Source organism: Halorubrum hochsteinianum (assembly GCF_023702125.1).
Classification (GTDB): Archaea; Halobacteriota; Halobacteria; order Halobacteriales; family Haloferacaceae; genus Halorubrum; species Halorubrum hochsteinianum.
Map to the genome: position 1 here is coordinate 1,609,873 of NZ_CP098415.1, position 109,243 is coordinate 1,719,115.

General features: G+C 70.0%; 115 protein-coding genes, 1 tRNA gene and 1 pseudogene (2 of these 117 running past the window's edge). 62 read left to right on the plus strand and 55 right to left on the minus strand.

Translation table 11 applies throughout. The features are described 5' to 3' along the window. Nucleotides 1-361 carry the 3' portion of a methionine synthase gene (locus NAF06_RS08035; RefSeq protein ID WP_008584548.1) on the plus strand. 713 nt of this gene lie to the left of the window's left edge, so only the last 361 of its 1,074 coding nucleotides appear in the window; the start codon falls outside the window, past its left edge; it ends in the stop codon at nt 359-361. A 44-nt stretch (nt 362-405) separates the two neighbouring features. Next, the gene (locus tag NAF06_RS08040; protein ID WP_008584546.1) at nt 406-1,155 is read left to right on the plus strand and encodes a sugar phosphate isomerase/epimerase family protein; all 750 of its coding nucleotides are present in this window, start codon (nt 406-408) and stop codon (nt 1,153-1,155) included. A 9-nt stretch (nt 1,156-1,164) separates the two neighbouring features. On the opposite strand, the gene NAF06_RS08045 is transcribed toward NAF06_RS08040, so the two are convergent. From NAF06_RS08045 to NAF06_RS08055, 3 genes are all read right to left on the minus strand, one after another. Then, complete coding sequence (locus NAF06_RS08045) at nt 1,165-2,025, minus strand: DUF7547 family protein (RefSeq protein ID WP_008584544.1); 861 nt, start codon at nt 2,023-2,025, stop codon at nt 1,165-1,167. 78 nt (nt 2,026-2,103) lie between these two features. After that, the gene (locus NAF06_RS08050) at nt 2,104-3,363 is read right to left on the minus strand and encodes a GNAT family N-acetyltransferase (RefSeq protein ID WP_008584542.1); all 1,260 of its coding nucleotides are present in this window, start codon (nt 3,361-3,363) and stop codon (nt 2,104-2,106) included. 105 nt (nt 3,364-3,468) lie between these two features. Further along, nucleotides 3,469-4,569 carry an NADH:flavin oxidoreductase/NADH oxidase gene (locus NAF06_RS08055; protein ID WP_008584539.1) on the minus strand — a complete coding sequence of 367 codons (1,101 nt, stop codon included), beginning with the start codon at nt 4,567-4,569 and terminating at the stop codon, nt 3,469-3,471. Between the two features lie 113 nt (nt 4,570-4,682). Between NAF06_RS08055 and NAF06_RS08060 the strand changes: the two genes are divergently transcribed. Beyond that, on the plus strand, nt 4,683-4,844 hold the full coding sequence (locus tag NAF06_RS08060) for a DUF7331 family protein (RefSeq protein ID WP_008584537.1): 162 nt from the start codon (nt 4,683-4,685) through the stop codon (nt 4,842-4,844). 109 nt (nt 4,845-4,953) lie between these two features. On the opposite strand, the gene NAF06_RS08065 is transcribed toward NAF06_RS08060, so the two are convergent. The 5 genes from NAF06_RS08065 to tbsP all read right to left on the minus strand — a co-directional run bounded on the left by NAF06_RS08065 (nt 4,954) and on the right by tbsP (nt 10,332). Then, nucleotides 4,954-5,550: a response regulator gene (locus NAF06_RS08065; RefSeq protein ID WP_008584535.1), complete on the minus strand. Its 597-nt coding sequence runs from the start codon at nt 5,548-5,550 to the stop codon at nt 4,954-4,956. A gap of 251 nt (nt 5,551-5,801) precedes the next feature. Continuing rightward, nucleotides 5,802-7,079, minus strand: coding sequence for an aminotransferase class V-fold PLP-dependent enzyme (locus tag NAF06_RS08070; RefSeq protein WP_008584533.1), 1,278 nt, complete (start codon nt 7,077-7,079; stop codon nt 5,802-5,804). A 113-nt stretch (nt 7,080-7,192) separates the two neighbouring features. Beyond that, complete coding sequence (locus tag NAF06_RS08075) at nt 7,193-7,525, minus strand: cupin domain-containing protein (RefSeq protein ID WP_008584531.1); 333 nt, start codon at nt 7,523-7,525, stop codon at nt 7,193-7,195. Nucleotides 7,526-7,601: 76 nt separating this feature from the next. Further along, nucleotides 7,602-9,293, minus strand: coding sequence for a YcaO-like family protein (locus NAF06_RS08080; RefSeq protein ID WP_008584529.1), 1,692 nt, complete (start codon nt 9,291-9,293; stop codon nt 7,602-7,604). A 217-nt stretch (nt 9,294-9,510) separates the two neighbouring features. After that, on the minus strand, nt 9,511-10,332 hold the full coding sequence (gene tbsP / locus NAF06_RS08085; RefSeq protein ID WP_251106142.1) for a transcriptional regulator TbsP: 822 nt from the start codon (nt 10,330-10,332) through the stop codon (nt 9,511-9,513). Between the two features lie 312 nt (nt 10,333-10,644). On the opposite strand from tbsP, the gene glyA reads away from it, so the two are divergent. The 6 genes from glyA to NAF06_RS08115 all read left to right on the plus strand — a co-directional run bounded on the left by glyA (nt 10,645) and on the right by NAF06_RS08115 (nt 16,338). Continuing rightward, on the plus strand, nt 10,645-11,892 hold the full coding sequence (gene glyA, locus NAF06_RS08090) for a serine hydroxymethyltransferase (RefSeq protein ID WP_008584525.1): 1,248 nt from the start codon (nt 10,645-10,647) through the stop codon (nt 11,890-11,892). Between the two features lie 100 nt (nt 11,893-11,992). Next, nucleotides 11,993-12,403, plus strand: a complete 411-nt coding sequence (locus tag NAF06_RS08095) for a DUF3054 domain-containing protein (RefSeq protein ID WP_008584523.1) — start codon at nt 11,993-11,995, stop codon at nt 12,401-12,403. A gap of 233 nt (nt 12,404-12,636) precedes the next feature. Beyond that, complete coding sequence (locus NAF06_RS08100) at nt 12,637-12,882, plus strand: DUF8015 family protein (protein ID WP_008584521.1); 246 nt, start codon at nt 12,637-12,639, stop codon at nt 12,880-12,882. Between the two features lie 58 nt (nt 12,883-12,940). Then, nucleotides 12,941-13,942 (plus strand): ornithine cyclodeaminase family protein, encoded by a 1,002-nt coding sequence (locus NAF06_RS08105; RefSeq protein ID WP_008584519.1) that lies wholly within the window; start codon nt 12,941-12,943, stop codon nt 13,940-13,942. Nucleotides 13,943-14,006: 64 nt separating this feature from the next. Continuing rightward, nucleotides 14,007-14,534, plus strand: a complete 528-nt coding sequence (locus NAF06_RS08110) for a metallophosphoesterase (protein ID WP_008584517.1) — start codon at nt 14,007-14,009, stop codon at nt 14,532-14,534. An 82-nt stretch (nt 14,535-14,616) separates the two neighbouring features. After that, nucleotides 14,617-16,338, plus strand: a complete 1,722-nt coding sequence (locus NAF06_RS08115; RefSeq protein WP_008584515.1) for an aldehyde ferredoxin oxidoreductase family protein — start codon at nt 14,617-14,619, stop codon at nt 16,336-16,338. A gap of 75 nt (nt 16,339-16,413) precedes the next feature. On the opposite strand, the gene NAF06_RS08120 is transcribed toward NAF06_RS08115, so the two are convergent. After that, nucleotides 16,414-18,003, minus strand: a complete 1,590-nt coding sequence (locus NAF06_RS08120; RefSeq protein WP_008584513.1) for a sensor histidine kinase — start codon at nt 18,001-18,003, stop codon at nt 16,414-16,416. Nucleotides 18,004-18,005: 2 nt separating this feature from the next. Next, nucleotides 18,006-18,713 (minus strand): DUF5806 family protein, encoded by a 708-nt coding sequence (locus NAF06_RS08125; RefSeq protein WP_008584511.1) that lies wholly within the window; start codon nt 18,711-18,713, stop codon nt 18,006-18,008. A gap of 90 nt (nt 18,714-18,803) precedes the next feature. Between NAF06_RS08125 and NAF06_RS08130 the strand changes: the two genes are divergently transcribed. The 4 genes from NAF06_RS08130 to NAF06_RS08145 all read left to right on the plus strand — a co-directional run bounded on the left by NAF06_RS08130 (nt 18,804) and on the right by NAF06_RS08145 (nt 21,465). Continuing rightward, complete coding sequence (locus NAF06_RS08130; protein WP_006630366.1) at nt 18,804-19,172, plus strand: universal stress protein; 369 nt, start codon at nt 18,804-18,806, stop codon at nt 19,170-19,172. Next, a complete protein-coding gene (locus NAF06_RS08135; protein ID WP_251106143.1) occupies nt 19,169-19,762 on the plus strand; it encodes a GNAT family N-acetyltransferase in 594 nt (197 codons plus the stop codon). The genes NAF06_RS08130 and NAF06_RS08135 overlap by 4 nt, the downstream gene beginning before the upstream one ends. Nucleotides 19,763-19,812: 50 nt before the next feature. Then, nucleotides 19,813-20,436, plus strand: coding sequence for an adenylate kinase (locus tag NAF06_RS08140; protein ID WP_008584505.1), 624 nt, complete (start codon nt 19,813-19,815; stop codon nt 20,434-20,436). Nucleotides 20,437-20,559: 123 nt separating this feature from the next. Next, a complete protein-coding gene (locus tag NAF06_RS08145) occupies nt 20,560-21,465 on the plus strand; it encodes a DUF106 domain-containing protein (RefSeq protein ID WP_008584503.1) in 906 nt (301 codons plus the stop codon). 58 nt (nt 21,466-21,523) lie between these two features. Here NAF06_RS08145 and NAF06_RS08150 read toward each other — a convergent pair whose 3' ends face one another. From NAF06_RS08150 to NAF06_RS08165, 4 genes are all read right to left on the minus strand, one after another. Continuing rightward, nucleotides 21,524-22,585 (minus strand): carbohydrate kinase family protein, encoded by a 1,062-nt coding sequence (locus tag NAF06_RS08150; RefSeq protein ID WP_008584501.1) that lies wholly within the window; start codon nt 22,583-22,585, stop codon nt 21,524-21,526. A gap of 4 nt (nt 22,586-22,589) precedes the next feature. Next, nucleotides 22,590-23,849: a DHH family phosphoesterase gene (locus NAF06_RS08155; RefSeq protein ID WP_008584498.1), complete on the minus strand. Its 1,260-nt coding sequence runs from the start codon at nt 23,847-23,849 to the stop codon at nt 22,590-22,592. 117 nt (nt 23,850-23,966) lie between these two features. Then, on the minus strand, nt 23,967-24,431 hold the full coding sequence (locus tag NAF06_RS08160; RefSeq protein ID WP_008584496.1) for a universal stress protein: 465 nt from the start codon (nt 24,429-24,431) through the stop codon (nt 23,967-23,969). A 467-nt stretch (nt 24,432-24,898) separates the two neighbouring features. Next, nucleotides 24,899-26,530: a heme-binding protein gene (locus NAF06_RS08165; RefSeq protein WP_251106144.1), complete on the minus strand. Its 1,632-nt coding sequence runs from the start codon at nt 26,528-26,530 to the stop codon at nt 24,899-24,901. Between the two features lie 544 nt (nt 26,531-27,074). Between NAF06_RS08165 and NAF06_RS08170 the strand changes: the two genes are divergently transcribed. Beyond that, a complete protein-coding gene (locus tag NAF06_RS08170; RefSeq protein WP_049908808.1) occupies nt 27,075-27,665 on the plus strand; it encodes a PadR family transcriptional regulator in 591 nt (196 codons plus the stop codon). A gap of 41 nt (nt 27,666-27,706) precedes the next feature. On the opposite strand, the gene NAF06_RS08175 is transcribed toward NAF06_RS08170, so the two are convergent. Continuing rightward, complete coding sequence (locus tag NAF06_RS08175; protein ID WP_008584480.1) at nt 27,707-28,510, minus strand: SDR family NAD(P)-dependent oxidoreductase; 804 nt, start codon at nt 28,508-28,510, stop codon at nt 27,707-27,709. Nucleotides 28,511-28,669: 159 nt separating this feature from the next. Here NAF06_RS08175 and NAF06_RS08180 point away from each other — a divergent pair, with 159 nt between their 5' ends. The 4 genes from NAF06_RS08180 to NAF06_RS08195 all read left to right on the plus strand — a co-directional run bounded on the left by NAF06_RS08180 (nt 28,670) and on the right by NAF06_RS08195 (nt 31,734). Continuing rightward, nucleotides 28,670-28,891: a DUF8149 family protein gene (locus NAF06_RS08180; RefSeq protein ID WP_008584477.1), complete on the plus strand. Its 222-nt coding sequence runs from the start codon at nt 28,670-28,672 to the stop codon at nt 28,889-28,891. Between the two features lie 211 nt (nt 28,892-29,102). Beyond that, on the plus strand, nt 29,103-30,131 hold the full coding sequence (locus NAF06_RS08185; protein ID WP_008584475.1) for an ABC transporter substrate-binding protein: 1,029 nt from the start codon (nt 29,103-29,105) through the stop codon (nt 30,129-30,131). Beyond that, nucleotides 30,131-30,931: an ABC transporter permease gene (locus NAF06_RS08190; RefSeq protein ID WP_008584474.1), complete on the plus strand. Its 801-nt coding sequence runs from the start codon at nt 30,131-30,133 to the stop codon at nt 30,929-30,931. Before NAF06_RS08185 ends, NAF06_RS08190 begins: the two co-directional genes overlap by 1 nt. Then, the gene (locus NAF06_RS08195) at nt 30,928-31,734 is read left to right on the plus strand and encodes an ABC transporter ATP-binding protein (RefSeq protein ID WP_049908807.1); all 807 of its coding nucleotides are present in this window, start codon (nt 30,928-30,930) and stop codon (nt 31,732-31,734) included. Before NAF06_RS08190 ends, NAF06_RS08195 begins: the two co-directional genes overlap by 4 nt. A gap of 9 nt (nt 31,735-31,743) precedes the next feature. Here NAF06_RS08195 and NAF06_RS08200 read toward each other — a convergent pair whose 3' ends face one another. Beyond that, entirely contained in the window at nt 31,744-31,908 is a 165-nt protein-coding gene (locus NAF06_RS08200) for a hypothetical protein (protein WP_008584469.1), read from the minus strand. A gap of 91 nt (nt 31,909-31,999) precedes the next feature. Then, nucleotides 32,000-32,224, minus strand: coding sequence for a hypothetical protein (locus NAF06_RS08205; RefSeq protein WP_008584467.1), 225 nt, complete (start codon nt 32,222-32,224; stop codon nt 32,000-32,002). A 160-nt stretch (nt 32,225-32,384) separates the two neighbouring features. Here NAF06_RS08205 and NAF06_RS08210 point away from each other — a divergent pair, with 160 nt between their 5' ends. Together NAF06_RS08210 and NAF06_RS08215 are read left to right on the plus strand one after the other, a co-directional pair. Beyond that, a complete protein-coding gene (locus NAF06_RS08210) occupies nt 32,385-33,539 on the plus strand; it encodes a BMP family lipoprotein (protein WP_008584465.1) in 1,155 nt (384 codons plus the stop codon). After that, a complete protein-coding gene (locus NAF06_RS08215) occupies nt 33,536-35,944 on the plus strand; it encodes a methyl-accepting chemotaxis protein (RefSeq protein ID WP_008584463.1) in 2,409 nt (802 codons plus the stop codon). The genes NAF06_RS08210 and NAF06_RS08215 overlap by 4 nt, the downstream gene beginning before the upstream one ends. Here the strand turns inward: NAF06_RS08215 and deoC are convergent. Next, on the minus strand, nt 35,941-36,588 hold the full coding sequence (deoC, locus tag NAF06_RS08220) for a deoxyribose-phosphate aldolase (protein ID WP_008584461.1): 648 nt from the start codon (nt 36,586-36,588) through the stop codon (nt 35,941-35,943). The genes NAF06_RS08215 and deoC overlap by 4 nt on opposite strands. Before the next feature lie 92 nt (nt 36,589-36,680). On the opposite strand from deoC, the gene NAF06_RS08225 reads away from it, so the two are divergent. Next, nucleotides 36,681-37,319 (plus strand): IS6 family transposase, encoded by a 639-nt coding sequence (locus NAF06_RS08225; protein WP_008586413.1) that lies wholly within the window; start codon nt 36,681-36,683, stop codon nt 37,317-37,319. A 65-nt stretch (nt 37,320-37,384) separates the two neighbouring features. On the opposite strand, the gene NAF06_RS08230 is transcribed toward NAF06_RS08225, so the two are convergent. Next, nucleotides 37,385-37,597, minus strand: a complete 213-nt coding sequence (locus NAF06_RS08230) for a hypothetical protein (RefSeq protein ID WP_006630386.1) — start codon at nt 37,595-37,597, stop codon at nt 37,385-37,387. 189 nt (nt 37,598-37,786) lie between these two features. Here NAF06_RS08230 and NAF06_RS08235 point away from each other — a divergent pair, with 189 nt between their 5' ends. After that, the gene (locus NAF06_RS08235) at nt 37,787-39,127 is read left to right on the plus strand and encodes an aminotransferase class III-fold pyridoxal phosphate-dependent enzyme (RefSeq protein ID WP_008584451.1); all 1,341 of its coding nucleotides are present in this window, start codon (nt 37,787-37,789) and stop codon (nt 39,125-39,127) included. Between the two features lie 46 nt (nt 39,128-39,173). Here the strand turns inward: NAF06_RS08235 and NAF06_RS08240 are convergent, their stop codons facing one another. After that, the gene (locus NAF06_RS08240) at nt 39,174-39,827 is read right to left on the minus strand and encodes a non-canonical purine NTP pyrophosphatase (protein ID WP_008584450.1); all 654 of its coding nucleotides are present in this window, start codon (nt 39,825-39,827) and stop codon (nt 39,174-39,176) included. 100 nt (nt 39,828-39,927) lie between these two features. On the opposite strand from NAF06_RS08240, the gene NAF06_RS08245 reads away from it, so the two are divergent. Next, entirely contained in the window at nt 39,928-40,344 is a 417-nt protein-coding gene (locus tag NAF06_RS08245) for an SHOCT domain-containing protein (RefSeq protein ID WP_008584449.1), read from the plus strand. A 15-nt stretch (nt 40,345-40,359) separates the two neighbouring features. On the opposite strand, the gene NAF06_RS08250 is transcribed toward NAF06_RS08245, so the two are convergent. Then, the gene (locus NAF06_RS08250) at nt 40,360-41,373 is read right to left on the minus strand and encodes a zinc-dependent metalloprotease (protein ID WP_008584447.1); all 1,014 of its coding nucleotides are present in this window, start codon (nt 41,371-41,373) and stop codon (nt 40,360-40,362) included. Nucleotides 41,374-41,483: 110 nt separating this feature from the next. Here NAF06_RS08250 and NAF06_RS08255 point away from each other — a divergent pair, with 110 nt between their 5' ends. The 5 genes from NAF06_RS08255 to NAF06_RS08275 all read left to right on the plus strand — a co-directional run bounded on the left by NAF06_RS08255 (nt 41,484) and on the right by NAF06_RS08275 (nt 45,622). Beyond that, nucleotides 41,484-42,560: a M20/M25/M40 family metallo-hydrolase gene (locus NAF06_RS08255; protein ID WP_008584445.1), complete on the plus strand. Its 1,077-nt coding sequence runs from the start codon at nt 41,484-41,486 to the stop codon at nt 42,558-42,560. Nucleotides 42,561-42,667: 107 nt separating this feature from the next. Then, a tRNA-Glu gene (locus tag NAF06_RS08260) sits at nt 42,668-42,742 on the plus strand. A gap of 39 nt (nt 42,743-42,781) precedes the next feature. After that, nucleotides 42,782-43,009 carry a hypothetical protein gene (locus NAF06_RS08265; RefSeq protein WP_008584444.1) on the plus strand — a complete coding sequence of 76 codons (228 nt, stop codon included), beginning with the start codon at nt 42,782-42,784 and terminating at the stop codon, nt 43,007-43,009. Between the two features lie 92 nt (nt 43,010-43,101). Then, nucleotides 43,102-45,015, plus strand: coding sequence for a helicase C-terminal domain-containing protein (locus tag NAF06_RS08270; RefSeq protein ID WP_008584443.1), 1,914 nt, complete (start codon nt 43,102-43,104; stop codon nt 45,013-45,015). 415 nt (nt 45,016-45,430) lie between these two features. Beyond that, nucleotides 45,431-45,622, plus strand: a complete 192-nt coding sequence (locus NAF06_RS08275) for a DUF7317 family protein (RefSeq protein WP_008584442.1) — start codon at nt 45,431-45,433, stop codon at nt 45,620-45,622. A gap of 61 nt (nt 45,623-45,683) precedes the next feature. Here the strand turns inward: NAF06_RS08275 and NAF06_RS08280 are convergent, their stop codons facing one another. Beyond that, on the minus strand, nt 45,684-46,832 hold the full coding sequence (locus NAF06_RS08280; RefSeq protein WP_008584440.1) for a 60S ribosomal export protein NMD3: 1,149 nt from the start codon (nt 46,830-46,832) through the stop codon (nt 45,684-45,686). Nucleotides 46,833-46,973: 141 nt separating this feature from the next. Here NAF06_RS08280 and NAF06_RS08285 point away from each other — a divergent pair, with 141 nt between their 5' ends. From NAF06_RS08285 to NAF06_RS08310, 6 genes are all read left to right on the plus strand, one after another. Further along, complete coding sequence (locus NAF06_RS08285; RefSeq protein WP_008584436.1) at nt 46,974-47,327, plus strand: DNA-binding protein; 354 nt, start codon at nt 46,974-46,976, stop codon at nt 47,325-47,327. Next, nucleotides 47,328-47,921, plus strand: a complete 594-nt coding sequence (locus tag NAF06_RS08290; protein ID WP_008584434.1) for a DUF7411 family protein — start codon at nt 47,328-47,330, stop codon at nt 47,919-47,921. Nucleotides 47,922-48,101: 180 nt separating this feature from the next. Beyond that, complete coding sequence (locus NAF06_RS08295; RefSeq protein ID WP_008584432.1) at nt 48,102-49,361, plus strand: ABC transporter substrate-binding protein; 1,260 nt, start codon at nt 48,102-48,104, stop codon at nt 49,359-49,361. Continuing rightward, nucleotides 49,358-51,727, plus strand: a complete 2,370-nt coding sequence (locus tag NAF06_RS08300; RefSeq protein ID WP_008584430.1) for a methyl-accepting chemotaxis protein — start codon at nt 49,358-49,360, stop codon at nt 51,725-51,727. Before NAF06_RS08295 ends, NAF06_RS08300 begins: the two co-directional genes overlap by 4 nt. Nucleotides 51,728-52,189: 462 nt before the next feature. Further along, nucleotides 52,190-53,512: a histidine--tRNA ligase gene (gene hisS / locus NAF06_RS08305; RefSeq protein WP_008584426.1), complete on the plus strand. Its 1,323-nt coding sequence runs from the start codon at nt 52,190-52,192 to the stop codon at nt 53,510-53,512. Nucleotides 53,513-53,585: 73 nt separating this feature from the next. Beyond that, a complete protein-coding gene (locus NAF06_RS08310; protein ID WP_008584424.1) occupies nt 53,586-54,662 on the plus strand; it encodes a CNNM domain-containing protein in 1,077 nt (358 codons plus the stop codon). Between the two features lie 308 nt (nt 54,663-54,970). On the opposite strand, the gene NAF06_RS08315 is transcribed toward NAF06_RS08310, so the two are convergent. The 6 genes from NAF06_RS08315 to NAF06_RS08340 all read right to left on the minus strand — a co-directional run bounded on the left by NAF06_RS08315 (nt 54,971) and on the right by NAF06_RS08340 (nt 59,436). Beyond that, the gene (locus NAF06_RS08315) at nt 54,971-55,378 is read right to left on the minus strand and encodes a hypothetical protein (protein WP_049908806.1); all 408 of its coding nucleotides are present in this window, start codon (nt 55,376-55,378) and stop codon (nt 54,971-54,973) included. Nucleotides 55,379-55,787: 409 nt separating this feature from the next. Beyond that, entirely contained in the window at nt 55,788-56,201 is a 414-nt protein-coding gene (locus NAF06_RS08320; RefSeq protein WP_008584418.1) for a DoxX family protein, read from the minus strand. A gap of 73 nt (nt 56,202-56,274) precedes the next feature. Then, a complete protein-coding gene (locus NAF06_RS08325) occupies nt 56,275-57,090 on the minus strand; it encodes an Nmad3 family putative nucleotide modification protein (protein ID WP_008584415.1) in 816 nt (271 codons plus the stop codon). 16 nt (nt 57,091-57,106) lie between these two features. Beyond that, complete coding sequence (locus tag NAF06_RS08330; protein ID WP_049908805.1) at nt 57,107-57,700, minus strand: DJ-1/PfpI family protein; 594 nt, start codon at nt 57,698-57,700, stop codon at nt 57,107-57,109. 525 nt (nt 57,701-58,225) lie between these two features. Next, the gene (locus NAF06_RS08335; protein ID WP_008584411.1) at nt 58,226-59,161 is read right to left on the minus strand and encodes an acyltransferase; all 936 of its coding nucleotides are present in this window, start codon (nt 59,159-59,161) and stop codon (nt 58,226-58,228) included. A 53-nt stretch (nt 59,162-59,214) separates the two neighbouring features. Then, the gene (locus NAF06_RS08340; RefSeq protein ID WP_008584409.1) at nt 59,215-59,436 is read right to left on the minus strand and encodes a hypothetical protein; all 222 of its coding nucleotides are present in this window, start codon (nt 59,434-59,436) and stop codon (nt 59,215-59,217) included. A 136-nt stretch (nt 59,437-59,572) separates the two neighbouring features. Between NAF06_RS08340 and NAF06_RS08345 the strand changes: the two genes are divergently transcribed. The 4 genes from NAF06_RS08345 (at nt 59,573) to NAF06_RS08360 (ending at nt 62,705) form a co-directional block, all read left to right on the plus strand. After that, entirely contained in the window at nt 59,573-60,646 is a 1,074-nt protein-coding gene (locus NAF06_RS08345) for an aldo/keto reductase (protein ID WP_008584407.1), read from the plus strand. 373 nt (nt 60,647-61,019) lie between these two features. After that, nucleotides 61,020-61,760: a helix-turn-helix domain-containing protein gene (locus tag NAF06_RS08350; RefSeq protein ID WP_008584405.1), complete on the plus strand. Its 741-nt coding sequence runs from the start codon at nt 61,020-61,022 to the stop codon at nt 61,758-61,760. A 61-nt stretch (nt 61,761-61,821) separates the two neighbouring features. Next, on the plus strand, nt 61,822-62,457 hold the full coding sequence (locus NAF06_RS08355; protein WP_251106145.1) for an IS6 family transposase: 636 nt from the start codon (nt 61,822-61,824) through the stop codon (nt 62,455-62,457). A gap of 56 nt (nt 62,458-62,513) precedes the next feature. Next, a complete protein-coding gene (locus tag NAF06_RS08360) occupies nt 62,514-62,705 on the plus strand; it encodes a hypothetical protein (RefSeq protein ID WP_008584395.1) in 192 nt (63 codons plus the stop codon). 186 nt (nt 62,706-62,891) lie between these two features. Here the strand turns inward: NAF06_RS08360 and NAF06_RS08365 are convergent, their stop codons facing one another. The 3 genes from NAF06_RS08365 to NAF06_RS08375 all read right to left on the minus strand — a co-directional run bounded on the left by NAF06_RS08365 (nt 62,892) and on the right by NAF06_RS08375 (nt 65,461). Next, nucleotides 62,892-64,277: a M28 family peptidase gene (locus tag NAF06_RS08365; protein WP_008584393.1), complete on the minus strand. Its 1,386-nt coding sequence runs from the start codon at nt 64,275-64,277 to the stop codon at nt 62,892-62,894. Between the two features lie 57 nt (nt 64,278-64,334). After that, nucleotides 64,335-65,042 (minus strand): DUF2270 domain-containing protein, encoded by a 708-nt coding sequence (locus tag NAF06_RS08370; RefSeq protein ID WP_008584391.1) that lies wholly within the window; start codon nt 65,040-65,042, stop codon nt 64,335-64,337. Nucleotides 65,043-65,125: 83 nt separating this feature from the next. Next, nucleotides 65,126-65,461: a DUF7113 family protein gene (locus NAF06_RS08375; RefSeq protein WP_008584389.1), complete on the minus strand. Its 336-nt coding sequence runs from the start codon at nt 65,459-65,461 to the stop codon at nt 65,126-65,128. Nucleotides 65,462-65,604: 143 nt separating this feature from the next. Here NAF06_RS08375 and NAF06_RS08380 point away from each other — a divergent pair, with 143 nt between their 5' ends. Then, on the plus strand, nt 65,605-67,515 hold the full coding sequence (locus tag NAF06_RS08380; protein ID WP_008584388.1) for an ATP-binding protein: 1,911 nt from the start codon (nt 65,605-65,607) through the stop codon (nt 67,513-67,515). 74 nt (nt 67,516-67,589) lie between these two features. Here NAF06_RS08380 and NAF06_RS08385 read toward each other — a convergent pair whose 3' ends face one another. After that, nucleotides 67,590-68,000 carry an RDD family protein gene (locus tag NAF06_RS08385; protein ID WP_049908804.1) on the minus strand — a complete coding sequence of 137 codons (411 nt, stop codon included), beginning with the start codon at nt 67,998-68,000 and terminating at the stop codon, nt 67,590-67,592. A gap of 140 nt (nt 68,001-68,140) precedes the next feature. Here NAF06_RS08385 and NAF06_RS08390 point away from each other — a divergent pair, with 140 nt between their 5' ends. Then, nucleotides 68,141-68,593 (plus strand): universal stress protein, encoded by a 453-nt coding sequence (locus NAF06_RS08390; RefSeq protein WP_008584383.1) that lies wholly within the window; start codon nt 68,141-68,143, stop codon nt 68,591-68,593. Nucleotides 68,594-68,624: 31 nt separating this feature from the next. On the opposite strand, the gene NAF06_RS08395 is transcribed toward NAF06_RS08390, so the two are convergent. Continuing rightward, nucleotides 68,625-68,912, minus strand: a complete 288-nt coding sequence (locus tag NAF06_RS08395) for a DUF8072 family protein (RefSeq protein WP_008584381.1) — start codon at nt 68,910-68,912, stop codon at nt 68,625-68,627. Nucleotides 68,913-69,018: 106 nt separating this feature from the next. On the opposite strand from NAF06_RS08395, the gene NAF06_RS08400 reads away from it, so the two are divergent. Beyond that, nucleotides 69,019-69,738 (plus strand): DUF4013 domain-containing protein, encoded by a 720-nt coding sequence (locus NAF06_RS08400; RefSeq protein ID WP_008584379.1) that lies wholly within the window; start codon nt 69,019-69,021, stop codon nt 69,736-69,738. A gap of 51 nt (nt 69,739-69,789) precedes the next feature. Here the strand turns inward: NAF06_RS08400 and NAF06_RS08405 are convergent, their stop codons facing one another. The 4 genes and pseudogenes from NAF06_RS08405 to NAF06_RS08420 all read right to left on the minus strand — a co-directional run bounded on the left by NAF06_RS08405 (nt 69,790) and on the right by NAF06_RS08420 (nt 73,341). Further along, nucleotides 69,790-70,266 carry a 50S ribosomal protein L11 gene (locus tag NAF06_RS08405; RefSeq protein ID WP_008584377.1) on the minus strand — a complete coding sequence of 159 codons (477 nt, stop codon included), beginning with the start codon at nt 70,264-70,266 and terminating at the stop codon, nt 69,790-69,792. Between the two features lie 543 nt (nt 70,267-70,809). Next, nucleotides 70,810-72,187 (minus strand): annotated as a pseudogene (locus NAF06_RS08410) (MFS transporter). Beyond that, nucleotides 72,184-72,942: a TetR/AcrR family transcriptional regulator gene (locus NAF06_RS08415; protein WP_008584372.1), complete on the minus strand. Its 759-nt coding sequence runs from the start codon at nt 72,940-72,942 to the stop codon at nt 72,184-72,186. Before NAF06_RS08415 ends, NAF06_RS08410 begins: the two are co-directional and overlap by 4 nt. Nucleotides 72,943-73,146: 204 nt before the next feature. After that, entirely contained in the window at nt 73,147-73,341 is a 195-nt protein-coding gene (locus tag NAF06_RS08420) for a cold-shock protein (RefSeq protein WP_008584370.1), read from the minus strand. Between the two features lie 174 nt (nt 73,342-73,515). Here NAF06_RS08420 and sdhC point away from each other — a divergent pair, with 174 nt between their 5' ends. Genes sdhC through NAF06_RS08435 form a run of 3 tightly spaced genes read left to right on the plus strand, consistent with a single transcriptional unit; the run spans nt 73,516 to nt 75,215 of the window. Continuing rightward, on the plus strand, nt 73,516-73,941 hold the full coding sequence (gene sdhC / locus NAF06_RS08425; RefSeq protein WP_008584368.1) for a succinate dehydrogenase, cytochrome b556 subunit: 426 nt from the start codon (nt 73,516-73,518) through the stop codon (nt 73,939-73,941). A 1-nt stretch (nt 73,942) separates the two neighbouring features. Further along, nucleotides 73,943-74,314 (plus strand): succinate dehydrogenase hydrophobic membrane anchor subunit, encoded by a 372-nt coding sequence (locus tag NAF06_RS08430; RefSeq protein ID WP_008584366.1) that lies wholly within the window; start codon nt 73,943-73,945, stop codon nt 74,312-74,314. A gap of 7 nt (nt 74,315-74,321) precedes the next feature. Beyond that, the gene (locus NAF06_RS08435) at nt 74,322-75,215 is read left to right on the plus strand and encodes a succinate dehydrogenase/fumarate reductase iron-sulfur subunit (protein WP_008584365.1); all 894 of its coding nucleotides are present in this window, start codon (nt 74,322-74,324) and stop codon (nt 75,213-75,215) included. 431 nt (nt 75,216-75,646) lie between these two features. On the opposite strand, the gene NAF06_RS08440 is transcribed toward NAF06_RS08435, so the two are convergent. Next, nucleotides 75,647-76,009, minus strand: coding sequence for a hypothetical protein (locus NAF06_RS08440; RefSeq protein ID WP_008584363.1), 363 nt, complete (start codon nt 76,007-76,009; stop codon nt 75,647-75,649). A 145-nt stretch (nt 76,010-76,154) separates the two neighbouring features. Here NAF06_RS08440 and NAF06_RS08445 point away from each other — a divergent pair, with 145 nt between their 5' ends. Beyond that, the gene (locus tag NAF06_RS08445; RefSeq protein WP_251106146.1) at nt 76,155-76,985 is read left to right on the plus strand and encodes an IS5 family transposase; all 831 of its coding nucleotides are present in this window, start codon (nt 76,155-76,157) and stop codon (nt 76,983-76,985) included. A 592-nt stretch (nt 76,986-77,577) separates the two neighbouring features. Here NAF06_RS08445 and NAF06_RS08450 read toward each other — a convergent pair. Next, nucleotides 77,578-77,907: a hypothetical protein gene (locus NAF06_RS08450; RefSeq protein ID WP_008584349.1), complete on the minus strand. Its 330-nt coding sequence runs from the start codon at nt 77,905-77,907 to the stop codon at nt 77,578-77,580. 655 nt (nt 77,908-78,562) lie between these two features. After that, on the minus strand, nt 78,563-79,861 hold the full coding sequence (locus NAF06_RS08455; protein ID WP_080507154.1) for a site-specific integrase: 1,299 nt from the start codon (nt 79,859-79,861) through the stop codon (nt 78,563-78,565). A 122-nt stretch (nt 79,862-79,983) separates the two neighbouring features. On the opposite strand from NAF06_RS08455, the gene NAF06_RS08460 reads away from it, so the two are divergent. From NAF06_RS08460 to NAF06_RS08470, 3 genes are all read left to right on the plus strand, one after another. Then, on the plus strand, nt 79,984-81,813 hold the full coding sequence (locus NAF06_RS08460) for an FAD-binding protein (protein ID WP_008584347.1): 1,830 nt from the start codon (nt 79,984-79,986) through the stop codon (nt 81,811-81,813). Between the two features lie 257 nt (nt 81,814-82,070). After that, nucleotides 82,071-82,298 carry a helix-turn-helix domain-containing protein gene (locus NAF06_RS08465; protein ID WP_008584345.1) on the plus strand — a complete coding sequence of 76 codons (228 nt, stop codon included), beginning with the start codon at nt 82,071-82,073 and terminating at the stop codon, nt 82,296-82,298. 89 nt (nt 82,299-82,387) lie between these two features. Beyond that, entirely contained in the window at nt 82,388-83,023 is a 636-nt protein-coding gene (locus NAF06_RS08470; RefSeq protein WP_008584342.1) for a uracil-DNA glycosylase, read from the plus strand. Between the two features lie 36 nt (nt 83,024-83,059). Here the strand turns inward: NAF06_RS08470 and NAF06_RS08475 are convergent, their stop codons facing one another. Beyond that, nucleotides 83,060-84,241: an NAD-binding protein gene (locus NAF06_RS08475; RefSeq protein ID WP_008584340.1), complete on the minus strand. Its 1,182-nt coding sequence runs from the start codon at nt 84,239-84,241 to the stop codon at nt 83,060-83,062. A gap of 152 nt (nt 84,242-84,393) precedes the next feature. Between NAF06_RS08475 and NAF06_RS08480 the strand changes: the two genes are divergently transcribed. The 6 genes from NAF06_RS08480 (at nt 84,394) to NAF06_RS08505 (ending at nt 89,007) form a co-directional block, all read left to right on the plus strand. After that, entirely contained in the window at nt 84,394-85,662 is a 1,269-nt protein-coding gene (locus NAF06_RS08480; RefSeq protein ID WP_008584338.1) for a potassium channel family protein, read from the plus strand. A gap of 86 nt (nt 85,663-85,748) precedes the next feature. Then, nucleotides 85,749-87,029 (plus strand): DUF8167 domain-containing protein, encoded by a 1,281-nt coding sequence (locus tag NAF06_RS08485; protein WP_049908803.1) that lies wholly within the window; start codon nt 85,749-85,751, stop codon nt 87,027-87,029. A 22-nt stretch (nt 87,030-87,051) separates the two neighbouring features. Further along, nucleotides 87,052-87,336 (plus strand): ubiquitin-like small modifier protein 1, encoded by a 285-nt coding sequence (locus NAF06_RS08490; RefSeq protein ID WP_008584334.1) that lies wholly within the window; start codon nt 87,052-87,054, stop codon nt 87,334-87,336. A gap of 39 nt (nt 87,337-87,375) precedes the next feature. Further along, a complete protein-coding gene (locus NAF06_RS08495) occupies nt 87,376-88,527 on the plus strand; it encodes a deoxyhypusine synthase (RefSeq protein ID WP_008584332.1) in 1,152 nt (383 codons plus the stop codon). 68 nt (nt 88,528-88,595) lie between these two features. Next, nucleotides 88,596-88,796: a hypothetical protein gene (locus NAF06_RS08500; protein WP_008584328.1), complete on the plus strand. Its 201-nt coding sequence runs from the start codon at nt 88,596-88,598 to the stop codon at nt 88,794-88,796. Nucleotides 88,797-88,800: 4 nt separating this feature from the next. Next, complete coding sequence (locus NAF06_RS08505) at nt 88,801-89,007, plus strand: DUF8015 family protein (protein ID WP_008584326.1); 207 nt, start codon at nt 88,801-88,803, stop codon at nt 89,005-89,007. A 24-nt stretch (nt 89,008-89,031) separates the two neighbouring features. On the opposite strand, the gene NAF06_RS08510 is transcribed toward NAF06_RS08505, so the two are convergent. From NAF06_RS08510 to NAF06_RS08535, 6 genes are all read right to left on the minus strand, one after another. Continuing rightward, the gene (locus tag NAF06_RS08510; protein ID WP_008584324.1) at nt 89,032-90,066 is read right to left on the minus strand and encodes an LLM class flavin-dependent oxidoreductase; all 1,035 of its coding nucleotides are present in this window, start codon (nt 90,064-90,066) and stop codon (nt 89,032-89,034) included. Between the two features lie 362 nt (nt 90,067-90,428). Further along, nucleotides 90,429-90,605, minus strand: a complete 177-nt coding sequence (locus tag NAF06_RS08515; protein WP_006112801.1) for a 50S ribosomal protein L37e — start codon at nt 90,603-90,605, stop codon at nt 90,429-90,431. Continuing rightward, a complete protein-coding gene (locus NAF06_RS08520) occupies nt 90,602-90,844 on the minus strand; it encodes an LSM domain-containing protein (protein ID WP_251106147.1) in 243 nt (80 codons plus the stop codon). The genes NAF06_RS08515 and NAF06_RS08520 overlap by 4 nt, the downstream gene beginning before the upstream one ends. Nucleotides 90,845-90,921: 77 nt before the next feature. Further along, entirely contained in the window at nt 90,922-92,214 is a 1,293-nt protein-coding gene (locus NAF06_RS08525; RefSeq protein ID WP_251106148.1) for a hypothetical protein, read from the minus strand. After that, nucleotides 92,211-92,867 carry a hypothetical protein gene (locus NAF06_RS08530; RefSeq protein WP_251106149.1) on the minus strand — a complete coding sequence of 219 codons (657 nt, stop codon included), beginning with the start codon at nt 92,865-92,867 and terminating at the stop codon, nt 92,211-92,213. Before NAF06_RS08530 ends, NAF06_RS08525 begins: the two co-directional genes overlap by 4 nt. A gap of 51 nt (nt 92,868-92,918) precedes the next feature. Further along, on the minus strand, nt 92,919-93,494 hold the full coding sequence (locus NAF06_RS08535) for a small multi-drug export protein (RefSeq protein ID WP_251106150.1): 576 nt from the start codon (nt 93,492-93,494) through the stop codon (nt 92,919-92,921). A gap of 335 nt (nt 93,495-93,829) precedes the next feature. On the opposite strand from NAF06_RS08535, the gene NAF06_RS08540 reads away from it, so the two are divergent. From NAF06_RS08540 to NAF06_RS08550, 3 genes are all read left to right on the plus strand, one after another. Beyond that, on the plus strand, nt 93,830-95,182 hold the full coding sequence (locus NAF06_RS08540; RefSeq protein WP_008584310.1) for a ribonuclease J: 1,353 nt from the start codon (nt 93,830-93,832) through the stop codon (nt 95,180-95,182). Further along, entirely contained in the window at nt 95,179-96,225 is a 1,047-nt protein-coding gene (gene idsA3, locus NAF06_RS08545; RefSeq protein WP_008584308.1) for a geranylfarnesyl diphosphate synthase, read from the plus strand. The genes NAF06_RS08540 and idsA3 overlap by 4 nt, the downstream gene beginning before the upstream one ends. A 78-nt stretch (nt 96,226-96,303) precedes the next feature. Beyond that, nucleotides 96,304-97,218: a DMT family transporter gene (locus NAF06_RS08550; RefSeq protein WP_008584306.1), complete on the plus strand. Its 915-nt coding sequence runs from the start codon at nt 96,304-96,306 to the stop codon at nt 97,216-97,218. Between the two features lie 56 nt (nt 97,219-97,274). Here NAF06_RS08550 and NAF06_RS08555 read toward each other — a convergent pair whose 3' ends face one another. From NAF06_RS08555 to NAF06_RS08570, 4 genes are all read right to left on the minus strand, one after another. Further along, nucleotides 97,275-98,351, minus strand: a complete 1,077-nt coding sequence (locus tag NAF06_RS08555) for a hypothetical protein (RefSeq protein ID WP_008584304.1) — start codon at nt 98,349-98,351, stop codon at nt 97,275-97,277. Further along, on the minus strand, nt 98,348-99,529 hold the full coding sequence (locus NAF06_RS08560; protein ID WP_049908802.1) for a S49 family peptidase: 1,182 nt from the start codon (nt 99,527-99,529) through the stop codon (nt 98,348-98,350). The genes NAF06_RS08555 and NAF06_RS08560 overlap by 4 nt, the downstream gene beginning before the upstream one ends. Before the next feature lie 157 nt (nt 99,530-99,686). Then, a complete protein-coding gene (locus NAF06_RS08565; RefSeq protein WP_049908796.1) occupies nt 99,687-100,826 on the minus strand; it encodes a hypothetical protein in 1,140 nt (379 codons plus the stop codon). A gap of 135 nt (nt 100,827-100,961) precedes the next feature. Further along, nucleotides 100,962-101,429 carry a peroxiredoxin gene (locus NAF06_RS08570; protein WP_008584299.1) on the minus strand — a complete coding sequence of 156 codons (468 nt, stop codon included), beginning with the start codon at nt 101,427-101,429 and terminating at the stop codon, nt 100,962-100,964. 74 nt (nt 101,430-101,503) lie between these two features. Between NAF06_RS08570 and NAF06_RS08575 the strand changes: the two genes are divergently transcribed. Further along, entirely contained in the window at nt 101,504-103,555 is a 2,052-nt protein-coding gene (locus tag NAF06_RS08575; RefSeq protein WP_008584298.1) for a histidine kinase N-terminal 7TM domain-containing protein, read from the plus strand. A 60-nt stretch (nt 103,556-103,615) separates the two neighbouring features. Here NAF06_RS08575 and NAF06_RS08580 read toward each other — a convergent pair whose 3' ends face one another. Beyond that, complete coding sequence (locus tag NAF06_RS08580; protein ID WP_008584296.1) at nt 103,616-103,939, minus strand: CGCGG family putative rSAM-modified RiPP protein; 324 nt, start codon at nt 103,937-103,939, stop codon at nt 103,616-103,618. Between the two features lie 125 nt (nt 103,940-104,064). Here NAF06_RS08580 and NAF06_RS08585 point away from each other — a divergent pair, with 125 nt between their 5' ends. The 3 genes from NAF06_RS08585 to NAF06_RS08595 all read left to right on the plus strand — a co-directional run bounded on the left by NAF06_RS08585 (nt 104,065) and on the right by NAF06_RS08595 (nt 105,864). Continuing rightward, entirely contained in the window at nt 104,065-104,301 is a 237-nt protein-coding gene (locus NAF06_RS08585; RefSeq protein ID WP_008584295.1) for a DUF2249 domain-containing protein, read from the plus strand. A 103-nt stretch (nt 104,302-104,404) separates the two neighbouring features. Next, entirely contained in the window at nt 104,405-105,313 is a 909-nt protein-coding gene (gene map, locus NAF06_RS08590) for a type II methionyl aminopeptidase (RefSeq protein ID WP_008584293.1), read from the plus strand. After that, nucleotides 105,313-105,864, plus strand: coding sequence for an HIT family protein (locus NAF06_RS08595; RefSeq protein WP_008584291.1), 552 nt, complete (start codon nt 105,313-105,315; stop codon nt 105,862-105,864). The genes map and NAF06_RS08595 overlap by 1 nt, the downstream gene beginning before the upstream one ends. Nucleotides 105,865-106,216: 352 nt before the next feature. Here NAF06_RS08595 and NAF06_RS08600 read toward each other — a convergent pair whose 3' ends face one another. From NAF06_RS08600 to NAF06_RS08610, 3 genes are read right to left on the minus strand one after another with little or no spacing between them, the layout of a single operon-like run. Further along, nucleotides 106,217-106,966 (minus strand): ABC transporter ATP-binding protein, encoded by a 750-nt coding sequence (locus NAF06_RS08600; protein WP_008584289.1) that lies wholly within the window; start codon nt 106,964-106,966, stop codon nt 106,217-106,219. Continuing rightward, on the minus strand, nt 106,966-107,688 hold the full coding sequence (locus NAF06_RS08605; RefSeq protein ID WP_008584287.1) for an ABC transporter permease: 723 nt from the start codon (nt 107,686-107,688) through the stop codon (nt 106,966-106,968). The genes NAF06_RS08600 and NAF06_RS08605 overlap by 1 nt, the downstream gene beginning before the upstream one ends. Continuing rightward, a complete protein-coding gene (locus NAF06_RS08610; RefSeq protein WP_049908793.1) occupies nt 107,685-108,608 on the minus strand; it encodes an ABC transporter substrate-binding protein in 924 nt (307 codons plus the stop codon). Before NAF06_RS08610 ends, NAF06_RS08605 begins: the two co-directional genes overlap by 4 nt. A gap of 111 nt (nt 108,609-108,719) precedes the next feature. Between NAF06_RS08610 and NAF06_RS08615 the strand changes: the two genes are divergently transcribed. Next, nucleotides 108,720-109,243: the 5' portion of a TOBE domain-containing protein gene (locus tag NAF06_RS08615; protein ID WP_008584282.1), read on the plus strand. Its footprint extends 361 nt past the window's final position; the window shows 524 of its 885 coding nt (coding positions 1-524); the start codon lies at nt 108,720-108,722; the stop codon falls past the right edge of the window.

Consider the following 109,243-nt stretch of genomic DNA (forward strand, 5'->3'; position numbering starts at 1 on the left):
GGTGTACCCCGAGATCAACGACTACCCGATCGACGAGTTCGACATCGAGCTCTCGAACGGCGACTACGAGCAGATCCCCGTCCTCGAGGAGCCCGAACTCGAACCGGACCTCGCGCTCGGCGTCGTCGACGCTCACACCGCCGAGGTGGAGTCCGTCGAGGAGATCAAACGGAACATCCGGCAGGGCCTCCGCGTCGTGCCGCCGGAGAAGCTCACCATCTCGCCCGACTGCGGGCTGAAGCTCCTCCCGCGCGACATCGCGTACGGCAAGACCGAGAACATGGTGACCGCGGTCCGCGAGATCGAAGCCGAGATCGACGCCGGCGAGATCGACCTCGACGACCCGCTCGCCGACGACTGAATCGGCGTCCCTATTTATAAGACCGAGCCGGACGCAATGCCTCCATGGAGATCGGTCTCACCGTCGGCGACGACTTCGACCGCCTCGCGGCGTCGCCCGTGCGGTTCGACTTCTACGAACTCGGGATCGGCGAGCCGACGCTCGTGCCCGGCGAGATCGACCCCGACCGGCTCGATCGCGCGCTCGACGGCCGCGACCTGTGCGTCCACCTCCCGTACGGCCAGCGGCTGGCGACGTACGTCCCCGAGGTGAACGACGCCATCGTCGACTACCAGCGCCGGCTCTTGGACGCGGCCGGCGACCTCGGCGCGGAGAAGGCCGTCCTCCACGCCACCTCCGCCGACCGCGACGACGTCGAGTTCCGCGAGGTCGCCGCCGAGCAGCTCCGCCGCGTCGCCGACGCCGGCCGCGAGGCGGGCGTCGAGGTCGTCGTCGAGAACGTCGGCCACCAGCACGCGGGGCTCCAGCTCTCCGTCCTCGGCGAGATCGCCCGTGAGACGGACACCGCGATCTGTTTCGACGTGGGGCACGCGTACATGGAGGGCGGCAATAAGGCGATAAAGCGATTTCTCCGGAGCCACGGCGACCGGATCTCGCACCTCCACTGCCACGACGTGCGCCGCCGCGGCGACACGCACCTCCCGGTGGGGGCCGGCGAGGTCGACTACGGCCTCGTCGCGTCCGAACTCACGGGGTTCGACGGAACGGTCGCGCTGGAGGTGTTCACCGACGACGAGGCGCTGCTCCTCGACTCGGCCGAGCGCGTCGCGGACCGCCTCGGCGCGTCCTTTTGAGACCGGGGCTCAGTTCGCCGGCTCGTCGGGGCTCTCGTCGCCTGCGTCGCCCGAGGGGTCCGCCTCGTCGCCCGTGTTCGCGTCGTCCGCCGCCGAATCGTCGTCAGTTCCTGCGTCCTCGTCCACCGCCGCGTCGTCGGTCGCGGCCGCCGCCCGGGTTTCGTCCATCTGTCGCTTGATCGACTCCAACTCGGACTCCACGTCGACCTCCGGAGCGTCGGAGTCGGTCGCAGTCTCCGAATCGGAAGGTTCTCCGTCGTCTCCCTCGCCGGGCTCGGTCACGTCGATCCGGACCGGACTCTCGTCGTCGTCGGCCCGTCGGTCCGTCTCGTTCCCCTCTCCGTCGTCTCGCCCCCGGTTCCGGTCGCGGTCGCGTCCGGCTCGTCGGTCTCGCGCCGCGTCGGCCTCCCGGCGTCCCTCGTCGATCCGCGCCTCGATCTCCGCGGTGAGGTCGCGGGCGTCGGCGATGATCGAGCGCGAGGCGGCCTCTTCGGGGAGGTCGGCCTCCGAGAGCGCGGTCCGAAGCTCCGAGAGGGACCGCGAGAGGCCGGCACTCGCGCCGTCGCGCACGTCCGCGAGGCGGTCGCTCGCCTCTCCCGCGCCCTCGGCGACGCTCCGACCGGGGTCGGCGAGCCGGAGGGTGCCCTGAAGCAGTTCGAGCGACTTGATCGTCGTCTCCAACAGCGCGATGAGCGTCGGGATGGTGTACTGCTCGGTGAACCGGACCAGCTCCGAGAGGCGGGGCGGCCGTGGGGGGCCCCGGCGGTCGCGCTCGGTCTCCCGGAGGTCGGCCCGGAGCTCGCCCAGCACGTCCTCCAGCTCGTCGAGCCGCTCCTCGAGGTCGTCGTCGCGCGGGTCGCGGGAACTCATGTCGTCCGCTACGGCCCGCGCGGATAAAAAGCCCGGCAGCGCCCCGCGCCCGGTCGGAACCGGGGCCGCGGACCACCCTCAGAACCCCTCTCGCAGAAACGTCCGCCGCGGCGGACAGAGGGCGGCGAGGTCGTCCGCGAGCGCCGGCCCGCGTTCGCCCCCATCGTCGCCGCGGACGTGGAACTCGGCGTGCGCCCGGAGGTCGTCCACGCCGCGGTAGCCGGCGTACAGCTGGGAGAGCGCGCCGACCCCGGCGGTCACGTCGGGGTCTCCGGCCGAGTCGGCGTCGACCCGTTCGGCGTCGACCGCGCCGCCCGCGACGGTCACGCGGATCGGTCGGTCGTGCCAGTCGACGAGGGGGTCGTCGACCGCGAGCGTGAACGCGGTCTCCAGGTCGGGGTCGGGCGAGAGCCCCTCCAGCGCCGCGGGGGCGTCGACGAGCCGGAACATGGGCCCGGTCCGGACCTCCTCGGTGACCGCGCGCGGATCGGCGACGCGGTCGAGGACGCTCACGTCAACCGGGAGCCGGAGCCGCACGCGCTCGACCTGCGAGTCGTGGTCGCGGCAGAACCGGAACACGAGGTCCCACGCCGCCGGGTCGGCGACGACGGCGTCGGAGACGACCATCGCCCGCCCGTCGCCGTCGTCGCGCTCCTCGAACGTGTACGACAGGAGCGCGCGGAGCCTTCCGTCGCGCTCGAAGCCGTAGACGAACGGATCGGTCTTCCACCCGCGCAGGGTCCGCTCGCGCCACCACGCCTCGGTCCGCGCCATCGTGAAGTCGCGACGGTCGGCGGTCGCGGCGAGGAGGTCGGCGGCCGCGTCGTAGTCGTCGGCGTCGAGCCGGCGGAACTCGCCAGCCTCGTCGTCGTCGTCTCCGGCGTCGCTCCCGTCGGCCGCGAACGACAGCTGTTCGGGCGGGGCTTTCACCCACCGGTACCGGCTCACGGTCCGCCAGCCGTACCGCCGGTAGAAGGCGTACTCGAAGGGCCACAGCACGGAGAAGTCGACGCCGTCGTCGCGGTACTCGGTCAGCGACTCGCGGAGGAGGCGCTCGATGTGTCCCCGTCGCCGGTGTTCGGGCGGGGAGGCGACCGCGGAGAGGCCGGCCGCGTCGCGGTCGCGGCCCCGGATCCGGAGGGAGAAGTCGTGGTGCCCGCACACCGCCACCGGGTCCTCCCCGTCGAAGAGCCCGCGGTACGCCGCGAGGTGTTCGCGGTCGTCGTCGTCGGCCTCGGGATCGTACGGTCCCTCCTCGGGCGAGAACGCGTACCGCATGAACGCGCGGAACTCGTCGTCGCGCTCCCCGGGGAAGGGGCGGTAGTCGAGGTCGTCCATACGCCGTCGCCGCCCGGAACGCCGATAAGTCTTCCCGGTGCCTGCGTGTGGTTCTCTACCGTTCGTTCTCCCCGCTTCCGCCGGGGACGGGAGGACGGCGCGGACTCAGTCGAACCGCCCGCGGCGGTACTGGACCGGCCAGTCGGTCTCCTCGCCGAGTTCGTGGGCGGCCTCCAGCGGCCAGTACGGGTGCCGGAGCATCTCGCGACCGAGCGCGACGAGGTCGGCCCGCCCGTTCCTGACCAGCGCGTCGGCGTGGGTCGGCTCCGTGATCCCGCCGACGGCGGCGACGGGAACGTCGGTCCCCTCGCGGATCGCCTCCGCGTAGGGGACCTGATACCCCGGTCCCGCGCTGGGGATCTGCTGGTCGGGGTGGATCCCGCCGCCGGAGACATCGATCAGGTCGGCCCCGGCCTCGGCGAGGAGGGGGGCCAGCCGGACCGAGTCGTCCACGTCCCACGAGTCGCGGTCGGGGAGCCAGTCCGTCGCGGAGATGCGGACGAAGACGGGCTTCCCGTCGGGCCAGACCTCGCGGACGGCCGCGACGACCTCGCGCAGGAGCCGGGTGCGGTCCTCGAAGCTCCCGCCGTACTCGTCGTCCCGGTCGTTGGTGACCGGCGAGAGGAACTGGTGGAGCAGGTAGCCGTGGGCCGCGTGGACCTCCGCCACCTCGAAGCCGACCTCCAGCGCGCGTTCCGCGGCGGCGGCGAACGACTCGATCACTCCGTCGATCCCCGCGGCGTCCAGCCGGCGGGTGTCGGTCAGGCCGTCCGCGTCGACGCTCGGGTGCGGGTACGGCTCGTCGGTCGCGGAGACGGTCTCCCACCCGTCCGGCTCGTCGGCGGGGATGGGGTCGCTCCCCTCCGCCGGCGGGCGGTGCGAGGCCTTCCGCCCGGCGTGGGCCAGCTGGATCCCCGGGGTCGCGCCCTGCGACCGCACGAACTCGACGATCGGTTCGATCGCCTCGGCGTGCTCGTCGGACCAGATCCCGAGGCAGTCCGGCGTGATCCGTCCCTCGGGCGCGACCGCCGTCGCCTCGGTCATCACGACCCCGGCACCGCCGGCGGCCCGGGAGCCGAGGTGAACCCGGTGCCAGTCGTTCGCCAGTCCGTCGTCGGCGGAGTACTGGCACATCGGCGACAGCATGACGCGGTTCCGGAACTCCGTGTCGCGCAGCGTGAGCGGCGTGAACAGGGTGTCGGTCACGGGCGGGCGAACGACCGCCGGGAGGTAAGTCCCTCCGATTCCCCGCCCGGATCGCCGCGGCCGGTTTAGGCCGACCGAAATCTATATGCCCGCCCCACTCTGACCGGGTAGTAATGACAACGGGAGACCGGATCGAGCGGGACGTCGAGTCGGCGGCCGACCAACGGCCGACGGTCGCCGCGACCCGCTGTTCGCAAGAGCGGACCGTCTTCACCGAACAGGGCAACACCGACGCGTGGATCGCGACCGATCTCACGGTCGAACTGGAACGGTAGCGTTCTCCTCCGTCGAACCGCCCCGCTAACTCGCTGAGTCTCTCCGCCGACTACGCCGACTCCGCCGGGCCGCGGCCGCTCCGCGTCCGCCGCTCGGCGGCGTCGCTCCTCACTCCTCGGAGCGCAGCGTCGCTTCCGGCGACCCGTCTGTCTGCGGCGTCGACGCGACCTCCGCGCGTCCCTCTCTCGGCCGCGCGTCTCCTCCCTGCTCCCCCTCGCGGTCGCGGCGGTCCTCGACGAGCGCGCGGATCCGGTCGAGGATCGCGTCGTACCGACCTCGGTCGGAGCCCTTCTCGAAGTACGCGTCCGCGCCGGCACCGAACGCCGCCGCCTCCTCCTCCTCGCTCGGGCACGTGGTGTAGAACACGACCGGAAGCCCGGGGTCCGCCTCGCGCAGCCGTTCGGCGAGTTCCACCCCGGACCCGTCCGTGAGGCGCTGTTCCGTCACGACGCAGTCGACCGCGACCCGCTCGCCGTCGACCCTGACGCCCGCCTCGACGGCGTCGAGCGCGTCCGCGGCGCTGTCCACGGAACGGATCCGGACGCGGTCGGTGAGACGCCGCGCGAACGCCTCCAGCAGCTCCGTGGAGCGGGCGTTCGGCTCGACGTGGAGGACGGTGATCGGCTCTCGGTCGGCGGGCGATTCGGATCGGTCGGCGGCTGCGTTCGAGTCCGCGGGCGCGTCGGACGGTGAGTGGTCGGTCATGTGTTGTGGTGGCGGGCGACGACTCTGCGAGAAGCGACTTACTACGAAAGTTGTGATATTTCGTCATGTCCTGTTCAGGCCGTCACGGGTATAACCATTGCGCGATCACCGTTGTCACGGCTCTCAGAGCCGATTATTCGGTGATACAACGAGAAAATCGCCGGACGCCGGGCGGTCGGTAGCGGAAATTCGATCCGGTAACTCGGTCGCGGGAGATCGCTCGCCGGCGGGCCGGGCTCGGTCGTTGCCGTCTACGCGAACAGGTCGCGGGCCTCGCGGACCGCGTCGACGAGCGCGTCGACCTCCTCGACGGTGTTGTAGAAGTAGAAGGAGGCGCGCGCCGAGGCGGCGACGCCCATCTCGTCGTGGAGCGGCTGCGTACAGTGGTCGCCGGCGCGGATCGCGACGCCGTAGTCGTTGAGGATGCTGGAGAGGTCGTGGGCGTGGACGCCGTCGACGTTGAACGCGACGAGCCCGCCGCGGTCGTCGCCCGGCGGCCCGTAGATCTCGACCCCGCCGAGCGCTTCCAGCTCGTCGTAGGCGTACTCGGCCAGCAGGTCCTCGTGGGCCTCGACCCGGTCCATCCCGACCTTTTCGAGGTACTCGATCGCGGCCGCGAGACCGATCCCCTGCGCGATGGAGGGCGTCCCGGCCTCGAACTTCCACGGGAGGTCCTCCCACGTGGAGTCCTCGAAGGAGACGCGCCGGATCATGTCGCCGCCGTAGAGGTACGGCTGCATCTCGTCTAGGATCTCCTCGCGGCCGTACAGCGCGCCGATCCCGGTCGGGCCGCACATCTTGTGGCCGGAGAACGCGAGGAAGTCGACGCCGAGCTCCTCGACGTCGACCGGACGGGTGGGGACCGACTGCGCGGCGTCGGCGAAGATCAGCGAGTCGTGGTCGTGCGCCAGGTCGGCCAGCTCGCCGATCGGGTTCACGGTCCCGAGCGTGTTCGAGACGTGGACGACCGACACCATCTCGGTGTCGTCGTCGATCAGTTCGGCGGCGTCGTCCATGTCGAGCCGCCCCTCGTCGGTCACATCGATGAAGCGCACGTCCGCGCCGGTCCGCTTGCCGATCTGCTGCCAGGTGACGAGCGAGGCGTGGTGTTCCATCTCGGAGAGGACGACGTTGTCGCCCGGCCCGAGCTCTTCGAGCCCCCACGCGTAGGCAACGAGGTTCATCGCCTCCGTCGTGTTCTTCGTGAAGACGATCTCCTCGCGGCCCGCGGCACCGACGAAGTCGGCGACCGCGTCGTGGGCCTCCTCGTAGGCCACGGAGGCCTCCTGGCTCAACTGGTGGATCCCGCGGTGGACGTTCGCGTTGTAGCTCCGGTAGTAGTCGGAGATGGCGTCGACCACCGGGTCGGGCGTGTGCGAGGTCGCCGCGTTGTCGAGGTAGACGAGGGGCGTGTCGTCGCCCTCGCCCTCGCCCGCGGTCTCCGGGTCCCCGCCGACCTTCCGGTCGAGTATCGGGAAGTCGGCGCGGAGCGCCTCCACGTCGAACGGGTACTGTCCTTGAACTCCCATTACCATATGTAGGGCCCCGAGCACTAACACACCTTCGGTCCGGTACGTCTTGCGGGTACCGCGGACGCCCGGAGCCGCCGGTCTCGCGGCGGCTCGCCCTCCGGACCGCGCCGCTACTCCTGCCAGTCCGGGTTCGCCCGCGGCGGCGAGAAGATGTCGTAGCCGACGACCGGTTCGTCGCCGCGGTTCTCGGCGGCGTGGGGCTCGCCGCCGGGGATCACGTACGTGTCGCCCGCCTCGACGACGCGCTCCTCGCCGCCGACCACGAACGTGATCGCCCCCTCGGTTATCGCCCCGATCTGCTCGTGCGGGTGGTCGTGTTCGGGCACTGTCGCGCCCGGGTCGATCTCGAACCGCTGGATGCTCGTCTCCTCCCCGACGGCCCCCTGCGTGAGGAACACGCCGTCGACCGCCTCGACCGCCTCCGCGTCCGGTACGACGTCCATACGCTCCCCGGCGACCCGGAGCCACCTAAATCCGGGGGAGCGGGCGACCGATGCCGCGGTCGTCGTCCCGGCCGACTCAGGGGAACGGGTGGTACTCCCGGTCGAGCGCCGGCTCGAACCCCATCGACCGCGGTACCTCGCGGGCGCGCTCGCCGAAGAACGGCTTGCCGGTGAACAGCGGCTGCGCGCCCGGGACCAGCACCCGGACGGCCTCGAACCCGAGCGTCGCGAGGTCGCGCGTGGTCACCCGCGCGACGTACGGGTCGAGGCCGACGCGCTCGACGCGGTCGACGACGGCCGCCAGCTCCTCGGTCCCCGACAGGTCCGGCTCCCCGACCTCCGCGGCCGAGACGGTCGCGTCCGGGTCGAAGAACGCGGCCGTCTCCGCCGGCCGGTCGGCGTGATGGCCGATCGCCGCGCCCTGCTCGTCGGCCGCCTCGCGCCCCATCGAGCGCAGTTCGGTCCAGTTCTGGAGCGCCTCGGCGAGCGCGCTCCGCGCCGCCGCAGCCGGGTCGAGGTCGGCCCCCGACCCCGCGGCGAACCGCGGCCAGTCGCCGTCGCGCTCGACCTCGACCGCGACCACCGGCACGTCCACGTCGGTCGTGACGAGCAGCGGCGTCACCGACAGCGACTCCGCGCGCGCCCGCTTCTCCAGCTCGGCGAAGTCCGGGTCGTCGACGTCGAGCCCGAGCGGATCGGTCGCGGAGTACCAGCTGATCATCGTCGCGTCGCGCTCGACCGCCTCGTACAGTCCCGAGAGCGCGGCGTCCGGACCGGAGCTACCCAGTCCGAGCCCGGTCGTGATCGGCGGTCGATACCGACGCTCCGGCGGCGGGAAGTGAACGAACTCCGCCGGGAGGCTCGCCGGCTCGCCGGTCCCGAGGCGCTCGCCGCGCACCCACGGGAGCCGGTCGTCGCGGTCGTACGCTTCGGCCCCCTCCGGACGGACGAAGACGTCGGGGGTGACGGGAGTCGGGACGTTCGCGGCCGGCGCGCGCGTGAACGACGCCTCGCGGTAGACCCCGGCCGCGTACCGCTCTAACCCCTCGCCGAGCGCCTTCATGAACGCGGCGTCCCAGTCGGCCGCCGCGCCGCCGCCGAAGTCGGCCGCGTCGCCGTCCGAGAAGGGCGTCGTGTCCGCGACCCGCGCGACGTAGTACGGCACGGGGAACGACTCCTGCTCGCCGACCTCGCTCAGGGGGCCGATCCGGGCGTCGACGGCGCGCTCCGCGCGGTCGATCGTTCCGTCGAGGTCCCGCTCGGCGTGGTCCCGCGGGAGCGCGTCGCCGGGCTCGACGCCGCAGCTACAGCCCGGAACGGGCAGGAGCGTCCGCTCGCCGCCGGGCACCTCGACGACGGTGTCCGCCACCGGGTCGCCGGCGAGCAGGCGGATCGCCCGTCGCCCCGCCACCGCTCCGGCGTAGCGCACGGCGGAGCGGCGGCCCGTCGGCGCGTCGGCCGGGTCGGGCCGGCCGCTCTCGACCCGGGCGCGCAGGCAGTCGTAGCAGGCGTCGTCGAAGGCGGTCACCGCGGCGTCGAGGTCGGCGAGCGGGACGCCGCCCAGCCCGCCCACCTCGACGGCGATCCACCGGTCGAGCTGTTCGTTCGCGGCCGCGAACGCCGCCGACCCGGCGGTGTCGACGACGACCGCCATGTCGAACCCGTCGAGCAGCTCCGGCTCGACGGGCATCGCGTTCACGTCGACGTCCCCGAGGGCGGCGCTCGCGGCCTCGACCGCGGGCCCGTCACCGACGAGTCCGATGTCCATACCCGGTCGACGCGAGGAGCCGAAAAAAAGCCGCGGGTCCGCGGCACGTCCGCGGCGCGCCCGTGGCACGTCTATGGCGCGCCCGTGGTACGTCTGCGGCCGCGCCGCGGGGATTCGGTGCGGAACCGAGAGGAGGAGGAGTCAGGCGGCGAGGAGGCGGTCAGGCGGCGAGGAGGCGGTCAGGCGGCGGGGAGGCGGTCGGTCGACGACGGAGCGGTCAGGCCGGCGTCGCGGCCATCATCTCGGCGGCCTCGGCGGCCAGTTCCGCGGCGGCGACGCCCTGGAGGCGCTCGTCGCCGAGTTTCAGGCGGAGCCGCGGGCGGCCGACGTCGATCGGGACCTTCTCGGTGTCGATGATCCCGAGGTCTTCGAGCCGGGTCTTCGTCCGGGAGAACGTCGCCTTCGAGGCGATGCCGACGTCCTCGCCCCACTTCGAGATGTCGTAGAGGAGCACGTCGTTCTTCGCCGCGACGAGCAGCGAGACGGTCACCTCGTCGAGGTCGACGGCCGCGTCGCCCTCGGTCGCGTCGAGCACGGCGTCGAAGTCGGCGCGGGCCTCCGCGCCGATCTCGGACTCCAGCGTCTCGCGGACCCGGCTGATCGCCGGGGTGCGGAGCGTGTACGCCGCCGCGTCGTCGAACGCGCTCCGGTGGGTCTCGTACACCTCGTCGACGAACTCGCCGTCGTCGGTCGAGAGCGCGGCGACGCCCTCCCCGACGGTGACGAGCGCGACGACGCGGGACGGGGAGACGAACAGCGCGTTGTCGACCTCGCCGTCGAGCACCCGGAGGTCGAGGGCCCCGTCGGCGACGAGGTCCGCGGCCCGGGACGCGACGACGAAGTCGTCGAACACGTCCTTGAGCGTCCGCTCGTCCGCGAGCATCGACAGCGTCGGGAGGTCGTCCCGCCCGACGGCGGTCTCGACCAGCGATTCGATCGTCTCCGCCGACGGGTCCACGACGAGCAGTTCGTCGTCGTCCCCGGCGAAGGCCGCTTCGAGCGCCGCCTCGACGTCGGACTCCAGTAAATTCGACACCATCTATCTCTCCGTATAAAAGCCGGTTGCGTATTTAATATTAACGGGATTTGAAGGGCGAACAACCGCCGTAGAGGGCCTGAAACGGCCGAAAAGTGGAAATTACGGTCGGCGGAAAGAGCGGCGGACAGCGCCGGGGACGGACCGCGACGCGCCGGTGAACGCGACACCGTGTCCGGAGGCGCGACGAGACCGCATCCGGAGCCGGGGCGGGACCGTGTCCGGGGGTGCGACGAGACCGCGTCCGCGGGCGTGACCGGACCAATTACCGACGGCGACGGAAGGATTAATGCGCGGTCGCACCGGGGTTCTCACATGGACCACGAGCACGTCCGGGAGGTCGACCCGGCGGTCGCAGACGCGCTGGCGGGCGAGCGCGACAGACAGGAGCAGACGCTCGCGATGATCGCGAGCGAGAACCACGTGAGCGAGGCGGTGCTGGAGGCGCAGGGGAGCGTTCTCACCAACAAGTACGCCGAGGGGTATCCGGGGTCGCGCTACTACGCCGGCTGCGAGTACGCCGACGAGGTCGAGGAGCTGGCCGTCGAACGAGCGAAGGAGCTGTGGGGCGCGGACCACGTCAACGTCCAGCCGCACTCCGGCACGCAGGCGAATCAGGCCGTGTACTACTCCGTCCTCGAACCGGGCGACAAGATCCTCTCGCTGGAGCTGAACCACGGCGGCCACCTCTCGCACGGCCACCCCGCGAACTTCACGGGACAGCTGTACGAGGTCGAGCAGTACGAGGTGGACACCGAGACCGGCTACATCGACTACGAGGGGCTCCGCGAGGCCGCCGAGGAGTTCGAGCCGGACATCGTCGTCTCGGGCTACTCCGCGTACCCGCGCACGGTCGAGTGGGAGCGCATCCAGGCCGCGGCCGACGCGGTCGACGCCTACCACCTCGCGGACATCGCCCACATCACCGGGCTCGTCGCCGCCGGCGTCCACCCCTCGCCGGTGGGCGTCGCGGACTTCGTCACCGGCTCGACCCACAAGACGATCCGCGCCGGCCGCGGCGGAATCGTGATGTGCGACGAGGAGTTCGCGGACGACATTGACTCGGCCGTCTTCCCCGGCGGACAGGGCGGCCCGCTGATGCACAACGTCGCCGGCAAGGCGGTCGGCTTCAAGGAGGCCCTCCAGCCCGAGTTCGAGGAGTACGCGCGGCAGGTCGTCGACAACGCCGAGGTGCTCGCCGAGACGCTTCAGGGACACGGCCTCTCTCTGGTCTCCGGCGGGACCGACAACCACCTCGTGCTGGCCGACCTGCGCGACTCGCACCCGGACCTCTCGGGCGGCGAGGCGGAGGACGCGCTCGCGGCAGCGAACATTGTCCTCAACGGGAACACGGTGCCCGGCGAGACGCGGTCGCCGTTCGACCCCTCCGGGATCCGCGCCGGCACCGCCGGGCTCACCACGCGCGGGTTCGACGAGGACGCCATCGAGGAGGTCGGTGACCTGATCTACCGCGTCGTCGACGACGTCGACAGCGAGGACGTCATCTACGAGGTCGGCGAGCGCGTCGTCGAGCTCTGCGAGGCGCACCCGCTGTACGAGTGAGCGCGACCGCGCTCTGCCGTCGCCGCCCGTGACCGACGCCCGCCCCGTCCCGCGACGACGAATCCGTGCGTAAAAGTGGGGGCGGGTCCCACGGGTCGGTATGGACGCTCCGCCGTTTCTCGCCGCTCGCCTCGACCGCGACGCCGCGCCGCTGGTCGTCGGCGACCTGATCGCGTTGATGCTCCTGTTGACCGTCGGAACGCTCAACCACTCCTCGGTCGAGTTCCTGACCGCGAACCCGCTGTACCTCCCGGGCGTGTTCGCTCCCTTCCTGATCGCGTGGGTCGTCATCGCGCCGCTCGTCGGCGCGTACTCGGCGGGCGCGGCCGAGACCGCGAAGTCCTCGGTCCCGCTCGCGATCCGGTCGTGGATCCCCGCAGCGGTCGTCGGGCTCGCCCTCCGCGCGTTCGTCTTCCGCGGCGGTGCCGAACTCGCCTTCGCCGCGGTGATGCTCGTGGTGGGCTCGCTCGGGCTCGGCGGCTGGCGCGCGCTCTACTTCCGACTCCGATAGCGGATCCGGCTTCGGTCCAGACAGCGGATCCGACTTCGGTGGCGGCCTTCGGCCCACACCGCTCCGCTTCCGCGGCCGTCCCCGGCCGCCTTCCCATTCCTTTCCCGTCACGACTCCCGCGGTGCGCTCGCGTCGGCCCATAAGTTATGAGTTACATTAGTGTGCCCATGGACGAACACCTTTGGAACCACAAAAAATTTAATACGGAATTTCCATTAGTATTCAACGGTAGCATGACTGGATACTACGACTACGTCCTCGGACTCATTCCGGCAGCGTTGATCGGCGTGACCGCGGTCCTCACCCTGGTCGGGCTGTCGCCGACGTCGGCGATGTCCGCGGGCGCGGCGGCGGCCGCCGCCGTGATGGCCCACGCGCTGTTCGTCAGGGCCCCAGTCACCGGCGACGGCTCCGCGGTCGCGGAGGCGTCGCGCCCCGGCCGGGGGGACACCGGTCGCGGCGGGGGGTCGTCCGCCTGACGCTCGACCGATCGCCGGCTCCTGTACCGTTTAGTTCCCGCGCCCCGACGGGTCGGGTGTGACCGACGCCCTGTTCCTCTCGAGCGCCGAGGTCGACGACCTCGCGGAGCCGGCCGACTACGTCGCCGCCGTGCGCGACGCCTACCGACAGGTCGGCGAGGGAGCGCCCGCGGAGCCGCGAACGAAGCTGCTCAACCGCGACCCGCCGGGGATGTTCACGACCTACGCCGCCGTCCTCCCGGAGACGGGCGCGATGGGCGGCTACGCCTACTCCGCCGGCTTCGGCGCGGAGGACGCGTGGTTCATGACGCCGCTTTTCGACGCCGACTCCGGCGAGCCGCTCGCGCTGCTCGACGGCGCGTCGATGAACCCGTTCAAGACCGGGGCGGCGGGCGCGGTCGCGGTCGACGCGCTCGCCCACGACGACGCGACCGAACTCGCCGTGGTCGGCAGCGGCGCGCAGGCCCGCGGGCAGGTCGCGGCGACCGCGACCGTCCGCGAGTTCGAGGCGGTCCGCGTCTTCTCGCCGACCCCGGAGAGCCGCGAGTCGTTCGCCGCCGACTTCGACGCCCGCCTCGACGCCGACGTGTCGGCGGTCGCGAGCGCGGCCGACGCCCTTGACGGCGCGGACGTGGTCATCACCGCGACGACCGCGAGCGACCCCGTGATCGCCGACGCCGACGTGGAGCCGGGGACGCACGTCACGGCGATGGGCCAGTACGACCCGGCGAAGAACGAACTCCCGCCCGAACTCGTCGCGCGGGCGACATACGTCCCGGACCTCCGAGCGCGCGCGACGCAGGACGCTGGCTCGTACCTCGCCGCGGTCGAGGCCGGACTCGTCGACGCGGAGGCGGGCATCGCGGCCGACCTCGGCGAGGTCGTCGCGGGCGGGCATCCCGGTCGAACGAGCGACGAGGAGGTGACCGTCTTCGACTCCGGCGGCACCGGCGTCGAGACGGTCGCGGCCGCGCACATGCTCTACGAGCGCGCGAGCGAGGCGGGTCGGGGCCAGACCATCGACTTCGCGCCCGCGAGCGAGGCGCTGACCGGCGAGTGACGCGAGGTCCTCCGCGGCGGGGAGCGGCCGGAGGTTCAAGTGCGCCGCCCGCCTCTCCGTCGACATGCTCGTCGGCATCGTCTCCGACACCCACGACGACCTGAACGCGGTCGAGGCGGCCGTCTCGCTGTTCGAGCGCGAGGGCGTCGACGCGGTCGTCCACTGCGGCGACTTCGTCGCGCCGTTCTCCGTGACGCCGTTCGACGCCGACTTCGCCTTCCACGCGGTCCGCGGGAACAACGACGGCGAGTGGGCGGTCGAGTCGACGGTTGGCTCGTTCGGCACCTACCACGGCGAGGCCGCCCGCCTCTCGTTCGGCGGGGCGGGCGAAGCGGACGGCATCGATGTCGCGGTCACGCACGGGACGAGCGACGTCGTGGTGGACGCGCTCGTCGACTGCGGCGACTACGACTACGTGTTCCACGGCCACACCCACGCGCACGGCGTCGAGGCGCGCGGCGGGACCGTCCGCGTGAACCCCGGCGGACTCCCGATTCCGGTCGAGGGCGCGGACAACGCCTTCCGGGTTGCGACGCTCGACACCGCCGGGTCGGGCGTCGACGCGGTGACGCATCACGTGTTGGACGGCTGACGGGGCCGCAATCGACGGACGCGGGCCGCTGCCCGGCTCGTCGACCCCGAGTTTTATCGCCGTTCGCGCGCTCCGTGCTCTCATGAGACACGCACAGGGACCGCTCCTCACGGTCGACCTGACGGAGCGGACCGCGACGACGACGCCGATCGACGACCGGCTCGACTCGTTCGTCGGCGGCCGCGGGCTCAACACCTCGCTCGCGTACGACCGGATTTCGTCGGACGCCGACCCGCTCGGCCCGGAGAACCGCGTCTACTTCTCGACCGGTCCGATGCAGTACTCGACCACCTCCTACACCGGGCGGATGGCCGCCACGAGCGTCTCGCCGCTCACGGACGGCCTGCTGTCGTCGAACGCGGGCGGGTTCCTCTCGCGGAACGTCACCGGCGCGGGGTACGCCGCGGTCGAACTCGCCGGCGCGAGCGACGACCTCCTCGCGGTCCACGTCCGCGAGATCGGGCCGGACGGCGAACCGGACGTGCGGTTCGAGGAGGTCTCGGACTTAGAACAGTCGGAGGTGTCGGCGGTCTCCGACCGCTTCGCGGAGACGCACGACCTGGAGCCGCAACACGTCGCCTGTATCGGCCCGGCGGGCGAGAACGGCGTCCGGTTCGCGTCGGTGATGACCTCCGACACGCGGGCGTTCGGGCGCGGGGGGCTGGGGGCCGTCCTCGGGTCGAAGGGCGTGAAGGCGCTCACCTTCGACGGCGAGGCCGACGCCGACCTCGACCTCGACTGGCCGGACGACGCGGGCGAGATCCACCGCGAGGCCGCCACCTCGGACTCGATCATGAAACGACAGGGGACGACGAGCGTGACGGAGCTGGCGAACGAGGTCGACGCGCTTCCGTCGTACTACTTCGCCGAGACCTCCTTCGAGGGCGTCGAGGGCATCTCCGGCGACCGCGTCGAGGAGAAGAAGTACAAGAAGGGGACCTGCTCCAGCTGCGCGTTCGCCTGTAAGCTCCCGACCCGCGACGAGGAGACGGGCGTCGAGACGGAGGGGCCGGAGTTCGAGACGGTGATGGCGTTCGGCTCGAACGCCGGGGTCGACGACGTGGTCGACGTGATGCGCGCGAACGAGCTGTGCGACGAGCTCGGGATGGACACCATCTCCTGTGGCGACGTGGTCTCGATGTTCCTAGAGAGCGAAGACGAGTTCGGCAACGCGGGGCTCGTCCGCTCGCTCGTCGAGCAGATCGCCTACCGGGAGGGGGTCGGCGACAAGCTGGCGGAGGGCGTCCACCGCGCCCACGAGGAGTTCGGTGCCGACGACTGGACCGTGAAGGGGATGGAGTTCTCCGGCCACGACGGCCGCGCGCTCAACGGGCAGGGGCTGGCGTTCGCGACCGCGAACCGCGGCGCGGACCACATGTACGGGGAGTTCTACCCCTACGAGTACCCGCTCGTCGACCCCGACGACGCCTTCGACCCGACCGGGCTCGACGGGAAGCCGCCGAAGCTCGTCGAGAAGGAGAACCGCAACGCGGTCCTCGACTCGGCGGTCGTCTGTAAGTTCTCGCGGGGCACCGTCACCGACGACCACCTCGCGGCGCTGCTCGACGCCGACTACGACGACCTCCAGTCGCTCGGCGCTCGCGTCGTGGCGCTGGAGCGCGCGTTCAACAACGCCCGCGGCTTCGACCGCGAGGACGACACCCTCCCGTACGCCGACGCGATCGAGGGCTTCGACGCGGCGCTCTCGGAGTACTACGCGATCCGCGGCTGGAACGACGACGGCACCGTCCCGGGCGACGCCGCCGGTCTCGGCGCGGAGCGTCGACCGGCCGGCGACGACTGACGCCCGACTCGCCGGTGACGACCGGTCGCCGCGGCTCAGGGAACCGGTCGCCGTGGCTCGGGTCCGTTCGGCCCCCTACTCCCCGCTCGCGTCGCCCGACTCGACGCCGACGCCCCGGAACTCGAACCGCGCCCCGCCGCTCTCGCTCTCCGCGATACCGACCGTCCAGCCGTGGGCCTCGGCGACCTCGGCGACGATGCTCAGCCCGAACCCGGTGCCGTCGGGCTCGGTCGTGACCCCCGGCTCGAACACCTCCTCGCGCCGATCCGGGTCGATTCCGGGGCCGTCGTCTTCGACGTAGAACCCCTCGCCGTCGTCGAGCGGGCCGACCGCGACGGCGACGTCGTCGCGGCCGTGGACGACGGCATCGTCGGGCTCCGCCCGACTGCCCGTGGAACCGTGTTCCACGCTGTTCGCGAACAGGTTTTCGAGGGCCTGCCGCAGCCGGCTCCGGTCGGCCATGACGCGGACGTCGCCCCGGACGACGAGCGACGCCGACGCGGTGTCGACGCCGTCCCAGCACACCTCGGCCAGTTCCGAGAGCGAGACGGCCTCGGTGTCGTCGATCTCGGTCCCCTGTCGGGCGAGCGCCAGCATGTCCTCGACGAGCTCCTGCATCCGGTCGAGCGACCGGCCGATCACGTCCAGTTCGCTCACGTCCTCCTGCTCGGATTCGAGTCGCTCGCGGAGCAGGTCGAGGTTCCCGGCGGCGACGTTGAGCGGGTTGCGGAGGTCGTGGGAAACGAGGCTCGCGAACTCCTCCAGCCGGTCGCGCTCGCGGGCGATCTCCGCCTCCCGTCTCCGGAGCTGTCGCTCGCGCTCGATCCGGACGAACACCATCGTCACCGTCGCGGCCCACAGCCGGGCGACCGCGAGGTCGGCCTCGTCGAACGCCTCCGGCTCGGTCGATCCGACGTCGATCACCCCGTACCGCCCGAGCGGCAGCACGAGTTCGCTCCGGATCGGCGAGTCCGGGTTGTACTGGTCCGGGTCCGCCCGCGTGTCAGAGACGTACTCCGGTCGCCCGGACTCGAACACCGCCCACGAGATGCTCCGTTCCCCGGCGGAGTACGTCGGATGTTTGCCGACGATCTCGTCGGCCTTCGTCGTCCACGAGACGGGTTCGAGCAGCTCCCGCTCCCCGTCGTACAGCCAGATCGCCGCGATCGGGTGGCCGAGGACCTCCTCGACGTACTCGACCGCCGCCTCCGCGGCCACCTCCCTGTCGGTGGTCTTCAACAGGTCCTGCGTCGCCTCGTGGAGGGCTTCCAGCGTCTGCGTCCGCCGGTGGAGGTCGGACCCCGCCGTGCGCTCGTCGCCGTCGTCGACGACCGTGACGAGCAGGTGCGTCTCGCCGTCCCGCTCGAACGGCGCGAACCCGAGCGTCACGGGCAGCGCGCTGCCGTCCGCCCGGCGGACACAGAGGTCGAGGCCGACCGACACCGACCGGTGCTCGGGGTCGGCGACGTACCGGCCGAGCTCGTCGCCCGCGTCACCCTCGTCGGGGTCGAAGAAGAGTTCTCCGACGGCCATCCCGACCAGGTCGTCTCTCGCGTGCCCGAACGCGGACTCCACGCGGGCGTTCCCGCCGCGGACGACGCCGTCGCCGTCGACGGTCACGACCGGGTCGGGGAGCGCGTCGAACGCCGCCGAGAACTCGTCCATCCTCACTCCCCTGTCGGCTCGTGGACGTGGCCGCACTCGGGGCAGCGCACCTCCTCGCCGCGGAGGTCCGCCGAGGAGGCGCGCACGTCGCGCATCACCTCGCTAATCCTATCTTCGGCCTCCAGTTCGTCGGCGACCGCGAGGTCGACCCCCTCGACCTCGAGGAGGAACTTCGCCACCTCCGTCACCTCGTACATCATCTCGTCTAAGTCCTCCGCGGTGAAGAAGCCGGACATCGCGCCGTAGAGGAACGTCGCCCCCGCCTTCGTCACCTTCTCCTCGAAGGAGTAGCGCGCCTGGTTGACCGCCTGCGGCGTGTACGTGTCGGTCATGAACGGGACGAGTTCGGGGAGGTTCTCGCCGATCTTCGTCATCTCGACGCCGGTCTCCGTCCGGAAGTCGGCGCAGAGCCGCGCGATCGCCCACTCGCGGGCCGTGATGTACGTCCGGTCGCGCAGGAACTCGTTGACGCGCTCGTAGCGCGCCCCGTCCATCTTCTTGAAGCGCTCGTACTTGCGGACGTCGCGCGGGACGTCGCCGTCGGTGTCGTCCGATTTACCGCCGGTAGCGCCCGAACCATCGCCGGGGGCGTCCGCTTCGCCGTCGCTCTCCCCACCGGCCGGTTCGCCGGTCTCGGAGGGGGACCGGTCGGCGGCCGGATCGCCGGTCTCGTCGGCCGAGTCGGCGGCCGGACCGGTGTCGTCGCTCATATCGTTGAAACCCCGCGGCCGGGCAAAAGCCTTGTCGGTGGTCGGCCCCGCGGAGATCCACTTTTGTACCGTCGCGTGGAGGGGAACCACATGAAGGTGCTCTGCGGGATCGGCGGCAGCGACGACTCGTTCCGCGCGCTCGACCGGACGGTGGAGCGCGCGGCGGTCGCGAACGACGACCTGACGATCGCCGTGGTCGACAACGAGGACTCCGAGACCTCGCCCGACGAGGTCGCGGACCGTGCCACCGCGGCCGTCGACGAGGCGGGGATCGACGCCGAGGTGCGACGCGTGGAGGGGGACCCGGGGAGTCGGCTGGTCGAGATCGCCGAGACCGAGGGGTTCGAGGAGATCGTCCTCGGCGGCGGCCACACGAGTCCGATGGGGAAGATCACCATCGGGTCGATCGCGGAGTTCGTCCTGTTGAACGCCAAGACCTCGGTCACGCTGGTCAGATGAGCGACCGAGGGTACCCGGACGCGGTGGCCGACGAGTTCCCGCCGCCGCCGACGACGTTCACCGACCGCGAGGACCGGGAGATCGAGATCCGGCCGTACGGAGGGGACGACGAGGCCCGCGAGGCGCTCGTGGAGATGTACGACAGCTTCGACCCGGCGGACCGCGCGCAGGGGATCCCGCCGGGCGGCGAGGAGCGCATCCGCGAGTGGCTGGAGGCGATCCTCCCCGGCGACTGCTACAACGTGATCGCCTGGTGCGGCGACGAGGCGGCCGGCCACGCGACGCTCGTCCCCGACGGCGACGCCTACAAACTGGCGATCTTCGTCCACCAGACGTACCAGCGCGCCGGGATCGGCACGCATCTCATCCGCGGACTGCTCGGCCACGGGCAGGCGAACGGCGTCGAGAAGGTGTGGCTCACCGTCGAGCGGTGGAACCGCGCGGCCGTCTCCCTGTACAAGAAGATCGGCTTCGAGACCTCCGACGCCGAGAGCTTCGAACTGGAGATGGGGCTGCGGCTGTGCCCGGATCCCGACGAGGAGACCGACGGATCGGGCGAGGAGGTCGACGGACCGGACGGCGACGAGTAGGGTTGGCCGGAATCTTCAAGCCTTTAGGGGCGGCGCGCGACCGCTCCGGTATGAGTCATCGAATTCTGCTCCTCGGGGCACCCGGTGCCGGAAAGGGGACACAGAGCGCGAAGCTGGCCGACGAGTACGGCGTCGAACACGTCACGACCGGCGACGCGCTCCGCGCGAACAAGGAGATGGAGACGGAGTACGGCACGCCGAAGTCGTTCATGGACGCGGGCGAGCTCGTCCCCGACCCGGTCGTCAACGAGATCGTCGAGGCCGCGCTCGACGACGCCGACGGGTTCGTCCTCGACGGCTACCCGCGCAACCTCGATCAGGCGGAGTACCTCTCCTCGATTACGGACCTCGACGCCGTGATCCTCCTCGACGTCGACGAGGAGGTACTCGTCGACCGGCTCACCGGTCGGCGGGTGTGTGACGACTGCGGCGCGAACTTCCACGTCGACTTCCAGCCGCCCGAGGAGCCGGGCGTCTGCGACGAGTGCGGCGGCGAACTGATCCAGCGCGACGACGACACCGAGGAGACCGCCCGCGAGCGCCTCGAGGTGTTCTACGAGAACACCGAACCCGTCATCGAACACTTCCGCGACGAGGGCGTCCTCGTCGAGGTCGACGGCGAGGCGACGCCGGACGAGGTCTTCGACCGTATCGCCGACATCGTCGAGAGCTAACTTCCGCGTCGTCGACGACCGGTCCCCCCGCCGTCGTCGACGACCCGTCTCCGGGGTCGTCGACCGCGGATCCGGGCCGCGATCCTACAAGGTTCTTAACCGTCGACCGCCAACCGGCCGCTAATGAGCAAAGTCGAACGGCGGGTCCGCTCGCTCGTCCGCGAGGACGGCGAGATGCGGGACGCCATCGAAGTGGTCCTCGACAACGCCAGCGGCGGCGAAGTCCGATGGGTCGACGTCCGCGACGAGATATCCAGCGGGCAGTGGGGCCGACTCATCGAGAAGGAGATCCTGGTCGACGGCGAGGAGGGGTTCGCGCTGGCCGACCGCGACGAGATCGCGGCCGGTCTGGAGGACGACGACTCGGGCGGAAGCGACGTGGAGACCCCCGAAACGACCAGTTGGTCGAAGTGGGACAAGCTGGCGGGGCTGGCGACGGTCGGCGCGTTCGTCGGCTACGCGGTCGGGCCCGTCCGGAACGCGATCGCGGGCGGGATCGACGTCGTCCTCGGGCCGCTCCTGAACGTCGTCCCGTTCTACGTGGTGATCATGGTGATCGCGCTCGGGACGGGGCTGTACTCGACGCTGCTTCGCGCTGGGCTCATGGACATGGAGAAGATGAGCATGTACCAAGAGCGGATGAAGGACATCCAAGAGCGCCGGAAGGCCGCCGAGGAGCGCGACGACGACGAGGCGCTCGACGAGATTCAGGAGGAGCAGATGGAGGCGATGGGCGACCAGCTCGGCATGTTCAAAGAGCAGTTCCGCCCGATGGTGTGGATCATGTTCCTCACCATCCCCGCGTTCCTCTGGATGTTCTGGGTGATCGGCTACCGCGGGTCCGACGCCGCGTACCCGGCCGTCGCCGCCCAAGAGCTCGTCGTCCCGCTGGCCGGCACCGTCACGTGGGACACCGGGATCGTCGGCCCGATCCAGATGTGGATCCTCTGGTACTTCCTCTGCTCGATGGCGTTCACGCAGCTGGTCCAGAAGAGCCTCAACATCGAGATGTCGCCGTCGGGTTCGTAGGCGACGCGGTCCGTTCCGCGTTTTCGCTCCGTTCGCCGCTTCCCGGCTTCTGCCTTCCTCACTCTCGCTCTGCGAGGAACGACTCGACCGCCTCCCGCGACGGGATCGACCCCATGCTGCCGACCGACCCGACCGACAGCGCCGCGGTCGCGTTGCCGTACGCGAGCGCGGCGCGGAGTGCGCTTCCGTCACGGTCGCCATCGCCGGACTCGTCCACCCGAGCGCCCGCGATCCGCGAGAGGAACCCGGCGGTGAACGCGTCGCCCGCCCCGGTCGCGTCGACCGCCTCGACCGCGAAGCCGTCGTGCCGGGCCGTCGCGGGGCCCCACGGGGCCGCCGCCGAACCCACCGCGACCGCGCCCTCGTCGCCCTGCGTGACGACCGCGGTGTGCGCGCCGGCGTCGAGGAGGTCTCGGGCCAGTTCGGTCCCCTCCTTCGTCGACAGCCCGGCGGCCGCGACGTCCTCGTCGCTACACAGCGCCACGTCGCTCGCGGCCACCGCCTCGCGGACCGCGGTCGACACCGCCGCCGCGTCGCCGTCGGGCACGAGATCTGCCCGGTAGTTCACGTCGAACGAGACCGGGCAGCCTGCCTCGGTCGCCGCCGAGAGCAGTTCTCGCGTCGCCGCCCGCCCGCTCGGGTGGGTCAGGGCCGCGCCGCCGAGGTGGACCCACGGCGGCGCGTCCGCTCCCCCCGGCGACGCCTCTCCCAGCGACCTCCCCTCCGGCGACGCCTCTCCGTCGGGGGTTGCCAGCGCCTCCGTCGGGACCGAGTCGGGGCCGAACCCGAACGTCACGTCGCGGGAGCCGTAGAAGCCGAACCGGGGCCCGCGGGCGTCGGGCGGCGACACCACCGCGAGCGTCGTCTTCCCCTCGACGCGCTCGACGTGGGTCTCCGGGATCCCCTCGTCGGCGAGCGTCTCGGCGAGGAACGCGCCGAACGAGTCGTCGCCGAGGCGCGTCCAGAACGCGGGCGGGGAGCCGAGCCGCGCCAGCCCGACCGCGACGTTGGCGGGCGCGCCGCCGGGCCGGTGCGCGTAGCCGTCGACCTCGCGCAGCGTCGCTCCCGGTCCGGGCACGAAGTCGACGAGCGTCTCGCCGGCCACGAAGAACTCCGCCATCAGCCTACTCGGCCGTCTCGCCGTCGGCGTCGCTCCCATCGGCCGCGACCGCCTCGGCGACCGCCTCGAACGCGGCGAGGATGACGCGCTTACACGCCTGCCCCTCGGTGCTCCAGTGGTGGGCGTAATCGAGCATGTCGTCGTATATGTCTGGCTTACAGCCCGCGGCCTGCGGGTGGCCGCCGCCGTTCACCCGGCCGGCGACCTCGTGGGCGTGCCGGAAGCCGTCGGAACCGCGGATCGACGCGGAGCCGGCGGGCTTGACGATCACGGCGGCGTCCGCGCCCGCCTCGCGGAGCCGCTCCGCGACCTCGTTCTGCGAGCAGCGCCCGTAGGTGACCGCGACGCGCCAGTCGCCGACCTCGTGGGTGACCGCGCGGTCGACCGCCAGATCGATTCTGGCTTCCTTCTCGACGCGGCGCTCCTCGACGAACGACCGGACCGTGTCGGGGAGGTCGACGCCGTACGCGCCGATCACGGCCGCGTACTCCTCCGCGCCCGCCCAGTAGGAGTAGTCGGCGAGGTCCTCCGAGCGCGGGTCCTCCTTGATCCAGAGGTCGTGGTCGCGGGTGACCGCGGCGAGTTCCGCCCAGCGGTCGTCGAACTCGCGGTCGAGCGAGCGGAGCGTCACGTCGGCGGTGCACTCCTCGTCCGACTCGCCGACGACGAGGTCGACGCCCGCCTCGCGGACCGCGGCGGCGGTGTCGTCGTCCCACTGGTGGTGGTCGAACCAGCGGATCGCGGCGGTCGACTCCGCGAGCGCCTCCAGCGGCTCCGCGATCCACTCGTAGTCGTCGGGACAGAGGTCACAGACGTACAGATCGATGTCGTCGTCCGCGTACGCCTCGACGCGTTCGAGCGCCGTGTCGATCGAGTACGGGCCCGCGGCGAGCAGCCCGACCGGCGACTCGGCGTGGGCGTCGGCGGTGGGGTCGTCGGCGTCGTCCGCGTCGGCGGCGTCTCCCTCGTCGCCGTCCGCCGCCTCGTCCGGTTCCTCGTCGTCCTCCAGCCGCGCCGCGATGGCGTCCTCGAAGGGCTCGACGTCGAGCGCGGCGTCGTACGCCTCGCGGATCATCGCCGCGCAGGCGAGGCCGTCGGCGTCGCCGTCGGCGATCACGATCGCTTCGCTGCCTTCGATCGTTTCCCTCGCTCGTCGCTCCGCGCGCTCGTCGTCCAGCGAGTCGGGGTAGAAGAAGCCCTTCCCCGGCAGCTTCGTGTACCGCGATCGGGGGGCGTCCCCCGTCTCGATGAGGTCGTCGTCCATACCGGCGAGGCGGGCGGCAGCCGGAAAACTCCGCCGCTCTCGCGCCGGGTCGGCGGTCGCGGGACCCGGACGTCGCCCGCGCGAGCCGCCGACTACGTGGGCGTCGCTCGCTGCCCCTCAGATCGTCGTGCGCCGCGGGTCCTCCTCGGTGAGCTGTCGCACGGTCAACACCGGGATCGGGCAGGTGCGGACGACGCGCTCGGCGACGGAGCCGATGAGGAAGCGGTTCTCGCCGTGTCGCCCGCGCGTCCCCATCGCCACGAGGTCGGCGTCGACGTCGCGGGCGTACGCGTCGATCTCCGAGGCGGGCCGCCCCTCGCGCACCTCGATCGTCACGTCGAGGTCGTCGTCGCGGTCGTGCGCCGCGTCCTCGACGCGGTCGAGCGCGCCGCGCCCCTGATCGTCTAAGGCGTCGCGGAGGTCGTCGCGGACCGTGTCCGGCGACGACTCCACCTCGCCGGCGTCGACGACGTACACCGCGTGGACCTCGGCGTCGAACCGCGCCGCGACGTCGACCGCGACCGAGACGGCCCGCCCGACGCTGTCGGAGCCGTCGGTCGCGACCACGATGGTGTCGAACATGGACAGTCGTTGACCGGTGGAGTAGGTAAAACCCGGCGGTCGGCCGGACTCGGGGGCGAGGCACTCGGGCACGGACAGTCGGTGATTCGAGGACCGGAGGCAGGCGGTGGCGCGTGCCGACGAGCGCCCGGAGGGCGTGAGTCGCACGCGCGAGGGACGCCGCGAGCGAAGCGAGCGGCGAGGTTGGGGAGGCGTGAGGCTGCGGCGCTGTTGCGGGGCGGGACTCGAAGGGGCAGTCGGGAGGCGAGCGCAGGGGACGTAAGCACCGCAACGAGGGAGCGGTAGCGACTGAGTGAGGAGCGTGGTTCGAGAGAGCAAAGCTCTCTCGTCATCCCGAAAGTCTCCGATTTTCGGGCGACAGCGAGCGTGCGCCCGCCTCCCGGCTGGGGCTTCGGCGGTCTCAACCATCGAGTTCGCCGTCTCGTAGCGAGGGCTTCGGTGCTCGAAACGTATGAGTCCGAACCGCCTCAGGCGAGGAAGACGTGCCGCGGCCGGTCGGCGAGCACGTCGCGGCCCCACTGGACGGTCTCGGAGAACTCGTCGGAGCGGAAGAACGCCATCGCGTCCTCCTTCGCGTTCCACTGGCTGGCGATGAACATGTCGTTCTCGTCTTCGACGTTCACCATCAGGTCGGTCTCGACGTGGCCGTCCATCTCGCCGAGCAGCTCGCCAACGTCGTCGAAGGTGTCGACGAACTCCGTCTGGTAGTCGGGCTTGACGGTGTAGAACATCCCCATCGTGCCGAAGCCGGACTCCTCGCCGGCGCGCGCGACGATGTCCGGGAGTTCGGAGAGGAAGCCGCCCGCGGTCTCCGCGGCCGACGCCGTGTCCCAGATGGAGACGACGGCGGCGCGGTCGGTGTGTCGCCCCTCGTACACCGCGGTCTTGACGTGGGTGCCGTAGTGATCGAAGTTGCCGCGCAGCCCCTCGACCTCGTCAAACAGCTCGTCCACGTCGGCCTCGCTGTAGAGGACGGTGGCGTACACGTCCTCGCCGTGGGGCTTGCCGGCGTAGATGTCGAGGTCGGCGAGCTCGCCGCGGATGTCACCGTCGTCGTCGTCGCCCTCGCCGCCGTGGGCGTCCCCGCCGCGACCGCCGCCCTCGCCGTGGGGGTGGTCGCCATCGCCGCCGGCCTCCTCGTCGCCGTGCGGGTGGTCGCCGTGGGCGGGCCCGCCGCCCGCGCCCGAGTGATTGTGTCCCTCGCCGCGGCCGTGTCCGTCGTCGGCGTGGCCGCCGCCCTCGCTCCCGTGGCCGTGCGCGCCGTCGCGGCCCCCTTCGCCGCGGGGGTGGCCGGCGCTGTCCGCCTCGGGGACGCGCCCGGTCGGGACCGTCTCGCCCGCGAGGAACGCGTCGAGGTCGCTCGGCGGGAAGCGGCGGCCGACGTAGAAGTCGCCGAACTCGCCGTACCGCGAGGAGGCGGGGTCGAACCGCATCTCGTAGACGATGTCCTTGATGTCGGTGGGGTCGGCCCCGAACAGCGTGACGCCCCACTCGTGGTCGTCGAAACCGACGGAGGAGGCGATCACCTGCTTGATCTTCCCCGCGTACTCCTTGCCGACCTCGCCGTGGCCGGCCATCAGGTCGGCGCGCTCCTCGAAGTCGAGGTCGTACCAGTTGTGCTCCTCGCCGCGGCGCTTGCTCATCGGGTAGAAGCTGACGTACTCGTCGTCCGGGATCTCGGGCTTCAGCTTCCCCTCGATGTACCGGCGCAGCCCCTCGTCGACGGCGTCCGCGCCCTCCTCGAAGTAGTCGTCGGAGACGTACCCGGACACCTCGGTGACGGAGACGTAGGAGGTCTCGCGCTCGGTGAACTTCGCGAGCGCGGTGTCCTCGAAGCGGCGCTCGATGGCGGACAGATCGTCGAGGGAGGGGCGGAAGTGTAAGAAGAGGAGGTCCGCCTTGTGGCCCAGCACGGAGAACAGCGCCGACTCGCCGTCGTCCGCGTCGGCGATCCGTTCGCGGTGTTTCAGGAAGGACGCCCCCTCCTCTATCGCCCGCCGTCGCTCGGACTCCGGCGCGTCGCGCCAGGCGTCCCAGTCGATCGACCGGAAGTCGTGTAGCGAGAACCACCCTTCGGCGGTCTGTGGAGCCTCGACCATACGCGGGCTTGGGTCCCCGCGACTTAGGGGCTTGCGGGTCGTCCCGAGACGACGTAATCAAACAGACAGTCTCCGCTTGTGTCTGAGACGAAAACGCATCTAGTGGTTTCGAAACCACCGTCGATCGCCTGTACGTGCGTCGTTTCGCTTCGGGTACTCTCGTGGTCAAGACCGCCGAAGCCCCAGCCGTGAGGCGGGCGCACGCTCGCTGCGCTCCTCGCTCAGTCGCTGCCGCTCCTTCGCTGCGGTGCTTACATCGCCTCCGCCCGCCTCACGCCTGCCCCTTCGAGTCCCGCCCCGCAACCGCACCGCACCTCACGCCTCCCCAGCCTCGTCGGCGGTCCTCCGCTTCGCTTCGGACCGCCGACTCCCTCGCGCGTGCGACTCACGCCCTCCGGGCGTTCGTCGGCACGCGCCACCGCATGTGGCTGTCCAGTTGCGCTTCGGGGCCGCCGAACCCCCCGAACCGCCCGGCCCGTCGCGGCTCGCGTCCGTTGTCGCCGTGACCGAAACCCTTTCACTGCGACCCCGAAAGGTGGAGACGATGCGGAAAAGCGGTCCTCCGAAAGGCCTGATCTCGTACCTCGTGTTGGAGCTGCTCGACGAGCGCCCCCGGTACGGCTACGAGCTGCTCGGCGAGATCACGGAGATAAGCGGCGGCCACTGGGAGCCCTCCTACGGCTCCGTCTACCCCATCCTCTACAAGTTCGAGGAGGAGGGCGTCGCGGAGCGCGTCGAGCGCGCCGACGAGCCGGACCGCAAGTACTTCGCGCTCACCGACGCGGGCCGCGAGGAACTGGCCGAGAAGCGCGCCGCGATCGGCGGCGAGGCGAGGGACTTCGGCGACGTCGTCCTCGGGTTTTACCACCTGTACGCCGCGCTCGCCACCGACGACCGCTTCGAGGTCGACGACGCCGACGCCGAGCGGAAGTATTCCGAGCGGTACAGCGCGTGGGTCGTCGAACAGATGATCCGCCACCACGAGCGCGACTTCGGCGAGTTCGAGCGGATCGACGCCTCGCCCGAGGAGTTCCACGCCGAGCCCGACGCGGACGCCGCCGCCGAGGCCGACCCGTCCGAAACCGGGACCGCGGACGACGCCGACGAGGCCTCGTCCGGCGCGGCCGACGACTGAGGCGGCAGAGCGAGCGCGGCATTCCGGTGAGACGCGGCGATTTACCGATGGAGCAGCCGCCACAGGACTCCGCCGGGGAGCCCGGCGCGCACGAGCCGGTCGTACAGCCGGTCGGGGAGCACGCGGGCGAGCCGCGGCAGCCACCGCGCCCGGCGGCTCACCCGGTAGCGGGTCCGCGGTCGGTCCGCCGTCGTCGCGGTCACCACGCGCTCGACGACCGTTTCGAGGTCGGTGGCGGCCGGCGAGTACCCCTCGAACGCGCGGTAGGCGTCGGCGTAGGGGCCGTCCGAATCGGCAGCCGCGGCCGCCGCGGCCGCCCGCTCGTTGAACCCGGTCGGGACCGGCCCCGGCTCGATCAGCGTCACGTCGACCCCGCGGTGGCCGACTTCCCTGCGGAGCGCGTCGACGTAGCCGTCGAGTCCGGCCTTCGCGGCGCTGTACGCGCCGTGATACGGCAACGCGACCGACCCGACCATCGAGCCGACGACCACGACCCGCCCGCCGCGCTCGCGCAGCGCCGGGAGCGCGGCGGAGACGGTCGCGTGGACCGCGGTCAGGTTCGTGTCCAACTGCCGCCGGAAAGCCTCGACGGAGGTGTCTTCGACCGCCGCGATCTCGTAGCCGCCGACGCAGGAGACGACCGCGTCGAGCGGCCGGTCGGCGAGCAGCTCTCGGACGGCGGCCTCGTCGCGGAGGTCGATCGCGGCGGTCTCGACCGCGTCGGGCAGGTCTGCCAGCCCGTCCGCGTCGCGGTCGACTCCGAGAACGTCGTGCCCGGCGGCCGCGAGCGAGCGCGCGACCCCGCCGCCGATCCCGCCCGCCGCCCCCGTCACGAGCACGTCCATGGCCGGCGATTCGCGACGGGGTCAGTAGACGGTGGCGGTTCGCGGCGTCCCGGCGAGGCGGACCGGAACCCGCGCGCCGGAGCGGCACCTGTCCGACCGCCCCCGAACTTCGGGCCGACGCCCGAAGGCATATATCCGCCACGGGCGATCGTCCGGACAATGTCCACCGACGAGCCGTCCGTCCCGATCGTGTGCGACGAGTGCGAGACGGAGACCCGCGTCCCCCTCGACGACCTCGCGGACGCGCTCGACAAACACAACGCCCAGAAACACGACGGCGACGCCGTCGCGGAGGTCGACCCGGCGATCAAAGACCGCCTCGCCGACCTCGTCGCCGAGGATCTGGGCCTGTTCGACGAGGAGGCGACCGAGGAGCCGTGAGCGGGTCTCGCCGACCCCGGACCCACGCTTCGGCCCGCACGGGCCGGCAGCAATACTCGCCGTAGTCGGTGACGTCTCTCACAGCGGAATATTTAGGAAAATAGGGCTTTGAGCGGTTCTAATGTCAATATAGTCGATCGGCGGTGTCATCGAAATCCGCTTCAGTTGCTGGTGACGCGAGGGTGTTGCCCGCGGCCCCGCTTTCAGGTATATGTACCAGTTAACGCGGACAGCGTCGCGACGGTCCTTCCTCGCGGCCGCGGGCGGAACTGCGACGGTCGGCCTCGCCGGCTGCGTCGGCGGCGGCAACGGCGGCGGACTCGACGAGCTGACGGTCGCGCACATGCCGATCTATCCCGACCTCCAGTGGTACGTGATGGAGGGCGAGGGCTACTTCTCCGAGATCGACGCCGAGATCACGGGACAGGAGTTCGGCAACGGTCCCGCGATCGTTCAGGCGCTCGGCGGCGGCGACATCGACGTCGCGATGTTCGGGATCGTCCCCGCCATGATCGCGATCGACCGCGGCGTCCCCGCGCGGGTGACCGCCGCGAACATCCGGGAGCCGATGGGGATCATGGCCGAGGAGTCGTTCCACGAGACGTTCGAGTCGCAGGGGGCCGACGCGTTCGCGGCGTGGGAGGCGGAGACCGGCGAGCCGTTCACCTTCGGCACGTTCCCGCAGGGGAGCGTCCCGGACGTGCTGCTCCGCTACTGGCTCCGGGACGTCGGCGTCGACCCGGCCGCGAACGAGAGCGTCGAGATCATCGAGATCAACGGCGCGAGCGCGGTGTGGCAGGCGATCGCCAACGACGAGATCGACGGCACCTCGATCATGGAACCGGTGCCGACCATCGCGCAGGCGGAGGGCTCGTCCGTGACGATGCTCCGGACCGCCGCCGAGGTCCTCCCCGGCCAGCCCGCCGCGGTCACCCTGATGAGCGACGCGGTGCGGGACTCGCCGCTCGCGGCGCAGTTCCTCGAACAGCACGTCCGCGCGACCGAGTTCATCGACGCGAACCCGGACGCGACCGCCGAACACGTCAACGAGGGGATCGGGATGCCGGTCGACCGCGCGCGGAAGGCGCTCGACTCGCCGCTGTCGAACTTCATCACTGACCCCAACGAGATCACGGACGCGACGCAGGTGTTTTCGGAGTTCGCGGCCGGGAACGACCAGATCGACGAGCAGCTGTCGACCGATCAGATCTTCGATCTGGAGGCGTACGACTCGCTCTGATGGCGACCGAAACCGGATCGGAACTGGGCGGCGACGCGGCCGTCGCGGTCGGGCTCGGCGACCCCCGCCGGCTCCTCCGCGGCGCGCTCGGCGTCGCGGGGTTCCTCGTCGTCTGGTACGTCGTCTCGCTCGGCTCGCCCGCGTACGTGGTTCCCTCGCCGGTCGCGGTCACCGAGGCGTTCGCGAGCGAACTGGCGTCGGGAGACATGACCGCGGCGCTCTTCCAGAGCGTCAGTCACTGGATCCCCGGCACCGTCGTCGGGACCGCGTTCGGCGTCGGCGCGGGCGTGGCGCTCGGGTGGAGCCGGCTGCTCGACGACCTCACCGCGCCGCTCGTCCGGACGCTGCGACCCGTGCCGCCGCTCGCGCTGATCGGCTTCGCGATCGCGTGGTTCGGCATCAACGACTGGGGCGCGGCCTTCATCATCGCGGTGGGGGCGTTCTGGATCAACTTCTACGCGGCGTACGGCGCGGTCGAGGGCGTCTCCGAGGACCTCCTCGACGTGGGGCGGACGCTCGGCGTCCGGGGCGACCTCGACGCGGTCCGGTCGATCGTGCTGCCGGCGTCGACGCCGGGGATCATGACCGGGATCCGGACCGGACTGGGGCGGTGTTGGATGCTCGTCGTCGCCTCGGAGATCTTCGGCGTTCCCGGGGTCGGCCGCGAGATCATCCGCGCCAGCAACAACCTGCGCGTCGACCAGGCGATCGCGTACATCCTCGTGTTGAGCCTGATGTACCTCCTCGTCGACGTGGCGTTCCGCGCGGTCGAACGGAGGGTGTTGGTGTGGCGCGCATGAACGGGAACGGCGCGGACGACGGGGAAGCCGGATCCCTCCCGCCCGCGGCCGCGAGCGTCGCGCTCGACGGGGTCGGCAAGACGTACCCCGCCGACGGCGACGGCGACCCGGTGCGCGCGCTCGACGACGTGTCGTTCTCGGTCGCGGACGGCGAGTTCGTCTGCCTCGTCGGCCCGTCGGGCTGCGGGAAGACGACGCTGTTCCGGATCGTGGCCGGGCTGACCGAGGCGACGGGCGGCCGGGTCCTCCTCGACGGGACCGAGGTCACGGGCCCGACGACGGACATGGGCGTGGTGTTCCAGGAGTACCACCTGTTCCCGTGGCTGACGGTCGCCGAGAACGTCGGGTTCGGACTGGAACGGAGCGACCGCTCGCCCGACGAGCGCGAGCGGCGGGTCGGCGAGATGCTCGACCTCGTCGGCCTGACGGAGTTCCGGAACGCCTACCCGAAGTCGCTGTCGGGCGGGATGAAACAGCGCGTCGCCATCGCCCGGGCGCTCGCCGTCGACCCGGACCTCCTGCTGATGGACGAGCCGTTCGGCGCGGTGGACGCCCAGACCCGAGAGATGCTCCAGCGGGAGCTGCTCGACGTGTGGGCGTCGACGGGGAAGACCGTCCTCTTCGTCACGCACGACGTGGCGGAGGCGGTGACGCTCGCGGACCGGATCGTCGTGATGGCCGCCGACCCGGGCCGCGTCCGCGAGGTCGTCGACGTCGACGTCGGGCGGCCGCGAGAGCGCGGCGACGCAGCCTTCGCCGAGTACGTCGGCCGCGTACGGGAACTGATCGGTGCCGGTCCGTAGCCGACCCGGCTACTCCTCGCTCTCCTCGACGCTCGCCGACAGCTCGTCGACGTGCGTCCGCAGCGTCGCCAGCGTCGCGTCCGCGTCGGCGTACCCCTCGTCGTAGTCGTCGAGCGCGGACGCCGCTCGGTCGAGGAACCGTTCCACCGCCGGGTCGGTCGGCTCGTCGGTCATGCCCGTCCCTCCGCCCGCGAGCGGTTTATGTCTCCCGCCGGGAGCTCTCGGACGGCGCGCTCGGCCCGCGGACCGCGCGTTCAGCGCCCCGTCAGCGCCGCCGCAGGGCGTACGTCGTGTAGCCGACGGCGACGACGAGCGCGGCCGAGAGAAGGGTGCCGAGGACGGCGGGCGAGGCGGTGACGTAGTCCCCGAACGGGTCGGTCAGCGCGAACACGGCGACGACGAGCGCGACGGAGATGGCGATCCCGACCGCGCCGAACGCCTTGAACGCCGCGTCGAGGTCGAAGCGTGCCGATCCCGGTTGGTGGCTCATATCTCTCTATACGCGCTTCGAACATAAACCCGTCCGGCAGGATTCTCACTCTCGGGGAACGCCGACCAGTCCGCGATAGAGCGTAGCTACTGTCGCTTTTCTATCGCTGTTGATAATTTACGCCGAGGTGTTTTAGGTCCATCTTGCCGATTCTCACGGGATGAAAAACGTGCGAACTGCCACGCTCTCTCGGCGGCGGCTCACCGTCGGCCTCGGCGGCGCGGTCGCAGGCGCGCTGTCCGGGTGTCTCGGGGACGGGACCGACGGGACGGCGTCGATGGAGTCCGGCGACGACGACTCGACGGACGGGGGAACCGACGCGATCCGAAACGCGGGCGACGCGAGCGCCACGGTCGGGATGATCTACGCCCTCGGCGGACTCGACGACCGGTCGTTCAACGACGCCGCGAACCGGGGGATCCAGCGCGCTCGCCTCGATCACGACGTGGCCTTCGCGAACGAGGAACCGGGCTCGCTCCCTGAGTTCGAGACGACGCAGGCCGACCTGTCGGCGTCGGACGACCCCGACTACGACTTGGTCTGTTGTATCGGCTTCCTTCAGGCGGACGCGCTCTCGACGGTCGCGGGCGAGTACCCCGACCAGCGGTACGCCATCGTCGACTCGGTCGTCGACCGCGACAACGTGGCGAGCTACGTGTTCCGCGAACACGAGGGGTCGTTCCAGGCCGGGCACCTCGCCGGGCTGGTGACGAGCCGCGACCTCTCCGTCGGCGCGGGGTCGACCCGCCCCGACGAGCGGACCGTCGGCTACGTCGGCGGCGTCGAGTCGGACCTCGTGCGCAAGTTCGAGGCCGGCTACCGCGCCGGCGTCGACCACGCGGCCGCCGACGTGTCGGTCCGCTCCACCTACCTCGGCGACTTCGACGACCCCGAGGGCGGGTACGACGCCGCCGCGGAGATGTACGAGGCGGGGGCCGACGTGGTGTACCACGCGGCCGGCGGCAGCGGGCTCGGCGTATTCCAGGCCGCACAGGAGTACGGGCGGTACGCGATCGGCGTCGACTCCGACCAGTCGCGGAGCAACCCGCGGTACGCGGACGTGATCCTCGGGTCGATGGTGAAGCGGGTCGGCACCGCGGTGTACGACGCCGCCGAGCGGACGATCGACGACGACCTCCAGACCGGGTCGACGAGGGCGCTCGGCCTCGCCGAGGACGGCGTCGCGCTCGTGTACGGCACGTCGCTCGGTCCGGCGATCCCGGACGAGGTCCGCGCGGCGATCGCCGAGTCCGGCGAGCGGATCGCCGACGGCGACCTGTCGGTCCCCTCGGACCCGGAGGCGGTGGGCCAATGAGCGACGGGATCGTCGAGCGGGTGGCGCGCGCGGCGGGGCGGGTCATGCCCGACGCGGTCCGTCGCCGGTACGCCGCCAAGTTCGCGCTGGCGTTCCTCGTCGTCGCGGCGGTCGTCGTCGCCGGCGGCGCGTTCACCTACCTCCAGACCGAGCAGACCGTCGAGTCGGACGCGACGACGCAGCTCGCCGAGACCGGCGGGCTTCAGGCCGACGCGATCGGCTCGTGGACCGAGCGGATGAGCACCGAAACGCGGTCGATGTCGGCGGCCGACGCCCTGCGGTCCGACCGGCGCGCGCCGGCGTACATCCTGTTGAAAGACGAGCTGCTCTCCGAGGACATCGTCAGTATCCACGTCGTCGACTCGGGGGAGGACCGGGTCGTCGCCAGCACGGAGCAACCGCTCGAAGGCCGCGCGCCGAGCGACCTCGACGCGCCGTGGAGCGACGCCGACGTGCCGGAGGGGGTCGGCGACGACGACCGCGTCTGGCGGTCGGACCGCTCGTACCGGTCGCCCGTGCTCAACGACCGCCCGGTGATGGCGTTCGCCAGCTCCGTGCCCCGGTCCGACGGGCGATACCTCGTCGTGGTGACCCGGATCCAGCCGCAGCTCGAACGGATCCAGAACACCGACACCGGCGAGGAGACGATGATCCTCAACGCGGCCGGCCAGACCGTCCTCGACATCGACGGCACGGTCGACGAGGACCGCCACGCCGACGGCATCGAGACGGTCCGGGACGGGAACGCCACGACCGCGACGCGGATCGGCGACGGGCAGGTCCACGCGTACGCGTCGGTCCCCGAGACGGACTGGGTCGCCGTCACGAGCGTCGACCAGTCGACGGCCTTCGCCGTCCGGGACGACGTGGGGAACTCGGTGCTGCTCCTCATCCTCCTCACGCTCGCGTCGCTCGGGGTCGTCGGCGTCGTGTTAGGCAGCCGGACCGTCGTCCCCCTCGCGCGGCTGCGCGACCGCGCCGAGCGGATCGAGTCGGGACAGCTGGACGTGGACCTCTCGACTTCTCGGATCGACGAGATCGGTCGCCTGTTCACGAGCTTCGGCGAGATGCGCGACTCGCTCCGCGAGCGGATCGGCGAGGCGGAGACCGCGGCCGACGAGGCCGAAGCGGCCCGCGAGGAGGCGGAGGCCGTCACCCGCGACATGGAGGCCCGCGCGGCCGACTACAGCGAGGTGATGGGCGCGGTCGCCGACGGCGACCTCACCCGGCGGATGGACCCCGACGCCGACCGCGACGCGATGCGGGAGATCGCCGAGGAGTTCAACGACATGGTGGCGCAGCTGGAGCGGACCACCGCCCGGGTCGCCGACTTCGCCGGCGAGGTCGACGACGCGAGCGCGGACCTCGCGGCCGGCGCGGACGAGGTCGAGACCGCCAGCGGGACCGTCAGCGAGCAGATCCAGGAGATCGCGGACGGCGCGGTCAGACAGGACGAACAGCTCGACGCGGTGGGCGACGAGATGAGCGACCTCTCCGCGAGCATCGAGGAGGTCGCGTCGTCGGCCGCGTCGGTCGCGGAGACCGCGGAGGCCGCCTCCGAGCGCGGGGCGACCGGCCGCGAGGCGGCCGCCGAGGCGCTCGACGAGATGGACGCGATAGAGGAGCGCTCCGCGGCCGCGGTCGAGCAGATGGAGTCGCTCGACGAGCGGATGGACGAGATCGACGAGGTCGTCGACTTCATCACGGACGTCGCCGAGCAGACAAACATCCTCGCGCTGAACGCCTCGATCGAGGCCGCCCGCGCGGGCGAGGCGGGCGAGGGCTTCGCGGTCGTCGCCGACGAGGTCAAGGACCTCGCGGAGGAGACGCAGGATGCCGCCGCCGAGATCGAGTCGCAGATCGAGACCGTCCGCGAGGAGGCGGACGAGACCGTCGACGACATCCGCGAGGCGAACGCGCGGATCGACGAGGGGTCGGACACCGTCAGGGAGGCCTCCTCGTCGCTCGAAGCCGTCGTCGACGCGGTCGAGGAGACGAACCACGGCGTCCAGGAGATCAGCGAGGCCGCGGAGGACCAGGCGCGGTCGACGCAGCGCGCTGTCGAGGGCGTCGAGGACGTCGCCGAGGTGAGCGGCGAGGTCGCGGCCGGGTCCGAGCAGGTGTCCGCGGCCGCCGAGGAGCAGACGGCGACCGTGACCACCATCGCGGAGAACGCCGACCGGCTCCGCGCTCAGGCCGAGGCGCTCTCGGAGTCGGTCTCGGCCTTCGAGGTCGACGTCGACCCCGACGAGATCGACGACGGGGCGGACGGGGCGACCGCCGAATCCGGCAGCGACTCGACGCCCGGTGACGGTCTCGCGGCCGACGGCGACGGGAGAGAACGGCCGTCGGACGGGGCGGACCGGGACTCGGACGAGTCGGCTGGACCGTCGGCCGGGAGCTAATCCGCGCTCTCGGGGAACCCCTCGACGATCTCGACGCCGGAGGAGGCCCCGATCCGCACCGCGCCCGCGTCGAGCATGTCCGCCGCTTCCTCGTAGGACCCGACGCCGCCGGAGGCCTTCACCGGGAGGTACTCGCTCATCAGCTCCACGTCCGGGACCGTCGCGCCGCCGTCGGCGAAGCCGGTCGCGGTCTTCACCATGGCGGCGTCGGCGGCGACGGCGGCCTCGCAGGCGCGGCGCTTCTCGCCGTCGTCGAGGAGCGCGGTCTCGATTATCACCTTCACGGGGACCGGGACGGCCGCGACCACGTCGGACAGCTCGTCGGCGACCGCGCCGTCGTCGCCCGCCTTCAGCCGGCCGACGTTGATCACGACGTCGACCTCGTCGGCCCCGTCCTCCCACGCCGCGACCGCCTCGTCGCGCTTGACTTCCGGGGCGTGCTGCCCGTGCGGGAACCCGACCACGGTGGCGAGCGTGTCGGGCGCGCCCTCGTACTCGGCCGCCTCGGCGACGTAGCAGGGCGGGATACAGGCGTTCATCCCGTGTTCGGCGGCCTCGTCGAGGACCGTCCGCACGTCGGCCCACGTCGTCTCCGGACCGAGCACGGTGTGGTCGATGCTGGCGGCGAACTCCTCGCGGTTCATGTCTCTCCCGTGGCGACGGAACTTAAAAGTCGTACGGGGTCGGCACGGCGGTGTTAAGTTAAGAACGAGGCGGCCGGTGTTTCGAATGCTCTATGTCCGAATCCAACCGCCTCGACGGCTGTACAGGATGGATCGACTTGGAGTTTGTGGAGCGTGAGCGGACACCCCACGAGATCATTGAAACCGGTATTCGACTCCATCTTGCCGGACTATCACTCTCGAATACCAAACAGTATCTTGAAAGGTTGGGTGTCGAGCGGAGTCGAACAGCAATTCACAACTGGATTCAAAAGGCCGACCTACAGCCAGTTGACGGTGCGAGCCCGAATCGCGTTGCGGTTGATGAGACTGCGATTCAGATCGATTCGGACAGATACTGGCTGTATGCTGCTGTAGATCCTCGCACAAACGAATTCCTCCATGTTGACGTATTTCCCGTCCAAAGCAAACAATTCACGCTGGTATTTCTCCGCGATCTTAGAGAGAAACACCACGTTGAGGATGCGCTATTTCTCGTTGATGCTGGCGGACACCTCACAGCAGCACTCTCACGAACCTCACTTCGATTTCAAATCACTCGTCATGGAAATCGGAATGCCATCGAACGTGTCTTTCGAGAAGTAAAACGACGGACCTCTTCGTTTTCAAATACGTTTAGAAATGCGGAGCCGACGGCAGCAGAATCGTGGCTCCGAGCCTTCGCCGTCTGCTGGAACCGATGCTTAAGTTAACACGACCGGTCGGCACGGCGTCGGCGCGGCGTCCGATCCGCGTCAGTCGCGGTGTCCGATCGGTGTCAATCGCGGAACACGACCGTGTGGCCGTTCTCGCGGAGCGCCTCGACGAGGTCGTCGTCCGGCTCTATCCGGAACTCGTGGAAGGAGTTGCTCGGGCTGTCCGCCGAGTACAGCTCCGAGTCGATGTTCTCGGGGATCTCGTTTTGGTGGGTGTCCTCCTGAACGACGACCGGCTGGCTGCGGGCGCGGTCGGAACCGTTGTCTTCGGTCATCTGGATACCGCTCCTCGTACCCGTTCGATCAATTGTGTTCCGATCCGAATCTTCGGTGTCCCGAGCGATCCGGGCGGGCGGACCTCTCGGACCGCATTCCAACGCCGAACCCCCGGGTTCGGGTTGGAGAAATCTCCAACCGTTTCGCGATCGCCCCGGACTTATTTTATCCGCGTGCCAGTCGGACCCATGGACCGCGACACCGCCACGCCCGTCGTCGACGACCTCCCGGGCGAGCGCGCCCGGGAGTGGGTCGAGTACCACCACGAGTCGGCCGCGCCGAGCACCTACGTCTACGAGTTCGTCTGGGACCGCACCGCCCCCGCCGAGGGGCCGTTCTGCACCGACGTGGACGGCAACGTCCTCATGGACTTCACCAGCCACGTCGCCGCCGCGCCGCTCGGCTACAACAACCCGCTCATCATGGACCGGCTGGCGGAGTTCGACCTCGTGGACCCGCTGAAGATCGCGGGACAGGACTTCTACGCCGCGGGCGGTCCGACGCCCGACGACGGGCTCCCCGGCTCCTCGGGGCTCATGGACCGGCTGACGGACGTCACCGACCACTACGACATGGACACCGCCTTCCTCTCGAACTCGGGCGCGGAGGCGGTCGAGAACGCGATCAAGATCGCCTACGACGCCTCCGACGGCGCGAAGTACGCGATCACCTTCGACGGGGCGTTCCACGGCCGGACGCTCGGCGCGCTCTCCCTCAACCGCTCGAAGTCCGTGTACCGCCGCGACTTCCCGGAGCTGAGCGGCGTGATGGAGATGCCCTACTGCGACGACCGCACCTGTTCGCCCGAGACCTGCTCGTGCGGCTTCTTCGCGGACGGCGTCTCGCGGCTGCGCCGGAAACTCGACCCGAAGCGGGGGAACGTCCACCCGGACGACGTGGCCTACCTGATCATGGAACCGATCCAGGGGGAGGGCGGCTACCGGTTCCCCTCGGACGCGTTCACCGACGAGATCGCGGCGATCACCGAGGAACACGACATCACGCTGATCGCCGACGAGATCCAGTCCGGCGTCGGCCGCACCGGAGAGATGTGGGGGTCCGACCACTACGCCTACGAGCCGGACGTGATCACGAGCGCGAAGGGGCTCCGCGTGGGCGCGACCGTCTCCCGCTCCGACGTGTTCCCCGAGGAGACCGGCCGCCTCTCCTCGACGTGGGGGGCCGGCGACCTGATCGCCTCGGCGCAGGGGGCGATCACGCTCGACGCCATCGAGGAGGCCGACCTCATGGACAACGCCGTGACGCGCGGCCGGCAGTTCACCGAGACGATGCGCGACGCCGACCTCGACCCGGTCGACGACGTGCGCGGGAAGGGGCTGCTGTGCGCCGTCGAGTTCGACACGAAGGAGCGCCGCGACGCCGTCGTGAAGAACGCCTTCGGGCGCGGGCTCCTGACGCTCGCGTGCGGCCACAACGTCCTGCGGATCCTCCCGCCGCTCGACGTCACCGAACGCGAGATCGACCTCGGTGCCGACCTGCTGACTGACGCGATCGCCGAGGCGGCCTGAGGCGTCGACCGCGGCTCGGGACCGCCGGCGAGACCGGGACCGCGACTCAGCGGTCCGCGTACCACTCCGCGAACTTCTCTAACGCCCGCCCGCGGTGTGACACCGCGTTCTTCCGGTCGGTGTCCATCTCCGCGAACGTCTCGCCGTCGTGTTCGAAGATCGGGTCGTAGCCGAACCCGCCGTCGCCCCGCGGCGCGACGATCCGGCCCGGGACGTACCCCTCGAACAGCTTCACGGGGAGGGGGTCGTCCCGGTCGCCGTCGAAGTCGTCGTCAGCACTCTCGCCCGCTCCGGGGCCCGCCGCGGCGGCCGCGTCGCGGTCGCCCCGGTCGACGGGATCGGGGCTCGCGGCGAACCCCTCGCCGTCGCAGTAGCCGAGGACGCACCGGAAGGCGGCGCGGCGGTCGTCGAGGTCGGCGGCGATCTCGTGGACGCGCTCGACCCCGAGGGTGTCCTCGACGTACGAGGAGTACGGGCCGGGGAAGCCGTCGAGCCCCTCGACGAACAGCCCCGCGTCGTCGACGAGGACCGGCGCGTCGGCGTGGCGGTACGCCTCGCGCGCCCCCCGCGCCGCGATCGGACCGAGTTCGTCGGCCTGAACCTCCGTGTAGTCGAAGTCGAGCCGCTCCACCGAGCCGTCCGGGAGGTACCGCTCCGCCTCGCGCACCTTCCCCGGGTTCGTCGTCACGTACCTGAGCACGGATCGGCGTGGGCGCGCCCGCGAGGAATAGGCGTCGGTCGCGGGCGGCGGAGGGGCCGCCGGCAGTACGTTTTTGTCAACGTAATTGGATCGTCCGACCATGGCCCTCCCCACGTTCGGAAAGACGCGACTCACCGCCCTCGTCGGGATACTCTCGTTCGGACTCACGTCGCTCTTCGCCGTCCTGCTGCCGGCGCTACTGGAACCGCTGATCCCTGCCACGTTCATCCTCGGGTTCTTCGTGGTGATCCCGCTGATCTGGGTCCTCGGCGAGGACTTCCCGCTGGTCGCGTCCGGGTCCACCGATGCGCCCGAGTCGACGACCGCGGAGCGCCCGATCGCGGAACTGCGCGAGCGGTACGCGGCGGGCGAGATCGACGAGGCCGAGTTCGAGCGGAAACTCGACCGGCTGCTGGCGACGGAGGACCTCGACGAGCGGTTCGATCGCGTCGAGTCCGACGGATCGGCGTCCCGAGGATCCGGCGCGGGCCGCGAACGCGACCTCGAACTCGAATGAACCGGACCTCGGAGTTCAGGGGTCGACGCGAACGATCCACGCCTCGGGATCGTCGATCTCGGCCGCGGTCGGGAGGTTCTCGGCGCGCTCCCAGACCGCCCCGGCGGCCTCGATGCCGCGCTCGTCGGCGACGTGCCGGAAGAAGGCGGCCCCGCGCTCGTACTGCCGCCGTTTGAGCCCCAGCCCGAGGAGGCGTTGCGCCAGTTGCCGCACCGGGCCGCCCCCGCCGCGGCGGTCGTCGAGCTTCCGCCGGAGGTCCGCGTACTCGCCGTCGAACGCGCGGTCCATCAGCACCTCGGCGTACCCCTCCACGGCGGTCATCGCGGTCTGAAGCTCCGCGAACGCGTCGGGGTCGAGGCCGCGGCCGGTCATCCCCTCGACCCCGCGCTCGACGCGCGACTCGAGGTACTCCGGGAGCCACGGTGCCGCGCCGAACTCGGCGGCGTGGGTCACCTCGTGGAACGCGATCCAGCGGCGGAACCGCGGGTACTCCACGTCGAGCGCGGCCGCGACCGCGACGATGTTCGGGTGGACGAAGTAGAGCCCGTGGTCGGCGTCCGGCTCGTCCGCCAGCAGGAGGGGGTCGTACTGGCCGAGGACGTTCCGCGAGAGGAATCCCAACGCGAACGCCATCGACCCGGTGTTGGCGATCCGCGAGATGTCCCGCGCGAACGCCGGTCCGCGAGCCTCGGGCGTCGCGTCGAACGTCCTGTCCGGTCCGTCCGCGGCCGCCGCGGCCGCCTCGATCGGATCCATCACGCGCCGGAACGTGCCGACGCTCGCGTCGATCCAGTGGTGGCGGTTCTGGACCTCGACGGTGTCGGGCACGTCGAAGTCGATCCCCGCGACCGCCGAGAGCCGCGAGCGGGCGTCGCGCACGTCTCCCGCGTACCCCGCTCGCTCGGCGTCGTCGAGCGCGATCGACCCGGGGTCGGTGGCGCTCTTCGCGGCCGACGCGGCCCGGTCCCAGTCCACGACGCCCGGTCCCTCGGCCTCGGCGACGGCCCGGACGCTTCGGAGGATGTCCATGGCGATCGGACGGGCGGCCGCCTCAAAGCGCTTGTGTCGGCCGGCCCTTTCGGGGGAGACGTCGGATCCGGATCCGACGTTTTCTTGCCGGACGCCACACAGCCGCACACATGGACGACACGCGCCGAGCGTTCCTCGACGACCTCCTCGCGACGCCGAGCCCCTCGGGATTCGAAACCGCCGCGCAGCGCGTCTGGACCGACTACGTCCGCGCGTTCGCGGACCGCGTGGAGACCGACGCGTACGGCAACGCCGTCGCGGTCCACGAGGGGGACCCCGGCGCGCCGACGGTCGCGGTCACCGGCCACGCCGACGAGATCGGGTTCATCGTCCGCGACGTGCTCGACGAGGGGTTCCTCCGCATCGCCCGCATCGGCGGTGCCGACCGCACCGTCTCGAAGGGCCAACACGTCACGGTTCACGCCGAGGAGCCGGTCCAGGGCGTCATCGGCCAGACCGCGATCCACCTGCGCGACGGCGGCGACGACGAGTACGAGGACGTCGCCGGTCAGTTCGTCGACATCGGTGCCGAGGACGCCGACGAGGCGCGCGAACACGTCGAGGTCGGCGACCCCGTGACGTTCTCGACGGGGGTCCGCGACCTCGTCGGCGACCGGATCGCCGCTCGCGGGGTCGACAACCGGGCCGGCGCGTGGGCGGCCGCGGAGGGCCTCCGACGCGCCGCCGAGGACGGCGTCGACGCCACCGTCTACGCGGTCTCGACCGTTCAGGAGGAGGTCGGCCTCCAGGGCGCGCGGATGGTCGGCGTCGACCTCGACGACGTCGACGCGTTCGTCGCGGTCGACGTCACGCACGCCACCGACAACCCGGACGTCGACCGCGAGCGGCGCGGCCCGGTCGAACTCGGGGCCGGTCCGGTGATCGGTCGGGGCAGCGCGAACCACCCGGTCCTCGTCGACCTCGCCCGTGACGCGGCCGAGGCCGCCGGCGTGGAGGTCCAGCTACAGGCGGCCGGCACCCGGACCGGCACCGACGCGGACGCGTTCTACACGACGCGGGGCGGGACGCCGGCGCTCAACGTCTCGATCCCGAACCGCTACATGCACACGCCGGTCGAGGTGATCGATACCGGTGATCTCGACGCGGTCGCCGACCTCCTCGCCGCGATCGGGTCGGCCGCGGGCGACGCCCACTCGACGCCGAACCCGTTCGCGGTCGACGTCTGACGGCCCCGCTGCCGGTCGGTTCGCCACGACAAACCGGGGCACGGCGGCGTCGAAACGGAACTGTTTTACTATCGTCTTTCCTACCGTAGATTGCGACGAACGGACGTGCTCTGGTGGTGTAGTCCGGCCAATCATATCACCCTCTCACGGTGATGACCTGGGTTCGAATCCCAGCCGGAGCACTTTCTCGAACGACGCGCACCGAACTTCCGTAGCGTCGCGTGCCTCGACCGCGTCGGGGTGGTCGCTCCGGTTCGGTCGTCCGCGACGAGTCAGTCGTCCCCGACGGCCACCGACTCGTCACCTCCGACGAACCCGGCGTCGCTCGCTCGGCGACGTGCGGCTGGAGCACCCACGGCGTCAACAATACGATCGGGACCATCGAGCCGGCGGCCGCGGACGCCCCGACCGAGGAGGCGGAGCCGCACGAGGCTGCGGCCGACGACTGACAGGCCGCTCCGAGGTGACGGGTCGCGGCGCGGCGTCCGGCACTCGATCCGCCAAGCGAGGGTTTAATTCCGACAGCGCGCGAGGGCGTCGTGTGGACCCGAGCCGGATCCCCGACGAGTTCCCCGCGGCGAGCTTCCGCGGGGCGCAGGAACAGGCGGTCGCCGACATCCGCGACGCGTTCGCGGCCGGGAACCGGGTCGTGCTGGTGCGCGCGCCGACGGGGAGCGGCAAGTCGCTCCTCGCCCGGGCGATAATGGGCGCGGCCGAAACCGCCGGCGAGGCGGCCCCCAGCGAGGCGACCGGCGCGTACTACACGACCCCGCAGGTGTCGCAGATCGACGACGTCGAGGCCGACGACCTCCTCGACGATCTGGCGGTGATCCGCGGCAAGTCGAACTACGACTGCGTGCTGCCCGGTGAGCACGACACGCCCGTGAACCGCGCGCCCTGCGCGCGCCAGCAGGGGTTCGACTGCTCGATCCGGCACCGCTGTCCGTACTTCTCCGACCGCGCGATCGCCTCCGGCAACCGCTTCGCCGCGATGACCCTCGCCTACTTCATGCGCACCGCCGGCTCCGAGGTGTTCCGCAAGCGCGACGTGGTCGTGATCGACGAGGCGCACGGGCTCGCGGAGTGGGCCGAGATGTACGCCACCATCGAGATATCGTCCGAGCGCGTCCCGGTGTGGGACGACGTGGGCGTCCCCGACGTCGCGGCCGACGCCGGCCCCGAGGAGGACGCGCTCGACCGCACCGCGCGGTTCGTCGAGACCCTCCGGGACGTGGCGATCCGCGCGAAAGACGAGCTGGTCGGGCGGCCCGAGCTCAACCGCGAGGAGGTCGCCCGCCGCGACCGGCTTCAGGAGCTGATAAGCGAGCTCGGCTGGTTCTTAGAAGACTACCGCGATCCCCAGTCGCAGACCTCGTGGGTCGTCGACCAGCCGGGCGGCGAGGGGTCGGCGATCGACATCAAGCCGCTCGACCCGGCGCGCTACCTCAGGCACACGGTGTGGGACCGCGGGAACCGCTTCGCGCTCCTGTCCGCCACCATCCTCTCGAAGGAGGCGTTCTGCCGCGGCGTCGGCCTCGACCCCGCCGACGTGGCCCTCATCGATGTCGAGCACACGTTCCCGCTCGCGAACCGCCCGCTGTACGACGTGACGCAGGGGTCGATGACGTACGAACACCGCGACGAGACCGTGCCGAAGATCGCCCGCCTGATCGTTCGCCTGATGGCCGAACACCCCGACGAGAAGGGACTGATCCACGCGCACTCCTACGACATCGCCGAGCGTCTCACCGAGCGCCTCGGGGAGTTCGGGGTCGCCGCGCGCGTCAGGCGGCACGACCGGGAGAACCGCGACGCCGAGCTGGAGGCGTGGAAGGCGAGCTCGGACCCGGAGGTGTTCGTCTCGGTGAAGATGGAGGAGGCGCTGGACCTGAAGGGCGACCTCTGCCGCTGGCAGGTGGTGTGTAAGGCCCCGTACCGGAACACGAACGACTCGCGGGTCGAACGTCGACTGGCGGACGGCCAGTGGGCGTGGTACCACCGCACCGCGCTGCGGACCGTCATCCAGGCGTGCGGGCGGGTCGTCCGCGCCCCCGACGACCGCGGCGCGACGTACCTCGCGGACGACTCCCTGCTCGACCTCTTCGACCGCGCCGAGCCGGACACCCCGGCGTGGTTCCGCGACCAGATCGACGCGATGACGACCCCGTCGCTGCCGTCCGTCGACCCCGAGGCGGCGCTCGCCGGAATCGACGCGTCGCCCGCCGGCGGCGCGGGCGCGGGGCGGCGACGGAGCCGACGGTCCGGCGGATCTGGGGGACCGAGCGGGTCGGGCGGCACGAGCGGCGGCCGCTCGGCCGCCCGCGACGGTGACGGCGACGCGGGCGCGACCGCCCCCGGCGACTCGGACGGCGACGGCTCGGTCCGGACCCGCTCCGAGCGCGACGCCGAGCGACGGTCCGACCACCCCCTGTCCGACGTCTGGGGCGACGGCTGATTCGGGGACCCCCGAGGCCGTAACCCGGGGGCGACGGCGACGGCCTCGACTGCCGACGGCCTCGACTGCCGACGACCTTGACCGCCGCCCGGAGCGCGACTCCTCGCCGACTACAGCAGCGAGACGCCGTAGGCGACCATCGAGCTCACCATGAGAAACGCGAAGAACAGCGCGAAGATCTGTTGTCTGTCCATGCCCGCGTCTCGACCGCAGAGCGACATAACTCCTGCGGGCGACGGTCGCACGGCCGAACGCGCTCGATCGCGCCGCTGACGGCTCCCCGAGACGAGCGGCCACTGGTTCGCGTATTATCACTACCGTTTCGATCACTCGTCAATATATATATCGTATAAGGTATATCAGGCCCCTCAATGAAGTAGTAACCTTCATAATCCCTCACCCGACTACTGGGTGTATGGCCACGAACGGGCTGTCGAGTGCGCTGACGCTGTACGGTGCGAGAACGCTGACCCTGTCGCAGGCGGCCGCGCAGGCGGGGCTCAGCGAGGCCGAGTTCATCGAGCAGCTCGAACGCCGCGGCATCGAGGTGACCGACTCCGAGCGCGCCGCGGCCCTCGGCAGCGAGCAGCCCGCCCGCGCCGACTGACGCGACGACGGCTCCCGGTCGTCCCGAAACCCCTCGATTTTCCGCGTTCTCCGACGACCGATCAGTTCTCCGTCGGTCGTGCGTCGTCTCCGACCGACGCCTCGCCCTCCCTCGGCACGAGGTGAACCTCGCCCTCGTGTTCGAACGCGAGGACCTCGTCGGCGTCCTCGTCGACGAACGCGGGGTTCGGAACGGTCTTCGCCTCGTAGGTGACCGGATCGAGCACCTGGATCGCGTTCTCGTCCTCGACGGTCACCACGGTCGTCTCCGTCGCGTCGTCGCGCGTGCCGAGTCGGGTCGCGTCGGGTGCCTCCCCGTCGGCGAACGCGGAGGTGTACGCCGCGCCCGTGGCGAGCCGGACGCCCTGAAGCCGGCCGGAGACGCCGGTGACGAGGACGGGGCCGTCGCCGTCCTCGGGGTCTATCACTTCGCCCTCCGCGTACTTCGGGAGCCGGACCGCGAACGTGACGCGGTACACCTCGTTGCCGTCGCCGTCCTCGGTGACTAAGGTCGGGTACGACTCGAAGCTCCCGCCCAGCGACTCCGTGATCCGCGTCGCGACGTTCTGCGCGAGGCGGTTCGAGGAGAGCTTCACGTCCGGGCCGTCGTCGGTCTCCTTGACCTCGGTGATGAACGCCTCGCGGTCGCCGTCTGCCTTCTGGTCGGCGACGTACGTCTCGGCGACCTCCAGCGCCTCCGCGCGCTCCGCGGGCGTGAGGTCGCGCTCGTCCGCGCGGACCTGAACGATCCCGGCGTAGTAGCCCCCGGCGATGCGGCCGCAGCGGTCGCAGGTCCCCCGCGATATCTTCACCGGGACCGTCACCTCCGCCGAGCGGAGCGTCCCGCGCACGACCCCCGAGAAGCGACAGTGCATCCGAACCGTGTTCTCGTCGACCTGCTCCGGCTCGACGCCCCACTCGACGTCGTCGGCGTCGACGTGGACCCCGAGCGCCTCCGCGACCTCGTCGACCGCGACGTCGGTGTAGTCGCGCGCGCCCACGTCGCGCCACGACTCCCCGCGCCGGACCGCGCCACAGCCGGAGCAGACCAGCACTTCGATCCGGTCGGGCGCGTCGACCAGCTCGAAGTCCTCGAAGTAGCAGTCGTCACAGAGCAGCGCGTCACGACCGCGCGGCTCGCCCGGGAGGGGGTCGCGCCGCTCGGGGACCGGGTCGCCGCAGCGCGGACAGAACTCTCGCGACTCGCTCATTGCCCGCGGCTACGCCGAGGACCCGTTTAAGCGGCGCGGACCGCGGCGGTCGCCGTCACGGGCTGCGAGCGCGGAGCCGGCCGATCCGCGCGGGTCTCGACCTCCGAAATGGTTTTTCGCACGGACCGAGAACGGGCGTGTATGAGCGGTAACCCCGACGACGAACGGCTCGAAGAACTGCGCGAGAAGAAGATGGAGGAGCTTCGCGAGCGACAGGGCGGCGAGGGCGACGCCGCCGAGGCGCAACAGGAGGCGCAGGAGCGCGCCGAGGCCCAGCAGGAGGCGGTGTTGAAACAGCACCTGACCGACGGCGCGCGCCAGCGGCTCAACGCCGTGGAGATGTCGAAGCCGCAGTTCGGCGAGAAGGTGAAACAGCAGGTCGCCGCGCTGGCACAGAGCGGGCGCGTTCAGGGTCGCATCGACGAAGACCAGATGCGGGAGCTCCTCAAGGAGCTCCAGCCCGAACAGAAGAGCTTCGACATCCGCCGCCGGTAGATGGAGCTCGCGCTGCTGTACAGCGGGGGGAAAGACTCCTCGCTCGCCGCCCACCTGCTCGACCGGTTCTACGGCGTCCGCTGCGTCACCGGCAGCTTCGGGCTCACGGACGACTGGCGGCACGCGGAGCGCGCGGCCGACGAGCTCGGGTTCCCGTTCGAGCGCGTCGACCTCGACCGCGAGGTGGCGGAGCGCGCCGCCGAGACGATGGTCGCGGACGGCTACCCCCGGAACGGGATCCAGCGCGTCCACGAGCACGCGTTAGAGACCATCGCCGCGCTCGACGTCGACGCCATCGCGGACGGGACGCGCCGCGACGACCGGGTTCCCACCGTGTCGCGGGCGCAGGCGCAGAGCCTCGAGGACCGCAACGGGATCGACTACATCTCGCCGCTCTCCGGGTTCGGCCGCCACGCCGTCGACCAGCTCGTCGACGCGACGTTCGACGTTCAGCAGGGACCCAGCGAGGAGGTCCCGAAGGCGGACTACGAGGACGAGCTCCGAACGCTCATCGCCGACGAGTACGGCGAGGGGACCGTCGGCGACGTGTTCCCGGACCACGACCAGACGTACGTCCACGGGCGCAACGACTGACCGGCGACCCCGCAGTTCTCGCCGATTGATAATTCTCCCCGACTGACCGGATCACGTCAGACAGCCGTCAGATGGCGTGACACGCGTTTCCTCACTTCGATCGCGATCGTTCCTCACTAGATTATCCGATTCGAGAATTCGGGGTGAGGCGTTAAAACCCGGTCCCTATTCCGGTCGCGTATGTATCGCAACGGGCGGATCTCGGAACGCAGCCGCCGCGAGCTGTTGGCCGCGACGACCGGCGTCGCGGCCGTCGGGCTCGCCGGCTGTCTCGGATCGGACGCCGAACAGACCGCGGACAGCCGGACGCCACTCTCGGAGCGAACGCTCCGGTACGGCGGGGTGATGGCGCTCTCGGGCGGACTGGGATCGGTCGGGAAACCGATCGCCGACGCGGTCGAGCTCCCGGGGAGACAGCTCGAGGCGTCGGACGTCGAAGCCGGCGTCGAGTGGCGGATCGAGGACTCGGAGACGACCGCCCGCGGCGGGATCGACGCGATGCGGACGCTCGTCGACGCGGGGTACCCGGCGGTCGCCGGGCCGCTCGGCTCCGACGTGACGCTTCAGGCCGTCCAGCAGGCCTCCATCCCCGCGGAGGTCGTCAACTGCTCGCCCGCGAGCACGACCCCGACGCTCTCCATCCTCAACGACCGCGGGTTCAGCTACCGGACCGCGCCCGACGACTCGCTGCAGGCGGTCGTCGCCGCCGGCCTCGCGGCCGACGAGCACGGCGCCTCCTCGGCGGCGACCCTCTACATCGCGGGCGACTACGGTCGGCAGCTCTCCGGCGCGTTCGCCACGTCGTTCGACGGCGAGGTACAGCGACAGGTCTCCTTCTCGGACGCCTACGAGGAGCCGCTCGCGACCGCGCTCGCCGACGATCCCGACCTGCTCTTCGTGATCGGCTACCCGGAGGACGGCGTCGAGATCTTCACCCACTACTACGACGGCCGCGCCGGCGACGAGACCGTGTTCACCACCGACGGGATGATGGACCCCTCGCTCCCGGAGCAGGTGGGCGAGCCGATGTCGAACGTGTACGGGACCGCGCCGTCCTCGAACGGACCGGGCTACGACGCCTTCGCCGAGCGCTACGAGTCCGAGTACGGTCGCTCCCCCGGGATCTTCACCGCGAACGGGTACGACGCCGCCGCGGTGCTCCTCCTCGCGAACGCGGCCGCGGGCGAGAACGACGGAGGGGCGATCCGCGAGCAGATGCGCGCCGTCGCCTCCGAGGGCGGCACCGAGGTCACGCCCGAGACCCTCGCGGAGGGGGTCCGCCGGGCGGCCGCCGGCGACCCGGTCGAGTACCGGGGCGCGTCGAGCGAGGTCGTCTTCGACGAGAACGGCGACGTCTCCGGGATCGACTACGAGTACTTCAGGTACGACGCCGACGGGATCAGCGTCATCGAGACGGTCTCCCCGGAGGTGGAGGCATGAGCGGTCCCGACGCCGACTCCCGACCGGGCGACGACGCCTCGACCGACGCCGTCGGGTCGGCCCTCGGCCGCGTCGCGCGGCGGCTCACGCCGGGCGTGATCCGGCGGAACTACCGGGCGAAGTTCCTCATCTCCATCCTCCTCGTCGTCGTCGTCCTCGCGGCCGTGGGCGGGGTGAACTACGCGAGCGCCGAGGCCACGGTCGAGCGGGACGCCGAACAGCAGCTCACCGCGACGGTGGACATGTACGCCGACTCGATAAACGAGTGGGCGGTCTCGATGGAGACGCACACGCGGTCCGTCTCGTCGACGCAGGCGCTCTCCGGGGCCGACGCCGGGACCGCCGAGGGCGAACTGATACAGAAGCAGGCGCAGCTGCCGGTCGACGTGCGGGCGATCCACCTCGTCGACACGGCCGGCGGCGAGGTCGTCACGAGCACGTCGCCCGCCCTCCGGGGCGAGTCGGTCGACGCGGTCGACGCCCCGTGGAGCGACGTGGAGCCCGGCGTCGACCTCACCTCGTCGAACGACGTGTGGAACTCGCCGACGGCCTACGAGTCGACCGCGATGGGCGATCAGGTGATGGCGTTCGCCAGTCCCGTTGCCGGCGACGAGTCGCGCGTCGTCGTGCTGGTCGGCACGCTGGAGTACCGGGTCGACAACCTCCGACAGCTCCACGCCGACCAGGAGACGACGATCGTCGGCGCTGACGGCGAGACGATCCTCTCCAGCGGCGACGACGCCCTGAACGCCGACGAAGAGCTCGTCGCCGAGCTGGGCGCGTCCCGCGACGGGGCCGCCTTCGAGCGCGGCGACGACGGGGTGGCGGCGTACGCCTCGACCGGCGACAAGGAGTGGGTCGCCGTCACCACGGTCCCGACCGCACAGGCCTTCGCCGCGAGCGACGCGGTCGGCACGAGCGTCCTGATGGTGATCGGTGCCGGGCTGCTCTCGCTCGCCGTCGTCGGGCTGGCCCTGAACCGACAGACCGTCGGGCCGCTGCGCGACCTCCGCGACCGCGCGGAGCGCATGGAGTCCGGGGACCTCTCGGTCGACCTGAAGACCGACCGGATCGACGAGATCGGTCGGCTGTACGGCTCGTTCGGCGCGATGCGCGACTCCCTCAGCGCCAAGATCGACGAGGCGGAGACCGCACAGGAGGCCGCCGAGGCGGAGCGAGAGCGGATGGCCGAGCGCAACGACCGGCTGCAGTCGACCGCCGACGACTACGGGGAGACGATGCGGGAGGCCGCCGACGGCGACCTCACGGCGCGGATGCGCACCGACGCGGACGACGAGGCGATGGCGGCGATCGCCGAGGAGTTCAACGGGATGATCGCGGAGATAGAGCGGACGCACGCCCGCCTCTCCGCGTTCGCCGACGAGGTCGCCGCCGCGTCCGAGCAGGCGACGGCCGCCGCGGAGGAGGTGGCCGAGACGGCCGACGAGGTCGCCGGCTCGGTCGACGAGATTTCGCAGGGGGCCGCGGACCAGAGCGAGTCGCTGGCCGAGGTGAGCGGCGAGATGAGCGACCTCTCGGCGACGATCGAGGAGGTCGCCTCCTCGTCCGACCAGGTCGCCGAGGCCGCCGCGCGGACGGCGGCGGTGGGCAACCGCGGGCAGGAGGCCGCAGAGGAGGCGATCGACGAGATGGAGACGACCGAGGAGACCGTCGAGGAGGCGGTCGCGGCGATCCACGCGCTCGACGAGGAGGTGAGCGAGGTGGACCAGCTGATAGACCGGATCTCGGAGATCGCGGAGCAGACGAACATCCTCGCGTTGAACGCCAACATCGAGGCCGCCCGCTCCGCCGGCGAGGGCGGCAAGGGGTTCGAGGTGGTCGCCGAGGAGATCAAGGCGCTGTCCGACGAGGTGAAAGACGCCGCCGAGACCGCGGAGTCGCGCATCGACGCGATCCGCGGTCGGATGGACCAGTCGACGGCCGAGGTCGAGTCGACGAGCGACCAGATCGACGACGCAGCGGAGCGCGTCGAGACCGCCGTCGACGACCTCGAAGACATCGCCGACCTCGCCGACGAGACCAACGACGGCGTTCAGGAGATCTCGGACGTGACTGAGGAGCAGGCCGCCTCCACCGAGGAGGTCGTCTCCATGGCCGACGAGGTGGCGACGATAAGCGAGGAGACCGCCTCCGAGGCGGACACCGTCGCAGCGGCCGCCGAGGAGCAGACCACCTCGCTCGGGGAGGTCTCCGAGTCCGTCTCGTCGCTCTCCGAGCGCGCGACCCGGCTCTCGGAGACGCTCGATCGATTCGAGACGGACGCCGACGTCGATCCGGCGGCGGACGAGCGAGCCAGTCTGCGCCCCCGCGCGACCGCCGACGGCGGGAGGCAGGGGGCCGAGTAGCGCCGCGCTGACGGCGTCCGGATCCGTTTAAACTGCCACGCTATTCGGGGCATCCCGCCTTCACGACACACGGCACACTTACGGGTGAGATGCCAGACGACCGAGCGACGGGCCGAACCGATGCCGACGACTCCGGTCCCGCGGGGGTCGGCGAGGGCGAGGCGAAGCGAGCGCGAGACGCCGCGGATCCGATAGCGACTCGGACGCGCGTTCCGCCGGCGTCCGCGGAAGATGCGCGGAACGCCTCGGCCCCGACCGCGACCGACCGAGCCGAGAGGGACCAAGACGAGAGCGACCGAGGCGAGAGCCACCCGGAGACACCGATCTGTCCGCACACCAGAGCGCCCTGACGTCGACCGGACGACGCCCCGCGTCACGCGACTCGGACCCCGACGCGACGCCGAAGCGATCCGCCGCCCCCGAAGGGATGCTTTCAAGCGGGCGCTCGCCGAACCGGCGTCCATGTACGACGGCCTCAAGGGATTCCGCGACTTCTACCCCGGCGAGCAGTCCGCCCGCCGCGAGGTGACCGACGCGATCGAGGACGCCGCGAGCCGGCACGGCTTCCGCGAGATCGCCACCCCCGCCTTAGAGCGGACGGAGATGTACGTCGACAAGTCGGGCGAGGAGATCGTTGAGGAGCTGTACGCCTTCGACGACAAGGGCGGCCGCGGCGTCTCGATGACGCCGGAGCTGACCCCGACCGTCGCGCGGATGGTCGTCGAGAAGGGTCAGGAGCTGTCGAAGCCGATCAAGTGGATGTCTACCCGCCCGTTCTGGCGCTACGAGCAGGTCCAACAGGGACGGTTCCGCGAGTTCTACCAGACGAACATCGACGTGTTCGGCTCCTCGGCCCCCGAGGCCGACGCCGAGGTGCTCGCGGTCGCGGCCGACGCGCTCACGAGCCTCGGGCTGACGGGCGACGACTTCGAGTTCCGCGTCTCGCACCGCGACATCCTCGGCGGGCTCGTCCGCGCGCTCGCCGACGACCCCGACGCGGTCGACGCCGAGGCGGCGATCCGCGCGGTCGACAAGCGCGCGAAGGTCGACGACGCCGAGTACGTCGGCCTGCTCTCCGACGCGGGCCTCGCCCGCGACACCGCGCGCGAGTTCGACGACCTCATCGCGGGCGTCGAGACGGTCGACGACCTCGACGCCGTCGCCGAGGCCGGCGGCGACGAGGTCGAGGCCGCGGTCGAGAACCTCCGGAACGTCCTCGCCGCCGCCGACGACTTCGGCGCGGGCGAGTTCTGCGAGGTGTCGCTGACGACCGCCCGCGGGCTCGACTACTACACCGGCGTCGTCTTCGAGTGCTTCGACTCCACTGGCGAGGTGTCCCGCTCCGTCTTCGGCGGCGGGCGCTACGACGACCTGATCGAGAGCTTCGGCGGGCAGCCGACGCCCGCGGTCGGGGTCGCGCCCGGCCACGCGACGCTCAAGCTCCTCTGTCAGCGCGCCGGCGTCTGGCCCGACGAGGAGCTCTCGACCGATTACTACGTGCTCTCGGTGGGCGACACGCGGAGCGAGGCGGCCGCGCTCGCGACCGACCTCCGCGCGCTCGCCGACGACGTGGTCGTCGAGCAGGACGTCTCCGGCCGCTCGTTCGGCTCGCAGCTCGGCTACGCAGACTCGATCAACGCCGAGACCGTGGTCGTGGTCGGCGAGCGCGACCTAGAGAACGGCGAGTACACGGTGAAGGACATGGCGAGCGGCGACGAGACCACGGTTCCGGTCGAGGAGTTCCCGCCGGAGAGCGGACTCCCGACGTACGAGGACTACGAGTAGCGCCGCGGCGCGTCCGGGGGGCGAGCGCGGATCCCTGAACGCTTTTCAATCGCGCGCCGGGAGGGTGGGAACGATGATCCCGCTCTCGACGGCGATGCCCCCGACCGAGGTCGCTCTCCGCGTGGCCGCGGGCGTCGGCCTCATCCTGATAAACGCGTACTTCGTGGCGATCGAGTTCGGGCTGACGCGACTCCGTCAGTACCCCGAGTCGGAGATGGACAGTCCCGGGCTGCGGCGCGCGTGGGAGATGACCGACGACTTGGAGTTCTACCTCACGACCTGTCAGGTGTGGATCTCCGGGACCTCGATCGCGCTCGGTATCGTCGCCGAGCCGGGGCTCGCGGCGCTTTTCGCCCCGATATTCGAGAACACGACGTTCGCGTCCGCCGGTGCCGGCTCCCTCCTCGGCTTCTTCATCATCAACATGGTCCACCTGACCCACGGCGAGCAGACGCCGACGTACCTCGGCGTCGAGCGCTCGAAACAGGTCGCCGAGTACGGGGCCCGCCCACTCTACTGGTTCGCGTGGCTCATCTCGCCGCTGATCCGGTTCGGCGACTGGGTCGCGAAGGCCACGCTCGGGCTGTTCGGCGTCGAGATGACCGGCTCGTGGACCGAGGCCGAGGGGGAGGTGCTGGAGACGCGCGCCCAGCTCCGCACCCGGATCGGCTCGATGATGGAGGAGATCGAACTCCCGGCGGAGCGCCGCGAGGAGGTCCTGAACGCCCTCGACGTGGACCGAGTGACCGTGGCGGACGTGATGACCCCCGCGGGCGAAATCGTCTCGCTGACGACGACCGCGTCCGTCGAGGAGAACCTCGACCGGATCCGCGACACGCCGCACACCCGGTTCCCGCTCGTCGGCGACGACCTGACCGCGTTCGAGGGCATCGTGTACGCCCCCTCCATCGTGAGCCGCTTCGACGAGCTCCGGTCCGGCGAGGCGACGTTCGCGTCGATCGCCGCCCCGCCGATGACGATCACGGCGGACACGAGCGTCAGCGACGCGTTCGACCGATTTCAGGCGGAGGCGCAGGAGCTCGCCCTGGTGGTCGAAGACGGCGAGGTCGTCGGGCTCGTCACCGCGACCGACGCCCTCGAAGCGGTGATGGGACAGTTGGAGGACCCGCTGGACGCCGACAACGTATAACTGCTCCGTTGAGTCCGCGGAAGACGCTGAGATCGGGCCACTTCACAGTCGGTTCAGTACCACTATCGAGAGAATCCTGAGAAGCAATCTTGGTAGAGCGGTTGGAAGGTAGACATCCCCGGGTAGATTGACCTAGCAAAGTATCGGACTGTGATCATTCGGAACGAGAGGTTTCGGTTCGGGATCCGCCCGGATGGTATCGCCGCCGCTCTCTGGTTACCCAACAACGTCGGCTGAACCGGAGTGCTGTTTGTTATACCCCGAGGAAACGCGAGTCGGAACGACGCGCGGGGGAAAGACGGGCCAGATCAGGCCGGAGCGGCGAGGACGGTCACGGAGTAGGCCACGATTGCGTCGTTCGGATCCTCGGCCGTGACGGTGAGCGTAGTCTCTCCGCCGGCATCGGCTGTTTTCGTGTCGGATCCGGTTACGGCCACGTTCTCGTCGTTGCTATCCGTCCAGACGACTTCGCAGCCCACGTCGGCCGGATTCTCAGAATCGTTCGTGACTGTGATCGCCAGTTCGTATCCGTCGTCGGTGGCGGCGAGCGCGGTGGTGGAAACCTCCACCGGCCCTTCGGTCGTCACCTCCTCGTCAAGGTCCAGGTCAGACCCGCCGCCACCGAGGCAACCGGCGGTCGCGATTACCGATCCGGCCGCGGCGAGGCCGGTCGTTGTTTTCAACACGCTCCGTCGCGCTCGACTGCGTTCGTCCATCGTATCCCGACTTCCCCCGGTCCCGTATATAAACCCAAGGCCGGCATTGTCGCCACGAGATAACTACCGGATAAAACACGTTACAGAAAGTAGTGAACAGCGCAGCATAACCGAGGATAGCGAACCGAAGAGCAAGTACTTCGGGCGTCCGTCATAGTGTTCTTATAACTGATATCGCGGTGGCGCGTGCCTCCGAGTGGCCGCCGAAGGCGGCCGCGAGGAGCACGCGCGAGGGAGTCGCTGGCCCCGGAGCGAAGCGGAGGGTGCCAGCGACGAGGCTGGGGAGGCGTGAGGCTGCGGGGCCGTGCGGTAGGGGCGGCTGGGGCTCCGGCGGTGGTCACCGCCGACCTGCCGGCAATCAGTTACAAGTAACCGACTGCGCTCCCGGGTCCGCCTTCCGCGCCGTCGTTCAGTTCTTGTACGCCTCGCGCAGGAACACCAAGGCCCCGCCGAGCATCGCGAGGTTCCCGAAGAAGGCGAGCCGCTCGCCGCTCTTGTCGTCCTCGTCCGCGTTCCAGAAGTCGTGCATCGTCGCGGTGACGACCGTCAGGAAGGCGACCGCCGCGCCGGTCGCGACCCGGGGGAGCCGCCAGAGCGCGATTCCGAGGCCGGCGACCACCATCATGCCGGAGGCGAACGGCGCGGCGACCTCGGGCATCGGGACCCCGGCCGACTCGGCGTACTCCACCGTGTCGTCCATGTCGCGGAAGTCCTCCGAGGCCTGCGCGGCGAGGCCGACCCCGAGCAGTACGCGGCCGAGCCGCGAGGGCGCGCCGCGATCGGCCGACTCGTCGGCTTTCTCCGTGGGTTCGTCGTCGCTCATGTGGGTCACAACGCGACCGCGGCCCATAAATCGGGGTGGCGGGTCGCCTCCGCGGACAGCCGCCTCCACTCCATCACTCCCGCTCGATCCGCGCGAGCAGCCGCGCCGTCGCCGCCTCGTCGAAGGCGATCGGCCGCCGCCACCACGGTCCCTTCCCGGAGTCGCTCGACAGGTCGGTCACGATCGGGTTCGCCGCCGTCCCGGCCTCGGGCGCGCTCAGCGGGACGACGCGGTCGAAGAGGCCTGAGGCGTCGGGGTCGCCCGCGACGACGACCCGCGCGTCGAACGGGTCGCGTTTCAGGTGCGCGTTCGTCGGCGCGGCCTCGACGGCGGCAGCGCGCTCAACGACGCCGCCCCCGTCAGCTGAGACGGCCCAGTCGACGCGGATCCCCGCGAACAGGAACGCGCCCCACTGCGGCGGGAGGTCGTCGTCGACCGCGACGCCCCGTTCGCGGAGCCACTCCCCGCCGCGAACGTCCGCGCCCGTGTCGCCGACGCGCTCGTCGCCCGGTCCCCGCCAGTCGCGCGGCCGCAGCGACAGCGTCGCGTAGAAGAACAGCCAGTTGCCCGGGCCGAGCCCTGCGATCCGCCCGGCCTTCACGCCGTGGGGGTCGCCGTAGCTCGCGCGCTCGCGGCCGTGAGCGTCCGAGGACTCCGGATCCGCGTGGACGGGGACCTCCCGGAGTTCGCTCGGGAGCGCGAAGGGCAGATCGAGGTCGGCGTACGTCGGCAGCGGTTCGTCGACCGGAAATCGGTCGCGCGGTAGCGTCGCGGCCGGCTCCGGGATCGGGACGTACGCGAAGGAGCCGTCGGGGTAGACGGGCCCACGGAACCCGGGGTCGTTCGTGTTCGCGGCGACGTTGACGGCGACGGTGCGCGGGTCAGACATCGGTGCGCGACGGCGGTCAGTCCGCGGTCGCCGCGGTCGGCCCGTGTTCGATTTCGGTGCCAAGCAAGTCGAGGAACTGCGCGATCCACTCGGGGTGGTCGGGCCACGCCTGCCCCGTGACGAGGTTGCCGTCGGTCGTCACGCCGTCGACCCACGAGCAGCCGGCGGCCTCGACCTCGGGCCTGACGGCGGGGTACGCCGTCATCTCGTAGCCGTCGAGGACGCCCGCCGCCGCGAGGATCTGCGGGCCGTGGCAGAGCGACGCGACCGGCTTGTCCGCCTCGAAGAAGTGCCGGACCGCGTCCAGCACCTCGTCGTACCCGCGGAGGTACTCGGGAGCGCGCCCGCCGGGAACGACCAGCGCGTCGTAGTCCGCGGGGTCGACCTCGCCGAATCCGTGCGTGAGTTCGAAGTCGTGGCCGCGCTCCTCCAGATACGTCTGGTCGCCCCGGAAGTCGTGGATCGCGGTTTTTACCGACTCGCCGCCCTCTCGGTCCGGGCAGACCGCGTGGACCTCGTGTCCCACCGCCTGAAGCGCCTGAAACAGGACCATGATCTCGTAGTCCTCGCCGAAGTCGCCGACGATCATCAGTATCCGCTGTCCTGTCATGCGTGTAACACCACGCGGTGGTACGCGTCGCAATCTCATAACGATACTGGCGGGCGGTAGCATACCACGTCCCAACTGACGCGTGGTAGGCGACGATCGACCTCGACTGCGGTTCGCGGTGGCGCGTGCCTCCGAGTGGCTGCTGAAGGCGGCCGCGAGGAGCACGCGCGAGGTCGCCGGCGGCTTCGCCGCCGGCCGCAAGAGAATCTTCGATTCTCGCTGGACGCGGTGAGCGCCCGAAGGGCGCGAACCGCGAGGTTGGGGCGGCGTGAGGTGCGGGGCGGTGCTGTGCGGGGTGGGACTCGAAGGGGCAGTCGTGAGGCGGACGCAGGCGAAGGCAGGACCGCAGCGAGTGAGCGAAGCGAACGAGCGAGGACCGCCCCGAGCGTGCGTCCGCCTCACGACTGGGGCTTCGGTGGTGTTCGGGTCGACCGACCGTTCACGAGCGACCACGTCTTCGTATTGCCGAGCGGATCGTCCCCCAGTGGTCACCGCGAGAAGCTCGCAAAACCGCGAACCAACGTCTTATTGGTCCGTCGGGGGCGGCGAGGGGTTCTCCACGTCCGGCGGCTGAAGGTCCCGGCCGAACTCGTCGAACTGCGCTAAGTCGTCCGGCAGTTCGTACTCGATCTCGCGGTCGTCCTGGTTGTCGGGGAGCCGCCCGTCCTCCAGCTCCTCGGCGGTCTCCTCCCAGCCGGGCTTCACGCGCACGCTGCGGGCGGGCGAGCCGACCACGATGTGGTGATCGGGCACGTCGCCCTGAACCACGGAGCGCGCGCCGACGACGCTGTTCTCGCCGATCCGGCAGCCCGCTCGGACCATCGCGTCGTAGGTGACGCGCGCGTCGTCTTCGACGATCGTGTGGAAGTTCCGGACCGTGGTCTGGTCGACGATGTCGTGGTCGTGGCTGTAGAGGTGGACGCCGTCGGAGATGGACGCGCGGTCGCCGATCGTCAGCTTCCCGCGGTCGTCGAGGTGGACGTCGTCGTGGATCACGACGTTGTCGCCCACCTCGATGTTGTGGCCGTAGGTGACGGAGATGCCTTTGAAAAAGCGACAGTTGTCCCCGCACTCGGCGAAGAGGTGGTTGCCGAGCATCTGCCGGAAGCGGAGCGCGAACTCGACGTTGTCGGCCATCGGCGTCGCGTCGAACTGCCGCCAGAGCCACTGGAGGTGTTTCGAGCGCTGGAAGCGGTCCTCGTCTTTCTCGGCGTAGTACTCCGACTCCAGCGTCGCGTTACACGGGTCGTACCCCTGAAGGCGAACGCGCTCGGCCCGCGAGACGGACTCGCCGTCCCGCCACGCCTCCCACGCCTCGCGGTCGCCGTGGAGGTCGACCAGCACGTCGCGGACGACCTCGCAGGTGTCCTCGTCCGAGGAGAGCCGCTCGTCCACCTCGTCGATGAACCCTCGGACCCCGGCCTCGGCACCGTCGGGCAGGGACACGTGTCGCTTTGTCATCGGCCCACCTTCGTCGCCGTGGTTCAAATGGATTCGGTTGTGCGAACGCGGCGTCAGGGAGCGTCGCCGCCCGCACCTCCCGGCTCGCCGCCGACGCGCCGGTCCCGGTCCGGACCGAGCGCGACGCCGACGACGCTTAGCAGAATCAGGAACAGCACCGCGAGCATGAGACCGGTGGGGCCGTACCGGACGGTGAGGTCCGCGAGCCCGACCGCGGCGATCACCGCGAGCAGGAAGGCGATCACGTCGAGCGCGTCGTGGAGGGACTCGTCCATACGCGGGGGAACTCGCCGGTGACGCTTATAAACTGGGACGGTCGCTGTCGCCGGACCCGGCATCTCGGCGAACCGGCGCTACCGCGTCCCGAGAGCGACCGCGCCCGATAAGTGTCCCGACCGCCAACCGGGTGGTATGCAACACCGCGAACTGGGGAACTCCGGCGTGGAGGTCTCCGAGATCGGCTTCGGCGCGTGGGTCGTCGGCACCGACTGGTGGGGCGACCGCTCGGACGAACAGGCGGTCGGGATGGTCGAGGACGCGCTCGACGCGGGCGTCACCTACGTCGACACCGGCGACGTGTACGGCCACGGCGACAGCGAGGAGATCATCGGGAAAGCGATCGACGGCCGCCGCGACGAGGTGACGCTGTCGACGAAGATCGGCTACGACTTCTACGACAACCCGCAGGCGGGCCACGGCGAACTGCCGAAGGAGCTGAACCGCGAGTACCTCACGGAGGCGTTCGAGGCCTCGCTCGACCGGCTCGACACCGACTACGTCGACGTGCTCCAGCTACACAACGCCGACGTCGACGAGGTCACCCCGGAAGTGCGCGACCTCCTCGCGGAGTGGAAGGCCGACGGTCGCGTCCGCGCGCTCGGCTGGGCGCTCGGCCCCTCCATCGGCTGGCTCGCCGAGGGCGACGCCGCCGTCGAGTACGAGGAGTTCGACGCGGTTCAGACCGTCTTCAACCTCTTCGAGCAGGAGCCGGGGCGGCACTTCGTGGACACGATCCGCGAGAGCGGCTCGGACACCTCCGTCATCGCCCGCGTCCCGCACTCTTCGGGGCTGCTCAACGAGCAGGTGACCCCCGACACCGTCCTCGAGGACGGCGACCACCGCTCGCACCGCCCGAAGGAGTGGTACGAGACGGGCTGGGAGAAGGTCGAGGCGATCCGGTTCCTCGAAGAGCCGGACCACGCCGAGGGGACCCGGACGATGGCGCAGGCCGCGATCCGCTGGCTGCTCGCGCACGACGAGGTCGCCTCCGTCACGCCGACGTTCCGCGACGGCGACGACATCGCCGAGTGGAGCGCGGCGAGCGACGTGCCGTCCCTCTCCGAGGCCGAGTACGAGCGCCTCGACGACCTGTACGCCCGCAACTTCGACATCGACCGCGACGACGGGATGGACGTGCTCCGCACCTCCGTCGACGGCGACGACATCGAGGCCGCCGGTCTCGACAAGCGCGCCGCGTCGTACTGAGCGCCGGACTGACCGCCGGCCGATCCCCGATTCCGCCGTTCCGACCGGGCCCACTTCTTTCGCGTCGAAACCCTCGGACAGCGACGCCCCGTCACCGTGCGAGATCACTTTCACTCCGCACCGCCCCAGCGCCGCCGGTCCGCGATCGATCGGCGGGAATCCACGTCACGAGCGGGCCGCGAGCGGACCGCGGACGGGTCGCGTCGCTGGCGGTCGTAGGAACGGTGGCTCGGTCGAAACCCGTCGTCACAAGGGGCTCAGTGGGGGTAACCGACTCGTCATCGCCACCACACCGACGGTTGCGCGGTCGCGGATATAAATGGCTCGCGACCGGTCCGGAACCCGTTTTAACCCCGGCGACCTCGGACCCGCCATGCGGGAAGTGACGCTCCGGATCCACCACGCGGGGGAGCCGGAGTGCGAGGTGAGCGCGCGCCACCCGGAGGTCCGGTACCGGTCCGTCTCGTCGATGACCGGGAGCGGTCCGGAACGGAAGCGGATCGCCGAACTCACCGGTCCGTCGGCCGAGATCGAGGCGTTCGTCGAGGAGTTCCGCGAGTTCGACCTGATCGTCTCCGCCGAGCCGCTCGCGCCGATCGAGGGCACCCACGCGTACGTCGCGCTGACGATCGACGCGGAGGCGGCCGACTGGGAGGGGATCGGCGACCGCTTCTCCCGGATGGGGATCCACTACCGGACGGGGACGACCATCTCCGGCGGCGTCGAGCGCTGGACGGCGTACTTGGAGGACGACGACGACCTCTCCGCGGTGATGCGCGAGCTCGAACGCGGCGGCAACGAGGTGGAGCTGGCGCGGAACGTGGAGCTCGCGTCGATCGAGCGCTCGCCGCAGCTCCCGGCGTCCGGCCTCCTCGACGACCTCACCGACAGACAGCGGGAGGTCCTTGCGACCGCCATCGCCGCGGGGTACTACGACCACGAGGGCGGCGTGGGCGTCGAGGAGGTCGCGGCCGAACTCGGGCTCGGCTCGACGACGGTGTGGGAACACCTCTCGCGAGCCGAGTCGACGGTAATGAACGCGCTGTTCGACCGGTTCGCGGAGGGCGAGCCGGTCACCGCCGTCCGCGAGACGGACCGCTCGGACCGCTCGTAGGTCCGGTCGACGGTGTTCAGATAAGGTTTGAAAGTGAGGCGGTGCGTTTTCAAAGTGTTCTATGCCAGAAAACGACCGCCTCAGCGGCTGTTTAGACGAGATCAACTTAGAGTTTGTGGAGCGAGAAGCAACACCGAAGCTGTTGATGAAGCTCAGTATTCAGCTCCATTTGTCTGGACTATCGCTTTCGAATACTGTTTCGTTTCTTGAGGTATTCGGTGTTGATCGAGTTCGATCGACCGTTCATAACTGGGTTCACAAAGCCGACCTACAGCCGGAATCGGATCGGAACCCGAATCACGTCGCGGTTGATGAGACCGTGATTCAACTCGATACTGAGCAATATTGGCTGTACGCTGCTGTCGATCCCGAATCAAATGATCTGCTACACACACGGCTTGAACCGACGAGAAATAACGCGATCGCAGATCGGTTTTTCGCGGAACTCCGCGAAAAACACGACGTAGATGACGCGATCTTTCTCGTTGATGGTGCGGCTCCACTTCAGCGAGCCTGTCGTAAACACGGCCTCGATTTCAGATACGAACGACATGGAAATCGGAACAGCGTCGAACGTGTCTTTCGTGAGGTAAAACGCAGAACTACCAGTTTCTCAAACTGTTTCAGCAACGCCGAAGCAGAAACAGCAAACGAGTGGCTCAGATCCTTTGCCTTCGCATGGAATCAGCTTATCTGAACACTACCGTCCGGTCCCGAACAACGCTTTTGTACCTCCGGCACGCAGCGCCGCGTATGAGCGACGGAACCGTGTCCGTGCCCGACGAGCAGTACGAGCGGCTCGCGGCCCTCGCCGCCGCCCGCGGCGTGAGCCCCGAGACGCAGTTGGCCCGGCTCATCGACGACGCGTACGCCGGCCTCGACGGGGAGCCGGACTCCCCCGAGGGCCTCCCGCTCGGCGTCTCCGACTGCTCCGACGGGGAGTGAGTCGGCCGCCCGACGGGGGAGTCACCCCCGAGCCGCCGCGCCCGCCGAATCTCCTTCGCTCCTCCGATTTCTTCCGTCGTACCGCGATTCTCCTCACCGTCTCCGATCCGCTTTGCCGCCTCCGACTCGCTCCGTCGCATCCCCGATTCGCTCCGCCGTCTCCGACTCGCTCCGCCGCCCCTCTGCTCACTCCTCGTAGGGCCACCGTCCGCCGGTCTTCAACTCCTCGACGTACCCCTCGTCGATGGCGTCGCGGATCGACTCCCTCGACCGGTGGGTCGCCTCGACGTCTCCCGTCGCGAACCGGTAGACGGACGCGGCGACGAGCGTCGCCACCTCGCCGAGGTCCCGCGAGTCGAGCTTGTCGAGCGTGTCGGCGTGGGTGTGGCCCCAGCCGCGACCGGACTGGTCGCTCGTCGTCGAGACCATCACGGCCGGGATGCCCTCCTGAACGAACGCCCACTGGTCGCCGTGCGGCGAGATCGTCTCGCCGGTCGCGAGCGGCGCGTCGAACGCGTCGGTGGCCGACTCGAACACCGAACGCATCCCGTCGAACCCGTTCGTCCCCACGCGGAGATTCCGGGAGCTACAGCCCCCGTCGAGGTTGACCACGCAGGCGATCTCCTCCCGCGGCGTGGTCTCGGCGGCGTGGTACGCCCCCCACAGCCCGATCTCCTCCGAGCCGAACGTGACGAGGCGGACCCGCGTGTCGAGGTCGTCCTCGACCGTCGCGAGCAGTCGGCCGACCTCCGCGACGAGCGCCGACCCCGCGCCGTTGTCGTTCGCGCCGTCGCTCACGTCGTGAGCGTCGACGTGGGCGGTGAGGTACACCGCCTCGTCGGTGTCCGGCCCGACCTCCGCGACCGCGTTCACCGAGGTCGTCGGCTCGTTCCGGCAGTCGACGTCGAGCGAGACCGTCGGTCGCTCGTCGTCCGCCGGATCCCCGTCGCCCTCCGTCCCCGCTCCCTTCGCGAGCCGCGAGAGCCGGTCGCCGACCTCCTTCGAGACGCCCACCGCGGGGATCGGGCCGGGGCGGTTGTGGTAGCCGACCTCGCCGGTCGGCGGGAGCGCCCCCTCGATGTGGTTCCGGAAGACGAACCCGACCGCGCCGCGCTCGGCCGCCGCGACGTACTTCTCCATCCGGTGGATCCATCGGTCGTGGCTCTCCGGCGTGCGCGAGGAGGCCATCGCGACCGCGCCCTCAAGCGCGTCGCCAGCGGCCGCGAACTCCTCGTCCGTGCCGTCGCCGACGTCGACCAGCGGGGCCGTCGCCTCCCCGCTCGGCGTGCCCGGAAGCGCGATCACCTCGTGGGAGTGCTCGTGGTGACGCTCGACCGGTCCCGACACCGACAGCGACGAGTCGCCGCGCCACCAGCCGGGGATCTCGAACTCGTCGAGGCCGGCGTTCCGCAGGCCGGCCGCCTCGAACGCCTCGACGACGCGCTCAGCGCCGCGGCGTTCGCCGGCCGACCCGGCCATGCGGTTCCCGATGTCGGTCAGGTCGGTGAGGAGGTTCCACCCGAAGTCGCTCGTCCGCGCGTCGCCCACGACGCGGTCCGGTAGCTCCGTCATACGGCGTGGTTGGACCGGGACCGAAAAGGGGTTGCGGGTACCGGCGGTGCGGCCGGCTCACTTCCACTCGTGGGCGTCCTCGGCGGTCCCCATCTCGCCTTTTGCCTGCCGCGGGGCCCGGCGCAGCGTCAGCGTCAGCACGCCGAGGTAGAAGCAGACGACGAGCCCCAAGACGAGCGCTCCGGGGATCGCGCCCACCGCGGCGGTTCCGACGACCCCGCTCTCCGGCGACGCGAACACAGTGAGCCTGACGACCCACGCGGCTATCAGGACGGAGAACAGCGGCGCGTACACTCGTCGGAGCCGCCGGGACACCGCCTCGACGGTGGGCATCTTGATCGTCGGCTCGCGGAGGTCCTCGCTCAGCAGCTCCCGCCAGTTCGACTGCTCGACGCCTCCCGGGTCGAGCGCGTTCGCGAACACGTTCTCCTCCAAGAGCCGCACGCGGGACCGCCAGACGTCGAAGGTGCGGTACCGGCGCGTCTCGATTCCGAGGAAGACGCTCAGCATGACGAGCCCGATGAGCAGCACGTAGTGCGGCCGCGACTCGTTCGAGAAGGTCCACGTCAGCAGCGACGCCGTCACCACAACGGCCCAGTTGGTCGTCCGGTCGATGCGGGTCCGCCACGAGCTCGTCCGCCCGATCTCGCCGCGGTAGGTGTGGCCCATCAGCGAGAGGAAGTCGGACCGGTCGCCCGCGGCCTCGGCCGCGACCTCGCGCTCCTCCCGCGACTCGGGGTCGAAGTCTTCCGGTGGGTCGGGCATACCTCCCGTACCGAGGCCGAACGGGTAAAACCACGAGGCGCGGTCGCTCTCGGACCGAGGTCCGGTCGCTCCCGAGCCGGTCCTCAGGCCGGGTCCGCGGCGCTCACTTCGACCTCGACGTCGGACGGATCCACTCCGATCCGGGCGAACTGCGTCCGGACGTGGTCGCGGGCCGCCTCGACGGCCTGGTCGCGGGTGTCGAAGCCGCGCGGCATCGGCTCCTCGAAGGCGACCCGGATCTCCTCGCCGTCGACGACGAGCGGGGAGCCGCCGCTCTCGACCTCGTAGAAGGAGTCGCACACCCACACGTACGGCGCGTCCTCGTTCGGCGCGCCCTTGTACGCCGGCGGCTCCTCGCCGCGCTCGAACACCGTTCCGGTGAGGTCCGTCCCCCCGCCGCTGCCGCGAACGAGTATCATGCCACGAGTAGGGGGGCGAGCGGGATAAGGGCCCCGCGACGGCCCGTCGCCCCGCGAACGGCCCCCGCGACGGCCTGTCACTCCACGAACCGCCCCGCGGCGCGAGGGCAAACGCTTTCGGCCCGGCGGCCGGTGGATACGCCATGACGCTGGAGGATTTCACCGAGTACACCGGCGACGGTGACGGCGAGGGCGACGCCGCGGGCGACGACGCCGACGGCGACCCGACCGGAGCCGCCGACGCCGAGAGCGGACCCGGGTCCGCGACCGGTTCCGAGTCCGCGGTCGACGGCGGGAGCGCGGTCGACGCCGGGGCGGCTGGCGGCGACCCGTCCGGCGACGCCGAGGGCGACGCGTTCGCCGCCTACGACGCGACGCCCGCGGGCAGCGACGCGGGGCTCGGCGTCGTGTCGGTGTCGCGGGGGCTCCGCGTGGCCGAAGACGAGGAGGAGACGTCGCTGAAGGCGTTCGTCACGACGGACAACCGCGAGGCGGTGCGGCTCGGGAAGTACCTCCTGATCCCGTACCCGGACGGGGAGCGGCTGTTCTGCCGGATCACGGCGCTGGAGTACGCACAGGAGTTCCAGTCGGACGACGCGACGGAGATCCACGCCCGGCGGCAGATGCGCCGCGACGAGTTCGCCGAGCGCGACTACAAGTTCGTCGCCGACCTGGAGCCGATGTCGGTCGTGTACGGCGAGGGCGACGACATGAAACGCCGGATGACCGACCGGGTCCCAAAGCCCGGCGCGGTCGCGGAGGAAGCGGCCGACGACGCCGAGATCAAGACCGGATTGAAGATCCCCGACGACGGCGTCTTCCTCGGCCACCTCTCCGTCGGCGGCGAGAAGGTGCGGACCGCGGCGGAGCCGCCCACCGTCGACTACCGGGTGAAGGACGACTACGCCGACGGCGACCCGCTCGCGTTCCGACACACCCTCGTCGCCGGCGGGACGGGGTCGGGGAAGACGCACGCCTCGAAGAACGTCCTCCGGCAGTACCTCGACGCGGACCGCACGTACCCCATGGGCGACGGCCGGGAGTCGCGCATGGCGGTGGTCCAGTTCGACCCGCAGGACGAGTACGCGCAGATGCACGACGACAACCCCGACCTCGACGACGCGTTCGCGCGCCGGCTGGAGCGCGAGGGGATCGCCCACGGCGGCCACGACGACACCGTCGCGCTCGTGCCAAGGGTCGCGAACGCGACGTACCCCGGCGAGGGGCACCGCGCCGAGCGCGTCGAGTTCACGATTCCCTTCTCGCTGGCGCAGGATATGCCGTGGCTCGTGGCTGGTTCCGGGCTCAACGACAACCAGTACCCGGCGCTGTTGACGCTGCTTAACCGCTTCTTCGACAACTACGGCGACTCGGGCACCTACAGCCAGTTCCTCTCGTACCTCGACGACCCGGCGCTCAAAGAGGAGCTCCACGAGAGCGGGCGGGTCCACGAGGCGACGTTCGACGCCGTCAAGCGCCGGGTCCGCGGGGTCCCGGGCGGCGTGTTCGACCAGGACGCGAAGCCGATCACCGAACTCGACCACACCCTCGTGCGTCCCGGCGGGCTCTCGGTGGTCCCCACCTACCACCTGCCGACCTCCCGGCAGAAGGAGATCGTCGTCCTCGCGGTCGCGGGGCTGCTCATCGACGACAAGCTCTCGAACGACCCGGCGAGCGACCGGATCAAGGAGACGCCGCTCTTAGTCGGGATGGACGAGGCGCACAACTTCCTCGCGGACGCCGACAACGTCCAGGCGCAGAAGGTCGTCCAGAAGTTCACGGAGGCGGCGAAGCAGGGCCGCAAGGAGCGGCTGGGACTGTTCCTCATCACGCAGGATCCGCAGGACGTGGCCGAGTCGGTGTTCAAGCAGGTGAACACGAAGATCGTGTTGAACCTCGGCGACGAGGACGCGATATCGAGCGTCAACATCCCCTCGAACCTCGCCGGGAAGGTCCCGTACATGGAGAAGGGACAGATGGTCGTCTACTCGCCGGACAACTCCGAGCCGGTGGAGCTGATCGGCCTCTCCGAGTGCGTGACGCGGCACGACTGACGCCCCATTCGGCGCGTCGGGGCCGCGTCACGAACTCGTGAGCCGAGCGAGCGACTCGGACGCGGACGGCCGACTCAGACCCGCACGACCAGCGTGTCCCCCCACCGGTCGCCGAGCCGCTGGTTGTCGCGCGAGTCGGCGATGAACACGACGCCCGCGAGGATCAGGAGGACCGAGCCACCGCCGAGGATCTTGGTAACGTTTCGCACCACGGCGGCGAGCGTACTGATGTCGTCTCCGTTCGTATCGACGACCCTGATACCGGCGACCCACTTTCCCGGCGTCCGACTCCAGACGGCCTCCGAGACGACGTACCATCCCGGGATGATGAGGAGGACCGCGAGGTCGGCGAGGGTGCCGGAGACGGCGCTGACGGCCGCCGAAACGACGGCGGCGACGGCGAGGCTCGCCACGATGTCGACGAGCCACGCGCCCCCGCGGGAGGCGACCGACGCCATCTGCGACCGCGCGTACGGCGTACTCATGGAATTCGCTCGCCGTCTCGCAGCCAAGTGTTTTCTGATTGACTCCTGCGCCGTCCGGTCCCGTCGCCCTCCCGTGCCGGATTGTCGCCGAATCGGAGCGGGGGTCGGCATTTTTAACCCGAGCGGGCGAACCGCCGCGTATGTCCAAGCGCATCCTCGTTGCGGTCGACGGCTCCGCGGAGGCGACCGAGGCGCTACAGTTCGCCGCCGAGGAGTGGCCCGACGCCGACCTCACGGCGCTCCACGTGATCAACCCGGCGGACTCGGCCACGGGGGCCGACGGCGGCTTCCCGGGGGCCTCCGACCAGTGGTACGAGAGCGCCAAGGGGCGCGGCGAGCGGGTCCTCGCCGAGGCGGCGGAGGCGGTCGACCGCCCGGTCGCGACGAGACTGGAGGTCGGACGCCCGACGAAGACGATACTCGACGTCGCGGGCGGTGAGGCGGCGGTCGGCGAGGACGAGGACTCCGGCGAGCCGTTCGACCACGTCGTGCTGGCGAGCCGCGGTCGAACCGGGCTTTCCCGCGTGCTCCTCGGCAGCGTCGCCGAGGGCGTGGTCCGGCGCGCCGAGGTCCCCGTCACCGTCGTCCGGTGAGCGGCGGCGGTCGTCAACGAGGGGTCGGCGGCTACTCCTCGGCGCGCTCGGCCGCGACCACCTCGCCGACCATCGACCAGCCCTCCTCGTCGGGCCCGGACCGACCGAGCAGGATCCGCTCGTAGTCCTCGGAACTGATCAGCCGGAAGTCGGCGTCGGGGTCCGCGTCGACCCGGACGCCCTCGCCGCGGAACTCCCGCTGGAAGAACTCGGTCGACGAGAACTCGTAGACGCCGGTCTCGCCGGAGTCGAGTTCGAGCCGCACCGCTCGGGGCTGAACGTTGTGGATCCGCTTCGCGACGGGATTGAGATCGGGCATGTCACCGTATCGCCTCGGTTCGGGCATAAGTGGCCGGCTCTCCTCGCGCCTCTCGCCCGCCGTACCGGTTTAATAGCTCGCGAAGCCTCACTACACGGGACACACCATGATCGAAGCGTCTCTCAACTACCTGCGCGACGGTGACGACGCCCTCGTGACCGTCCTGATCGGCGGCGTCCTACTCCTCGCGAGCCCGCTGTTGATCCCGGCGTTCGCCGTGTTCGGCTACGTCGTTCGGGTGCTGCGGCGGACCGCCGACGGCGACGCGGAACCCCCGGTCTTCGACGCGTGGGGGGACCTCCTCGTCGACGGGCTGAAGGGATTCGCCGTCGCGTTCGTCTACTCGCTGCTGCCGTTGGGGGTCGTCGCCGTCGCCGCGGTGATCGGCCTCGGCGCGTTCGTCGCGGTGCCGGGCGGCGAGTCCGTCGGTGCCGGGACGGTCGTGGTCGGACTGACGGTCCTCGTCGCGGGGCTCGTCGCGCTCGCCCTGTCGCTCGTCGGGCTCTACGTGACGCCGGCGGCGTTGGCCGCGGTGGCGGACTCGGGGAAGGTCGGCGACGGGTTCGCCCTCGGGACGCTCTGGGGCGTCGTCACGAGCCGGGCGTACGCGACCGGCTGGCTCGCGGCCGCGGTCGTCGTCCTCGCCGGCTCGCTCGCGATCGGCGTGCTCTCGGTGGTTCCGGTCCTCGGGACGGTCGCCGGCGTCTTCGTCCAGTTCTACGCGCTCGTCGCCGCGGCGGCGATCATCGGCTGGACGTGGGGCGACGTGCGCCCGACCGGGACGGAGCCGCCTGGGCCGGAGCCCGCGGAGCGGCCCGCGGTCTGACCGGTCGGAAGCAAAAGCGCCGCCGAAAATCGGAGAGCCGCAGAAAGGGCGTTACTCGTCGAGGACGTCGTCGTACTCGCCGGCGTCGACGCGGTCGTCGAACGTCCGGGCGTCCTCGCCCTCGATGGTGACGCCGAGGGAGGCGCAGGTGCCGCCGACCTCCTTGGCGGCGGCCTTCGTGTCGTACGCGAGCAGGTCGCTCGACTTCTGCTCGGCGACCGTCTTCACCTGTTCGATGGACATGTCGGCGACGAAGTTCTCCTGCGGCTCGCCGGAGCCGGTCTCGAAGCCGGCCTCGTCCTTGATGAGTTCCGCCGTGGGCGGCACGCCGACCTCGATACTGAAGGAGCCGTCGTCGTCGTAGTCGACGGTGACGGGCACTTCCATGCCGTCGAACGCGGCGGTCTCGTCGTTGATCTGCGCGACGACGTCCTGAACGTCCACCGGCGTCGGCCCGAGCTCGGGACCGAGCGGCGGGCCGGGGGTGGCCTGCCCGCCGGGGACGAGCGCTTCGATAGTTCCAGCCATGTCCGTACGAACCCGTCGGCGACTTTTAACGGTTGTTCTTTCGGGTAGGGGGAGTCAGCGATTCGCACACTTACGATACCGGCTGCGACGCGATGTGTGAGGGAGCGGGTCGAACTGTCGTCGCGGCGTGTGCTGTAGATACTTCCGAAGCCCCAGTCGCTCGCTACGACGCAGTTACCTCTGGGGACACGACCGCCGAAGCCCCAGTCGCTCGCTACGACGCAGTTACCTCTGGGGACACGACCGCCGAAGCCCCAGTCGCGAGGCGGACAGACGCTCGCTGCGCTCCTCGTCGCTCGTTCCACTCGCTCCTGCGGTGCTTACGTCGCCTCTGTCCGCCTCGCGACTGCCCCTTCGAGTCCCACCCCGCACAGGACCGCACCTCACGCCTCCCCAGCCTCGTCGCTGGCCCCTCCGCTTCGCTCCGGGACCAGCGACTCCCTCGCGCGTGCGACTCGCGCCCTCCGGGCGCTCGCCGGCACGCGCCACCGCCCGTCTCAGCTTATAAGGGCGGTGTACCACCGACTCCGAAAGAACCCTCAATCACGAGTCCGCGGCGCTTGACCGCTCGCTCGGACTCGTCTCGCCGGTCGCGTGTCCGGGGAGGAACGTCCCGGTCTCCCGGCGCACCCCGACGAGGAGGACGGCCCCCGCTGCGAGCGGGAGTATCGCGCAGGCGGCGTAGATCGGAGCGAATCCCACCGCCTCGATCAGCGGGAGCGACACCATCGGGCCGAGGCCGCCGCCCACGTCGCCGAGGACGTTGTTCGTCCCCGAAGGCGCGGCCCATGCGCTCGTCAGGGGTGAGGTCCGCGAGCAGAGCCATCATCGGGCCGCTCGTCCCGCCCTGCCCGGCCCCGATGAAGACGCAGGCGAGGCCCAACGAGAAGACCGACCCCGCCCGGGCGAGCAGCAGGAACCCGACGAACGAGACGACGAGGAACGTCAGCAGGATCGGCGTCCGCGAGTCGCGGGTGTCGGAGACGCGTCCGCCGACGAGCATGAACAGCGCCGCCGAGAGGACCGTGCCGGCCATGAACAGCCCGGAGGTCCCCTGCGGCGCGAGGCCGAACAGCGAGATGTCGTTCGCGCCGAGGAACAAGACGAGCGTGGAGAACAGCGCGCCGATGTACGCGAACATCAGCCCGAAGTTGACCAGCCCGACCGTCACCGCGGGGACGGCGGTGTCGACCTCCCACGGCTTGATCGAGTCCCCGGAGCGGTCGCCCGTCACGTGGGTCCCGGGGACGTAGCGGTAAGCGACGACGCTGGCGGTGAGCGCGAACGCGGCGGCGACGACGAACGCCGCGACGTTGCCCGCGACCGCGGAGACGACGCCGCCGAGCACGAGGCCGGCCGGGAACCCCATCGTGATCCCGCCCCGGACGATCCCCATGTTCGTCCCCCGCGAGCCGCCGTCCGAGAGGTCGGCCGCGATGGTGTACGCGGTCGCGAACACCGCCGCGGAGCCGAGCCCCCAGAGGACCCGCGCGAGCAGGAACCACGTCTCGGGCGCGACGACGAGCGCGACCGCGCCGAACCAGCCCTCCGGACCGACCGCCAGCGGGCCGGCCGCGAGCGTCGGCAGCGAGGCCGCGAGCGGGCGGAGCGACTCGGCGGGCGGCATCGCGAGCGCGACCACGTAGCCGAGGGTGGCGACGCCCTCGACGAACAGGCCGACCACGAACGGCGTCCGCGTCCCGTACCGGTCGACCAAGGCCCCCGCGGGCGCGTTCGCGACGAGCCGCACCCAGCGGTTCGCGGAGAGGATCATGCCGACGGTGAACGCGGAGATCCCGAGGACCGCGCCGAGGTTCGGTAAGATCGGGAAGACGACGCCGCCGCCGAAGCCGACGAAGAACGTGCTCGCGATCACCGCGAGCAGCACCGGCGGCGGCCGCTCGAACCCGAGCCGGCTCATTCGGGGTCGTCCGCGTCCCCGTCCGCGCCTGCGTCCGTTCCCCCGTCCGCGCCTGCGTCCGTTCCCCCGTCCGCGCCTGCGTCCGTTCCCCCGTCCGGGTCCCGCCGGAGCGCCTCGATCGCCGCGTCGAGCGGCGGTAGCTCCGCCCCCTCGACGAGCAGCGGCTCGACGATCCGCCGGAGGGTCGCCTCGGCGACGGTGCGGGTGTAGCCGTCGTCCTCGTCGCCGCGCACGGAGTCGGCGAGGGTGATCTGCCGGGTCCGCGCGCCGTCGAGGGTCGCCACGATCATCGCCGCCGTCTCCTCGACGTCGACCTCGCGGAAGACGCCCGCCTCGATGCCGTCAGCGAGGATGTCGGCGACGGTCCCCCGGAGCAGCCGGTCGCTGCGCGCCAGCTGCTCGCGGATCCGCTCGTTGAACGGTCCCTGCGTCCGCAGTTCGAGCAGCGCGATGTGGAACGCCTCGCGGTCCGTCTCGTCCGGCGCGAAGACGAACCACCCGATGAACTGGACCAGCCGCTCGACGGGCGGGTCGTCGGCGCGGGCCGCGATCCGCTTCTCGGAGTCGGAGACGATGTACTCGAGGAAGGCGACGAGCAGGTCCTCCTTCGTGTCGTAGTGGTAGTGGAGCAGCGACTTGCTCTTCGAGCACTCGTCGGCGATGTCCTGCATCGTCAGGTCCGCGTAGCCGTGAGCGCGGAGGGCGCTGTACACCCCGTCCATGATCTCCTCCGCCGCGCTCGGCGCGTCGCTCATTGACTGACCGGTCAGTCAACGAGCGGTAAATCCCTATCGGTCGGGACCGCTCCGGCCGGAAACGTCCCGGCCGGGACGGCCCCGCGGTCCGTCGACGGACCATCGGACCGGGGGTCCGTCGGTGGCGACGACGCGCGCTACGGAGCCGCCGCTCGCGGGTCGAAAACGGTCGAAAAGCCGATTCGCCTCGGTGTCGTCGCCGACTTACAGACGGGTGACGTTGGTCGCGCGCGGACCCTTCTCCGCCTCCTCGATGTCGAACTCGACTTCCTGACCCTCTTCGAGGTCCGGGCCGCCGACGTCCTCCATGTGGAAGAACACGTCCTCGTCCGCGTCGTCAGTCGAAATGAAACCGTAGCCGCCAGTGTCGTTGAAGAAATCAACTTCGCCTTTCGCCATTGCGACCGTAGAACCGGCACCGGCACATAAAAGCTTTCCGCGACTCGTCGGCCGTGGAACGCCGTGTCACGCAGGGAGCGCGGGGCGGAAGCGAGGCCGTTGACTTCCGGGTCGCGCGGGCGACCGACTCCGTGTTAGTAACTACTATACGACACCGGTTCAGAACCGTTAGGTATGAGTCAGTCGTACAATCGAGGCCTCATCGAGGACTTCGGCCGCTGGCGGGAGTTCGAGGCGGGGATGTGGGCGTGGATCTTCCACAAGTTCACGGGATGGGTGCTCATCGGGTACCTGTTCACGCACATCGCGGTGCTGAGCACAGGAATTCCCGCCGCCGGGGCGAGCGAGGCGGCGATCATGGCGGGCGAGGACGTGTACACGCAGACCATCGTCTCGCTGGAGGGGCTGCTGCTCGTGCGCATCCTCGAAGTCGGCCTGCTGGCCGTCGCCGTCTTCCACATGCTCAACGGGACCCGACTCCTGCTCACCGACCTCGGGATCGGGCTGGGCGCACAGGACAAGAGCTTCTACGCGTCGCTAATCCTGACCGGCGCGATCACCGTCGCGTCCGTGCCGACGTTCCTCGCGGGGGCGTTCTGAGATGGCCGAGCGCTACTCCTCGTTCCAGAAGGGCGGTCGGATGTGGTTCCTCCAGCGGGTCACGGCGGTGTTCCTGCTGGTCGTGTTGGCCTTCCACTTCTTCCTGCTCCACTTCGTCCACCACGCCGACGAGGTGTCGTTCCTCGCCAGCTCCGGCCGGATGGAGAGCCTGAGCTACTACTCGCTGATGATCACGTTCCTCGTGACCGCGACGTTCCACGGGGTCAACGGCGTCTACAACGCCCTGGTCAATCAGGGCCTCACCGGCACGAAACGCACCGTGATCAAGTGGACGCTCGTCGCCGCGAGCGTCGTGTTGATCGCGCAGGGAATCCGCACCGCGAACGCGTGGGCGGGAATTGGACTCTACTGAACCGACAATGAGCACGCAAATTCCGAAGCAGACCGAGGAATCGACCGAGACCGAGACCGAGGCGGCCGAGCCGGCCTCGAAGGGCGAGGAGCGCCGCGCCGAGAAGCGCCGCCGCGCGGCCGAGCGCCGCGAGCAGCGACAGGAGGAGGAGGCCGAGAAGGCCGCCGCCGACGAGAGCACGGTGGAGCTGAAGGTGTTCCGCTACGACCCGCAGGTCGAGGGGAAACAGGAGCCGCGGTTCGACACCTTCCACGTCCCGTTCACGAAGGGGATGACCGTCCTCGACGCGCTGATGTACGCGCGCGACACGTACGACTCCTCGCTCACGTTCCGCCACTCCTGCCGGCAGGCGGTGTGCGGGTCCGACGCGATGTTCGTCAACGGCGGGCAGAAGCTGGCGTGTAAGACGCAGATCTCGGAGCTGGAGGAGCCGGTCCGGGTCGAGCCGCTCCCGCACGCCGAGGTGACGAAGGACCTCGTCGTCGACATGGAGCACTTCTACGACCAGATGGAGGCCGTCGAGCCGTACTTCCAGACGAACGAGTTCCCGGACGGCGAACTCGAAGAGCAGCGGCAGGACCGCGAGAACCGCGAGAAGATCAAGATGTCCACGCGCTGTATCTGGTGTGGCGCGTGTATGTCCTCGTGTAACATCGCCGCGGGCGACAACGAGTACCTCGGGCCGGCCGCGATCAACAAGGCGTACCGGTTCGCCATGGACGAGCGCGAGGGCGAGGAGATGAAACAGAAGCGGCTGGAGATCATCGAGCAGGAGCACGGCGTCTGGCGGTGTCAGACCCAGTTCTCCTGTACCGAGGTGTGCCCGAAGGACATCCCCCTCACCGAGCACATCCAGGAGCTGAAGCGCGAGGCGGTCAAGAACAACCTGAAGTTTTGGTGAAATTAGGTTAGAAAAACCTCCTGCCTTTATCAGTTACCCGTTCGGGACGTACCCCCACGGAGCGGACCGTCCATGTCGCAACCCGACTGACAGCTAACTGAACAGAGGCAGTTTTATTCAATTACGAATTGACTAATTCGATATATGGGATTCACTGGGTTTCTCGTTGATATAGCCAAAGCGGTAGGAGCACTGGGTGTAGTCCTATTCACAGGAGTGAATGGTATTGACGGTGTAATAATGGGCAACATCGAATTTACGGACTATATTTTGCTGGCAGTAATGGTTATTTCCATGCTATACTTGTTCTACACTCTCACGCAATTACGAACCACATCTTACTAACGGGCTGTTCTGTCTCAGATATATGTTGGTTCACGAAACAAAGAGAAAGTCGGGGCGTCATATCAGATGGCGTATGTGAAACGCACCTATTCGTAGTTCACACCGACAGTCACCTCGACGATCTCCCCGCTCGGTTTCCCGACGACAGTAACGAAGGCCACGGCGTCGCCGTCGCGGTAAGGAGTCTCAACCGTCTCACACACGGTGAAACGAACATGCCCCTCAGAGTCTGTCCATGGCTCGGACGGGTTGGCGTTACATAGCAAGTGGTGGTGGATAGGTCTCGGCGGAACAACCCCCGTGGTTGCGTCCGTCACTCGAGCGTCGTCGACGCCGAGACGGTACGCCTCGTCGACGAGCCGCGTCACGTCTGCCGTCGACGGCGTCGTCGCCGTGGTTATGTCTCTGTCAGTCAGATCGGCGTCAGCCGTCCATGAATCGTGTTCCATGGTACGTCAATACCACAGAAGGAAGGTGAATCAAGATGTGCTAAAGGGCGACTGTCGCGACATACAGGGGCTGTGTTGAATCGCCATACGGCGGCAGGGTAGGTCGCTAAATCAAAGGCGTTGAAGCGGGAAGATTCGGTTGCCTATGACACAAATCTCCCGCTTCATCGGGGAGGTTGTGCCGGTTGCTCAAAGAGTTACTGGCGATGGAGGCGAATCCGCCGCCCCGGAAGGCGGCGGCGGATTCGCCGACTACGCACTCGTTTCCCTCCACTGTCTGCGAATTTACCTCGATACATCGTACCGCATGACGATCGGCCTGCTCAAAGAGATGCCACAAATAACCGGGGAGATCGGCCTCAGCGCGGCCGATCTCCCTGCGCCGTCCACGTTGTGTAAGGCGTTCGACCGGATCAGTATGAGTGTTTGTCGAGTGCTGCTGCGCCAGTCGGCGCAGCTGCACGATCTCTCCGAACACGCCGCGATCGACGCCACATTCTACGACCGCTCACCAGCCAGCCGCCACTACTGCCAGCGAATCAGCTACCGCGTTCAAAAGCTGAAAGTCACGAAACTCGTCGATACAGCGTCGCAAGCTGTCCTTGACGTTCACTGCTCGACGAACCGAGAAGGAAGTGACGCAGATCTCGCTGAGCAGATCGCCCGCCGGAACGCGGGCGATCTGCGGTCTCTTGCGGCCGATAAGGGCTACGACAAGAAATCGCTCCGCGAAGGATTACGCGATCTTGGGATCAGACCGCTGATCAAGCACCGCATCTTCGCGCCGTACGACCACGCACACAACGCCAGAATCGACGATAATCGCTACAATCAGCGCTCTATGACCGAAACCGTGAACTCGGCTGTGAAGCGCTCGCTCGGCTTCGCCGTGCGAGCGCGGTCCTGGTTCCGTGAGTTCCGCGAGATCGCTCTGATGTGTATGGTCTACAACATCAAGCGCTTCGTCAAACAGTGAATCTCTACGCCTTACAGCGATTCAACACAGCCCATACAGGCGCACCAACAATCAGGTACCCAAACAGACTCCTCCTGACCCCCCACGGGGTTGATTACATCCGAAACTCGACATGTATGTGTAGGTGGAGGTGGTCCCCACTTATACGGATTCCGTAACGCGATTAAGCGGTAATGCGAGGCGACGGGCGACCCCCACATATCCACCATGTGTCCGTACCGTGGCCTCCCGTGTACCCGTGTAGGACCACACACACACACACACACACACACACACATACGCGAAGTGTCATAACTCTATGATAGAAGCCTGAGGTCGCTCTAAGAGCTTTCTGTTCCAATGACATTGTTGGGTCTCGTTACCCCGAAAAAGTTGACAGTCCGCGCTCACGGCGCAGTATGAATCAGTCTGAGGTATCTCACTACCTGTTGTCGTCCGCGCCGACTGATACCGCTCCGTCTGCCCCCCCCCCCGCTCGTCGCCGCCGACCTCTGCGAGTGCTTGCTTCAAAGGGTTGCGTTGAACGAAGTGGGTCTGGATGACGGTCTTTCCAGAGTGAAATACTATCTGACACTCGGCTACTTGTTCGCTATTAGGTCAAATGTTGCTTGTATTCGGGCTTCATAGCCTGAACAAAGTAGTAAATAAATATTCCGAAGAATACAAAGAATGCCATCATCGCCACAACTCCAAAGAAGACAACGGATGATGCCCAAGCGGTATCCAAGACGCCCAAGAGAAGAAGGAAACCAGATGCTGTTAACGACGCCAGCATCAACAAGAAGATTCTCACAAATAGCGATTCGGTTTCTTTGTCTGTCTCAGGGGAGGTGTTTCGTTGTAAAAACCGCATTGTGAGAAATACAACGGGCAGCATCAGCCCAACAACTTGAATCAGGTCAAGAGCGATCTGTCGAGCCATACCTCGCCTTTGACAAACGGATGAGATAATCCCATCGGCGCGTCAATACTGAAAATCATCAGTAGGTTCAGTATGGCAGCATACTCAGAGTGAACTTCAATAAGCACGATTTAACCACAGCAGATAGCCGAAAACGCTGCGTTGAGCGGAGCGGGTCGCGGACGCGAACCGGGGTAGCCTAAATCGGGGATAACCTGTTGTTACCGATAATGCGGATAACAGCGTTATACTATAATGTAATCATCCCTAATTCGCAGCCGCGCCACGGCAAGCGTCTGTGCGCGTGTGACCCCACCGAAGGGAACCACCGCGGCGGCCGTATGTCCCCGTGCCTACGGCACCGAACGATCCCCGCCGCCGATATTATATATTGGACAAACGTCAGTTAGTGGTGGAGAATGCGGGTGAAAATCATCTGCCGACTCATCCGTCAAACGATGGGCAAGGCAAACCTCATGACTCAAAACAAAGTCACAAGAGAACACGTCCGCGTTCTCCGTGAGGCTGACAACCCTGCCGCTCCCCTCGCACGGCTTATCTGTCGTATCGAGGGGAACGACGACAGAGATCCACCGTCAGCCTCGTCGCGGAACGGACGGGGGGCCGCCGCCGACTAACCCTCGGGGCGGATCTTCCCCGTCCGTTACGGACGAACCTATTCCTCCCCGAGCAACTGCTTCACCAGTTCGGGATTCTCTGCGGCGACTTCGGGGTTCTCTTTGAGGTATCCCCGCACAGCATCTATCGCTTCCCGTTCGGCGTCAGATTCTGCCGCCTTTGCGCCTTCGTGAACAACGTTCTCGACTGTCTCTTTGGCGGCTCGGGCGTCAGGGGCGAACACCTGTCCACACCGTGAGCAGGCTTTCGCGGCGGGTGGTAACGGCTCCGAACACGTCGGGCACGTCTCGGGTGTTAGACTCCCCTCCTTCGGCTCGGGATCACGACCCGCGTCGGACCCTTCCCGAGCGGCTCGGATATGATCCTCATCGGTAAGGTGTTGGTATGTCGTTTCCATCACGACTGAATCTTTTTGATGACCGATGAGGTGCTTGATCGTAGACGGGTCTAAGTCGTATTCCCGCACCGCATTTGTAACGAAAAGGTGTCTGAAGTTGTGTGCGTTGCTTGGCTTCTCAACACCAGCCCGCTCGACAATCGTACTCAGTCGGTTGTGAATTGCTGGCGTTGAAAGGTACTCTCCCTTCCCGCTGATATTCCGCGCCGAAGGCAACGGTGTAATGAGATAGTCGTCTCTCTCCCCTGTCGGGTGTTTGTCGATCCAATCTCGCACGGCGTTCTCCGCCCCGAGAAGCGGTCTTTTCCGTCCCACATCGTCGGCCCCTTTTAGCCCGTCTGCGTCGGTGTTGAGGTAGTATGCCCCTTCCTCAAGGTCTATGTCTTTGATCCGAAGCGTCTGAATCGCTCGGATACGCTGCCCTGTGTAGAGTAGTAATTCAATCAAGCACCTATCTCGGGCGTTATCGCACGCGTCCCGAATTGCTTGTACGTCGTCGGCGTCGAACATATCGCGTTCATCAACGCTGGTGTCGTTCTCTCGCTGCTTCAGGGAAATCTCGTCAGGATCTACGTCTGTCTCGTGATATCGATGGAATTTGATGACGGCGGCCTGCCGCTGGCGTACCGTCTCGATCGCTAACTCGTCCAACCAGTCGTTGAAAACGTCTGTAAGCGTCTCCAAGGTATGTTCAAACAGGCTCGCGTCCGACTCTTTCGCCAAGAGCCGAATACTCCGCCCGTATCCCTCAAGCGAATTGTGTGAGAGTGTTTGTGTCTCTCCATTTTCGTCTTGACATGAGTATTCTATATCCTGGGGGTCGAAGGCACGAATGAACTCTAATGCGGCTTCTGTCTCTGTCTCTGATAGGGAGTCGCAACCCCTAATACGATCCTTTTCTTTTCGCAACTTATGATCGGGATCGTCTCCTCGAACCATAGAGGCGAGTCATCCCCGATTAAGTAGAAGGTTATGCTCAGTTACACTAAACAAAGCCTGTTCTGGTAATCCCGACAGACAGTATCAAGGGACTCCAGACCCTACGAAATTACATACCAACAATGTACGAACACGATGTCGTCGTCGTCGGGGCCGGCGGGGCGGGACTCCGGGCGGCGATCGCGGCACAGGAAGCGGGCGCGGACGTGGCGATGGTGTCGAAGCTCCATCCCGTCCGGTCGCACACGGGTGCGGCGGAGGGCGGAATCAACGCGGCGTTACGCGACGCCGACTCCTGGGAGGACCACGCGTACGACACGATGAAGGGGTCCGACTACCTCGGGGACGCGCCCGCGGTCGAGGCCCTCTGTCAGGAGAGCCCCGAAGAGGTCATCCGGCTCGAACACTGGGGGATGCCGTTCTCCCGCGAGGACGACGGCCGCGTCTCCCAGCGCCCGTTCGGCGGGCTCTCGTTCCCGCGGACGACGTACGCCGGCGCGGAGACGGGCCACCAGATGCTCCACACGATGTACGAGCAGGTGGTCAAACGCGGGATCACGGTGTACGACGAGTGGCACGTGATGGATCTCGCCGTCACCGACGAGGACGACCCCGCCGAGCGGACCTGTCACGGCGTCGTCGCCTACGACATCCAGAGCGGCGAGATCAGCGGCTTCCGCGCCGAGAACGGCGTCATCCTCGCGACGGGCGGGATGGGGCAGGTGTTCGACCACACCACGAACGCGGTCGCCAACACCGGCGACGGCGTCGCGATGGCGTACCGCGCCGGCGTCCCGATGGAGGACATGGAGTTCATCCAGTTCCACCCGACGACGCTGCCGTCGACCGGCGTCCTCATCTCCGAGGGCGTCCGGGGCGAGGGCGGAATCCTCTACAACGAGGACGGCGAGCGGTTCATGTTCGAACACGGCTACGCGAACAACGACGGCGAGCTCGCCTCCCGCGACGTCGTCTCCCGCGCCGAGCTGACAGAGGTCAACGAGGGGCGCGGCATCGAGGACGAGTACGTCCACCTCGACATGCGGCACCTCGGCGAGGAGCGCATCCTCGACCGGCTTGAGAACATCCTCCACCTCGCGGAGGACTTCGAGGGTGCGGACGGGCTCACGGAGCCGATGCCGGTCAAGCCCGGCCAGCACTACGCGATGGGCGGCATCGAGACGAACGAGCACGGCGAGACCGCCATCGACGGGCTGTACGCCGCCGGCGAGTGCGCCTGCGCGTCGGTCCACGGCGCGAACCGCCTCGGCGGCAACGCGCTGCCGGAGCTCATCGTCTTCGGGAAGCGTGCCGGCCGCCACGCGGCGGGCGAGGAGATGGGCGAGGCCGAGATCGAGACCGGTCGGTCGGGCGACTGGCAGCCCGCCGACTACGAGTTCGGCGTCGAGGTCGGCGAGACCGGTGGGTCCGGTCCCGCCGCGGCGGACGGCGGCGCGGTGGCGACCGACGCCGAGAGCGTCGTCGGCGCGGCGGTCGACCGCGCGCAGGAGCGCGTCGAGGAGCTGCTCTCCCGCGACGGGCGCAACCACGCCGAGATCCGCTCGAAGGTCCAGGAGACGATGACGGCCAACGTCAACGTGTTCCGCGAGGAGGGCCGGCTGGAAGAGACGCTGGCCGACCTCCGCGAGGCGCGCGAGGCGTACAAGGACGTCGCGGTGTCGGACCCGTCGCGGACGTTCAACACCGACCTCATCCACACCATCGAGACGCGGAACATCCTCGACATCGCGGAGGCGCTGACGATGGGCGCGCTCGCCCGCGAGGAGTTCCGGGGCGCGCACTGGCGCAAGGAGCACCAGGAGCGGAAGGACGAGGACTGGCTGAAACACACGCTCATCTCGTGGAACGACGGCGAGCCGGAGCTGTGGTACAAGCCGGTCGTCCTCGAAGGCGAGAACAAGACGTACGAGCCGAAGAGCCGCTCGTACTGACCGCGGAAGAACCGGTCCGCGACGAGACGCCCCGGACCGCACCGCCCTTCCGGATCGATCCGGATCGTTCACGGTCTCGCATCCGTCGACGGTCGAAACTCCCCGACGATACGCGTCGAATTCTCGTTCGTCGACCGACGAACGTCCGGCAGATACGGCGAAAACGTCCTCCTAAGACGCTCACGAACCGTTCCAGAGAGTTTCGACGAACGTTGAATAGGGGATTTATTATCGTCGAACCCAATCGATCGGACAAGATGATCGAGACGGAAACCGCGTCCGCGGCGGCCCCCGCGCTGCCCCCGGAGCTTCAGTCCCCGCGCGCCAAACTCGTGTACCTCTACCTGACCACGAACGGCGACGCCACGGTCTCGGAGATGGGCGAGTCGCTCGGGATGAAGAAGCTCTCCCTGTACAGCATCCTGAAGACTCTCCGCAACGAGGGCTTCGTCGACTGCGACGGCGACTGCTACGTGCCGAACTGACGCGGGACGCTCCGCTCTCCGGTCGGATCGACTCGGCCCGCGAGCGCCGCGGTCGGAGCGTTTAGGGACGCGGAGCGCCCACGTCGACCGTGGACGCGAACCAGACGGAGTTCGAGAACCCGTTCGGCATGGACGCCGACTGCGAGAACTGCGACGAGCTGTGCGGCGTCCGCGACCGCGTCGTTCACGGCTACGGCGACGTCGGCGCGGAGTTCCTCGTGGTCGGCACTGGCCCGACCGCGGCCGCCGAGCGCAACGGTGTCCCCTTCACCGGCGGCGGCGGCGGGGAACGCGTCCAGTCGATCTTCGGCGACCTCGGCTTCGTTCGCTCGGAGCCGGACGCCGCGGAGCCGGACGTACAGAACGTCTTCTTCACGAACCTGACGCGGTGCCGACACCCCGACCGCGCCCCGACGGACCACGAGGTCGAGACCTGCGAGCCGTTCCTCAACGCCGAGATTCGGATGATAAACCCGCAGATCATCGTGCCGGTCGGCGAGCGCCCGCTCCGCGAGCTGGCCGTCGAGTACACGACGCGGCGGTCGGACTCCTTCGACGTCGACGCCGAACACGCGACGACGATCCGCGGCCGCGGCTTTGAGCTGGTGCCGATGAAGGAGCCGGCGGAAATGAGCGACGGCGAGGCCGACGCGTTCCGCGATCACATGCGCGAGAACGTGTTGAGCCGGGACTACCGACAGACGAAGGGACGCCGGAGCCGCTGAAGTCGGCCCGGCGGCCGAGCCCGACTCCGCCTCGACTCAGTCGTCGAGGTCGAGGTCGACGTCGTCGATGATTCCCTCCGTCGCCTCCCGGCTGTCCGCGCCGAAGGCGCAGTCGACGAGGATGTGTCCGCCGAGCGTCGACGGGGAGATGACCTGGTCCGCGCCCGCGCGGCGGAGCTTGTCGACGTTCTCTCGCTGTGTCACCGCCGCGACGATCCGCACGTCCGGGTTGAGCTGTCGAGCGGTGAGGATGGAGAGCGCGTCGCGCGCGTCGTCCTCGGTGGCGGCGACGACGGCGCGCGCGCCGTCGAGGTTGACCCGTTCGAGCGGCTCCACGTCGCTGGGGTCCGCGGTGTACACGGGAACGTCGCGGTCCGCGAGCCGCCTGGCGACGGTCTCGTCCGGCGTCACGACGGCGTAGTCGACGCCCTCGCGGGCGGCGAGTTCTTCGAGAATCGGTTCCGTCAGGTCCCCGTAGCCGAGCACGAGGACGTGGTCGTCGAGGAGGTCGATCTGTCTGTCAGTCATTTTTCCGAGCGCCTTGGAGAGCTGCGCTTCGATGGCGGGCGTGAGCAGGACCCCGAGCGCCACCGCGAACGCGGCGACGTTCATCACGAGCGAGGAGAGCACGAACAACTGGGCGATGTCGGCGGACGCACCGGTCTGCGGCGTCACGTCGCCGTAGCCGACCGTGGAGGCGGTGACGACGGTGAAGTAGAACGCGTCGACGATCGTCTCGACGCCGTTGAACTGATCGCGGAGCGCGTACGTGCCGACCGTCCCGTAGGAGACCGCCGTCACGAGCGCCGCACCCGCGGCGAGCTGCGTCGGCGACGGGGAGAAGTTCCTGTCGAACCGCCGCCGGTTGTAGAAGAGCGCGGGCACCGACACGACGGACAGCGCCACGAGCGGGAACGACAGCACCGACGCCTGCATCAGCCCTTGGATCGCGGTGAGCGGGAGCAGCACGGCGGTCGAGTACCAGCCGACGCGGTAGCCGTTCTTCAGCGCGAAGCCGCTGCCGAGCATCGAGAAACCGGTTATCGTCCCCGTGAACCCCACGGTCTGGCGGACGACCGCGGGTACGTACGGGGCGAGCGGGCCGTCGACGCCCAGTCCGCCGATCTGCGCGAGTCCGGCGAGGATCGACAGTATCGCGACCGCGAACGTCAGGGCGATCGACGCCCGAACGGTCACCCAGTCGCGGGTCAGCTCCATACCTCCGCGTCGCCGAGACCGTACTTAAACCCCGCGAGGCCGAGCGCGCGACGGCGGTCTCGACGCCGATCGCGGGCCCCGGCGGTTTCGACCACCCGGATCGCGCCCGCCGCGCCGACACACGTTTAACCGCCCCGTCGGTTGAACCGGGTATGTCGCTGCCCGTCGAGATCGTCTTCGGGATCTACCTCGGTGTCATCACCGGGATCGTCCCCGCTTTGGTGGCCGGGACCCTCGGGTTCGTGTTCAAGTACGTGACCGACGTGACCATCCCCGGGCTCGGGGTGGTCGTGTTGTCGCTCGCGATCGCCGGGGTCAACGGGGGGCTGCTCGCGCTCAACGACGAGACGATCCGCTCCTCGGAGCGCGCGCCGGCGATCCTCACGGCGATCGTCGTGGTGTTGATGATCTCGCTGTACGCCCACGCGCAGGGCGACCGGCTCGGGGCGAGCGTCCCCAAGCGGATCTCGCTCAAACAGCTCCGCGACCGGACGCTCTCGACCGACGTGATCGAGCTCGTCGGCGGCCGCGGGCGGGTCTCCGTCGAGGTGACCGGCGAGGTGAACGACATGGAGGGGTACCCGCCGCTGCCGGCCGAGACCCGGCGGGCGATCCTCGACGGCGACTGGACGTTCCCGGCGGACCTCCCGCTCGCGGAGCTGGAAGACCGGTTCACCGAACGGCTCCGGACGGAGTTCGACCTCGCCGACGTGGCGGTGCGGATCGACGAGCGGGCGCGGGCGACGGTGTCCGCCGCGCCGCCGACCGGGGCGCTCTCGAAGCGCGTGCCGGCCGGGAAGCGCGCGGTGTCGGTGTCGGCGCTCGTCCCGACGGGGATCGCCCGCGGGGACGTCGTCCGGGTGATCACCCCGGACTTCGACGCCGAGGGGGCCGTCCTCGCCGCCCGGTCGTGCGGGAAGCCGGAGCCGGGGGCCGGCGCGGCACCGAAGCCCGCGTCCGGCGGGGGCGACGATCCGGACGCGGACGGGGACCTCGTGACCGACGGCGGCGACGACGAGGCCGTCGCTCCGCCGGCGGCGACCGCGCCGACGACGACCGGCGGAGAGGGGCGGGTGACGGTCGCGCTCGACCGCTCGGAGGCGGCGGCGCTCCTCCGGGCGGACCGGGGGCGCGTGCTGGTGCTGTCGCGCGGCACCCGGCGCGAATACGAGCTGACGGCCCTGCTGCGGCGGGCCGGGAAGCGGTTCCGCAAGGTGTCGGTCGTCGCCGGCGGGCCGCTCGACGGACACACCATCGGCGAGGCGGAGGTCCGCGAGGCGTACGACGTGGCCGTCCTCGCGGCCCGCCACGAGTCGTGGACGATCGCGCCGAGCGGGTCGCAGTCGCTGTCCGCCGGCGACGACCTGTTCGTCGTCGGGAGCCGCGACGCCCTCGACCGGTTCGCGGAGGTGGCCGCGTGACGCCCCCGCTCGTCTCCCTCGCGGTCGCTGATCTCGGAGCCGCGGCCGCCGCCGACTTCGGAGCCGCGGCCGTCGCCGACCGCTGGATCGCGTCCGCCGTCGACGTCGGCTTCGCCCGCCCGCGGCAGGCCGCGGTCACGCTCGTCACGTTCGCGGTGGTCTCCGCCGCCGTCGCGGGGAGCGCGGCGCTGGCCTACCGCTGGTACTTCCGCGCGGAGATCCCGGAGGGGGTGACGGGACTGATCGGGGTCTCGGTCGTCGCCTTATACCTCAACACGACCTCGCTCGGGTCGGTCGCGATCGGCGACAACCCGGCCCTCCTGGCCCCCGAGAGCGTGTTCTTCAACCTCGTCTCGCTCGGCGTCGCGGGGGTGATGGCACCCGTCGGCCGGTACGCGGGCGACCGGGTCGCGGTCGACGTGTTCGCGCTCTCCGGGGCCAAGCAGCTGGAGGGCGAACTGAGCGGGATCGTCCGCGCGGTCGGCCGGTTCACGGCGGTGACGCTCCCGCCGGCCGAGGAGATCGGAGACATGGACACGTACGACCCCGTCTCGCCGGAGAAGAAGGCCGAACTCGCGGAGACGACCCTCCTGTTCCCGCGGAAGCTCTCGGAGGAGGACCTCCGCGAGCGGCTCGTCTCGCGGCTCAAAGAGGAGTACGGCGTCGGCTACGTCGACGTCGACCTCGGCGCGGACGGCGAACTCGAGTACTTCGCGGTCGGCTCCCGCGCCGCCGGGCTGGGGCCGACGCTCGCACCGGGGTCGGCGGCGGTCGCGCTCGTGGCGGACCCGCCGAACAACGCGACCGTCGGCGACACGGTTCAGGTGTGGCGCGACGACCCGGAGCCGGAGCGCGTCGCCACCGGGGAGCTGCGCGGCGTCGCGGGCGACGCCGTCACCGTCGCGCTCGACGAGTCGGACGCCGAGCGCCTGACCGACGAGACCGGCTACCGGCTCGTGACGCTCCCCGCCGAGCCGCAGGCGGACCGCGAGTTCGCCTCGCTGCTGCGCAACGCCGACGAGACGATGGCCACCGTCACCGTCGGGGCCGGGAGCGACCTCGACGGGAGCACCGTCGGCGGCGTCGGGGCCGTCGTCGCCGCGGTCCGGCCCGAGCAGGGGTCGGTCCAGCCGATCCCGCCACGGTCGTACGCCTTCGGTGCCGGGGATCTGGTGTACCTCGTCGGCCGCCCGGACGCGATCCGGCGGTTCGAGACGGCCGCGGCCGACGGCTCGGGCGCGAACGGTGCCGACGGCTCGACGGGGGTCGATGACGGCGGCTCGGGCACGGGCGACGCCGAACCCGACGGCGTCGGCGACGACCGCGACGCGAGCGACCGCCTCTCCGACGGGACGCAACGCTCTTGAGTCGTCCCCTCCGGGATCCGCTATGGAGTGGAAGCTGTTCGCCGACCTCGCGGAGATCGCGGGCGGCCGCGCCGTGACCGTCGACGCGGAGCCGGGCGACACGGTCGGCGACGCCCTCGACGCGCTGTTGGACGCACACCCCGACCTCCGGGACCGCGTCATCGAGGACGGGACCGTCGCGGACCACATCAACGTCCTCCGAAACGGGCGGAGCGTCCGCCACGACGAGGGTCTCGACGCGGTCTTGGAGAGCGGCGACGAACTGGCGCTTTTCCCCCCGGTGAGCGGCGGCTCGGTCGGCCGATAGATCGGTCGTTTCAAACGCGCGCCCGCCCCATCCGAAGCCATGACTGACAGCGACGAGGGGGCGCGGGACGACCGCGACGCCGGGGACAGTCACGGGAACGATCACGAGACGGGGAGTGACCACGATCACGAGTCCGAAGGCGACCACGACGCCGAGGGCGACCACGACCGCGGCGACGAGCCGCACCGCGAGGAGTTCCACGCGGACCCGGTGGGCCACACCCGCGCGACCGCCGGGATGACGGTGAGCGAACTCGTCGACGGCTACGGCGACGCGGGCATCGGGGCCGCCGCGGTCAACGAGGCGGGCGACGTGCTCGCGGAGATGTTCGCGAACGAGGACTGCACCGTGTTCCTCTCGCTGGCCGGCGCGATGGTGCCCGCGGGGATGCGCCGGATCGTGGCCGACCTCATCCGCGACGGCTACGTCGACGCTCTGGTGACAACCGGGGCGAACCTCACCCACGACGCCATCGAGGCCATCGGCGGGAAACACCACCACGGGCGCACTCACGACCCCGAGAAGAGCCTCCGCGAACACGACGAGGGGCTGCGCGACGAGGGCGTCGACCGGATCTACAACGTGTACCTCCCGCAGGAGCACTTCGCCGAGTTCGAGGGACACCTGCGCGAGGAGGTGTTCCCGGCGCTGGAGGCCGACCCGGACGCGGACGGCACCGACGCCGTCTCCATCGCCGACCTGACGCGCGAACTCGGCCGCGCCAACGCCGAAGTGAACGAGCGCGAGGACATCCCCGAGGGGCCGGGGGTCGCGGCCGCCGCCTACGAGTCCGACGTGCCGGTCTACTGCCCGGCGGTTCAGGACTCCGTCCTCGGGCTACAGGCGTGGATGTACGCCCAGACCGCCGACTTCACGCTCGACGCCCTCGCGGACATGACGGAGCTGACCGACCTCGCGTTCGACGCCGACGACGCCGGCTGCCTGCTCGTCGGCGGCGGCGTCCCGAAGAACTTCACGCTCCAGACGATGCTGGTCACGCCCCGGGCGTACGACTACGCCGTCCAGATCACGATGGACCCGGAGGCGACCGGCGGCCTCTCCGGCGCGACCCTCGAAGAGGCGCGCTCGTGGGGGAAACTGGAGAAGGACGCGCGCAACGCCTCCGTCTACGGCGACGCGACCGTGATGCTCCCGATGCTCGTCGCCGCCGCCCGCGACCGCGTGGAATAGGGCCGACGGCGACGTGTCCTAATTATATGTAATTAGGTTTTTCAGGGCGGAACGGGTCACTAGTGGTAATGAGCGACTACACGACGATCTCGCTGCGCAAGGAGTTCGTCGCGGACGTGGAGGAGCACATCGAAGACGAGCCGTTCGGCTCGGTCAAGGAGTTCGTGAAACACGTCGTCGTTCAGGAGATGGAGTCCGACGACGAGATCAGCGAGGCCGAGGCCCGTCGGATCGGCCAGCGGCTCCGGGATCTGGGGTACGTGGAGTGACCCCATGTCGGTCGAATCCCGCGCCGCGGTCCCCGACGCGGTCGACCGTGCCGATCTCCTGCTGCTCGCGTTCCCCCTCTGCTTCGCCGGCGTCTACGCCGCGCTGGCGGTGAACACCGGCGACGGGATCCCGCCGCTCGCGGGAGCTTCGGCGGTGTGTTGCCTGCTGATCGTCGACGGCGTCTTTCTCAATCCGCCCGTCGACGGCTGACCGGGGCCCGCCGCTTTCCTCCGGTCACGCCCGCGGCTCCACGTCCATCGCCTCCGCGAGCAGCGCGTGCGAGTCGAGCGCGGCCTCGTGGTCCGGCACCGTGTGCTGGATCATCACCTCGTCGACGCCGACGCGGTCCGCGAGCTGTTCGAGCAGCCCCGATATCGTCTCCGGACTCCCGGAGATCGACCGCGGCCACTCGTCGGGGTCGAGCGTCGCCGGCGTCGGGTCGGGCGCGCCGCCCAGTTCGTCGACCGCCTCCTCGACGGTCGGGGTGTCGTCGCCGAGTTCGCCGCGCTGCATCCGGCGGAACGTCGCCTCCGCGGGCGCGCGCCGCCGGGCCGCCGCCGCGTCCGTCTCGGCGGCCACGGCGTTGACCGCGACCATCCCCCGCGGCTCGTCGAGCGTTCCGGGGCCGGCCTCCGGGTCGAACGACTCGCGGTAGGCCGCGAACGCGCGCTCCGCGAAGCCGGGGCGGATGAACCCCGCGAAGCAGTAGCGCAGGCCGAGCTCGCCGGCTATCTCCCCGCTCGCCGGGCTGGAGCCGAGCACCCACGGAACCGGCGGGCCCTCGTCGGATCCCGGCACGGAGAGGTCGCCGTACGGGTGGTCGGCCGGGAACGCATCGCGGAGGTGGTTCACCACGGCCGTGACCCGCTCGCGGTGGTCCTCGTTCGGGTTCTCGACGCGCCGGTCGGTGCCGAGCGCGCGGTCCGAGGCCGGCGAGCCGTTCGCGCGCCCCATGCCGAGGTCGACGCGGCCGGGGGCGAGCCCGTCGAGGACGCCGAACGACTCGGCCACCTTGAACGGGCTGTAGTGGTTGAGCAGCACGGCCCCGCTCCCGATCCGGATCGAGTCGGTCGCGCCCGCGAGCCGGCCCAGCAGCACCTCGGGCGTGGTGCCCGCGAGGCGGTCGCCCATCCCGTGGTGCTCGGCGACCCAGAACCGCTCGTAGCCCAGCCGCTCTGCGTGGCGCGCGGCGTCGACGGTGTTCGCGAACGCGTCGGCGGCGGTGCCGCCGCGCGGCACCGGCGAGAGGTCGACGACTGAGAGGTCCATACCCCCGGTCGGCGACCGCTCCGGGAAACGGTTTGGGTCCCGGTGGGACCGTGGCCGAGCGGAACCATGGGCCTCGTGCGGTGGCGCGCGCCTCCGAGGCCGCACCGCGGCCGAGGAGCGCGTGCGAGGGAGTCGGCGGCGACCATCGGGAGCCGCCGACGAGGCTGGGGAGGCCTGAGGTGCTGTGCGGAGCGGTTCGGGGCTGGGGCTTCGGTGGTCACAGTCGTGGCGAGATCAGCAGCGTACAGACGAGCGGCTGAGGCTTCGGTGGTCGCGAGGATTAACGATTTACGACTGACTACCACATCGTCGGAGCCGTCGCTCACCGGGTAAAAGCGAGAAGAAAGCGGAGAGAGCGCCGGTCAGTTGTCGCCGGTTTTCGACTGCCAGGCGTAATCGCGACGCGAGGCGGACTCCCCGAACCCGCAGGAGGAGCAGCGCTCCTTCTTGACGTGGTAGGACTTCTCGCCGCAGCGTCGACACTTCACGTGGACCGTCTTGTTCTTCTTTCCCTGAGAGGGCGTACCTGCTCCGGTCATGCTTTGATGGTGACGACGTTATCGCCGCGTATAATCGTTGTGTCTTCGATCGCGACGGCGAACTCGCCGTCGAGGTCGCCGTCGACGCGGTCGTCCACGTCGGCCTCCGGCTCGATGACGACGTTCATGTGCTGGTCGTAGCCGCCCAGGATTCCGTAGTACGTCGTGCCGTCCTTCAGGTGAACCGTCACCGGCTCCTCCAGCGACGCTTCGAGCACGTCGAGGGGTCGTCCACTCATTGTCCGTATCGCCGCCCCTCGCGGTAATAAAAATACCGGGACGCCGGCCGCGACGGGGGCGTTTGACGGGGCTCCGATCACGTCAACCGCTCGCGGACAAACTCGGCCGCCGGCGGGACCGCGTCCGCGTACAGGTCGACGAACGCCAGTTCCGCCTGCGTCGCCCGCGGCGTGGCGTACCCCCGTTCGATCCGATCGCCGAGCAGTCCGATCGTCTCCAGGCTGGGACGGGCGAGTCGCGCCGCAAGCGGACCACCGTCGTCCGCCGCCTCGCGGACCGCCGCTTGCGCCCGTTCCGCCGCCGAACGGATCGACGCTTCCGAGGGGTCCTCCCGATGCCCGCCGTCGCGGATCTCGTCGACGGCCGCGCGAAACGCCCCGATCTCGGCCAGCCCGACGCCGGCCTCGGCCACGGCGGTAGCGTAGTCGTCGGCGTCGACCGCCCGCTCGACATCGTCGGTCGCCGACTCGACCCGCCGCTCGCCGGTGGCGAACAGCTCCTGTGCGACCGTCTCGCTCAGATCCTCGTCCCCCGGCGGCGTCTCTCCCCCGTGGCGCTCGCGGACGTCCGCGCGCGTGGCTATCACCGACCGGTGTAGCTCTTCGGCGACCGCGAACAGGGACGCCCGCCGCGGGACCGCTTCGGCGCGTTCGGCGAGGTACGCGGCGCGGATCCCCTCGGCGTCGGTCACGGCCGCTCGCGCGCGCTCGACGCGAGCGAGGGCCTCTCCCACTCGGAACGGCTCGGCGATCGGATCGGCGGGATACGTCGTGCGAGGCCGGAGGTGTCTCTCACACTCCGCGAGCAGCGATTCGACCGGCTCGTACGCCAGCACGGCTTCGATCGGCGACTCGGCCCGGAACTCCAGACCGGCAGCGAGCGCTCCCCTGTCGTCGCGCACGGCGCGACGTTGAGCGACGACGTCCGAGCCGTCGTCGGTCCCCGTGGCCGCTCGGTACGCGCCCCACACCTCCGCGGCGTCCGCTCGCCGCCGTCGCCACGCGGAGAGCGCGTCGACGCGCCAGCCGTCGGGCGGGTCGCCGTCCGCGTTCCGGAGCGCGCGCTCGCGGTCGTCCGCGATCGACGCGGCGACCGCGTCGTTAGGGACGTCGGGGTCAGCCGGAACGTCGTCGAGCAGGCGACGGATTCTCGTCTCGTGGGCGTCGGTCATCGACGCGGGAACGGCCACGGGGAACGGCGATCCCGGCCAGTCGACCGGTCCGATGGCGTCCGACGAGATCGACGCGCGAGCGCCGCCACGCTCCTCCTCGCCGGTGAACGGGAGCCCCGAACAGCCCGCGATAGCCGCCGCGCCGGCCGCTCCGAGTCCCGCGAGGAACCGGCGGCGCGACCCCGATCGACGCGTCATGCGTCTTCACCCCCGCTCGGGTCCGTCGCGGAGGCGTTGAACACCCTCGGCCGTCTGGGTCTCGACTGACAGGAGTTGGACATCCCGCGCCCGGTCCCGGTCGACCGGTCGGCCGCGACCGGGAGCCGGATTGCGAATCCGATGGTGTGGATCGCGTCGGCGGCGCAGTCGATGTCCGCCGGACGATACGCCTCACAGAAGTAGGCGTGAGGGTGGAGATCGCCGTCCGCGAGCTCGTCGCGGTCGACGCGGACCGACTGTAGCCGGATCTCGCGGCACGCCTCGACGGGCATCGCGAGCAGGTACACGGACGCCGACCCGAAGTCGGTCTCCTCGCAGAACGACCGGAGCGATTCTCCCGCCGCCGTCTCCGCGAAGGTGAGTTCCGAGAGATCGCCGTCCGCGACCAACACGCGCCGCGCCCCGCGCCGCTGTCGCGCTCGCTCGTCGACCGACAGCGACGGGAGTTCGTCGGTCGCGGTGACCAACGCGCCCCCGGTCTCGTCGCGGGCCGTCTCCAGCTCGTAGTCGTCGATCGGTCGGTCTCTGCTCAGATAGCTTTTCGACGCCGTCTCGCTGCCGGCGCACCCGGCCAGGGCGGCGATCCCTGACGCGGCCGCGAGGAGGGCTCGGCGGCGGGGTATTTCTGCCACCGTCGGCGATTCAATCGAGAGCGTGAAACGCTTTGTGGGGTGGTCCCGCGATCAGCCGCCGAGCGCCGACACCCCGAGCGCCGACCCCGCGACGAGCGCGACCGTCCACGCGGCGATGCCGACGCCCATCCAAGCGGCCACGTCGCGCGACCGACTCCCGGCGGCTAACGCGATCAGGGCGGCGAGGTGGACCCCGGTGAGGACCGGTGCGGCCAACGCCAGCCCGGGGAGTCCGTATCGGTCCCACACGCGGCGAGCCCACTCTCGTCGGCGGCTCGGTTCCGACTCCTCCTCCTCCGCGTCGTCCCCGCGCCGCCGTGCCCGCCACCGCGCCGCGCGTCGGTGGAACGCGAGCAGCAGCCAGACGGAGCCGGCGTTGCCGACGAACGCGGTCACGCCGACGGCGACCGGGTCGAGACCGAGACCGACGGCGACCGGGATCACGACGAGGATCTCGATCCACGGAAACGCCGCGAACAGCGCGACGAGGGCGTACTGGACGGGCCCGCCGGCGGCCGCGAGCGCGCCGCCGACGTCGCCGAAGACGGCCGAAACCGCGGCGTCGGGAATCCGGGCCGGTGCGGGGAGGGAACGCGCCGCGAGCGCGAACGCGGAGAGCGGGTCCATTGCCGGGACCGTTTCGCGGAGTGGCCCAAGTGCGTTGCGGGTTCGGCGCGGAGGATCCGACCGAGACGAGCGCGGTGAGATCCGGAATCGCGGTCCGGAAACACGGCGTGGGCGCTCTCCGAGGCGAGAGCGCCGAGACCGGCGACAGCGCGGCCGAACCCCGGTGTTTTTAAAGCGGGCGAGAGTACGCCGATGTACCACACTCCCGCGGGACACGGTGAGCCGACGTCGGCTCGGCCGTAGCGGGGCCTCAACGACGCAGTCGGACGCAGCGCTGACGGCTCCTTGCGGGGTTTCAGTGATGGACGCCACACGGCGTTCGACACGACAACACCATGGAAATCGAAATTGCGACACTCGGCGGTTACGAAGAGGTCGGTCGACAGATGACGGCGGTCCGGGCGGGCGAGGACATCGTCATCTTCGACATGGGCCTGAACCTCAGTAAGGTCCTCATCCACGACAACGTGGAGACCGAAAGCATGCACAGCCTCGACCTGATCGACATGGGAGCGATCCCGGACGATCGGGTGATGAGCGAACTCGAGGGCGACGTGAAAGCGATCGTTCCCACCCACGGTCACCTCGACCACATCGCGGGGATCCCGAAGCTCGCCCACCGGTACGACGCGCCGATCGTCTCCGCGCCGTACACGATCGAACTGGTGCGCCAGCAGATCGAAGACGAGGGCAAGTTCCAGGTCGACAACGACCTCGTGAAGATGAAGCCGGGGGCCACGATGGCGATCGGCGACTCCGAACAGGTCGAGATGGAGTTCGTCAACGTCACGCACTCGATCATCGACGCGATCAACCCGGTCCTCCACACGCCCGAGGGGGCGATCGTCTACGGGCTCGACAAGCGACTGGACCACGACCCCGTCATCGGCGACCCGATCGACATGGAGCGGTTCCGCGAGATCGGCCGCCAGGACGAGGGCGTCCTCGCGTACATCGAGGACTGTACGAACGCCGGCCAGAAGGGTCGGACCCCCTCGGAGTCGTACGCGAAGAAACACGTCGAGGACACGCTCAAATCGATGGAGGACTACACCGGTGGGATCATCGCCACGACGTTCTCCTCCCACATCGCCCGCGTGAAGACCCTCGTCGAGTACGCCCGCGAAATCGGCCGCCAGCCGGTCCTGCTCGGCCGCTCGATGGAGAAGTACTCTGGCACCGCGGAGCGGCTCGACTTCGTCGACTTCCAGGGCGACGTCGGCATGTACGGCCACCGGAAGTCCGTCGACCGCGCGTTCAAGCGGATCATGAAGGAGGGGAAGGGCAACTTCCTCCCCATCGTGACGGGCCACCAGGGCGAGCCGCGCGCGATGCTCACCCGCATGGGCCGCGGCGAGACGCCGTACGAAATCGACGACGGCGACAAGGTCGTCTTCAGCGCGAGCGTCATCCCGGAGCCGACCAACGAGGGCCAGCGCTACCAGTCCGAACAGCTGCTCCGGATGCAGGGCGCGCGCCTCTACGACGACATCCACGTCTCCGGCCACCTCCGCGAGGAGGGCCACTACGAGATGCTACAGGCACTCCAGCCCCAGCACCTCATCCCCGGCCACCAGACGCTCAAGGGCCGGTCGCCGTACGTCGACCTCGCGAAGTCGCAGGGGTACAAGCTCGGACGTGACGTCCACGTCACGCAGAACGGGTCCACCATCCAGCTCGTCGAATGACGAGCGAGACGAAGGAGGCGCGGGTGCTCGACGCCATCCGCGAGCGGCGTGACCTCGTCAACGCCGCTATCGACGAGGAGCTGCCGGTCCAGGAGCCGGAGCGCCTGTACGAGGCGACCAGATACATCCTCGAAGCCGGCGGGAAGCGGCTCCGCCCGACGGTGACGACGCTGGCCGCGGAGGCGGTCACCGGCACCGAGCCGATGGGGGCCGACTTCCGCGCGTTCCCGTCGCTGTCCGGCGACGACGTCGACGTGATGCGCGCCGCGGTCGCCATCGAGGTGATACAGTCGTTCACGCTGATCCACGACGACATCATGGACGAGGACGACCTCCGGCGGGGCGTCCCCGCCGTCCACGAGGCGTACGACGTCTCGACGGCGATCCTCGCTGGCGACACCCTCTACTCGAAGGCGTTCGAGTTCATGACGGAGACCGGCGCGGACCCGCAGAACGGCCTCGAAGCCATGCGGATGCTCGCGTCGACCTGTACCGAGATCTGCGAGGGGCAGGCGCTCGACGTCGCCTTCGAGAACCGCGACGACATCCTCCCCGAGGAGTACTTGGAGATGGTCGAACTGAAGACCGCGGTGCTGTACGGCGCGTCGGCCGCGACGCCCGCGCTCCTGCTCGGTGCCGACGAGGAGGTCGTCGACGCCCTCTACCAGTACGGCATCGACTCGGGGCGCGCGTTCCAGATCCAAGACGACGTGCTCGACCTGACGGTCCCCTCCGAGGAGCTGGGCAAGCAGCGCGGCTCCGACCTCGTCGAGGGGAAGGAGACGCTGATCACCCTCCACGCGCGCCAGCAGGGGGTCGACGTCGACGCCCTCGTCGACGCCGACACGCCCGCCGAGGCGACCGAGGACGCCATCGACGAGGCGGTGGCGGCCCTAGAGGAGGTCGGCTCGATCGAGTACGCCCGCGAGACCGCGGAGGACCTCACCGCGCGCTCGAAGGAACACCTCGAACTGCTCCCGGAGAGCGGCTCCCGGAGCCTGCTCGAAGACCTGGCGGACTACCTCATCGTCCGCGGCTACTGAGGAGCCGTCGGCGGTCCGGAGCCGGCTCCGACCACCGCAACGGACACCGCTTTACCCCCGGACCGCGTTCGGTCGACCGTGTCACGGTACCGAGACGTCGCGCTGTTCTGCCTGCTCGCGTTGTTCTGGGGCGGATCGTTCGTCGCCATCGAAGTGGGTCTGGACTTCTACCCGCCGGTGTTGTACGCCGCGTACCGGTTCGACGTGGCCGCGCTGGCGCTGATCTCGTACGTGCTGCTCACCGAGAGCGACCCGTTCCCGCGGAGCCGCGGCGATCTGGCCGCCATCGGCTTCAGCGGCGGGCTCTCGGTGGCCGCGAACAACAGCCTGCTGTTCGTCGGCCAGCAGTACACGACGAGCGGCATCGCCTCGATCACCTACAGCCTCGTCCCCATCGCGACCGTGGCGGTCGCGGCCGCGTGGATCGGCGGAGCGGACCTCGACGCCCGCGGCGCGGTCGGGGTCGTCCTGGCCTTCCTCGGCGTGGGGCTGGTCGCGCAGCCCGACCCGGCGAACCTCGGCGGGGGGGTCGCGGTCGGCGTCGGGCTGATCGCGATCGGCGTAGTCGCCGTCGCGGTCGGGAGCGTCGGCCTCCGGACCGTGGAGACGACGTTCTCCAGCGTCGCGCTCACGGGCTGGGCGATGGGGTTCGGCGCGCTCGCCATCCACGCGCTCAGCCTCGGCCTCGGCGAGGGACAGCGGCTCCCCGCCGCGGAACCGCGCGCGCTCGCCGCGCTCGCGTTCCTCGGGCTGCTCTCCTCCGCGGTCGCGTACACCATCTACTTCACGCTGCTCGACCGGCTCGGCCCCTTCGAGATCAACCTCGTCTCCTACGTCGTCCCGATCGTCGCGACCGTCGCGGGGGTCCTGCTGCTCGGCGAGTCGGTGACGGTGTTCACCCTCGCGGGCTTTACGGTCATCGTCCTTGGCTTCGCGCTCCTGAAGCGCCGCGAGATCGCCGACGCGGCCGCCGGAATCCGGTTCCGAGCGTAAAAAAAGGTGGAAAAGCGTGGAAGCGGCGCGGCCGCGCCGTCACCGATCGGCGCTCGCTACGCGGTCGCGTTCCCGGACGGGTCGGTCTCGTTGCCCGACGGGTCAGTCGGCTCGGTCGGCGTCGTCCCGCCCGGCGGGACCGTCGCCCCCGGCGGGACCGCGCCGCCCGGACCGGCCGCCGGTCCGAACGACACGTCCGGGTTCGGTCCCGTCACGAGGAAGTCCGCGACGTTACCGATCAGGACGGCGTTGTCGGCGCGGCCGGCGTTCTCCGGTTCGAGGAAGCTCGAATCCCCGAGCACCGCGAGCGAGTCGCTTCGGACGGCGACGCCGTAGGAGCCGGCCTCGCGGGTCGTCGACAGCTGCGAGGTCTCCGCGGTGGCGAGCGCCGCCGACCCGTCGGCCGCGCCGACGGGCGCTGCGCCGCGGAGGACGACCTCCTCGACGCCCTCCGTCAGCGACCCCGGCCCGGTCGGCTCGACGAGGACGCTGAGGTAGTTCGCGTCGTTGTTCTCCATGTCGTACACGTAGCCCGCCTCGCCGTAGACGCCGAACGCGGAACCGAAGTCGGTGAGCGCGCCGGCGTTACCGGGGTCGCTCGCGACCAGCGTCCGGCCGCCGGCGTCGACGAACGACTCGACCGCGTCGGCGTCGGTCGCCGACAGCGCGCCGGGGCTCGTGGTGACGAACGCGTCCGCGTCCGAGAGCAGCGACGACAGCGGCTCGCCGCCCAAGGTCCCGCCGTAGAATCGGACCTCGTGGCCGTTCTCGACCAGCGCCGCGGTCAGCGGCGCGACGCCCCGCTGCGCGCCCCCGAGCGACCCGATGTCCGCCTCCGCGGGGGCGTCGCCGTCCTCGATTGGCAGGACCGGCGTGCCGCCGCCGACCCCGCCGGCCGCGCCGCCGAGGTGGACGACGACGGTGTTCGACGGCTCGCTGCTCTCCATCTCGACCTCGCCGCCCTCGCTGACGGTCTCCGGCTCGACCGCGTCCAGCTGCCAGTGATCGTCCGCGACGGCGTCGGTCTCGGGCGCGCCGCCGTCGAGGACGACGCCGCCGACGGCCGCGACGCCGACGATCACGAGGAACACCAGCGCGAACGCGCCGACCGCCGTTCGCAGGTCGACGCTCATTCGCCGTCACCCCCGTTCGCCGCGGCCGCGTCGTCGGTCGTCGCGTTCCCGCCGCCACCGGTCGTCGCCTCCGCGTCCGCCGCGTCGCCGTCCGCGGGCAGCCGCCCGGTGTAGCTCGTCATGACGACGTCGTCGCCGACCGTCTCGTCCCACGCCGCCGGCGCGACCGCGAGGACCAGTCCGTCGCCGAGTTCGTCGTCCGAGGCGTCGGCGACCACGACGGTCCCGTCGTCGCGCTCCAGAAGCGAGAGGCCGCTCGGCACGGGGCTCTCCATTCGGCGAGTGTCGACCGCGTAGTCGCCGAGTCCGGCCTCGCTCGCGGCGTCGGCGACCGCGCCGTCAACGAAGCCGAACTCGTCGGCGAAGCCGTTCTCGACCGCCTCGGTGCCGAGGTACGCGTCGGCGTGCGCGATCTCCTCGCGGTCGAGTTCGATCTCGTCGCCGCGCTGCTCGATCACGTTCTCTAGGAAGAGGTTCGCGAGCGTCTGTCGGCGCTCGCGCTGAGTGTCCGGGTCGCTCCCGCGTTTGTCCGGCCCGGTCCCCCCCGCGTTGGGTCCGCTCGGAGCCGGCGCGGTGCCGGCGACCCCGACGCTGCCGACCGCCTGCGCGGAGGGCGCGACGTAGATCCGGTCGGCTGGCGCGATCGCGAGGTACGCCCCCGACGCGCCGAGCGTGTCGACGGCGGCGTACACGGGCATCACCGACGCGGTGCGGTCGACCGCGGCGTACATCCGCTCGCTCTGCGCGGGCAGGCCGCCCCCGCTGTCGACTTCGAGGACGACCGCCTCGATCGAGTCGTTCGTGCGGGCGTCACGGAGGTTGTCCTCGACGTGTTGGGCCGTCGCAGAGTCGATGCTGCCGTCGATTTCGACCACGGCGACCGTCCCGTCGGGGCCGGTCACGGCACCGTACACGCCGGGGGCGACGAGCAGCCCCGCGGCAACCGCGAGGATCGCAGCGACCCCGACCGCGTGGCGCGTCTCGATCCGGTCGAGCCCCGTCGCGCGCCCGCCGTCCGAGACCGGCCGTTCGGCGGTCGGCGGCGAGCGGTCGGCGGTCGACTGGGAGCGGCCGGCGGTCGACTGGGAGCGGCCGGCGGTCGACCGATCTCCCTTCGGTGTCGTCGCGTCGTCTGGCGATTCGGTTGGCGTTCTCGCCGACTCGTCGTCGGAACTCATCGATCCGTCCTCGTTCGGTGCCGCGGTCGCGGCGTCGTGTGTTGTCTCGTCGTCATCGTCATCGCGAAGTCGCACGCGCGTCGGTCGTCCGTCGATGCGTCTGCGTCCCCGCCGCGGTCGGTGGCCTCGGGACGATCGCCCCGGCCGTCGCCGTCGCTCACGCGTCGGCCACCCCGATCGGGTCGCCCACGTCCCCGCCGAACAGCGACGCGTGAGAGGCGAACAGGTCGCTCTCGGCGGCGGCGTCGACAATCACGGTCCGCCCGTGTCGGGTGACGGTCGCGTCCGAGAGCGAGGGCTCTCCCTCGCGGGCCGCGCGGGCTATCGCCTCCGCCGTCTCCCTGTCGAGACGGCTGGGGTCCGCGACCGCGCCGTACCGCAGCGCGACGCTCGGACCGTCCGAGCCGCCGTCGCCCTCCCCTCCCGCACCGCCGCTTCCGTTCTCGGGCTCCCCGTCGGTGAGCCGGAGCGACGCCCCGACCGCGCCCGACGCGTCGACCGCGGTGCGGAGCTCCTCGGGGGCGTCGGCGAGCAGGTCCTGGAGGCGTCCGCGGGCGTCCGGGCCCAGGTCGACGCACACTGTCGCGTCGCCGCCGAGCAGCGACGGGAGCGGTCCGTAGGTCGCGCTCCCGTCGGATCCGCGCTCGCGATCGGCGTCGATCCCGGCGTCGCGCTGGGCCGCGGCGACCGCGGGCGTCGGGCCGTACGCGCCCACGATCTCGCCCGGCGCGACGGCGACTGCCGAGCCCACCGTCCGGGACCGGAACCGAGCGAACCCGGAGCCGTCGTCCGGCTCGCGGACCACGTCGGGGTCCGCGTCCAGTTCGGCGGCGAGCGCGGCCGCGTCCACGTCGCCGACGGCGACCGCGCACCCCTCCGGCCCCTCCCCGGTGAGCGCCGCGCCGCCGGTCGCCTGTCGCACGTCGCCGAGCGACGCGCTCTCGTACCGATCGAGGAGGCGTCGGACCCGGCCGCCGATCCCGCTCGGGAGCCCGGTCGCCGTCAGGACCGCCGGGTCGACCCGCCCGGTCACGACGGTGTCGACCGCGTTCGACGCGGCCGCGGCGGGGTCGTACGTTCCGGTGGCGACCGCAGAGCGCGGGCCGTCGCCTCCCGCGTCGGCGCGGTCGCTCGCCGTTTCCTCGTCCGCCGCGTCGACTCCGGACCCGGCCGACTCGACCGCGAGCGTCGGGTCGGGCGGCGGCTCGGCGGTCAGGGCGCTGATCGGTCCGCCGACTCCCAACCCAGTCGCCGCGAGCGCGGCTACGCGCTTCGCGAACGTCCGTTTGGAGGGCATCGTTTCAGGTGAATCCTGACAAGTAATAATACTACCGGGTGGCGACGCCCGGTGGTCGCCCTCCCGGCATTCGGTTTCGCCGTCTCGGACGTGCCCCTCGATCGGCGGGTGCGTCGACGTCGTCGACTGCGTCTCTCAGCCGTCGAGCGCGTCGATGTCGTCGAGTATCTCGACGGCGTGGTCCTCGGGCGAGACGCCCTCGTAGGCCAAGACGACGGTCCCCGTCTCGTCGAGCACGTACGTGTTCCGGAACACGCCGTCGAAGGTGTTCCCGAACATCGACTTCTCGCCGTAGGAGTCGTACGCGCTCGCGACCGCGCCGTCGGGGTCCGAGAGGAGCGTGAAGGGGAGGTCGTACTCCGCGGCGAACGGTTCGAGGTCCTCGACGGGGTCGTCGCTGATCCCGACGACGGCGACGTCCCTGTCCTCGAACGCGTCCCACTCGTCGCGGAAGGCGCACGCCTCGGCGGTACAGCCCGGCGTGTCGGCGCGCGGGTAGAAGTACACCACCGTGTGGCTCGCGGCGGTCGGGTCGACGGTGACCGTCTCGCCGCGGTGGTCCGTGAGCGTGATCTCGGGCGCGGAGTCGCCGGATTCGAGCATACGGATCGGCTCTTCTCAAACGGGTTAGTGGATTCGGTCCATTTTTACCGACTACTCGCAACCTACCGGTATCGATGGCGTGGCAACCGACGCCGTACACGGTCCCGCTGCTCGTCGCGGCGGTCGCGTCCTTCGCGTTCACCGTGTACGCGGTCGCCAACCGCTCTCGCGGCGGTCACGCCCTCCTGTGGAGCTTCGTCGGCGTCGCGGGCACCGCCGGCGTCTGGTCGCTCGCGTACGCGGCACAGCTGTCGGCGACCTCGCTCCCGACCACGCTGTTCCTCAACCGCTTCGTCTGGCTCGGCACCGCCGGGCTGGCTGTCGCGTGGCCGGCGTTCGTCCTCTCGTACGTCGACAGGACGGCGTGGCTCGGTCGCCGCCGCTTCGCGCTCTTCTGGATCGTCCCCGTCGCCGCCGTCGCCGCGGTCTGGACCGTCGGCGTCGACCCGCTGTTCTACGCCGATCCGTCGCTCGTCGACGCCGGCGGCTACCGCGTCCTCGACTACGATCCGACGCCCGCGCTGCTCGGGTTCGTCGGCTACACCTACGCGGTCAACCTGTTCACCTTCGCCGTCCTCGGCTACGCCGCCGCCGCCCGCGACGGCGTGTTCCGCCGGCAGGCCAGCGCCCTCTTCGTCGCCGGCGTCGCGCCGCTGGCGCTCGGCGCGGCCGGCATCGCCGGTATGATCGGCCCGGAGACCGGCCTCGTCGACTTCACTCCCGTCGCGTTCAGCGGGACCTCCGCGCTCCTTGCGTGGGTCGTGTTCCGGTACCGGCTGCTCGACGTCTCGCCCATCGCCCGCGACGCGGTGTTCGCGAACCTCTCCGACGGCGTCATCGTCTGCGACGCCGACGGCCGCGTGGTCGACCGCAACGACCCCGCCCGGTCGCTGTTCCCCAACGCCGAACTCGGCGTCCACGCCGAGGAGGCGTTCGACGACGTGCCCTCGGTCGCCGAGGCCGTCGCTGACGGGACCGCCGACGAGGAGTTCCGCGTGACGGTCCACGGGAGCGGCGCGCCGCGGTTCCTGACCGTCGACGTCCACGGCATCACCGCCCCGGGAACGGCCCGCAGCGGGACCGTCCTCCTGTTCCGCGACGTCACCGAGCGGGAGACGCTCCAGCGGCGCTACCGCGCGCTCATCGAGAAGTCGCCGAACGTGATCGCCGTCTGCGGCGACGACGGACTGGTCCGGTACGTGAGCCCGTCGATAGCGCGCCTGCTCGGCCACGAGGCGAACGAAGTCGAGGGCCGGCCGGTCATCGACCTGGTCCACCCCGAGGACCAGCGGGAGGCGCAGGAGGCGTTCGAGCGCGCCTTCGACAGCGACGAGCCGGTGTCGCTCTCACACCGGATCGCCTGCGCGGACGGCAGTTGGCGGCAGTTCGAGACGGTGATCGAGCGGCTGTTCGAGGACGCGGGCGAGGTCGTCATCACCGCCACCGACGTCACCGAGGCCCGGCGGTACGAACAGCGCCTCCAGGTCCTCAACCGCGTCCTGCGGCACGACCTGAAGAACGACACCAACGTTATCGGCGGATACGCGGACCTGCTCCGGGACCACGTCGACGAGGAGGGCGACCCGTACCTCGACGTCATCGACCGGAAGGTGAAGACGCTGACCCACCTCAGCGATCAGGCCCGCGAGATCGACGTCGCGCTCCACAGCGACGCGGGCCGGAGCGAGATCGACCTGTCCGCGCTCGTCGACCGGCTCTGCGACTCGCTGGAGTCGTCGTTCCCCCACGCCACGGTGACGGTCTCCGTCCCGGAGTCGGCAGTCGTCTCCGCCGACGAGCTCTTAGAGTCCGCGGTCCGCAACGTCCTGGAGAACGCCGTCGTCCACAACGACCGCGACGACCCGCACGTTGAGGCGACCGTCGTCGCCGACGGCGACCGGTTCCGGGTCGACGTGGCCGACGACGGCCCGGGAATCCCGCCCATCGAGCGGGCCGTGTTCTCGGAGGCCCGGGAGACGGCGCTCGAACACGCGAGCGGGCTCGGGCTCTGGCTCGTCCACTGGATCGTCACGGAGTCGGGCGGAGACCTCGAGATCGACACCCGGGAGCCGACCGGCACGGTGGTGCGGATGTGGCTCCCGCGAGCGGCCGAGAGAGGCGACTGACCGCACCTCCACCTCGACGCGGACGACTGATAGCTACACCTCGACGCGGACGACTGATAGCTACACCTCGACGCGGACGACGTGGCCGCCGCAGCCGCACTGCTCGACGTACTCCGCGTCGACATCGTCGCCGAACGCCGACTCCAGCGCCTCGAAGAGGTACTCCTCCGGGTGGCCGTGGTCGCCGTGCGTGACGAGGTTGACGTGGTTGCCGGCGGTCGTGTGCTCGACCGCCTCGATCGCCTGCCGGACGAGCAGGTCGCGGTCCTCGGCGTGTTCCGGGCCTTCGAGGTTCGCGGACCACGAGTTCTCGTGGACGTGATCCGTCACCGGGTCCGCGCCGTGGTCGTGTTCGTGATCGTGTCCTGATGGTGTGTTCGACATACCGGTCGGTACGCCCCCCGGCCCCGTACGTCTTCGAGCGAACATGTTCGAGCGAACGCGCCCGAGCGGACTCCCCGAACGTCTTCGGGGGGAACGATACCGTCCGGGGACGCGTCGATCGACCCATGAGCGCCGACCCATTCGACGACGCGGACGAGCACTTGGACGCCCGCGAGATCGACGGCGAACCGTTCGGCGACATCATGGCCGCGCTCGACGGGCTCGATGACGGGGAGTCGCTCTGTCTGGTGAACAGCTTCGAGCCGGTCCCGCTGTACGACGTGCTGGCCGAGCGGGGGTTCACCCACGAGACGGCGAACCCGACCGAAGACGAGTGGTACGTCGAGATCACGCCCGCCTGAGCGGAGGCGGCTCGGTCCCTCCCGACCGTCCTCGGGCCCCTCGACTCGACCCCGCCGACCGCCCTCCGCAACCTCTTTGCGCGCGGTCGCCGAACCCGGACCCATGAGTCACGGATCCCTCGACGCGGACGCGGTCGAGAGCTACCGCGAGGCCGGCGCGGTGCTGGTAGAAGCGATGAACGAGGCCCGCGAGATGGTCGAGCCGGGCCGAACCCACCTCGAAGTGGCCGAGTGGACGGAGGACTTCGTCCGCGAGCAGGGTGCGGGCCTCGCGTTCCCGGTGAACATCAGCGTCGACCCCGAGGCGTCGCACGCGACGCCGAGCCGCGACGACGAGACGGAGTTCGGCGAGGAGATGGTGTGCCTCGACGTGGGGGTCCACGTCGACGGGTACATCGCCGACGCGGCGGTGACGGTCGACCACAGCGGGACCCCCGAACTCGTCGAGGCCGCGGAGATGGCGCTGGAAGCCGCGCTCGACGAGGCCGGACCCGGCGTCGAGGTCGGCGTCGTCGGGAAAGCGATCGAGGACGTGATCCGCGGGTACGGCTACACGCCCGTCCTCAACCTCTCCGGCCACGGCGTCCAGCGGTACGACGCCCACACCGGACCGACGGTGCCGAACCGCGGCGTCGACCGCTCGGTCGAACTTGAGCCGGGGCAGGCGGTCGCGATCGAGCCGTTCGCCACCGACGGCCGCGGGAAGGTCGGCGAGGGGACCGACGAGGAGATCTTCGAACAGCAGGGCTCGGCGAGCGTGCGCGACCGGCGCGCCCGGCAGGCGCTCGACGAGATCGAGGCGTTCGACGACCTCCCCTTCGCCGCCCGCTGGCTGGAGTCGGACCGCGCCGAGATGTCGCTCCGCCGCCTGAAGCAGGCGAACGCGATCAAGGGCTACCCCGTGCTGAAGGAGGACGACGACGCCTTAGTCAGTCAGGCGGAACACACCCTCCTGATAACCGAGGACGGCGTCGAGGTGACGACCGCGGGGATCCACGGCTTCGACGACTGATGGACCGGATCTTCGCGCCGTGGCGGATCGAGTGGGTCGAGCGCGACGCCGACCCGATCGACGGCTGCCCGTTCTGCGTGCTACCGGAGCGCGAGGACGCCCGCGAGGCCCGGATCGTCGCCCGCACCGAGCGCAACTACGTCCTACTAAACAACGCGCCGTACAACCCCGGCCACGCGATGGTGATCCCGGACGAGCACGTGGAGGACCCGACCGACCTCGACGACGCGACCCTGCTCGATCACGCGAGGCTGAAGGCGGCGACGCTCGCGGCGCTGCGCCGCGACCTCGACCCCGACGGCGTCAACACCGGGCAGAACCTCGGCGGCGACGCCGCGGGCGGCTCGATCGACCACCTCCACACCCACGTCGTCCCGCGGTGGAGCGGCGACACGAACTTCATGCCCGTCACCGGCGACACGAAGGTGATCGTGGAGGCGATAGAGCGCACCTACGACCACCTCCACGCCGGGTTCGCGGCCGACGAGAACGCGGTCGATCCGGGCGACGCCGAGGGGGGCGACGCCGTCGAACTCGACTTCGGCGTCTGAGGCGGCGGTGTCGATTACTTACAAACAAACGGAGCGGTGGCGCGTGCCTGTGAGCGGCCGCCCTCGGCGGCCGCGAGTCAGCACGCGCGAGGGAGTTGCGGTCGCCGGAGCAACGCGGAGGCGACCGCAACGAGGCTGGGGAGGCCTGAGGTGCGGTGCTGTGCGGGGTGGGACTCAAAGGGGCAGTCGCGAGGACGGCGCAGGTGACGCAAGGACCGCAAAGAGCGAGCAGCGCGAGCGACTGAGGACCGCAGCAAACGTGCGCCGTCCTCGCGACTGGGGCTTTGTCGGTGTTCGCCGCCGATCTTCGATTGTCAGATTCGACCGGTCTCCCAACCCCTCGCAACCCGAGTCAGTACACCAACTCGCCCGAGATGAACTTGCGGGTGCGCTCGTTCGCCGGGTCCTCGAAGACGACCTCGGTCGGCCCCATCTCCGTGATCCCGTCGTCGAGCAGCACGGCGACGCGGTCCGCGACGCGCTCGGCCTGATGCATGTCGTGGGTCGCGAGCGCGACGCCGATCCCCCGGTCTCGCGCCTCGCCGATCGCCTCCTCGATCACCGCGGTGTTGCGCGGGTCGAGGTCGGAGGTCGGCTCGTCGAGCAGCAGGGCGTCCGGCTCGTACGCCAGCGCCCGGGCGAAGGAGACGCGCTGGGCCTCGCCCCCCGAGAGCGAGTCGGCGTGGCGGCGCGTCTCGTCCGCCAGCCCGACCACGTCGAGGGCCTCGCGGACCGCGTCCGGGACGCCGCGCCCGAACAGCGACCCGAGCCGGTCCGTCCACGACCGGCGGACCCGGAGCCCGTACTCGACGTTTCGCGCGACCGAGGCGTCGAAGAGGCTCGCCTCCTGGAACACCATGCCGACGCGCCGGCGCAGGGCGAGCCGCTCGGACGCGGAGCGCGCCCACGGGTCGACCCCGTCGAGCGCGACGCGCCCCCCGTCCGGCTCCGCGGCGAGCGCGAGCAGGCGGAGCAGCGTCGTCTTGCCGACCCCGGACGGCCCGATGACCGCGAGCACCTCGCCGGCCTCGACCTCGACCGAGAGGTCCCGGAAGACTGTCTCGTCGCCGTACGCCACAGAGACGTCGGTCGCTCGGAGCATCAGGCGTTCACCCCGCCGTCGCCGAAGTGGACGACGACCGCGTTGACGGTCAACACGAGCGCGACGAGCACCGCGCCGAGGATCATGGCGGTCTCGTACTGGCCCTGTCGCGCCTCCAGCTGGATGGCGGTCGTCAGGGTGCGGGTCTTCGAGACCCCGTCCGCGCCGGTGATGTTGCCGCCGACGATGAGGACGGACCCGACCTCGCTGACCGCCCGGCCGAACCCGGCCAGCACCGCCGTGGCGATCCCGTAGCGCGCCTCCTTGAGGACGACGAGCGCCGCGTCGATCCGCGTCCCGCCGAGCGCGCGCGCCGCGTCGCGGACGCCGCGATCGACCCCGTCGACGGCGGCGAGCGTGATCGCCGTGATCGGCGGCGTCGCGAGCACGAACTGCGACATGATCATCGCCTCGCGGGTGAACACGAGGTTCAGCGACCCGAGCGGCCCCTGGTTCGAGACGGCGAAGAGGACGACCAGCCCGACCACGACGCTCGGGAACCCCATCCCCGTGTTGACGACCGACTTCACGAACCCCTTCCCGGGGAAGTCGGCGAACCCGATCGCGACCGCGACCGGCACGCTGACGAGCGTGCTCAGGGCGACGGCGGTGACGCTCACGTACAGCGAGACGTAAATGACGCTCCAGACGTACCCGTCCCTGAACGGGAGATCGAGGAGCGCCGGTGCCAGCTGCGGGATCGCCGCGAGGGACACGCTCACTCGTCGTTGGAGTCCCCACTCCAGCCTTCCGGTACGTACTGCTGGAAGTCCGGATCCTCCGAGACTGCTCTGGGGAAGAACAACTGCTCGCCGTCCACCCGGTACTCCGAGATCGACTCCTGAACGCCCGGGCTCGTGATCCAGCCGATGTACGCCATCGCGAGGTCGTAGTTGACGCCGTCGTGGACGCCGGGGTTCACCGCCATGACCCCGTAGGGGTTCGCGAGGATCTCCGGTCCGCCCTCGATCGGTCCCTGAACGAGGACCGTCAGGTCGATCTCCGAACGCTGCGAGATGAACGTCCCGCGATCGGAGAGCGTGTACGCGCCCTGCTGGGTGGCGATGTTCAGCGCCTCGCCCATCCCGCTGCCGGTCTCCTGATACCAGTCGCCGCCGGGGTCGATCCCGGCGGCGTCCCAGAGGTTCAACTCCTTCGTGTGGGTCCCGGAGTTGTCGCCGCGCGAGACGAACGACGCCCCCGCGTCGGCGATCGTCGTGAGCGCCTCCGTCGCCGAACTCATCCCCTGAATCCCGGCCGGGTCGCTCTCGGGGCCGACGATCACGAAGTCGTTGAACATCAGGTCGCGGCGGTTGACGCCGTACCCGTTGCGAAGGAACTCGTCTTCGAGCCCGCGGGCGTGGACCATCACCACGTCGGCGTCGCCGTTGCGGGCCGATTCGAGGGCCGCGCCGGTCCCCTGTGCGACGGCGTCGACGCTGACACCGTACATGTCCTCGAAGTCCGCGTGGATCTCGTCGAGGAGCCCGGTGTCGTAGGTGCTCGTCGTCGTCGTGAGCGTGAGCGTCTCGCCCGCGACGCCGGCCCCCGAGTCGTCGCCCCCCAGCGACGAACAGCCGGCGGTACTCGCCACCGCAGCCGTTCCCAGCGCCGCCACGAACGCTCGTCGTTGTATCGGCATAGATACAACGGTGTGGTTTCCACCTCATATAGCTTGCGTCACCCGACCGGGTGGCGCGCTCCTCGGCGGTCGGGCGAAAGCGCCAACACGCCTCGGGGCGACCGCGGAGACATGGACGAGACGAGCGACCCGAGTCCGGCCGCCGCCGCGGGCCGCGGCCGCGCCGCGCTCATCGAGGACGGCGTCGAGTTCGACGGCCGCGACGCGGCGCTCCTGCGCGCGGTCGACGCGGCGGGGTCGGTCGCGGGCGCGGCCTCGGAACTCGGTCGCTCCCGCGCCCGCGCCCTCTCGCGGATCGAGACGCTGGAGGGGGCCTACGGCACGCTCGTCGAGCGGCGGCGCGGCGGCGAGGGGGGCGGCGGGAGCCGGCTCGCCGCCCCGGGACGCCGCCTCCTCAACCGCTACGACCGGCTCCAGGCCGTCCTCGCGGCGACCGCGGCCGTGCCGGAGACGGTCCTCGACGGTACCGTCGCCGCCGTCGACGGGGAGCTGGCGGTCGTCGACACCGCGGTCGGCGAACTGTCGGGCCTCCACGGCGGCGCGGGCGACGGGGACGGCGGAGATGGGCGGGACGCCGGGATGATCCCCGGCGACGCGGTCCAAGTCCGGATCGGTGCCGACGCCGTCACCGTCAA

Coding starts and splice junctions, on each gene's coding strand:
- NAF06_RS08040 (WP_008584546.1), top strand. CDS start 406: ATGGAGATCGGTCTCACCGTCGGCGACGACTTCGACCGCCTCGCGGCG.
- NAF06_RS08045 (WP_008584544.1), bottom strand. CDS start 2,025: ATGAGTTCCCGCGACCCGCGCGACGACGACCTCGAGGAGCGGCTCGAC.
- NAF06_RS08050 (WP_008584542.1), bottom strand. CDS start 3,363: ATGGACGACCTCGACTACCGCCCCTTCCCCGGGGAGCGCGACGACGAG.
- NAF06_RS08060 (WP_008584537.1), top strand. CDS start 4,683: ATGACAACGGGAGACCGGATCGAGCGGGACGTCGAGTCGGCGGCCGAC.
- NAF06_RS08065 (WP_008584535.1), bottom strand. CDS start 5,550: ATGACCGACCACTCACCGTCCGACGCGCCCGCGGACTCGAACGCAGCC.
- NAF06_RS08070 (WP_008584533.1), bottom strand. CDS start 7,079: ATGGGAGTTCAAGGACAGTACCCGTTCGACGTGGAGGCGCTCCGCGCC.
- NAF06_RS08075 (WP_008584531.1), bottom strand. CDS start 7,525: ATGGACGTCGTACCGGACGCGGAGGCGGTCGAGGCGGTCGACGGCGTG.
- NAF06_RS08080 (WP_008584529.1), bottom strand. CDS start 9,293: ATGGACATCGGACTCGTCGGTGACGGGCCCGCGGTCGAGGCCGCGAGC.
- tbsP (WP_251106142.1), bottom strand. CDS start 10,332: ATGGTGTCGAATTTACTGGAGTCCGACGTCGAGGCGGCGCTCGAAGCG.
- glyA (WP_008584525.1), top strand. CDS start 10,645: ATGGACCACGAGCACGTCCGGGAGGTCGACCCGGCGGTCGCAGACGCG.
- NAF06_RS08095 (WP_008584523.1), top strand. CDS start 11,993: ATGGACGCTCCGCCGTTTCTCGCCGCTCGCCTCGACCGCGACGCCGCG.
- NAF06_RS08100 (WP_008584521.1), top strand. CDS start 12,637: ATGACTGGATACTACGACTACGTCCTCGGACTCATTCCGGCAGCGTTG.
- NAF06_RS08110 (WP_008584517.1), top strand. CDS start 14,007: ATGCTCGTCGGCATCGTCTCCGACACCCACGACGACCTGAACGCGGTC.
- NAF06_RS08115 (WP_008584515.1), top strand. CDS start 14,617: ATGAGACACGCACAGGGACCGCTCCTCACGGTCGACCTGACGGAGCGG.
- NAF06_RS08120 (WP_008584513.1), bottom strand. CDS start 18,003: ATGGACGAGTTCTCGGCGGCGTTCGACGCGCTCCCCGACCCGGTCGTG.
- NAF06_RS08125 (WP_008584511.1), bottom strand. CDS start 18,713: ATGAGCGACGACACCGGTCCGGCCGCCGACTCGGCCGACGAGACCGGC.
- NAF06_RS08130 (WP_006630366.1), top strand. CDS start 18,804: ATGAAGGTGCTCTGCGGGATCGGCGGCAGCGACGACTCGTTCCGCGCG.
- NAF06_RS08135 (WP_251106143.1), top strand. CDS start 19,169: ATGAGCGACCGAGGGTACCCGGACGCGGTGGCCGACGAGTTCCCGCCG.
- NAF06_RS08140 (WP_008584505.1), top strand. CDS start 19,813: ATGAGTCATCGAATTCTGCTCCTCGGGGCACCCGGTGCCGGAAAGGGG.
- NAF06_RS08145 (WP_008584503.1), top strand. CDS start 20,560: ATGAGCAAAGTCGAACGGCGGGTCCGCTCGCTCGTCCGCGAGGACGGC.
- NAF06_RS08150 (WP_008584501.1), bottom strand. CDS start 22,585: ATGGCGGAGTTCTTCGTGGCCGGCGAGACGCTCGTCGACTTCGTGCCC.
- NAF06_RS08155 (WP_008584498.1), bottom strand. CDS start 23,849: ATGGACGACGACCTCATCGAGACGGGGGACGCCCCCCGATCGCGGTAC.
- NAF06_RS08160 (WP_008584496.1), bottom strand. CDS start 24,431: ATGTTCGACACCATCGTGGTCGCGACCGACGGCTCCGACAGCGTCGGG.
- NAF06_RS08165 (WP_251106144.1), bottom strand. CDS start 26,530: ATGGTCGAGGCTCCACAGACCGCCGAAGGGTGGTTCTCGCTACACGAC.
- NAF06_RS08170 (WP_049908808.1), top strand. CDS start 27,075: ATGCGGAAAAGCGGTCCTCCGAAAGGCCTGATCTCGTACCTCGTGTTG.
- NAF06_RS08175 (WP_008584480.1), bottom strand. CDS start 28,510: ATGGACGTGCTCGTGACGGGGGCGGCGGGCGGGATCGGCGGCGGGGTC.
- NAF06_RS08180 (WP_008584477.1), top strand. CDS start 28,670: ATGTCCACCGACGAGCCGTCCGTCCCGATCGTGTGCGACGAGTGCGAG.
- NAF06_RS08185 (WP_008584475.1), top strand. CDS start 29,103: ATGTACCAGTTAACGCGGACAGCGTCGCGACGGTCCTTCCTCGCGGCC.
- NAF06_RS08190 (WP_008584474.1), top strand. CDS start 30,131: ATGGCGACCGAAACCGGATCGGAACTGGGCGGCGACGCGGCCGTCGCG.
- NAF06_RS08195 (WP_049908807.1), top strand. CDS start 30,928: ATGAACGGGAACGGCGCGGACGACGGGGAAGCCGGATCCCTCCCGCCC.
- NAF06_RS08200 (WP_008584469.1), bottom strand. CDS start 31,908: ATGACCGACGAGCCGACCGACCCGGCGGTGGAACGGTTCCTCGACCGA.
- NAF06_RS08205 (WP_008584467.1), bottom strand. CDS start 32,224: ATGAGCCACCAACCGGGATCGGCACGCTTCGACCTCGACGCGGCGTTC.
- NAF06_RS08210 (WP_008584465.1), top strand. CDS start 32,385: ATGAAAAACGTGCGAACTGCCACGCTCTCTCGGCGGCGGCTCACCGTC.
- NAF06_RS08215 (WP_008584463.1), top strand. CDS start 33,536: ATGAGCGACGGGATCGTCGAGCGGGTGGCGCGCGCGGCGGGGCGGGTC.
- deoC (WP_008584461.1), bottom strand. CDS start 36,588: ATGAACCGCGAGGAGTTCGCCGCCAGCATCGACCACACCGTGCTCGGT.
- NAF06_RS08225 (WP_008586413.1), top strand. CDS start 36,681: ATGTCCGAATCCAACCGCCTCGACGGCTGTACAGGATGGATCGACTTG.
- NAF06_RS08230 (WP_006630386.1), bottom strand. CDS start 37,597: ATGACCGAAGACAACGGTTCCGACCGCGCCCGCAGCCAGCCGGTCGTC.
- NAF06_RS08235 (WP_008584451.1), top strand. CDS start 37,787: ATGGACCGCGACACCGCCACGCCCGTCGTCGACGACCTCCCGGGCGAG.
- NAF06_RS08245 (WP_008584449.1), top strand. CDS start 39,928: ATGGCCCTCCCCACGTTCGGAAAGACGCGACTCACCGCCCTCGTCGGG.
- NAF06_RS08250 (WP_008584447.1), bottom strand. CDS start 41,373: ATGGACATCCTCCGAAGCGTCCGGGCCGTCGCCGAGGCCGAGGGACCG.
- NAF06_RS08255 (WP_008584445.1), top strand. CDS start 41,484: ATGGACGACACGCGCCGAGCGTTCCTCGACGACCTCCTCGCGACGCCG.
- NAF06_RS08275 (WP_008584442.1), top strand. CDS start 45,431: ATGGCCACGAACGGGCTGTCGAGTGCGCTGACGCTGTACGGTGCGAGA.
- NAF06_RS08280 (WP_008584440.1), bottom strand. CDS start 46,832: ATGAGCGAGTCGCGAGAGTTCTGTCCGCGCTGCGGCGACCCGGTCCCC.
- NAF06_RS08285 (WP_008584436.1), top strand. CDS start 46,974: ATGAGCGGTAACCCCGACGACGAACGGCTCGAAGAACTGCGCGAGAAG.
- NAF06_RS08290 (WP_008584434.1), top strand. CDS start 47,328: ATGGAGCTCGCGCTGCTGTACAGCGGGGGGAAAGACTCCTCGCTCGCC.
- NAF06_RS08295 (WP_008584432.1), top strand. CDS start 48,102: ATGTATCGCAACGGGCGGATCTCGGAACGCAGCCGCCGCGAGCTGTTG.
- NAF06_RS08300 (WP_008584430.1), top strand. CDS start 49,358: ATGAGCGGTCCCGACGCCGACTCCCGACCGGGCGACGACGCCTCGACC.
- hisS (WP_008584426.1), top strand. CDS start 52,190: ATGTACGACGGCCTCAAGGGATTCCGCGACTTCTACCCCGGCGAGCAG.
- NAF06_RS08310 (WP_008584424.1), top strand. CDS start 53,586: ATGATCCCGCTCTCGACGGCGATGCCCCCGACCGAGGTCGCTCTCCGC.
- NAF06_RS08315 (WP_049908806.1), bottom strand. CDS start 55,378: ATGGACGAACGCAGTCGAGCGCGACGGAGCGTGTTGAAAACAACGACC.
- NAF06_RS08320 (WP_008584418.1), bottom strand. CDS start 56,201: ATGAGCGACGACGAACCCACGGAGAAAGCCGACGAGTCGGCCGATCGC.
- NAF06_RS08325 (WP_008584415.1), bottom strand. CDS start 57,090: ATGTCTGACCCGCGCACCGTCGCCGTCAACGTCGCCGCGAACACGAAC.
- NAF06_RS08330 (WP_049908805.1), bottom strand. CDS start 57,700: ATGACAGGACAGCGGATACTGATGATCGTCGGCGACTTCGGCGAGGAC.
- NAF06_RS08335 (WP_008584411.1), bottom strand. CDS start 59,161: ATGACAAAGCGACACGTGTCCCTGCCCGACGGTGCCGAGGCCGGGGTC.
- NAF06_RS08340 (WP_008584409.1), bottom strand. CDS start 59,436: ATGGACGAGTCCCTCCACGACGCGCTCGACGTGATCGCCTTCCTGCTC.
- NAF06_RS08345 (WP_008584407.1), top strand. CDS start 59,573: ATGCAACACCGCGAACTGGGGAACTCCGGCGTGGAGGTCTCCGAGATC.
- NAF06_RS08350 (WP_008584405.1), top strand. CDS start 61,020: ATGCGGGAAGTGACGCTCCGGATCCACCACGCGGGGGAGCCGGAGTGC.
- NAF06_RS08355 (WP_251106145.1), top strand. CDS start 61,822: ATGCCAGAAAACGACCGCCTCAGCGGCTGTTTAGACGAGATCAACTTA.
- NAF06_RS08360 (WP_008584395.1), top strand. CDS start 62,514: ATGAGCGACGGAACCGTGTCCGTGCCCGACGAGCAGTACGAGCGGCTC.
- NAF06_RS08365 (WP_008584393.1), bottom strand. CDS start 64,277: ATGACGGAGCTACCGGACCGCGTCGTGGGCGACGCGCGGACGAGCGAC.
- NAF06_RS08370 (WP_008584391.1), bottom strand. CDS start 65,042: ATGCCCGACCCACCGGAAGACTTCGACCCCGAGTCGCGGGAGGAGCGC.
- NAF06_RS08375 (WP_008584389.1), bottom strand. CDS start 65,461: ATGATACTCGTTCGCGGCAGCGGCGGGGGGACGGACCTCACCGGAACG.
- NAF06_RS08380 (WP_008584388.1), top strand. CDS start 65,605: ATGACGCTGGAGGATTTCACCGAGTACACCGGCGACGGTGACGGCGAG.
- NAF06_RS08385 (WP_049908804.1), bottom strand. CDS start 68,000: ATGAGTACGCCGTACGCGCGGTCGCAGATGGCGTCGGTCGCCTCCCGC.
- NAF06_RS08390 (WP_008584383.1), top strand. CDS start 68,141: ATGTCCAAGCGCATCCTCGTTGCGGTCGACGGCTCCGCGGAGGCGACC.
- NAF06_RS08395 (WP_008584381.1), bottom strand. CDS start 68,912: ATGCCCGATCTCAATCCCGTCGCGAAGCGGATCCACAACGTTCAGCCC.
- NAF06_RS08400 (WP_008584379.1), top strand. CDS start 69,019: ATGATCGAAGCGTCTCTCAACTACCTGCGCGACGGTGACGACGCCCTC.
- NAF06_RS08405 (WP_008584377.1), bottom strand. CDS start 70,266: ATGGCTGGAACTATCGAAGCGCTCGTCCCCGGCGGGCAGGCCACCCCC.
- NAF06_RS08415 (WP_008584372.1), bottom strand. CDS start 72,942: ATGAGCGACGCGCCGAGCGCGGCGGAGGAGATCATGGACGGGGTGTAC.
- NAF06_RS08420 (WP_008584370.1), bottom strand. CDS start 73,341: ATGGCGAAAGGCGAAGTTGATTTCTTCAACGACACTGGCGGCTACGGT.
- sdhC (WP_008584368.1), top strand. CDS start 73,516: ATGAGTCAGTCGTACAATCGAGGCCTCATCGAGGACTTCGGCCGCTGG.
- NAF06_RS08430 (WP_008584366.1), top strand. CDS start 73,943: ATGGCCGAGCGCTACTCCTCGTTCCAGAAGGGCGGTCGGATGTGGTTC.
- NAF06_RS08435 (WP_008584365.1), top strand. CDS start 74,322: ATGAGCACGCAAATTCCGAAGCAGACCGAGGAATCGACCGAGACCGAG.
- NAF06_RS08440 (WP_008584363.1), bottom strand. CDS start 76,009: ATGGAACACGATTCATGGACGGCTGACGCCGATCTGACTGACAGAGAC.
- NAF06_RS08445 (WP_251106146.1), top strand. CDS start 76,155: ATGACACAAATCTCCCGCTTCATCGGGGAGGTTGTGCCGGTTGCTCAA.
- NAF06_RS08450 (WP_008584349.1), bottom strand. CDS start 77,907: ATGGCTCGACAGATCGCTCTTGACCTGATTCAAGTTGTTGGGCTGATG.
- NAF06_RS08455 (WP_080507154.1), bottom strand. CDS start 79,861: ATGGTTCGAGGAGACGATCCCGATCATAAGTTGCGAAAAGAAAAGGAT.
- NAF06_RS08460 (WP_008584347.1), top strand. CDS start 79,984: ATGTACGAACACGATGTCGTCGTCGTCGGGGCCGGCGGGGCGGGACTC.
- NAF06_RS08465 (WP_008584345.1), top strand. CDS start 82,071: ATGATCGAGACGGAAACCGCGTCCGCGGCGGCCCCCGCGCTGCCCCCG.
- NAF06_RS08475 (WP_008584340.1), bottom strand. CDS start 84,241: ATGGAGCTGACCCGCGACTGGGTGACCGTTCGGGCGTCGATCGCCCTG.
- NAF06_RS08480 (WP_008584338.1), top strand. CDS start 84,394: ATGTCGCTGCCCGTCGAGATCGTCTTCGGGATCTACCTCGGTGTCATC.
- NAF06_RS08490 (WP_008584334.1), top strand. CDS start 87,052: ATGGAGTGGAAGCTGTTCGCCGACCTCGCGGAGATCGCGGGCGGCCGC.
- NAF06_RS08495 (WP_008584332.1), top strand. CDS start 87,376: ATGACTGACAGCGACGAGGGGGCGCGGGACGACCGCGACGCCGGGGAC.
- NAF06_RS08500 (WP_008584328.1), top strand. CDS start 88,596: ATGAGCGACTACACGACGATCTCGCTGCGCAAGGAGTTCGTCGCGGAC.
- NAF06_RS08505 (WP_008584326.1), top strand. CDS start 88,801: ATGTCGGTCGAATCCCGCGCCGCGGTCCCCGACGCGGTCGACCGTGCC.
- NAF06_RS08510 (WP_008584324.1), bottom strand. CDS start 90,066: ATGGACCTCTCAGTCGTCGACCTCTCGCCGGTGCCGCGCGGCGGCACC.
- NAF06_RS08515 (WP_006112801.1), bottom strand. CDS start 90,605: ATGACCGGAGCAGGTACGCCCTCTCAGGGAAAGAAGAACAAGACGGTC.
- NAF06_RS08520 (WP_251106147.1), bottom strand. CDS start 90,844: ATGAGTGGACGACCCCTCGACGTGCTCGAAGCGTCGCTGGAGGAGCCG.
- NAF06_RS08525 (WP_251106148.1), bottom strand. CDS start 92,214: ATGACGCGTCGATCGGGGTCGCGCCGCCGGTTCCTCGCGGGACTCGGA.
- NAF06_RS08535 (WP_251106150.1), bottom strand. CDS start 93,494: ATGGACCCGCTCTCCGCGTTCGCGCTCGCGGCGCGTTCCCTCCCCGCA.
- NAF06_RS08540 (WP_008584310.1), top strand. CDS start 93,830: ATGGAAATCGAAATTGCGACACTCGGCGGTTACGAAGAGGTCGGTCGA.
- idsA3 (WP_008584308.1), top strand. CDS start 95,179: ATGACGAGCGAGACGAAGGAGGCGCGGGTGCTCGACGCCATCCGCGAG.
- NAF06_RS08555 (WP_008584304.1), bottom strand. CDS start 98,351: ATGAGCGTCGACCTGCGAACGGCGGTCGGCGCGTTCGCGCTGGTGTTC.
- NAF06_RS08560 (WP_049908802.1), bottom strand. CDS start 99,529: ATGAGTTCCGACGACGAGTCGGCGAGAACGCCAACCGAATCGCCAGAC.
- NAF06_RS08565 (WP_049908796.1), bottom strand. CDS start 100,826: ATGCCCTCCAAACGGACGTTCGCGAAGCGCGTAGCCGCGCTCGCGGCG.
- NAF06_RS08570 (WP_008584299.1), bottom strand. CDS start 101,429: ATGCTCGAATCCGGCGACTCCGCGCCCGAGATCACGCTCACGGACCAC.
- NAF06_RS08575 (WP_008584298.1), top strand. CDS start 101,504: ATGGCGTGGCAACCGACGCCGTACACGGTCCCGCTGCTCGTCGCGGCG.
- NAF06_RS08580 (WP_008584296.1), bottom strand. CDS start 103,939: ATGTCGAACACACCATCAGGACACGATCACGAACACGACCACGGCGCG.
- NAF06_RS08585 (WP_008584295.1), top strand. CDS start 104,065: ATGAGCGCCGACCCATTCGACGACGCGGACGAGCACTTGGACGCCCGC.
- map (WP_008584293.1), top strand. CDS start 104,405: ATGAGTCACGGATCCCTCGACGCGGACGCGGTCGAGAGCTACCGCGAG.
- NAF06_RS08595 (WP_008584291.1), top strand. CDS start 105,313: ATGGACCGGATCTTCGCGCCGTGGCGGATCGAGTGGGTCGAGCGCGAC.
- NAF06_RS08600 (WP_008584289.1), bottom strand. CDS start 106,966: ATGCTCCGAGCGACCGACGTCTCTGTGGCGTACGGCGACGAGACAGTC.
- NAF06_RS08610 (WP_049908793.1), bottom strand. CDS start 108,608: ATGCCGATACAACGACGAGCGTTCGTGGCGGCGCTGGGAACGGCTGCG.